At 62.9% G+C, this 110,062-nt stretch carries 121 protein-coding genes, 2 tRNA genes and 1 pseudogene (2 of these 124 cut by a window edge); 64 read left to right on the plus strand and 60 right to left on the minus strand.

What is annotated here, in order from left to right; genetic code table 11:
• Positions 1-92: the 5' portion of an RNA degradosome polyphosphate kinase gene (locus M8997_RS21140; protein ID WP_250018247.1), read on the minus strand. 2,107 nt of this gene lie to the left of the window's left edge; 92 of the gene's 2,199 nt are visible here — the first part of the coding sequence; it begins with the start codon at positions 90-92; the stop codon falls past the left edge of the window.
• Between the two features lie 175 nt (positions 93-267).
• Between M8997_RS21140 and M8997_RS21145 the strand changes: the two genes are divergently transcribed.
• Together M8997_RS21145 and M8997_RS21150 are read left to right on the plus strand one after the other, a co-directional pair.
• Positions 268-513, plus strand: a complete 246-nt coding sequence (locus M8997_RS21145; RefSeq protein WP_250018248.1) for a zinc-finger domain-containing protein — start codon at positions 268-270, stop codon at positions 511-513.
• Entirely contained in the window at positions 510-1,757 is a 1,248-nt protein-coding gene (locus M8997_RS21150) for an FAD-dependent monooxygenase (protein ID WP_250018249.1), read from the plus strand. The genes M8997_RS21145 and M8997_RS21150 overlap by 4 nt, the downstream gene beginning before the upstream one ends.
• Positions 1,758-1,763: 6 nt before the next feature.
• Here M8997_RS21150 and M8997_RS21155 read toward each other — a convergent pair whose 3' ends face one another.
• The 7 genes from M8997_RS21155 to M8997_RS21185 all read right to left on the minus strand — a co-directional run bounded on the left by M8997_RS21155 (position 1,764) and on the right by M8997_RS21185 (position 7,678).
• On the minus strand, positions 1,764-1,931 hold the full coding sequence (locus M8997_RS21155) for a hypothetical protein (RefSeq protein ID WP_250018250.1): 168 nt from the start codon (positions 1,929-1,931) through the stop codon (positions 1,764-1,766).
• Entirely contained in the window at positions 1,928-2,203 is a 276-nt protein-coding gene (locus tag M8997_RS21160; protein WP_250018251.1) for a hypothetical protein, read from the minus strand. The genes M8997_RS21155 and M8997_RS21160 overlap by 4 nt, the downstream gene beginning before the upstream one ends.
• Before the next feature lie 101 nt (positions 2,204-2,304).
• Positions 2,305-3,108, minus strand: coding sequence for an amino acid ABC transporter ATP-binding protein (locus M8997_RS21165; protein ID WP_305884382.1), 804 nt, complete (start codon positions 3,106-3,108; stop codon positions 2,305-2,307).
• Positions 3,109-3,120: 12 nt separating this feature from the next.
• The gene (locus M8997_RS21170; protein ID WP_250018252.1) at positions 3,121-4,278 is read right to left on the minus strand and encodes an amino acid ABC transporter permease; all 1,158 of its coding nucleotides are present in this window, start codon (positions 4,276-4,278) and stop codon (positions 3,121-3,123) included.
• A 2-nt stretch (positions 4,279-4,280) separates the two neighbouring features.
• Positions 4,281-5,474, minus strand: coding sequence for an amino acid ABC transporter permease (locus M8997_RS21175; protein ID WP_250018253.1), 1,194 nt, complete (start codon positions 5,472-5,474; stop codon positions 4,281-4,283).
• A gap of 113 nt (positions 5,475-5,587) precedes the next feature.
• Positions 5,588-6,616, minus strand: coding sequence for an amino acid ABC transporter substrate-binding protein (locus tag M8997_RS21180; RefSeq protein WP_250018254.1), 1,029 nt, complete (start codon positions 6,614-6,616; stop codon positions 5,588-5,590).
• 282 nt (positions 6,617-6,898) lie between these two features.
• On the minus strand, positions 6,899-7,678 hold the full coding sequence (locus M8997_RS21185; protein ID WP_250018255.1) for a phosphatase PAP2 family protein: 780 nt from the start codon (positions 7,676-7,678) through the stop codon (positions 6,899-6,901).
• An 88-nt stretch (positions 7,679-7,766) separates the two neighbouring features.
• Between M8997_RS21185 and M8997_RS21190 the strand changes: the two genes are divergently transcribed.
• Both M8997_RS21190 and M8997_RS21195 read left to right on the plus strand, forming a co-directional pair.
• Positions 7,767-8,936 (plus strand): cystathionine beta-lyase, encoded by a 1,170-nt coding sequence (locus M8997_RS21190; protein WP_250018256.1) that lies wholly within the window; start codon positions 7,767-7,769, stop codon positions 8,934-8,936.
• A 98-nt stretch (positions 8,937-9,034) separates the two neighbouring features.
• Complete coding sequence (locus M8997_RS21195) at positions 9,035-9,421, plus strand: DUF305 domain-containing protein (RefSeq protein WP_250018257.1); 387 nt, start codon at positions 9,035-9,037, stop codon at positions 9,419-9,421.
• Positions 9,422-9,596: 175 nt separating this feature from the next.
• Here M8997_RS21195 and M8997_RS21200 read toward each other — a convergent pair whose 3' ends face one another.
• The gene (locus M8997_RS21200) at positions 9,597-9,935 is read right to left on the minus strand and encodes a hypothetical protein (RefSeq protein WP_250018258.1); all 339 of its coding nucleotides are present in this window, start codon (positions 9,933-9,935) and stop codon (positions 9,597-9,599) included.
• A 322-nt stretch (positions 9,936-10,257) separates the two neighbouring features.
• On the opposite strand from M8997_RS21200, the gene M8997_RS21205 reads away from it, so the two are divergent.
• Both M8997_RS21205 and M8997_RS22185 read left to right on the plus strand, forming a co-directional pair.
• Positions 10,258-10,593 carry a hypothetical protein gene (locus M8997_RS21205; protein ID WP_250018259.1) on the plus strand — a complete coding sequence of 112 codons (336 nt, stop codon included), beginning with the start codon at positions 10,258-10,260 and terminating at the stop codon, positions 10,591-10,593.
• A gap of 532 nt (positions 10,594-11,125) precedes the next feature.
• Positions 11,126-11,257, plus strand: a complete 132-nt coding sequence (locus tag M8997_RS22185; RefSeq protein WP_256473419.1) for a hypothetical protein — start codon at positions 11,126-11,128, stop codon at positions 11,255-11,257.
• A gap of 5 nt (positions 11,258-11,262) precedes the next feature.
• Here the strand turns inward: M8997_RS22185 and M8997_RS21210 are convergent, their stop codons facing one another.
• On the minus strand, positions 11,263-12,249 hold the full coding sequence (locus tag M8997_RS21210) for an MlaD family protein (protein WP_250018260.1): 987 nt from the start codon (positions 12,247-12,249) through the stop codon (positions 11,263-11,265).
• A 139-nt stretch (positions 12,250-12,388) separates the two neighbouring features.
• Here M8997_RS21210 and chrA point away from each other — a divergent pair, with 139 nt between their 5' ends.
• The gene (gene chrA, locus M8997_RS21215) at positions 12,389-13,576 is read left to right on the plus strand and encodes a chromate efflux transporter (RefSeq protein ID WP_252597221.1); all 1,188 of its coding nucleotides are present in this window, start codon (positions 12,389-12,391) and stop codon (positions 13,574-13,576) included.
• Positions 13,577-13,583: 7 nt separating this feature from the next.
• On the opposite strand, the gene M8997_RS21220 is transcribed toward chrA, so the two are convergent.
• Entirely contained in the window at positions 13,584-13,880 is a 297-nt protein-coding gene (locus M8997_RS21220) for a hypothetical protein (protein WP_250018262.1), read from the minus strand.
• Positions 13,881-14,046: 166 nt separating this feature from the next.
• Between M8997_RS21220 and M8997_RS21225 the strand changes: the two genes are divergently transcribed.
• From M8997_RS21225 to M8997_RS21240, 4 genes are all read left to right on the plus strand, one after another.
• Positions 14,047-15,123: an ROK family protein gene (locus M8997_RS21225; protein ID WP_250018263.1), complete on the plus strand. Its 1,077-nt coding sequence runs from the start codon at positions 14,047-14,049 to the stop codon at positions 15,121-15,123.
• Between the two features lie 120 nt (positions 15,124-15,243).
• Positions 15,244-15,320: transfer RNA gene (locus M8997_RS21230), tRNA-Pro, on the plus strand.
• Positions 15,321-15,390: 70 nt separating this feature from the next.
• Positions 15,391-15,696 carry an ETC complex I subunit gene (locus M8997_RS21235; protein WP_250018264.1) on the plus strand — a complete coding sequence of 102 codons (306 nt, stop codon included), beginning with the start codon at positions 15,391-15,393 and terminating at the stop codon, positions 15,694-15,696.
• A gap of 38 nt (positions 15,697-15,734) precedes the next feature.
• A tRNA-Arg gene (locus tag M8997_RS21240) sits at positions 15,735-15,811 on the plus strand.
• 6 nt (positions 15,812-15,817) lie between these two features.
• On the opposite strand, the gene M8997_RS21245 is transcribed toward M8997_RS21240, so the two are convergent.
• On the minus strand, positions 15,818-16,375 hold the full coding sequence (locus M8997_RS21245; RefSeq protein ID WP_250018265.1) for a DUF308 domain-containing protein: 558 nt from the start codon (positions 16,373-16,375) through the stop codon (positions 15,818-15,820).
• A gap of 620 nt (positions 16,376-16,995) precedes the next feature.
• On the opposite strand from M8997_RS21245, the gene M8997_RS21250 reads away from it, so the two are divergent.
• Positions 16,996-17,607, plus strand: a complete 612-nt coding sequence (locus M8997_RS21250) for a TetR/AcrR family transcriptional regulator (protein ID WP_250018266.1) — start codon at positions 16,996-16,998, stop codon at positions 17,605-17,607.
• Positions 17,608-17,733: 126 nt separating this feature from the next.
• Entirely contained in the window at positions 17,734-18,261 is a 528-nt protein-coding gene (locus M8997_RS21255; protein WP_250018267.1) for an EF-hand domain-containing protein, read from the plus strand.
• A 122-nt stretch (positions 18,262-18,383) separates the two neighbouring features.
• Here M8997_RS21255 and M8997_RS21260 read toward each other — a convergent pair whose 3' ends face one another.
• The 4 genes from M8997_RS21260 to M8997_RS21275 form a co-directional block, all read right to left on the minus strand.
• Positions 18,384-18,614, minus strand: coding sequence for a hypothetical protein (locus M8997_RS21260; RefSeq protein WP_250018268.1), 231 nt, complete (start codon positions 18,612-18,614; stop codon positions 18,384-18,386).
• Between the two features lie 112 nt (positions 18,615-18,726).
• Positions 18,727-19,545, minus strand: a complete 819-nt coding sequence (locus M8997_RS21265) for a lipopolysaccharide kinase InaA family protein (RefSeq protein ID WP_250018269.1) — start codon at positions 19,543-19,545, stop codon at positions 18,727-18,729.
• Positions 19,546-19,682: 137 nt separating this feature from the next.
• Positions 19,683-20,372 carry a DnaA regulatory inactivator HdaA gene (gene hdaA, locus M8997_RS21270; protein ID WP_250018270.1) on the minus strand — a complete coding sequence of 230 codons (690 nt, stop codon included), beginning with the start codon at positions 20,370-20,372 and terminating at the stop codon, positions 19,683-19,685.
• 33 nt (positions 20,373-20,405) lie between these two features.
• Positions 20,406-21,602, minus strand: coding sequence for an AI-2E family transporter (locus tag M8997_RS21275; RefSeq protein WP_250018271.1), 1,197 nt, complete (start codon positions 21,600-21,602; stop codon positions 20,406-20,408).
• A 208-nt stretch (positions 21,603-21,810) separates the two neighbouring features.
• Between M8997_RS21275 and purM the strand changes: the two genes are divergently transcribed.
• Entirely contained in the window at positions 21,811-22,896 is a 1,086-nt protein-coding gene (gene purM / locus M8997_RS21280; RefSeq protein WP_250018272.1) for a phosphoribosylformylglycinamidine cyclo-ligase, read from the plus strand.
• Positions 22,893-23,501: a phosphoribosylglycinamide formyltransferase gene (gene purN / locus M8997_RS21285; RefSeq protein WP_371929624.1), complete on the plus strand. Its 609-nt coding sequence runs from the start codon at positions 22,893-22,895 to the stop codon at positions 23,499-23,501. The genes purM and purN overlap by 4 nt, the downstream gene beginning before the upstream one ends.
• Positions 23,502-23,512: 11 nt before the next feature.
• On the opposite strand, the gene M8997_RS21290 is transcribed toward purN, so the two are convergent.
• Entirely contained in the window at positions 23,513-25,642 is a 2,130-nt protein-coding gene (locus M8997_RS21290) for a molybdopterin-dependent oxidoreductase (RefSeq protein WP_250018273.1), read from the minus strand.
• A gap of 105 nt (positions 25,643-25,747) precedes the next feature.
• The gene (locus M8997_RS21295; RefSeq protein WP_250018274.1) at positions 25,748-26,590 is read right to left on the minus strand and encodes a DMT family transporter; all 843 of its coding nucleotides are present in this window, start codon (positions 26,588-26,590) and stop codon (positions 25,748-25,750) included.
• Positions 26,591-26,734: 144 nt separating this feature from the next.
• Between M8997_RS21295 and M8997_RS21300 the strand changes: the two genes are divergently transcribed.
• From M8997_RS21300 to M8997_RS21315, 4 genes are all read left to right on the plus strand, one after another.
• Positions 26,735-27,595 (plus strand): 23S rRNA (adenine(2030)-N(6))-methyltransferase RlmJ, encoded by an 861-nt coding sequence (locus M8997_RS21300; RefSeq protein ID WP_250018275.1) that lies wholly within the window; start codon positions 26,735-26,737, stop codon positions 27,593-27,595.
• A 55-nt stretch (positions 27,596-27,650) separates the two neighbouring features.
• The gene (locus M8997_RS21305; protein WP_250018276.1) at positions 27,651-28,094 is read left to right on the plus strand and encodes a hypothetical protein; all 444 of its coding nucleotides are present in this window, start codon (positions 27,651-27,653) and stop codon (positions 28,092-28,094) included.
• A gap of 13 nt (positions 28,095-28,107) precedes the next feature.
• The gene (locus M8997_RS21310) at positions 28,108-28,875 is read left to right on the plus strand and encodes a ribonuclease (RefSeq protein WP_250018277.1); all 768 of its coding nucleotides are present in this window, start codon (positions 28,108-28,110) and stop codon (positions 28,873-28,875) included.
• Between the two features lie 82 nt (positions 28,876-28,957).
• A complete protein-coding gene (locus M8997_RS21315) occupies positions 28,958-29,554 on the plus strand; it encodes a glutathione S-transferase N-terminal domain-containing protein (RefSeq protein WP_250018278.1) in 597 nt (198 codons plus the stop codon).
• Between the two features lie 56 nt (positions 29,555-29,610).
• On the opposite strand, the gene M8997_RS21320 is transcribed toward M8997_RS21315, so the two are convergent.
• Positions 29,611-30,252: an outer membrane protein gene (locus M8997_RS21320; RefSeq protein ID WP_250018279.1), complete on the minus strand. Its 642-nt coding sequence runs from the start codon at positions 30,250-30,252 to the stop codon at positions 29,611-29,613.
• Positions 30,253-30,723: 471 nt separating this feature from the next.
• Here M8997_RS21320 and M8997_RS21325 point away from each other — a divergent pair, with 471 nt between their 5' ends.
• From M8997_RS21325 to M8997_RS21345, 5 genes and pseudogenes are all read left to right on the plus strand, one after another.
• Positions 30,724-31,494, plus strand: a complete 771-nt coding sequence (locus tag M8997_RS21325; protein ID WP_250018280.1) for an SDR family oxidoreductase — start codon at positions 30,724-30,726, stop codon at positions 31,492-31,494.
• Positions 31,491-33,575 carry an excinuclease ABC subunit UvrC gene (gene uvrC, locus M8997_RS21330; RefSeq protein ID WP_371929625.1) on the plus strand — a complete coding sequence of 695 codons (2,085 nt, stop codon included), beginning with the start codon at positions 31,491-31,493 and terminating at the stop codon, positions 33,573-33,575. Before M8997_RS21325 ends, uvrC begins: the two co-directional genes overlap by 4 nt.
• Positions 33,576-33,729: 154 nt before the next feature.
• On the plus strand, positions 33,730-34,317 hold the full coding sequence (gene pgsA / locus M8997_RS21335; protein WP_250018281.1) for a CDP-diacylglycerol--glycerol-3-phosphate 3-phosphatidyltransferase: 588 nt from the start codon (positions 33,730-33,732) through the stop codon (positions 34,315-34,317).
• A 48-nt stretch (positions 34,318-34,365) separates the two neighbouring features.
• The gene (gene moaD / locus M8997_RS21340; RefSeq protein ID WP_250018282.1) at positions 34,366-34,620 is read left to right on the plus strand and encodes a molybdopterin converting factor subunit 1; all 255 of its coding nucleotides are present in this window, start codon (positions 34,366-34,368) and stop codon (positions 34,618-34,620) included.
• A pseudogene (locus M8997_RS21345) lies at positions 34,617-35,086 on the plus strand (molybdenum cofactor biosynthesis protein MoaE). The gene moaD and the pseudogene M8997_RS21345 overlap by 4 nt, the downstream one beginning before the upstream one ends.
• Before the next feature lie 152 nt (positions 35,087-35,238).
• Here M8997_RS21345 and ndk read toward each other — a convergent pair.
• The gene (gene ndk / locus M8997_RS21350) at positions 35,239-35,661 is read right to left on the minus strand and encodes a nucleoside-diphosphate kinase (protein WP_250018284.1); all 423 of its coding nucleotides are present in this window, start codon (positions 35,659-35,661) and stop codon (positions 35,239-35,241) included.
• A 165-nt stretch (positions 35,662-35,826) separates the two neighbouring features.
• On the opposite strand from ndk, the gene M8997_RS21355 reads away from it, so the two are divergent.
• Positions 35,827-37,722 carry an ABC-F family ATP-binding cassette domain-containing protein gene (locus M8997_RS21355; protein ID WP_250018285.1) on the plus strand — a complete coding sequence of 632 codons (1,896 nt, stop codon included), beginning with the start codon at positions 35,827-35,829 and terminating at the stop codon, positions 37,720-37,722.
• Here the strand turns inward: M8997_RS21355 and M8997_RS21360 are convergent.
• Complete coding sequence (locus tag M8997_RS21360; protein WP_250018286.1) at positions 37,638-39,134, minus strand: MFS transporter; 1,497 nt, start codon at positions 39,132-39,134, stop codon at positions 37,638-37,640. The genes M8997_RS21355 and M8997_RS21360 overlap by 85 nt on opposite strands.
• 93 nt (positions 39,135-39,227) lie before the next feature.
• Here M8997_RS21360 and M8997_RS21365 point away from each other — a divergent pair, with 93 nt between their 5' ends.
• A complete protein-coding gene (locus M8997_RS21365; protein ID WP_250018287.1) occupies positions 39,228-39,872 on the plus strand; it encodes a metalloregulator ArsR/SmtB family transcription factor in 645 nt (214 codons plus the stop codon).
• Between the two features lie 18 nt (positions 39,873-39,890).
• Here the strand turns inward: M8997_RS21365 and M8997_RS21370 are convergent, their stop codons facing one another.
• The 5 genes from M8997_RS21370 to M8997_RS21390 are packed head-to-tail and all read right to left on the minus strand — an operon-like array spanning position 39,891 to position 43,618.
• Positions 39,891-40,439 (minus strand): GNAT family N-acetyltransferase, encoded by a 549-nt coding sequence (locus M8997_RS21370; protein ID WP_250018288.1) that lies wholly within the window; start codon positions 40,437-40,439, stop codon positions 39,891-39,893.
• Positions 40,424-41,017: a hypothetical protein gene (locus M8997_RS21375; protein WP_250018289.1), complete on the minus strand. Its 594-nt coding sequence runs from the start codon at positions 41,015-41,017 to the stop codon at positions 40,424-40,426. The genes M8997_RS21370 and M8997_RS21375 overlap by 16 nt, the downstream gene beginning before the upstream one ends.
• Positions 41,018-41,020: 3 nt before the next feature.
• Positions 41,021-41,470, minus strand: a complete 450-nt coding sequence (locus M8997_RS21380; RefSeq protein WP_250018290.1) for a DNA polymerase III subunit chi — start codon at positions 41,468-41,470, stop codon at positions 41,021-41,023.
• Positions 41,471-41,502: 32 nt separating this feature from the next.
• Complete coding sequence (locus M8997_RS21385; protein ID WP_250018291.1) at positions 41,503-42,138, minus strand: glutathione S-transferase family protein; 636 nt, start codon at positions 42,136-42,138, stop codon at positions 41,503-41,505.
• Positions 42,128-43,618, minus strand: a complete 1,491-nt coding sequence (locus M8997_RS21390) for a leucyl aminopeptidase (RefSeq protein WP_250018292.1) — start codon at positions 43,616-43,618, stop codon at positions 42,128-42,130. Before M8997_RS21390 ends, M8997_RS21385 begins: the two co-directional genes overlap by 11 nt.
• 267 nt (positions 43,619-43,885) lie before the next feature.
• Between M8997_RS21390 and lptF the strand changes: the two genes are divergently transcribed.
• The 6 genes from lptF to rsmA all read left to right on the plus strand — a co-directional run bounded on the left by lptF (position 43,886) and on the right by rsmA (position 51,516).
• Complete coding sequence (gene lptF, locus M8997_RS21395; RefSeq protein WP_250018293.1) at positions 43,886-45,094, plus strand: LPS export ABC transporter permease LptF; 1,209 nt, start codon at positions 43,886-43,888, stop codon at positions 45,092-45,094.
• Complete coding sequence (gene lptG, locus M8997_RS21400) at positions 45,091-46,179, plus strand: LPS export ABC transporter permease LptG (protein ID WP_250018294.1); 1,089 nt, start codon at positions 45,091-45,093, stop codon at positions 46,177-46,179. The genes lptF and lptG overlap by 4 nt, the downstream gene beginning before the upstream one ends.
• Position 46,180: 1 nt before the next feature.
• On the plus strand, positions 46,181-48,553 hold the full coding sequence (locus tag M8997_RS21405) for an LPS assembly protein LptD (RefSeq protein ID WP_250018295.1): 2,373 nt from the start codon (positions 46,181-46,183) through the stop codon (positions 48,551-48,553).
• 129 nt (positions 48,554-48,682) lie between these two features.
• Positions 48,683-49,621: a peptidylprolyl isomerase gene (locus M8997_RS21410; RefSeq protein ID WP_250018296.1), complete on the plus strand. Its 939-nt coding sequence runs from the start codon at positions 48,683-48,685 to the stop codon at positions 49,619-49,621.
• A 66-nt stretch (positions 49,622-49,687) separates the two neighbouring features.
• Positions 49,688-50,701, plus strand: coding sequence for a 4-hydroxythreonine-4-phosphate dehydrogenase PdxA (gene pdxA / locus M8997_RS21415; RefSeq protein WP_250018297.1), 1,014 nt, complete (start codon positions 49,688-49,690; stop codon positions 50,699-50,701).
• Positions 50,698-51,516: a 16S rRNA (adenine(1518)-N(6)/adenine(1519)-N(6))-dimethyltransferase RsmA gene (gene rsmA / locus M8997_RS21420; protein WP_250018298.1), complete on the plus strand. Its 819-nt coding sequence runs from the start codon at positions 50,698-50,700 to the stop codon at positions 51,514-51,516. Before pdxA ends, rsmA begins: the two co-directional genes overlap by 4 nt.
• A gap of 20 nt (positions 51,517-51,536) precedes the next feature.
• Here the strand turns inward: rsmA and gmk are convergent, their stop codons facing one another.
• From gmk to fabD, 7 genes are all read right to left on the minus strand, one after another.
• Positions 51,537-52,193, minus strand: a complete 657-nt coding sequence (gene gmk / locus M8997_RS21425; RefSeq protein ID WP_371929626.1) for a guanylate kinase — start codon at positions 52,191-52,193, stop codon at positions 51,537-51,539.
• A 2-nt stretch (positions 52,194-52,195) separates the two neighbouring features.
• A complete protein-coding gene (locus tag M8997_RS21430; protein WP_250018299.1) occupies positions 52,196-53,083 on the minus strand; it encodes a YicC/YloC family endoribonuclease in 888 nt (295 codons plus the stop codon).
• Positions 53,084-53,141: 58 nt separating this feature from the next.
• On the minus strand, positions 53,142-54,320 hold the full coding sequence (gene mltG / locus M8997_RS21435; RefSeq protein ID WP_250018322.1) for an endolytic transglycosylase MltG: 1,179 nt from the start codon (positions 54,318-54,320) through the stop codon (positions 53,142-53,144).
• Between the two features lie 131 nt (positions 54,321-54,451).
• Entirely contained in the window at positions 54,452-55,714 is a 1,263-nt protein-coding gene (gene fabF, locus M8997_RS21440; RefSeq protein ID WP_250018300.1) for a beta-ketoacyl-ACP synthase II, read from the minus strand.
• A gap of 107 nt (positions 55,715-55,821) precedes the next feature.
• Positions 55,822-56,058 carry an acyl carrier protein gene (locus tag M8997_RS21445; RefSeq protein ID WP_091880344.1) on the minus strand — a complete coding sequence of 79 codons (237 nt, stop codon included), beginning with the start codon at positions 56,056-56,058 and terminating at the stop codon, positions 55,822-55,824.
• A 282-nt stretch (positions 56,059-56,340) separates the two neighbouring features.
• A complete protein-coding gene (gene fabG, locus M8997_RS21450; RefSeq protein ID WP_250018301.1) occupies positions 56,341-57,078 on the minus strand; it encodes a 3-oxoacyl-[acyl-carrier-protein] reductase in 738 nt (245 codons plus the stop codon).
• Positions 57,079-57,095: 17 nt separating this feature from the next.
• Positions 57,096-58,034 (minus strand): ACP S-malonyltransferase, encoded by a 939-nt coding sequence (fabD, locus tag M8997_RS21455; RefSeq protein WP_250018302.1) that lies wholly within the window; start codon positions 58,032-58,034, stop codon positions 57,096-57,098.
• A 380-nt stretch (positions 58,035-58,414) separates the two neighbouring features.
• Between fabD and rpsF the strand changes: the two genes are divergently transcribed.
• The 11 genes from rpsF to M8997_RS21510 all read left to right on the plus strand — a co-directional run bounded on the left by rpsF (position 58,415) and on the right by M8997_RS21510 (position 70,157).
• Positions 58,415-58,849, plus strand: a complete 435-nt coding sequence (gene rpsF / locus M8997_RS21460) for a 30S ribosomal protein S6 (RefSeq protein WP_250018303.1) — start codon at positions 58,415-58,417, stop codon at positions 58,847-58,849.
• Positions 58,849-59,097: a 30S ribosomal protein S18 gene (rpsR, locus tag M8997_RS21465; RefSeq protein ID WP_008128538.1), complete on the plus strand. Its 249-nt coding sequence runs from the start codon at positions 58,849-58,851 to the stop codon at positions 59,095-59,097. The genes rpsF and rpsR overlap by 1 nt, the downstream gene beginning before the upstream one ends.
• Before the next feature lie 134 nt (positions 59,098-59,231).
• Positions 59,232-60,203, plus strand: coding sequence for a DUF2232 domain-containing protein (locus tag M8997_RS21470; RefSeq protein WP_250018323.1), 972 nt, complete (start codon positions 59,232-59,234; stop codon positions 60,201-60,203).
• Positions 60,204-60,228: 25 nt separating this feature from the next.
• On the plus strand, positions 60,229-60,798 hold the full coding sequence (gene rplI, locus M8997_RS21475; RefSeq protein WP_250018304.1) for a 50S ribosomal protein L9: 570 nt from the start codon (positions 60,229-60,231) through the stop codon (positions 60,796-60,798).
• A 257-nt stretch (positions 60,799-61,055) separates the two neighbouring features.
• On the plus strand, positions 61,056-62,336 hold the full coding sequence (locus M8997_RS21480; RefSeq protein ID WP_250018305.1) for a cyclopropane-fatty-acyl-phospholipid synthase family protein: 1,281 nt from the start codon (positions 61,056-61,058) through the stop codon (positions 62,334-62,336).
• Between the two features lie 780 nt (positions 62,337-63,116).
• Positions 63,117-64,610: a replicative DNA helicase gene (locus tag M8997_RS21485; protein WP_250014434.1), complete on the plus strand. Its 1,494-nt coding sequence runs from the start codon at positions 63,117-63,119 to the stop codon at positions 64,608-64,610.
• A gap of 28 nt (positions 64,611-64,638) precedes the next feature.
• Positions 64,639-65,778, plus strand: coding sequence for an alanine racemase (gene alr, locus M8997_RS21490; protein WP_250015400.1), 1,140 nt, complete (start codon positions 64,639-64,641; stop codon positions 65,776-65,778).
• Positions 65,778-67,178, plus strand: a complete 1,401-nt coding sequence (gene radA, locus M8997_RS21495) for a DNA repair protein RadA (protein WP_250014436.1) — start codon at positions 65,778-65,780, stop codon at positions 67,176-67,178. Before alr ends, radA begins: the two co-directional genes overlap by 1 nt.
• A gap of 46 nt (positions 67,179-67,224) precedes the next feature.
• Positions 67,225-67,815, plus strand: a complete 591-nt coding sequence (locus M8997_RS21500; protein WP_250014438.1) for a CvpA family protein — start codon at positions 67,225-67,227, stop codon at positions 67,813-67,815.
• A 118-nt stretch (positions 67,816-67,933) separates the two neighbouring features.
• Positions 67,934-69,394, plus strand: a complete 1,461-nt coding sequence (gene purF / locus M8997_RS21505; protein ID WP_250015401.1) for an amidophosphoribosyltransferase — start codon at positions 67,934-67,936, stop codon at positions 69,392-69,394.
• A gap of 10 nt (positions 69,395-69,404) precedes the next feature.
• Entirely contained in the window at positions 69,405-70,157 is a 753-nt protein-coding gene (locus M8997_RS21510; protein WP_250014440.1) for an SDR family NAD(P)-dependent oxidoreductase, read from the plus strand.
• Between the two features lie 436 nt (positions 70,158-70,593).
• On the opposite strand, the gene pssA is transcribed toward M8997_RS21510, so the two are convergent.
• The 5 genes from pssA to M8997_RS21535 form a co-directional block, all read right to left on the minus strand.
• Positions 70,594-71,439 carry a CDP-diacylglycerol--serine O-phosphatidyltransferase gene (gene pssA, locus M8997_RS21515; protein WP_250014442.1) on the minus strand — a complete coding sequence of 282 codons (846 nt, stop codon included), beginning with the start codon at positions 71,437-71,439 and terminating at the stop codon, positions 70,594-70,596.
• Positions 71,440-71,449: 10 nt separating this feature from the next.
• On the minus strand, positions 71,450-72,148 hold the full coding sequence (locus M8997_RS21520) for a phosphatidylserine decarboxylase (protein ID WP_250014444.1): 699 nt from the start codon (positions 72,146-72,148) through the stop codon (positions 71,450-71,452).
• A gap of 100 nt (positions 72,149-72,248) precedes the next feature.
• On the minus strand, positions 72,249-74,135 hold the full coding sequence (locus M8997_RS21525) for an ABC transporter ATP-binding protein/permease (RefSeq protein WP_371929627.1): 1,887 nt from the start codon (positions 74,133-74,135) through the stop codon (positions 72,249-72,251).
• A complete protein-coding gene (locus M8997_RS21530; protein WP_250014446.1) occupies positions 74,135-74,473 on the minus strand; it encodes a helix-turn-helix transcriptional regulator in 339 nt (112 codons plus the stop codon). The genes M8997_RS21525 and M8997_RS21530 overlap by 1 nt, the downstream gene beginning before the upstream one ends.
• A 155-nt stretch (positions 74,474-74,628) precedes the next feature.
• Entirely contained in the window at positions 74,629-75,870 is a 1,242-nt protein-coding gene (locus M8997_RS21535; RefSeq protein ID WP_250014448.1) for a LysM peptidoglycan-binding domain-containing protein, read from the minus strand.
• 312 nt (positions 75,871-76,182) lie between these two features.
• On the opposite strand from M8997_RS21535, the gene M8997_RS21540 reads away from it, so the two are divergent.
• Together M8997_RS21540 and M8997_RS21545 are read left to right on the plus strand one after the other, a co-directional pair.
• Positions 76,183-76,788 (plus strand): TIGR00730 family Rossman fold protein, encoded by a 606-nt coding sequence (locus M8997_RS21540; protein WP_250014451.1) that lies wholly within the window; start codon positions 76,183-76,185, stop codon positions 76,786-76,788.
• A gap of 19 nt (positions 76,789-76,807) precedes the next feature.
• Positions 76,808-77,794, plus strand: coding sequence for a CorA family divalent cation transporter (locus tag M8997_RS21545; protein WP_250014453.1), 987 nt, complete (start codon positions 76,808-76,810; stop codon positions 77,792-77,794).
• Here the strand turns inward: M8997_RS21545 and rarD are convergent.
• The 4 genes from rarD to cysS all read right to left on the minus strand — a co-directional run bounded on the left by rarD (position 77,791) and on the right by cysS (position 82,579).
• On the minus strand, positions 77,791-78,747 hold the full coding sequence (gene rarD / locus M8997_RS21550) for an EamA family transporter RarD (RefSeq protein WP_250014456.1): 957 nt from the start codon (positions 78,745-78,747) through the stop codon (positions 77,791-77,793). The two genes, M8997_RS21545 and rarD, sit on opposite strands and share 4 nt — an antisense overlap.
• Positions 78,748-78,940: 193 nt before the next feature.
• Complete coding sequence (gene cimA, locus M8997_RS21555) at positions 78,941-80,554, minus strand: citramalate synthase (RefSeq protein WP_250014458.1); 1,614 nt, start codon at positions 80,552-80,554, stop codon at positions 78,941-78,943.
• Positions 80,551-81,045 carry a GFA family protein gene (locus M8997_RS21560; RefSeq protein WP_250014461.1) on the minus strand — a complete coding sequence of 165 codons (495 nt, stop codon included), beginning with the start codon at positions 81,043-81,045 and terminating at the stop codon, positions 80,551-80,553. Before M8997_RS21560 ends, cimA begins: the two co-directional genes overlap by 4 nt.
• An 82-nt stretch (positions 81,046-81,127) precedes the next feature.
• Positions 81,128-82,579: a cysteine--tRNA ligase gene (gene cysS / locus M8997_RS21565; RefSeq protein WP_250014463.1), complete on the minus strand. Its 1,452-nt coding sequence runs from the start codon at positions 82,577-82,579 to the stop codon at positions 81,128-81,130.
• Between the two features lie 363 nt (positions 82,580-82,942).
• Between cysS and M8997_RS21570 the strand changes: the two genes are divergently transcribed.
• Entirely contained in the window at positions 82,943-83,110 is a 168-nt protein-coding gene (locus M8997_RS21570; RefSeq protein WP_250014465.1) for a hypothetical protein, read from the plus strand.
• Here M8997_RS21570 and M8997_RS21575 read toward each other — a convergent pair.
• A complete protein-coding gene (locus M8997_RS21575) occupies positions 83,087-83,701 on the minus strand; it encodes a LysE/ArgO family amino acid transporter (protein WP_250014468.1) in 615 nt (204 codons plus the stop codon). The genes M8997_RS21570 and M8997_RS21575 overlap by 24 nt on opposite strands.
• Positions 83,702-83,737: 36 nt before the next feature.
• Complete coding sequence (locus M8997_RS21580; RefSeq protein WP_250014470.1) at positions 83,738-84,502, minus strand: SOS response-associated peptidase; 765 nt, start codon at positions 84,500-84,502, stop codon at positions 83,738-83,740.
• Positions 84,503-84,581: 79 nt separating this feature from the next.
• On the opposite strand from M8997_RS21580, the gene M8997_RS21585 reads away from it, so the two are divergent.
• From M8997_RS21585 to M8997_RS21615, 7 genes are all read left to right on the plus strand, one after another.
• A complete protein-coding gene (locus tag M8997_RS21585; protein ID WP_250014472.1) occupies positions 84,582-85,037 on the plus strand; it encodes an NUDIX hydrolase in 456 nt (151 codons plus the stop codon).
• A gap of 97 nt (positions 85,038-85,134) precedes the next feature.
• Positions 85,135-85,485: a TIGR02301 family protein gene (locus tag M8997_RS21590; protein ID WP_250015404.1), complete on the plus strand. Its 351-nt coding sequence runs from the start codon at positions 85,135-85,137 to the stop codon at positions 85,483-85,485.
• 98 nt (positions 85,486-85,583) lie between these two features.
• Positions 85,584-85,841 carry a hypothetical protein gene (locus M8997_RS21595; protein WP_250014474.1) on the plus strand — a complete coding sequence of 86 codons (258 nt, stop codon included), beginning with the start codon at positions 85,584-85,586 and terminating at the stop codon, positions 85,839-85,841.
• A 17-nt stretch (positions 85,842-85,858) separates the two neighbouring features.
• Positions 85,859-86,716: a hypothetical protein gene (locus M8997_RS21600; RefSeq protein WP_250014476.1), complete on the plus strand. Its 858-nt coding sequence runs from the start codon at positions 85,859-85,861 to the stop codon at positions 86,714-86,716.
• 78 nt (positions 86,717-86,794) lie between these two features.
• Positions 86,795-87,250, plus strand: a complete 456-nt coding sequence (locus M8997_RS21605) for a carboxymuconolactone decarboxylase family protein (RefSeq protein WP_250014477.1) — start codon at positions 86,795-86,797, stop codon at positions 87,248-87,250.
• Positions 87,219-88,133, plus strand: a complete 915-nt coding sequence (locus M8997_RS21610; RefSeq protein ID WP_250014478.1) for a sigma-70 family RNA polymerase sigma factor — start codon at positions 87,219-87,221, stop codon at positions 88,131-88,133. The genes M8997_RS21605 and M8997_RS21610 overlap by 32 nt, the downstream gene beginning before the upstream one ends.
• Before the next feature lie 30 nt (positions 88,134-88,163).
• A complete protein-coding gene (locus M8997_RS21615) occupies positions 88,164-88,949 on the plus strand; it encodes a PhzF family phenazine biosynthesis protein (RefSeq protein WP_250014479.1) in 786 nt (261 codons plus the stop codon).
• Here M8997_RS21615 and M8997_RS21620 read toward each other — a convergent pair.
• Positions 88,937-90,271, minus strand: coding sequence for a dihydroorotase (locus M8997_RS21620; protein WP_250014480.1), 1,335 nt, complete (start codon positions 90,269-90,271; stop codon positions 88,937-88,939). The two genes, M8997_RS21615 and M8997_RS21620, sit on opposite strands and share 13 nt — an antisense overlap.
• A gap of 72 nt (positions 90,272-90,343) precedes the next feature.
• Between M8997_RS21620 and M8997_RS21625 the strand changes: the two genes are divergently transcribed.
• The 5 genes from M8997_RS21625 to M8997_RS21645 are packed head-to-tail and all read left to right on the plus strand — an operon-like array spanning position 90,344 to position 93,850.
• Positions 90,344-91,195, plus strand: coding sequence for a folate-binding protein YgfZ (locus M8997_RS21625; RefSeq protein WP_250014481.1), 852 nt, complete (start codon positions 90,344-90,346; stop codon positions 91,193-91,195).
• Positions 91,196-91,204: 9 nt separating this feature from the next.
• The gene (locus M8997_RS21630) at positions 91,205-91,840 is read left to right on the plus strand and encodes an HD family hydrolase (RefSeq protein ID WP_250014482.1); all 636 of its coding nucleotides are present in this window, start codon (positions 91,205-91,207) and stop codon (positions 91,838-91,840) included.
• A gap of 3 nt (positions 91,841-91,843) precedes the next feature.
• On the plus strand, positions 91,844-92,365 hold the full coding sequence (locus M8997_RS21635) for a tyrosine phosphatase family protein (RefSeq protein ID WP_250014484.1): 522 nt from the start codon (positions 91,844-91,846) through the stop codon (positions 92,363-92,365).
• The gene (locus M8997_RS21640) at positions 92,362-93,321 is read left to right on the plus strand and encodes an NAD regulator (protein ID WP_250014485.1); all 960 of its coding nucleotides are present in this window, start codon (positions 92,362-92,364) and stop codon (positions 93,319-93,321) included. Before M8997_RS21635 ends, M8997_RS21640 begins: the two co-directional genes overlap by 4 nt.
• Before the next feature lie 10 nt (positions 93,322-93,331).
• The gene (locus M8997_RS21645; RefSeq protein ID WP_250014486.1) at positions 93,332-93,850 is read left to right on the plus strand and encodes a cupin domain-containing protein; all 519 of its coding nucleotides are present in this window, start codon (positions 93,332-93,334) and stop codon (positions 93,848-93,850) included.
• A gap of 25 nt (positions 93,851-93,875) precedes the next feature.
• On the opposite strand, the gene M8997_RS21650 is transcribed toward M8997_RS21645, so the two are convergent.
• A complete protein-coding gene (locus M8997_RS21650) occupies positions 93,876-94,757 on the minus strand; it encodes a VOC family protein (protein WP_371929628.1) in 882 nt (293 codons plus the stop codon).
• Positions 94,758-94,983: 226 nt separating this feature from the next.
• Here M8997_RS21650 and M8997_RS21655 point away from each other — a divergent pair, with 226 nt between their 5' ends.
• Positions 94,984-95,532, plus strand: a complete 549-nt coding sequence (locus M8997_RS21655) for an alpha/beta hydrolase (RefSeq protein ID WP_250014488.1) — start codon at positions 94,984-94,986, stop codon at positions 95,530-95,532.
• A 4-nt stretch (positions 95,533-95,536) separates the two neighbouring features.
• Here the strand turns inward: M8997_RS21655 and M8997_RS21660 are convergent, their stop codons facing one another.
• Positions 95,537-96,304 (minus strand): HpcH/HpaI aldolase/citrate lyase family protein, encoded by a 768-nt coding sequence (locus tag M8997_RS21660; RefSeq protein WP_250014489.1) that lies wholly within the window; start codon positions 96,302-96,304, stop codon positions 95,537-95,539.
• Positions 96,305-96,491: 187 nt separating this feature from the next.
• The gene (locus tag M8997_RS21665) at positions 96,492-96,812 is read right to left on the minus strand and encodes a DUF1476 domain-containing protein (RefSeq protein WP_250014490.1); all 321 of its coding nucleotides are present in this window, start codon (positions 96,810-96,812) and stop codon (positions 96,492-96,494) included.
• 303 nt (positions 96,813-97,115) lie between these two features.
• On the opposite strand from M8997_RS21665, the gene purC reads away from it, so the two are divergent.
• The 5 genes from purC (at position 97,116) to M8997_RS21690 (ending at position 100,094) form a co-directional block, all read left to right on the plus strand.
• A complete protein-coding gene (gene purC / locus M8997_RS21670) occupies positions 97,116-97,880 on the plus strand; it encodes a phosphoribosylaminoimidazolesuccinocarboxamide synthase (protein ID WP_250014491.1) in 765 nt (254 codons plus the stop codon).
• A gap of 32 nt (positions 97,881-97,912) precedes the next feature.
• Positions 97,913-98,152, plus strand: a complete 240-nt coding sequence (gene purS, locus M8997_RS21675; protein WP_250014493.1) for a phosphoribosylformylglycinamidine synthase subunit PurS — start codon at positions 97,913-97,915, stop codon at positions 98,150-98,152.
• Positions 98,153-98,180: 28 nt separating this feature from the next.
• Entirely contained in the window at positions 98,181-98,849 is a 669-nt protein-coding gene (gene purQ, locus M8997_RS21680) for a phosphoribosylformylglycinamidine synthase subunit PurQ (RefSeq protein WP_250014495.1), read from the plus strand.
• Positions 98,850-98,960: 111 nt separating this feature from the next.
• Positions 98,961-99,620, plus strand: a complete 660-nt coding sequence (locus M8997_RS21685) for a glutathione S-transferase family protein (protein WP_250014497.1) — start codon at positions 98,961-98,963, stop codon at positions 99,618-99,620.
• 57 nt (positions 99,621-99,677) lie between these two features.
• Positions 99,678-100,094 carry a hypothetical protein gene (locus tag M8997_RS21690; protein ID WP_250015406.1) on the plus strand — a complete coding sequence of 139 codons (417 nt, stop codon included), beginning with the start codon at positions 99,678-99,680 and terminating at the stop codon, positions 100,092-100,094.
• An 11-nt stretch (positions 100,095-100,105) separates the two neighbouring features.
• Here M8997_RS21690 and panB read toward each other — a convergent pair whose 3' ends face one another.
• From panB to era, 12 genes are all read right to left on the minus strand, one after another.
• On the minus strand, positions 100,106-100,918 hold the full coding sequence (gene panB / locus M8997_RS21695) for a 3-methyl-2-oxobutanoate hydroxymethyltransferase (RefSeq protein ID WP_250014498.1): 813 nt from the start codon (positions 100,916-100,918) through the stop codon (positions 100,106-100,108).
• Between the two features lie 17 nt (positions 100,919-100,935).
• Positions 100,936-101,781 (minus strand): pantoate--beta-alanine ligase, encoded by an 846-nt coding sequence (panC, locus tag M8997_RS21700; RefSeq protein ID WP_250014499.1) that lies wholly within the window; start codon positions 101,779-101,781, stop codon positions 100,936-100,938.
• Positions 101,778-102,662, minus strand: coding sequence for a carboxylating nicotinate-nucleotide diphosphorylase (nadC, locus tag M8997_RS21705; RefSeq protein WP_250014500.1), 885 nt, complete (start codon positions 102,660-102,662; stop codon positions 101,778-101,780). The genes panC and nadC overlap by 4 nt, the downstream gene beginning before the upstream one ends.
• On the minus strand, positions 102,662-104,221 hold the full coding sequence (locus M8997_RS21710) for an L-aspartate oxidase (RefSeq protein WP_250014501.1): 1,560 nt from the start codon (positions 104,219-104,221) through the stop codon (positions 102,662-102,664). Before M8997_RS21710 ends, nadC begins: the two co-directional genes overlap by 1 nt.
• Positions 104,222-104,237: 16 nt before the next feature.
• Entirely contained in the window at positions 104,238-105,311 is a 1,074-nt protein-coding gene (gene nadA, locus M8997_RS21715; RefSeq protein ID WP_250014502.1) for a quinolinate synthase NadA, read from the minus strand.
• Between the two features lie 230 nt (positions 105,312-105,541).
• Positions 105,542-105,754 (minus strand): hypothetical protein, encoded by a 213-nt coding sequence (locus tag M8997_RS21720; protein WP_250014503.1) that lies wholly within the window; start codon positions 105,752-105,754, stop codon positions 105,542-105,544.
• Positions 105,755-105,875: 121 nt separating this feature from the next.
• A complete protein-coding gene (locus M8997_RS21725; RefSeq protein WP_250014505.1) occupies positions 105,876-106,163 on the minus strand; it encodes a PTS sugar transporter subunit IIB in 288 nt (95 codons plus the stop codon).
• A 24-nt stretch (positions 106,164-106,187) separates the two neighbouring features.
• Positions 106,188-106,649 carry a PTS sugar transporter subunit IIA gene (locus M8997_RS21730; RefSeq protein ID WP_250014507.1) on the minus strand — a complete coding sequence of 154 codons (462 nt, stop codon included), beginning with the start codon at positions 106,647-106,649 and terminating at the stop codon, positions 106,188-106,190.
• Positions 106,650-106,664: 15 nt separating this feature from the next.
• On the minus strand, positions 106,665-108,074 hold the full coding sequence (locus tag M8997_RS21735; protein ID WP_250014510.1) for a PTS galactitol transporter subunit IIC: 1,410 nt from the start codon (positions 108,072-108,074) through the stop codon (positions 106,665-106,667).
• Between the two features lie 182 nt (positions 108,075-108,256).
• Positions 108,257-108,799, minus strand: coding sequence for a PaaI family thioesterase (locus tag M8997_RS21740; RefSeq protein WP_250014512.1), 543 nt, complete (start codon positions 108,797-108,799; stop codon positions 108,257-108,259).
• A 27-nt stretch (positions 108,800-108,826) separates the two neighbouring features.
• On the minus strand, positions 108,827-109,561 hold the full coding sequence (recO, locus tag M8997_RS21745; protein ID WP_250014515.1) for a DNA repair protein RecO: 735 nt from the start codon (positions 109,559-109,561) through the stop codon (positions 108,827-108,829).
• An 18-nt stretch (positions 109,562-109,579) separates the two neighbouring features.
• Positions 109,580-110,062 carry the 3' portion of a GTPase Era gene (gene era, locus M8997_RS21750; protein ID WP_250014516.1) on the minus strand. It continues 450 nt past the right edge of the window, so only the last 483 of its 933 coding nucleotides appear in the window; its start codon lies beyond the right edge, outside the window — the gene reads right to left on this strand; the stop codon is at positions 109,580-109,582.

Consider the following 110,062-nt stretch of genomic DNA (forward strand, 5'->3'; position numbering starts at 1 on the left):
TCGCGGTTTACGAAGCGGTCCACGCTCAGATGCAAATCCGGCAATGCGACATTCTCGACCGGCTGCGGAATTGCTGGTGACTGCTCGTTCATTATTCTCTCCAAATTATTAAATATATCCCGATGGACTGGAACCGCACCATAAAGAAGTCTTTTGACAGTTTGATAGCAATCGTCTTGAAATCGTAATCAGGATGATACAAACCGCAGCATATGAAAAGTCGGATAAGGCGAAAAGGCTGCCGACGAGACGTTTCAGGAGCAGAACATGGCTGGACACAGCATTCCTCATTTCCAGAACAGCGCAGGTCACGCCAGCATAGCAGTGGGCGTGAAGGAGTTCATGTGCGTCGGCGCCAATCCGCCTTTCGACCATCCGCACGTCTTTCTCGACCTTGGCGACGACAATGAAAAGGTCTGCCCCTATTGCTCGACGCTCTATCGCTTCGATGCGTCGCTTGCCGCAGACCAGACGGTGCCGGACGGCTGCATCTATGTGGAAAAGGCCGCTTGAACGCTGCACTGATCGACCTGAAGAAGGAACGCAACAGGCGCGATCCCAATCCTGAGCAGATCATCATAGCAGGGGCCGGCATTGCCGGCCTTACTCTCGCAATCGCCCTTGCCGCCAAGGGTTTCAGCGTCCAGATATTCGAAAAGAGCGAGGCTCTCGCCGAAATCGGGGCCGGCCTGCAATTGTCGCCCAATGCGACGCGCCTGCTCGACCGGCTGGACGTTCTGCGCGACCTCGGCCCCCGCTGCGTCGAACCCGATGCAATATCCCTGAATGACGGCCGCACCGGTTCGGTGCTGCTGCGCCTGCCGATGGCCGAACATGCGCGGGAGCGCTGGGGCGCGCCCTACCTCGCCTGCCACCGGGCAGACCTGCAGAATGCGCTTTTGCAGCGCGCGCGCCGCGACGGGCGCATCGCGATCCAGCTGCGCTCCGCGGTGATGCAATATGAGAGCGATGCCGGGAGCGTCATCGTGCGCGTGCAATATGACGACCGCATCGAGGAACACCGCGCCGCGCTGCTCGTCGGCGCCGATGGCGTCTGGTCGGCGATCCGCAACGTGCAGGATCATCACCGCGCCCGCCCGACAGGCACCGTGGCGTGGCGCGCTTCGGTGCCGGCCGGTGCCCTGCCCGCGAGCTTCAAGGCGTTGCTCGCCGAGTCCCCCGAGATCACCGCCTGGACCGGGCCGGACGCCCACCTCATCGCCTATCCGGTTCGCTCCGGCGACATGATCAATTTCGTCGCCGTCGCGCCTGACCGGCATGATGATCGCCCGCGCGCCCGGGCGGAACCCGATCTCGGCGCGGATTTTTCCGGCTGGCACGCCGCAATTCTCGGCGCCTTGCGTTCGGCCGGTCCATGGACGCCATGGCAGCTTTTCGAGATGCGCCACTGCCGCTTCAAGATCGGCAAGCGGCTCGTCCTCATCGGCGATGCCGCCCATGCCATGCCTCCCTACGCCGCACAGGGCGCTGCCATGGCCATCGAAGATGCCTGCGCCCTCGCCGCGCTGCTCGGCCAGAACCGCGATGTCGAGCGCGTGCTGGAACAGTTTTCGGCACAGCGGACCGGCCGGGTCGAGGCCGTGGCGCGGCGCGGCGCGCTCAACCGCCTCGCCTATCACGCGCGCGGACCGATGGCGCTGGCGAGAAACACCCTGTTGCGCATGCGCAAGCCGGAGAAATTCCTGGAAGGGCTGGACTGGCTCTATGGCTATGACGCGGAGGCGCGAAACAAATAGCGCTGGCTATTCCGCGGCCTGCTCGGCGCGCCGCTGCAATTCACGGTCGATCAAAGCGATCCGCGCATCGGTTTCCTGTTTGGTCTTGATGGCGCCGTAGACCATAAAGCACGCCACCAGGATAGTGCTGACGGCGCTGCAGAGAATGCTAGTCGTGAAGTCCATCACCATCATTCCAACCCCTTGTTCAAGACCAGCCTACCACAAGCATGAAAAACCGTCGATAGAAGCGCACTGCCGACCATGACGGCAATTTGAGAACGTAGTCCGACCCCGGTCGTGATCATATTGGTCACGGGTGTAAGAACACCGATGACTGCCGCCGCAGTGGAAAACCTGTCCAGCGCAGCGGCCACATATTTCTGGATCTCGTTGTTGCGCAATCTGTCCAGCGCCTTGAGTGCTTGCAGCTGCTCGCGCGTGGCTTCATTAACGTGCTCGATCATGGGAAAACTCGTCGGAATGCCTGAATGAAAATCAATAAATCAAATCTGAAAAAACAGCGGCCACGCGGGCCGCTGCAACATATGCGGCTGCCGGAGCAGGTCTAGTGCAGGATCTGGCTGAGGAAGAGCTTCGTCCGCTCATGCTGCGGATTGTCGAAGAACTCGGCCGGCGCGTTCTGCTCGACGATCTGCCCCTGATCCATGAAGATGACGCGGTTGGCGACCTGGCGCGCAAAACCCATTTCGTGGGTGACGCAGACCATGGTCATGCCTTCTTCGGCGAGCTGGACCATCGTATCCAGCACTTCCTTGATCATTTCCGGATCGAGCGCCGAGGTCGGCTCGTCGAACAGCATGATGCGCGGGTTCATGCAGAGCGAACGGGCAATCGCCACGCGCTGCTGCTGTCCGCCCGATAGCTGGCCCGGATATTTGTTGGCCTGCTCGGGGATCTTGACGCGCTCGAGATAGTGCATCGCGATCTCGTCGGCCTTCTTCTTCGGCATCTTGCGCACCCAGATCGGCGCCAGCGTGCAATTTTCGAGGATGGTCAGATGCGGGAAGAGGTTGAAGTGCTGGAACACCATGCCGACCTCGCGGCGCACCTCGTCGATCTTCTTCAGATCATTGGTCAGTTCGATGCCGTCGACGATGATCTTGCCGCTCTGGTGTTCCTCCAGCCGGTTGATGCAGCGGATCATGGTCGATTTGCCGGAACCGGAAGGGCCGGCGACGACAATGCGCTCGCCGCGCATCACGCGCAGATTGATGTCCTTCAGCACGTGAAAGTCACCATACCACTTGTTCATATTGACGATATCGACGGCAACATCGGTCTTCGACACCTGCAGCAGCGAGCGGTCGACCTGCAGCTCTTCCGGGTCAATAACGTTTTCTGTTGTCATTATGCGAAGCTCCTAACGTTTATGGCCAGTGTCGAGGCGATTTTCCATGAAAATCGAATAGCGCGACATGCCGAAGCAGAAAATCCAAAAGATGAAACCGGCAAAGATAAGTCCGGACAGCGGCGTCTGCGGCGACGCCCAGTTCGCATCCGAAAAGTGCTGGCGCACCGTGCCGAGAAGGTCGAACATGCTGATGATCGACACGAGGCTCGTATCCTTGAACAGGCCGATGAAAGTATTGACGATGCCGGGGATCACCAGCTTCAGGGCCTGGGGCAGGATGATCAGGCCCGTCTTCTGCCAATAGCCGAGGCCGAGCGATTCCGCGCCCTCATATTGCCCCTTGGGGATCGCCTGCAGGCCGCCGCGCACCACCTCCGCCATATAGGCCGAGGCGAAGAGCGCGACGCCGATGAGCGCACGCAGGAACTTGTCGAAGGTGACGCCAGGCGGCAGGAACAGCGGCAGCATGTAGCTCGCCATGAACAGCACGGTGATGAGCGGGATGCCGCGCACCATCTCGATGAAGATGACGCAGAGCAGCTTTATGACCGGCATCTTCGAACGCCGCCCGAGCGCCAGCGCTATGCCGAGCGGCAGCGAGACGGAAATGCCGACGAAGGAAATGACCAGCGTTACCAGCAGTCCGCCCCAGGACGCGGTTTCCACATAGGACAGGCCGAAGCGGCCGCCGACGAGCAGGAAGAACGCAACGATGGGGAAGACGAAGAAGAAGGCGATCGCATTCGGCACCTTGTGCGACACCCTCGGGATGAGCAGCGGCACGAGCAGCAGCACGAAGAGCACGCCGACAAGGTTCACCCGCCAGCGCTGGTCCACCGGATAGTGCCCATACATGAACTGGTTGAAATTGGCATTGACGAAGGCCCAGCAGGCGCCGGACCAGCCCTCCGGCTGGATGCCGCCCTGGGCCGTGGTGGAGCAGACGGAGCGATCCGCCCCGACCCACGCCGCCTCGACGAACAGCCAGTTGAACACCGGCGGCACGAAATAGACCAGCGCGAGCGCCGCGATGATCGTCAGCACCGCGTCGACAGGGGTGGCGAAGAGATTGGTCCGCATCCACTTGACGACGCCGCGCTCGGCCAGCGGCGGTGTCTGGCCCTGAAGCATTTCCTGGCGGACGAAACTGAGATTGGTATCGGTCATGGTCAGCGCTCCACCAGTGCCATCTTGGCATTGAACCAGTTCATGAACAGCGATGTCAGCACGCTCAGGCTGAGATAGACGATCATGAATATGGCGACGACTTCGATCGACCTGCCGGTCTGGTTGAGGATCGTTCCGCCGACGGCCACCAGATCCGGATAGCCGATGGCGACCGCAAGCGACGAATTCTTGGTCAGGTTCAGATATTGGCTGGTGAGCGGCGGAATGATGATCCGCATCGCCTGCGGCACCACGACCAGGCGGGTCGTCGGCCCGGCGCGCAGCCCGAGCGCATGCGCCGCCTCGCTCTGCCCCTTGCCGACGCCGCGAATGCCGGCACGCACGATCTCGGCGATGAAGGACGCGGTATAGAACGACAGCGCCAGGTAGAGCGACATGAATTCCGGCCCGACATGGGTGCCGCCGCGCAGGTTGAAGTTGCCGAGGATCGGATAATCGAATGTCGGGAAGCCCTTCAGGATGAAGGCCAGGAGCGGCAGGCCGATGATGAGGCCGAGGGCCGTCAGTCCCACCGGAAAGGTCTGCCCCGTCGCCAATTGGCGCCTGTGAGCCCAGCGGCGCACCAGCAGCGCGCCGACGATACCGGCGATGAGGCCGATCCCTGCCAGCGTCAGCCCCGTGCTCGGCACGATGGAGGGCAGGAAGAAGCCGCGATTGTTGAGATAGGTGCCGAAAGGCAGATCGATGCTCTGGCGCGCCTGGGGCAGCGCCGAAAGCACGCCGAGATACCAGAAGAAGATGACCAGCAATGGCGGCACATTGCGGAAAACCTCGACATAGACGGTGCACAGCTTGCGGATCAGCCAATTGTGCGAGAGCCGGCCGATGCCGACGATGAAGCCGATGATGGTGGCGGTGACGATGCCGACGACGGCGACCGTCATGGTGTTCAGCACGCCGACCCACAATGCCTGGGCAAAGGTCGAATCGCTCGAATAGGCGGTGAACGGATGGCTGCTGATGTCGAAGCCCGAACGGCCGTTCAGAAACCCGAATCCGGTGGCCAGCCTGGCCCGCTGGAGATTCTCGATAGTGTTGTGGACGATCCAGTATCCGAGGCCGACAATGGCGGCGAGCGCCAGTATCTGAAAGAAATAGCCGCGGATTCTCGGGTCGTTCAATAGCGATGTCTTATCGCCGCCGCTGCCGACGGGCGCAATCTCCTGCGATGCCATCTACCCCTCATTTCTTCGGTATATTCTTGTTTTTATTTATTATTGTTGTTTCGTCGTCCTTGGAGGAAGAGGAGGCGAGCCCCCTCTCCCGTTTCGCGATCGGCCGGCGATGATTACCGGATCGGGATAGCGTATTGCAGGCCGCCCTTGCTCCACTGGGCATTGATGCCGCGGGCGATCTTCAGCGGGCTGCCGGCGCCGATATTGCGCTCGAAGAGCTCGCCGTAATTGCCGACGGCCTTGACGACATTGACGACCCAGTCATTGGTCAGGCCGAGATCGGTGCCGAGCTTGGTATTGGCTTCCTGGCCAAGCACGCGCTTGATCTCGGGATTGTCGCCATTCTTGACCTCGTCGACATTGGCCTTGGTGATGCCGAGCTCTTCCGCCGTCAGCAGCGCGTAATGGGTCCAGCGAATGATGTCGGCCCATTGCGGGTCGCCCTGGCGCACGGCAGGTCCGAGCGGCTCCTTCGAGATGATCTCCGGCAGGACGACGTGATCGTCCGGCGCGGAAAGCGTCAGGCGGATCGAGTAAAGGCCGGACTGGTCGGTCGTATAGGCATCGCAGCGGCCCGAATCATAGGCGGCGTTGACCTCTTCCAGCTTTTCGAAGACGACCGGATTATATTCCATCTTGTTGGTGCGGAAATAATCGGCGAGGTTGAGCTCGGTCGTGGTGCCGGCCTGCACGCAGACCGAAGCGCCGGAAAGCTGCAGCGCCGAATTGATGCCCGAGAGCTTCTTCGAATTGATCATGAAGCCCTGGCCGTCATAATAGTTGACGCCCGTGAAGTCGAAGCCCTGCGTGTCGCGGCTCAGCGTCCAGGTCGTGTTGCGGATCAGGACGTCGATCTCGCCGGATTGCAGTGCAGGCAGGCGGTCCTTCGCGGACAATGGCGTGAACTTGACCTTGGTGCCGTCGCCGAAGATGGCGGCTGCTACGGCCCTGCAATAATCGACGTCGAAACCGGACCATTCACCCTTGTCGTTCGGCGCACCGAAGCCTGCGAGGCCGGTGTTGACGCCGCACTGAAGAAAGCCCTTCTTCTTCACGTCGTCCAGCGTGGCGGCCGAAGCTGCATTGGCGAGAAGGACCAGCGCGGAGGCAGCCAGCGCACCCTTCAAAACGGAATTTTTCATAATTGATTTGCCCTTTAGTTGTTTTACCGGTTCCCAGAGAGAAACTTTGATGGACTGGATTGCCCCACATTCCGGAGGCCCCAACACCTCTCCCATTCACCCATCTATCGAAGGCCATTCTGCGGGTTTGGTCAAGGCATAATCTTTGCCCAATATTCAAGCAATCTGGCGGAAAACACTGCTTACAAAGTAGATTTTCGCCGAACTTATGTTCAAATCCGTCCAGTTGGACCTAAAAACGGTTGCAAATGTTCGAATCGCACCTGATGCGCGCACCGCCGCTCAGTGCAATTGGCCCCGGCGCACCGCCGGCCAGAGCCTGGCTTTCCGCGCCCGGAAGCCTATCCGTCGATTGGCGAGGAAGCGGGCCATGGCGATGGCGACGAAGAAGCCGACGCTGTAGCCGGCGATGATATCGGTCGGATAATGCGCCCGGGCTATCAGCCGCGTGAAGGCGATGCCCATGGTCGCGAGGAGGATCGGCAATCGCCAGCGCGGAAACCACAATGCCAGGATGCAGCCGACGGCACCCATGGTGGTCGAATGGCCGGACGGAAAGCTCGCCCAGTCATCGCCGCCGGCGAAGGGCGAGAAGTAGCCGGTGCCCCAGCTGTCGATGAAGGCGGGCCGCGCCCTGCCGATGAGGTATTTCACGATGGCGGTGAGCGTGCCGGCGGCGGAAATGGCCCAGAATGCGTAGGTGGCCTGCGAATAGACGATGGCCAGCCTTGCGCTGCGCGAGGGCGGCAGCGACTTCCAGTCGATGGCGATGAGGCAGACCGCGATCGAGAAGGCCGGCACCACATACCATTTGGAGAGACCGATATCGGTGACATACCGCAGGTTGCGCATCGGGTGGTCGTCGGCGGTGAAGGTCCGCGACAGGAACTCGTCATAGGGATGCACCGCCAGGATGAGAAAGACGATGAGGGCCACGGTCATCGTCATTCCGCCTGTCCATGCCGGGTCGGCCCAGTCCGCCGGGCGCGCCGTCAATGCGTGTACATAGCGGCGCGTCACATATTTCAACCGCTCGCCGATGCCTCCTCCGCCTGCGTTCAAATCCTTCTCCTGTTGCAACGCACGGGCTGTGCGATTATCGACAATAGGCTATCAAACATACCCCGTCCGCCTATTTGGAGACCCTCCCATGCAGAAGCAAGCCCGCAAGAAACTCGGCCTCAACACCCGGCTTGCCCATAGTGGATACGATCCGCAGGACTATCATGGTTTCGTCAATCCGCCCGTCATCCATGCTTCCACCGTGCTTTTCCCGGACGCCAGGACCATGGCGAGCGAGAACCAGACCTATACCTACGGCACCCATGGCACGCCGACGACGCGGGCCCTTTGCAGCGCGATAGACGAGATGGAAGGCTCCGCCGGCACCATACTGGTCCCATCAGGGCTTGCCGCCGTGACCCTGCCCCTCCTCGCCTTCCTGTCGCCCGGCGACCATCTGCTCATGGTCGACAGCTGCTATGGCAATACCCGCCATTTCTGCAACACCATGCTCAAGCGCTTCGGCGTAGAGGTGGATTATTACGATCCGCTGGCCGGCGCCGGCATTGCGGAGCTCATCAAGCCGAATACGCGCGTCGTCTTCACCGAATCGCCGGGCTCGAACACGTTCGAAATCCAGGATATCCCGGCGATCGCCGAAAAGGCCCATGCCGCCGGGGCCATCGTCATGATGGACAATACCTGGGCGACGCCGATTCATTTCAAGGCGTTGGACTTCGGTGTTGATGTTTCGATTCATGCGCTGACCAAATATCCGGGCGGGCATTCCGACATCATCCTGGGATCGGTCTCGGCCAATGCCGAATGTTTCCCGGCCATCAAGGCCGCCAACAAGGCGCTCGGCATCTGCGCCAATGGCGACGACGCCTACCAGGTCCTGCGCGGCCTGCGCACCATGGGCGTGCGCATGGAACGCCATGCGCAAAGCGCGCTCAGGATCGCCGAATGGCTGGAGCAGCAGGAGGATGTGATCGAGGTGCTGCATCCGGGGCTGCCGAGCCATGCGGGACATGAACTTTTCAAGCGCGATTTCACCGGCGCGGGCGGGGTTTTCTCGTTCGTGCTGAAGGGCAGCGGCGAGCGGGCTCACGCTTTCCTCGATGCGCTCCAGCTGTTCGGCCTCGGCTATTCCTGGGGCGGATATGAGAGCCTTGCGCTGCAGGTCCGGCTATCCGACCGCACCTTGACCGGACAATCCTATGGCGGGCCGTTGATCCGCCTGCAGATCGGGCTGGAGGATGCGGAAGACCTGATCGAAGACATCGGCGAAGCGCTTCGCCTGTCGCGACCGGCCTGAGCACAAGGGAACCCGGGCACAAGAGAAATTGAATTCGGTTTGATGGGCGGCGCTGCTAAGCCAGTCGGCGGGTCCAGACCAACAAGAGAGAGCATATCATGACCAAGGCACTTCTCCCTTCCATCGCAGCAATCGCCATGATCGCCACGATTGCCACCGCTGCCGCGCAGGACCATAGCGGCCACAAGATGGCGCAGCCCGACGCGATGGCGAGCCAGAAGGGCGACCAGGGGGCGGCCTCGAAGGCTTTCGCGGCGGCCAATGCCAGGATGCACAAGGAAATGGATATCGAATATAGCGGCAATGCCGACAAGGATTTCGTGCGCGGCATGATCGCCCATCATCGCGGCGCCATCGACATGGCCAAGGTCGAACTGGAGCACGGCAAGGACGAGCACATCCGCAAGGTGGCGGAAACGATCATTGCCGCCCAGGAAGCCGAGATCAAGGACATGCAGGCCTGGCTCGACAAGAATGGCGGCTAGAAACCGTACTTTGCCATGGACTACCCGCCAGACATGACGACACCCGCCGGATGCCAGCGGGTGTCGTCAGTTTCGAAACTCTTGCGTCCCTTGCGAGCTCAGACGCTCATGCGACCCTACCAGGTCACTCGCTTGCAAAAGCTACTGGCCTTGCAAAGCTACTCGTCTTGCAAAACTACTGGCGCATTTCGCTGCTTGCGGCGCGTTTCTGCAGGCAGAGCTGCCAGAGACTATAGGCGGCGTCGGCATAGGTGGAGCTTCCGACCTTGAACTCCGCCGAGCGCAACGGCAGAAGATCCTCGACGACGGCAAGCGTACGCGCGGGAAGAATATCGGTGCAACTCCATAGGCGCCGAAACACGGTGCTGATGGCAACCTGCTTCTCGTTTATGTCGATTACAGGCTCGTCCCTACCGAGTTCCCAATCCTCCAGGGCATCGATCGCGTCCTGAAAGGCATTATGCAAGATGATAGGCGCGTGGCCTTCATGAAGTGGGTGCAGCAAACCAGGCATTCCTGTCTCCTCACTTTTGTGTTGCACTATTGCCGGGGGCTCCCGGAATGAGAATCATACGTGCCGCCCCCCTATCTCCGCAAGGACAAAGTGTCTAATCACCACTACTTCGCTAGACTTTATTGATTTAATCCAGCCTTGGCGGGAGCATTAACCAAAGATATTAAAGTCGAGATTCATGCGAGGAGGGCAAACAACTGATATCTATGCTTATACCATGCGCCGCGAATCGCGCCGCAGCATAAATCCTTGCCAAATCGGTTCCGGTGCATCATTCATGTCCCGCTGCCCATCGAACCCCGCTGCCTACGAGGACATCCACATGACAATGAAATACGCTCCGGTGATCCTTCTCACCACCCTCCTGGCGGGTTGCGGCAATATTCAGGGGCAGCTGGACAGCGAGAAGATTTCATCGCTGCACTACGACAATGTCGAATGCGCCAGCCTCGTGGCACAGCGCGACCAGGCTGTCAGCGAAGTCAGCCGCCTTACGAATGGCAAGGGTTATCGCGACCCGGACGTCGTTACCGGCTTCGGTCCGGTACTCCCCGATTACCGCAACAAGAACGAGAAGCGCGCCGGTGCGCTGCAGGGTCAGGCGGAGGCGATGACGCGCTCCATAGACCGGCGCAAATGCACCTCCACGCCATCGTGATGGTCGATTTCGGACGGTGAACGCTTCCGCCGCCGAATTCTATTGTGTCGCCAAACAATCAGGCGTAATTTGACGGTTTACGGGTGGATTACTCTTTCCGGTCTAGACCGGTGTATGTTCTTCTCAGGGAGTGACAAACATGGGAGAAGCGACACTTCACACGCCCCATAATGCCAACTGCGCAACGCCGCAGATATTGCAGAAAGTACGTTCCGAAATACCTCCGAAAACGACCAACCCGAACAGGTTGTCGGATATTTTAAGGCGCGCCAAGGGCGGTTTTACGCATCGGCGTTTCAAGCAACATTCGAAGTAGAAATGTCCGATCGGACAGACCTGCTTCCCGATAAAAGCATGCTCGATACCATAACCGGCAAAGCCGTGCGGCGTCTCGACCGCCACACGGCGGCGGGTCGGCTCGACTTCAATCCCCCCGCCATCGAGGGCCGCACAGCCTCCTTGCCGGAGCCACGCCCTTTGCCGGATTTACATGGTCACGGGCCGGGCAGCGGCACGTGCGGGGCAACGGTTGGTGATGGATGATCCGGAGAGACGCGAGCGGGATGAATATGCGCCATATCTGACGTCCATCTGGGGCTATCTGATCGTCTTCATGATCATTGTCCCGATCGTGCTCTATCTGGGCCGGTATTATGGCCGCTAAAAGTCTTACCGGCGCGGCGAATAGGTCGGCACGCCGTCATCCTCGCCGAGGATCAGCTTGGACGGATCGTCCTGGAAATCCCGCACCGCGCGCTCGATCCTTTCGACGGAGCGGCGGCTATCGGAAATGACGCGCTGGGCATTGCGCAGCCGCTCGCCGGTCAGGGTGCCGAGCCTTGCCGTCAGCCCCGTCATCGTCTCGTTCAGTTCCTTCGCCTGCTGGCGGTAGGATTGCAGCCTGGTGCGGATCTGCGAGACCATGCTGTCCTTGTCGTTCGAAAGCTGCCTGTCGATCTGGACCAGCTTCTCGTCGACCTGCGACGAGGCCGAATTGATCCGCTGCACCACCTCGCGCGCGTCATGCGCCAGCGTTTCGAGCTTCTGCGCGCGCTGGCCGTAATCCTCGATCATGGCGGTGCTGTCGGCCAGCCCGTCGGTGAATTGCTTGGCCTGGTTGATGCTTTCGAGCAGCGGGCCGCGCGTGTCGGCGAGATATTTCTCGGTAAGGTCGGTGACCTCTTCGGCGCGATCGATCCAGTCCTGCGCGGTCTGGACCAGGGTCTTGAGCGAGGCCGGGTCGATATCGATCCGCGCAACGAGGTCTTCCGCCGCAGCCGCCGCCAGCAGGTTCGGCTCGTCGGCCTTGCCGCCCGTCAGTTCGATCCAGGCGGTGCCGGTCAACAGCTGAAAGCTCAGGCTGGCTTTCGTCGACCGCGTGATCGGCGTTGCGGAATCGATCTCGGTCTGCACGATGATCGCATCCGGGTTGCGCTCGTCGATGAACATGCGCCGGACCTGCCCCACCTGCAGGCCGTTGAAATAGACCGGCCCCCGGTTGCTGAGGCCGGATACCGAGCCGGGCACGCGGATTTCGAGCATCGTCTTGTCCTGCGAATCGCCATAGCGGCCGATCCAGTAGAAGAAGCCGGCGGCGAGAAGCAGCACGACCACGCTGAAAACCGCGACAAGCAGGTAATTGGCCTTGGTTTCCATTAAAGGCGGGCGGCTCCGTTAAAACAGCACCTCTCATTACCGCCATCGATGACAGCAAATCAATGGCGAAACCGATTTGCGCTTGACCGCAGTCGCCGAAGGCTGATCAGTGTCAGCCAACGGTTCCGGGGCATGGGGTATGATGGAAAACGCAGGATCGCTGCGGGAAGTTTTCACCGCTTTTCTGAAACTCGGCCTCACCTCCTTCGGTGGGCCCGTCGCCCATATCGGCTATTTCAGGGACGAATTCGTCCTGCGCCGCAAATGGCTGGGCGATGCCGCCTTTGCCGAATATATCGCGCTGTGCCAGTTCCTCCCCGGCCCCGCATCGAGCCAGCTCGGCTTCGTGCTTGGCATGGTGCGCGGCGGCGGGCTGGCTGGCGGGCTGGCGGCCTGGGTCGGCTTCACGCTTCCCTCCGCCCTGCTGATGCTCGCCTTTGCCTATGGCGCGGCCAGCCTTGCGGGTCCCGTCGGGGCCGGCCTGCTGCACGGCCTCAAGCTGGTGGCGGTCTCGATCGTCGCGCAGGCGGTGTTCGGCATGGCGCGCACCCTCACCCCGGACCTGACACGGGCGGCGATCGCAATTGCCGCCTGTGCCGCCGCGCTGCTCCTCGACAATGCGGCAATGCAGATGGTGCTGATCGCCGCCGGCGGGCTGCTCGGCATGCTGCTGTGCCGGGGCGACGCGCTGAAGCAGGTTTCGGGGCCGGGCTTCGGCTTCAGCCGCAGGCATGGCCTCGTGGCGCTGGCGCTGTTCGGCCTGCTGCTGGTGGTGCCGGCGGCGCTCCGGCCTGGCCCGGATAGCCTGCTCTCCATGTTCGACGCCTTCTATCGCTCCGGCGCGCTGGTCTTCGGCGGCGGCCATGTGGTCCTGCCGCTGCTGCAGTCGGCCTTTGTCGATACGGGACTGGTGAATGGCGAAGCCTTCATTGCCGGCTATGGCGCGGCGCAGGCGGTGCCGGGGCCGCTCTTTACATTCGCGGCCTATCTCGGCGCCGTCGCCGGCCAACCTCCGGCGGGGGTCGCAGGCAGCATGGTCGGGCTGGTGGCGATCTTCCTGCCCGGGCTGCTGCTCGTCTACGGCACATTGCCGTTCTGGCGCGGCGTTCGCGGCTCGCCGCTGGCGCAGGCCGGCATGAAGGGAGCCAATGCCGCCGTGGTCGGGCTGCTGGCGGCCGCCTTCTACAATCCGGTCTGGACGACCGCCGTTCTCGGCCCGCTGGACATCGTGCTTGCGGCGGCGGGCTTCCTCGCCCTCGTCGTGCTGAAGGCCCCCTCCTGGAGCATCGTGGTGGCGCTGGCGCTCGCAGGGGTGGCGTTCTACTGATCGCGGCTCAGGATTTCGCCGCGCGCATAAGCTTGCCCTGCAGCCGCCTTGCCGGGCCATCATTCCGGGCGGTGGTCTTTTCATCCAGGCTCTGCCCGACATCGAAGGCTTCGGCCAGCGTCCTTATGTCGTCGACATCAATTTCGACGGGCCGGTTCGGCCGTATCGAATCGATCAGCGGCGCGATCGTGGCGAAGACCGCCGGCAGATGGGTTTGCGAGCCCTGTGCGACCTGCTCCGAGGCCCTGGCATAGAACTGCTTGAGCGCGGAGGTCTCCTCATCGTCGAATTCGAGCGTCGGCATCTGCTTCTCCTGTTTCGAACGGACCTTTGAGAGAGCAACGCCGCAAGCGCGATTTTGTGCCATCGCTACCGGCATTTTGAGACCGGAGACGGGAAGCGGAACCGCCGCAGGATCGAAGCGTTCTCCCCTCATTCCCAAACCTCGCCCAAATCTCGAGAGGATATTGATGGCCAAGCTCGACCAGGATCAGGCAACAGGCAGGACGACGCCGATGGAGCATGGGGCGGCGCTGCTGCCGGGCGTCAGCGTCGACAGCTACAATCTGCGCATCAGGGACAGTAACGGCTTTCTCGGCGACAGGGCGAGCAAATCCGCGCTGCAGGACAAGGTCGAGGAGTGGCGCAAGCGCTATCGCAAGGATGGCAGGGACCCGCTCGGCGACGACCCGACCGAGGACATGTCCAAGAAGGACATCAACGCCTTCATCGAGGGCGACGACATGGAGGCGGCGGCGCTGGTGCTGGCGGCGGCGGATGATTTTTCCGCCGAGCTCGCCCATGTCCTGCGCCGCTTTCTTAAAGAAAAGAGCTGGAAGAACACCGAGCGCATCGTCGTTGGCGGCGGCACCAAGCAGAGCATAATGGGCCAGTTGGCCATTGCCCGCGCCATGGGCCGCCTGCATGCGGATGGCGTGAAGCTGCAGCTGCGGCCGATCGTCCATCACCCCGACGAAGCGGGCCTCATCGGCGCGGCCCATCTCATGCCGGCCTGGATGCTGGAAGGGCATGAAGCCATGATCGGCGTCGACATAGGCGGGACGAACATCCGCGCCGGCATCGTCGAAACCAGGCTGAAGAAGGCGCCCGACCTTTCGAAGGCGCGCGTGACGAGCGCCGAACACTGGAAGCACGCCGAGGACGATCCGAGCCGCAAGACGGCGGTGGAGCGCCTCGTCGACATGATCAAGTCGCTGCTGGCGAAGGCCAAGCGGGAAAAGCTCGACGTGGCGCCGCTGATCGGCATTGCCTGCCCGGGCGAGATCGAGCCCGACGGCTCGATCAGGACCGGCGGCCAGAACCTGCCCGGCGGCAATTGGGAGAGCGAGGCATTCAACCTGCCGCGCGAGATCATGAAGGGCATTCCCCGGATCGCCGGCCATGACACCTTCATCATCATGCACAATGACGCCGTGGTTCAGGGCCTCTCGCAAAGTCCGTTCATGCGCGACGTGAAGCGCTGGGGCGTGCTGACGATCGGCACCGGCCTCGGCAATGCCCGCTTCACCAACAGGCCGGAGAACTAGGCGCGACGGGTGCACTTCTTGTCGCAGCGGCGCATTTGTTGGTCTTTACCGGCATTTTCCATGCCTGGCCTATTGCTTTCCTCCGGCGAAGACTCTAGGGAAATCACCGTCCAAGACGGACGGAGCGTAGCGCAGCCTGGTAGCGCATCTGGTTTGGGACCAGAGGGTCGCAGGTTCGAATCCTGCCGCTCCGACCATTTGAGACCGGCTGCTGGAACCGGATTGAAGCCTGTAATATATTGGGATTGCAGACAGAGGATTTCTTCAATGACAGCCCGCATATACCGCCCCGCCAAGACCGCCATGCAATCGGGCAAGGCCAAGACCGAGCACTGGGTGCTCGAGTTCGAACCGGAGCAGCCGCGCCGGGTGGAGCCTTTGATGGGGTATACGTCTTCCGGCGACATGAAAAGCCAGATCACGCTCAGCTTCGACACGAAGGAAGAAGCGGTGACCTATGCGGAGAAGAACGGCATCGCCTACAGCGTCCAGGAGCCGAAGGAAGTGCGCCGCCGCGTCGTATCCTACTCGGAAAACTTCCGTTTCGACCGCAAGCAGCCCTGGACACATTGAACTTGCCAGCCGGCAGCGCATGACGCCGCCGGCATTTCGGTCCCGTAGCTCAGCTGGATAGAGCACCGGCCTTCTAAGCCGACGGTCACTGGTTCGAATCCAGTCGGGATCGCCACTCCCCTCAAGCGGCCGCGCTCCGACGAGGCATGACGAAAAGCCAGACCGCCGACAGCAGGAAATAGAACGCGCCAAAGCCCGCATAGGGAACGATGTCGAGTATCGACGGCACATTGGGGCCGATCGACCGGCTGATCATGAACGCCCCGGCCAGCGCCGACTGGCCACCGCTGAGGATCATGGCCCATTGCGCGCCATACTGGCGCCAGCGCCCTACCCCGGTATAGAGCTGCAACAGGCCCGACAGGATCGCCCATACGCCGAACACGGCAAGGACGGCATGCATGCTGCTGTTGAGCGCGATAAGCACGGCAAGCGCCGTGACGATGCTCACCGCCACGTTCAATGCCTGCGAAGGGCTCGCCCTCATGCCGCCATTCGCCCGCGCATCGGCGAGATTGGCGACGGCATCCCAGGCCGGATAGATCAGCAGCAGCGCCGCCGCGAGGTGCGACTGGCCGCTGGTGAGAATGGCCGCGGCGATCCAGCCGCAGGAAAACAGCGCCCGTACCAGATAATAGGACCGCAGCCAGTTGGACTGCTCGAGAGTTTGGGTTTGCATCGACAGCTTCCTTGTTGATTACCTACCTACTAGTAGGTTGTTTTTGAGCCGCCGTCAATTGGCTGGGAGTGGCCGGCTTGCGATGCGTGTTGTGGTTGGGCGATTGCATCGCTGTTGTTGCGTGCAATCCCTTGTTGGAGATGCTGGATACAGAAAATCCTCACCACGCCCGCGAAAATCGCGTCTGGTCATTGAAAATGGGGGGAGACGGGCGGTCTTCAGCGCGTCAGTAGGTATCAGGGTCGAGGTCCGAAGACCGCCCGCGACGTCTTTGCCTGCTATCATTGCGTTTGTCAGACGCAACAACCCGGAAAACGAAGCGCCACCTCCGTTTCCTTCTGCAGTTTGCTTGATGGTCGGGGTTGTCACTTCCGACCATCCGGCAACGCCATCCTTTCCCAGCTTGTCGAAACAGCACCGGAAGCTGCTCCCCCACTGGAAAGGATTTGTGCAGAATAACCCGGTTTCAAAGTGGTGGGATAAGTTTCCACTTATCCCCCAAGGAGGGACGTGTGTTGCATAGAAGAAGCACGCAACAAGGCTTGTGCGATCTCTTGAATGCGGCATCACTTGCAGGCATCGGCTTGACTCACCTACCTATCAACAGGTAGGCAGGACCCATGCAATCAACGGCTTCGACCTCGGACAAGATCCTCGATGTGGCGCAGGCGCTCATCATCGCCGGCGGCTATAACGGCTTCAGCTATGCCGATATATCCGCTGCCGTCGGCATCAGGAAGGCGAGCATACACCATCATTTTCCGACCAAGGCCGAGCTCGTCGCGGCGCTGGTCGATCGCTATCGCCAGCAGGTCGATGCCGGGCTCGACGCGCTGCGGGCGCAATTCCCCGAGCCCCGCAAATGCCTGCAATCCTACCTGAATTTCTGGCAGGGCTGCATCCGCGACAATTCCATGCCCTTCTGCGTTTGCGCCATGCTGGCCTGCGAGATGCAGATGCTGCCGGAGGCGGTGGCGTCGCGGGTCCGCGGCCATTTCGACACACTGGCGCAATGGCTGGCATCGGTGCTGCAGGCGGGGCTGGACCAGGACCTGTTCCAGCTCGACAAGCGCCCGCAAGACGAAGCGCAGGTGCTGATGGCGTCGGTACATGGCGCAATGCTGTCGGCGCGAACCTTCGGCGATCCGCAAGTCTTCGCCAGCATCGTCGATGCGCAACTGGCAAAGCTCCTGAAGCGTCCCGGCGGACGGCCGCGCTTGACCGCGCTATAGACCTGCGCCGAACACCTTGTTTTCATTACGGATTTGTAATGCGGCAGTCATCTCCCGTTCATTTTGCGCCCTCTAATGTCTAGCCACGAGAGCAGATCAAGCTCGCGCAACCTTGAGGAGACAAGCATGAAACGGATTATGGCCCTTGTTCTTTCGGGAACCTTTTTGACCGTGTTTGCACTTGGCGGCGCATTTGCGCAGGACCCGGCGCCGGCAGCGGCGAACGACCAGACGAAATCCGAACCGGCACAACAGAGCCAGACCCCGCAGGGCCAGCCCCCGCATAGGCAGGCAAAGCTCGACAGCAACAAGGACGGCTCGGTCGATCTTGCCGAGTTTTCCAATGCGGACCGGCTGAAGGAAGCCGACAAGGATGGCGACGGCAAGCTGTCGCAGGAAGAAATGGAAGCGCTGGCAATGAAGCGCATCGTCGAGCGGCAGGTGCAGCGCATGACCAAGCGTCTCGACGTCGATGGCGACGGCACCGTGACAATCGCCGAAGTGGAAAAGCAGAAGGCCAAGCGCTTTGCGCTGATGGACCGCAACGACGACGGCAAGCTGGAAGGCAAGGAATTGCGCCACGGCAAGCGCTTCCACAAGGGCCATCATCGCGGCGAGCACAGGCAGCACGAGCGCGGCGCGGCGAAGCAGTAAGCGCCCCTGACACATGCCGGCGGCGGTCTCCAATCGAGCCGCCGCCAGCACTTGCATTTACGCTCACATCCGGATTCACATTTCAGCACCAAGCTCTTGAAATCGCTCGAAAGCTATTCCCACTAGTGCTCGTGGCCCTTGATCCGCCCCGATTTCCACGGGATCACTTCCGGTTCGCCTTCGCCATAGCTCACGGTCAGGCAATCGTCAGAATTGGCGACGACTTTCGCCTTCACCCAATTGTCCGATTGCGGCGAGCCCGGCCTGTCTTCCCGGCGCGCCCTGAGGACTTCGACGGTATCGCCCTCCTTCAATGCCGGCTTCCGGCCCGTGCCGGCCTCATCGTGCTGCATCGACCTTCCCTCCATCCTTTGTTGTTAAACTCATCCGGCCGCATTCGGTTGCGCCACCCGGGCCCAGGCAGGCAGGTGGGCAAGAAGGATCGGCAGGCTCGGGGAAGCAGACTCAGGGAAGCAGGCCGGGGTCGAAATCCGCCGTCACCAGCAGCAGCAGCGCATGGGTGGCGGTGGCGAAACGATAGACGTCCTTGGCGGTGGCGAAACGATGGATCGCCTGGGCGACGGGCAGGAATGGCCGCATGGTCTGCACCATCTTGCGCAATTCTTCCGCTGCCGCAGCCGGCGCCACGCTTCGCCAGACCGAATAGGCAGCCTCCACCGCCGACGCGCCCAGCGGCGCTATATGCAGGGCAAGAAGCCATATGTCGCGCGCCTGGGCGGTGGCCAGCGGCATGACGGCCGCAGGGTCCTCCTCGAAATCGAGAAAGCCGATCCGCTCCCCGGCGAAGAACATGTCGCGCGGATGCGGGCGCCCATGGCAGAGACCGGCGGCGTGCACGCGGCCGAGTTCATGCGCGCAGCGGCTGAGCAGCGCCTTGCAGGCCTCCGCATCGCCGGAGATCTGCGTCAGCCGGGCGGCAACGGATTCGCCCATGTCCGACAGCACCAGCATGTTGCCCAGCGCGCAGACGATCTGCGGCGTCGCGAAGCCGCTGTGCCGGAAGGCCTCGATCTGCGCCCTTTCCCGCCGCACCATGTCCTCAGCCGAAAGACGCGGCGACGGCCGCAGAAAGGCAAATGGCAGGATGGCCGCGAGCACGCGCTGGCAATGCGCGCCGACCAGCGTCCGTTCGGTGCCATGGCGCTTGAGCCACACCGCCCGGTCCGTCAGTTCGACCCGCTGGACGCGGCAACGCAGATCGAGCGCGGCCTGCAGCAGCGCCCGGATGTCGTCTTCCGCCAATATGCCCGAATCCACGGCCATCGATGCAAATCATCCGATCAAAACTTCGATCAGGCTATTTTATCCCATCAAATCCGTAGCTTGAAGAGTCCAGATCACGCTTTATGACAAATTTGTAACAATATTGCATTCGTGCAACATTCGCTCGCGGCACATCGTCAAAGGTCGAGCACCGATTGCCCCTCGTCGAAGGCGGTGATGACGCTCGCCGCCAGGGCGCGGGTGATGCGCGACTTCTTTTCCAGCGCGACGCGATCGAGACGTTCGACGACCCGGTTTGCGGTCGAAAGCGAGCGCTCGATATGGCTGACGAGGAAGCCGATCACCGAGGGATCGACCGCGATCTGCCGGTCGGCGAACAATTTGTAGAGGACGCCGGACAGGAGCGCGTCGTCCGGCTCGCCGATCTCGACCGTCGTCGCCGCCTTCAGCCTCGAGGCGAGGTCCGGCAGCGTGACCTTCCAGTTCGCCGGCCACAGGCGCGAGGTCATCAGCAGCGTCGAGCCATTCTGGCGAACGCTGTTGATCAGGTGAAACAGGCCGGACTGGTCGAGCGTGCCGAGGCCGATATCGTCGATGAGAAACGGCCCGCTTTCGCCGACCGCAGCGCCGATATCGCGCGGATCGACCACCCTCGCCGCCGCCTCGGCCCGCCAGACCGAGGCCAGATGCGTCTTGCCGGAGCCGGTCGGGCCGGCAATGATGACGACGGGCGATATCCAGGCCGGCCAGCGGTCCACCATGTCGACCGCCGCCATGTTGGCGCTCGATACGATGAGATCGTCGCGCGAAAAGCCGGGTTCATGGCCGAGATCGAGCGGCAACTGGCGGGAATTGCTGTTGGTCATGCGCGAACAAATACAGCCAGGATTACGCCACTGTCATCCGATTTGTTTCGGCTCGTCATTTTTGCGGAATTCGCCTGTGTAGAGCGGGGATCGCTGATAGCGGCTGATGATGAAGCGCACCAGCACGCCGATGGCGGCCGCCGTCGGCACGGCGATCAGCATGCCGGTGAAGCCCATGAGCGAGCCGAAGGCGAACAGCGCGAACATCAGCCAGACCGGGTGAAGCCCGACGGAGGAGCCGACGAGCTTCGGCTGCAATATATTGCCCTCGATGAACTGGCCGACGCCGAAGGCGACCGCGACGCCGACGATATGACCCCATTCCGGCCAGAACTGCACGAGCGCGACGCCCAGCGCCACCAGCAGCCCGACAAGGGAGCCGACATAGGGGATGAAGCTGATGAGCCCGGCGAACAGGCCGATCAACAGGCCGAAATTCAAGCCGACGATGGTGAGCCCCGCCGCATAGATCATGCCGAGCAGCAGGCACACGGTGCCCTGCCCGCGCACGAAACCGGCGATCGCCTTGTTCATGTCGCGCGCGATGCCGCGCACGGTATAGACATGCTCGCGCGGCACCAGCTGGTCGATCTTCGCCACCATCCGGTCCCAGTCGAGCAGCATGTAGAAGGCGACGACGGGCGTGACAACGAAGAGCGCAACCACGTCGATCAGCGTCTTGCCGGAGCTCCAGATGGACTGGAGCAGCGTCGTCAGGAAGCCGGCGCCCTGCTGCAGCAGCGAGTCGAGGCTGTTGCGGATGACCGAGGCGTCGACGCCGATGAAATCCTTCAGCCATTGCGAGTCCCGATTGGCGATGAGCTCCTGCAACCGCGCGACATAGCTCGGCAGCCGGGCGATGAAATCGCTCATCTGCGAGGCGAGGATCGGCACGAGCAGGATCAGCAGCAGCACGAAGGTGACGAGGAAGAGCACGAGGATGACGATCGTCGCCAGCAAGCGCGACAGGCCGAGCCGCTGCAGCCGGTCGGCCACCGGATCCAGGAAGTAGGCCAGCACCATGCCGGCGACGAAGGGCAGCAGGATCGACGAAAAGACGAACAGAAACAGCGCGAAGACGATCATTGCCAGCGTCCAGAAGATGGCCTGGCGGCGTATGTCGCTCGCAAAGGAATTCAGCTGTACTTCGACATGGATGTCGCGTTCGGCGACTTCCTCCGGAACGACCGGCTTCTTCGCCGCCACGGCCTTGCTTGGTGCTTTGGTCATCGCCTGCTCATCCCGTTCCATCCGCCCGAGAGATAGGCAGCCCCGCCCCGTCCGGTCAAGGGAAAACCGGCCGCCGCCAGCGGGAATCTGCGCGGATTCCGCCTTGCCGCCCTGTCGATAAGTGGCGTTTTATCCGCACATCGCCCATAGGGTACTTGCGGTGGTGGCGAAGTCGTGCCATTCCGCTCCACATAATCCGGAGCATCCCATGAGCGTGAAAAGCGAACCCGCCAACCGCGGCAAGAATGGTCTCACCTATGCACAGGCAGGCGTCGACATCGATGCCGGCAATCTGCTTGTCGAGAAAATCAAGCCGCTGGTGCGCTCCACCCGGCGTCCGGGCGCCGATGGCGAGATCGGCGGCTTCGGCGGCCTGTTCGACCTGAAGGCCGCCGGCTTCAAGGACCCGGTGCTGGTCGCCGCCAATGACGGCGTCGGCACCAAGCTGAAGATCGCCATCGATGCGGGCCGGCACGATACGGTCGGCATCGACCTCGTCGCCATGTGCGTCAACGATCTCGTCGTCCAGGGCGCGGAGCCGCTGTTCTTCCTCGACTATTTCGCCACCGGCAAGCTCGATCCGGACCAGGGCGCCGCCATTGTCGGCGGCATCGCCGAGGGCTGCCTGCAGGCGGGCTGCGCGCTGATCGGCGGCGAAACGGCCGAAATGCCGGGCATGTACCGCGATGGCGACTATGATCTTGCCGGCTTTGCCGTCGGCGCGGCCGAGCGCGACCGGCTTCTGCCCTCCGGCGACATCAAGGAAGGCGACGTCATCCTCGGCCTCGCCTCGTCCGGCGTTCATTCCAACGGCTTCTCGCTCGTTCGGCGCATCGTCGAATTGTCGGGCCTCGCCTGGGACGCCGAAGCGCCCTTCAAGGCAGGCGTCACGCTTGGCGAGGCGCTGCTGGCGCCGACGCGCATCTATGTGAAGCCGCTGCTTGCCACGATCCGCGATACCGGCGCCATCAAGGCGCTCGCCCACATCACCGGCGGCGGCTTCCCGGACAATATTCCGCGGGTGCTGCCGAAGGACCTCACCGCCAGCATCGACCTGTCGGCGATCGAGGTGCCGGCCGTCTTCTCATGGCTGGCCAGCACCGGCGGCGTCGAGCGCGACGAGATGCTGCGCACCTTCAATTGCGGTATCGGCATGATCGCCGTCGTCGCGCCGGAAGCGGCCGACGCGGTGATCGAAGCACTGACCGCCAATGGCGAGGCGCCAGTGCGGCTCGGCAGGATGGTCGCCCGCGCCGATGCCGGCGTCGTCTATGAAGGCCAGCTCGCACTGTGAAGAAGCGCGTCGCGATCCTGATCTCGGGGCGTGGCTCCAATATGGGCGCGCTAGTCGCGGCCGCGAAAGCGCCGGACTATCCGGCCGCGATCGTCGCGATCATCGCCAACAAGGCCGATGCCGGCGGGCTCGATACGGCGCGCAACGAGGGCATTCCGGCCTTCGCCATCCCCCACAGGGATTACGCGTCCAAGCGCGACCACGAGATCGCCATCTCGGCGGCGCTCAAGGCTGCGGGCGCCGAGATCGTCTGTCTCGCCGGCTATATGCGGATCATGTCGCCCGAATTCGTCGGCGAATGGGAAGGGCGGATGCTCAATATCCACCCCTCGCTGCTGCCGCTGTTCAAGGGGCTGCACACGCATGAGCAGGCGCTCGAAGCCGGCGTGCGCGTTCATGGCTGCACCGTGCATTTCGTCACGGCGGGCATGGACGAAGGCCCGATCATCGCGCAGACCGCCATCCGCGTCGATGTCGACGATACGGCGGAAACACTCGCGCAGCGGGTGCTATCCGTAGAGCATGCAACCTACGCGGAAGCGCTGGCGCTGGTGGCGTCCGGCAAGGCGCGGATGCAGGGCGGCCGCACTATCTTCGCAACATAGGGCTGAACCGATCAGGCGCCCGACGCCTGATCCAGACGCGCCGGCCTGATCCAGACCCTATTGTCGTGGAAAGCCGCACCGCCATAGGGTGCCGGCGAGTCCGCCCCGGTCAGGACATTGATGCCCTCGCCCCGCTCAAAGGCGGTATTGGCGAATATGCCTTCCGAAATCACGACGCCGCGCTTGGTCAGCGGCTCGACGCGGGCGTGAAGAACGACATCGCCGCGATCATTGCCGACCTCTACCCGGTCGCCGCTCGCTATGCCGAGGCGCGCCGCGTCGTCCGGATGGATCAGCAGTTCCGGCCGCTGCTCCTTCAACAGCGATGTCGGCGTTTCGGCGAAGGTCGAGTTGAGGAAATTATGTGCCGGCGAGGTCGCCAGCCGGAACGGATGCCGCTCGTCGGCTGCCTCGATCGCCTCGAAATGATCCGGCCATTGCGGCAGTTCGGCATGAGGACCCTGCGGCCCCATGGATTTCGGCGGCTTGTTGGGCGCGGGACTGCCGGTCCAGTCCGGCTTGAAGCGGAACTTGCCGTCCGGCCAGCTGAAGCCATTGAGGAAATGCGCGGTTTCGAAATCCGGCTGCACGTCGATCCAGCGCCGCGCCTTCAATTCGTCATAGCCCGGGAGATTGCCGGCCTTCAGCATATTGTCGATGAGAGTGCGCGCATCGAGGCCGAAGCCCGGAAGATGATCGACGCCGAGGCGTTTTGCGAGTTCCTCGACGACATGGATGTTGGGGCGGGTCTCGCCCGGCCCATCGATCTGCTTCGGGCCGAGGATGATGTGCTGCTGGCCGCCGCCGCGGTAGATGTCGTCATGTTCGAGGAACATCGTCGCCGGCAGCACCACATCCGCCAGCCTCGCCGTATCGGTCATGAATTGCTCATGCACGGCCATGAAGAAATCCTCGCGCAGCATGCCGCGCCGCACGAGCCTCTGCTCGGGCGCGACATTGGCGGGATTGGTGTTCTGCACGAGCATCGCCATGACGGGCGGGCCGTTCTGCAGCGCGGCGGCATCGCCATTCAAGGCAGCGCCGATCTTGCACTGGTCGATATGGCGGATCGCAGGATCGAGATAGGCCCTGCCCTCGATCTCGCGCTTGTCCATGCGATAGATCTCGCTGTTGGAATAGAACGCCCCGCCGCCCTCATGCCGCCACGCGCCCGTCACCGCGGGAATGGAAAGCGCCGCGTGCATGTTGACCGAGCCGTTGCGTTGCCGCGTGAAGCCGAAGCCCAGCCGGAAGAAGCTGCGTTTGGTGGTGCCGACGAGGCGGGCGAATGTTTCGATCTCGTCCACCGACAGGCCGGTGATCGCGGCCGCCCATTCCGGGCTGCGGCCGCGCAGATGCTGCTCGAGGCCGTGCGGATCGTCGGTATATTGCGTCAGGTAATCCCAATCGGCGAGGCCGTCGCGGAAGAGGACGTGCATGACCGCGCAGGCAAGCGCGCCGTCGGTCCCCGGCCTGAGCACGAGGCCAAGATCGGCCTGGCGCACCGTCGCGGTCTCGTAGATGTCGATGGCGACGATCTTCGCGCCGCGTTCCTTCCGGGCCCGCACCGCATGGGTCATGACGTTCACCTGCGTCGCCGCCGCATTGGTCCCCCAGATGACGACGCAATCGGATTTCGCCATCTCGCGCGGATCGGAGCCCATCAGCCGGCCGGTGCCGGCATAATATCCGGTCGAGGCAAGGTTGGTGCAGATACTGTCGAAAGTATTGGAATATTTCTTGGCGTGGCGCAGCCGATGGATGGAATCGCGCTGTACGAGGCCCATCGTGCCGGCATAGATATAGGGCCAGATGCTTTCGGAACCGTGTTCCTGCTCGGCCTTCAGGAAGCGCTCGGCGATCAGGTCCAGCGCCGCGTCCCAGCTCGCCTCCTTCCACAGGCCCTCGCCCTTGCTGCCGGCGCGGACCAGCGGCTTCAGCAGGCGCTCCGGATGATGGATGCGCTCCGCATAGCGGGCCACCTTGGCGCAGATGACGCCGGCCGTATAGGTGTTTTCCTTGGCGCCGCGCACGCGCCCGATCTGGCCGTTATCGACGATCTCCACATCCAGCGCGCAGGTCGACGGACAGTCGTGCGGGCAGGCGGAATGGACGGTGCGCAAAAGGACAGGCTTGTTCATGCGAGGAACCTAGCGCAAATTCCGCCGCCGAGAAACGAGGCTTTTTGTACCGGTGACAAGTGGCCGACCAGAGCAGGCGCCGGCGCGTGACGATCAGAGATGGTATCAGCCAAGGCGCATGACGGCCGCGCCCGCCGCGATCAGCGCGACGGCGGCGAGCCGCGTCATGCCGATCTTCTCGCGCAGGAAGAAGGCCGAGATGACCACCGCGAAGAGGATGGAAGTCTCGCGCAAGGCGGCGATGACGGCCACCGGCGCCATGGTCATCGCCCAGAGCGCCAGGCCGTAGGAGCCGAGCGTGCCGACGCCGCCGATCGTCGCCAGCCGCGTCCTTCCGCGCAGATGCGGCCATAATTGGCCCTTGCGCATGATGATGGTCCACAGGAACAGCGGCAGCGCATTCAGCACGAACACCCACATCGTATAGGCCGCCGGCGCGCCGGACTGGCGCACGCCGATACCGTCGATGAGCGTATAGGAAGCGATCACCAGCGCATTCGCCAGCGCCAGCAGCGTCGTGGCCGGGCTGGCGCCGGCGCGGCGGCGGGCTTCGAGCGCAAGGGCGAGCACGCCGCCGCAGATGAGGCCGATGCCGGCCCATTTCTGCAGCGAAAGCACCTCGCCGATGAGCGGCCCACTGGCGATGGCGACGATGAGCGGGGCGGTGCCGCGCATGATCGGATAGGCCTGGCTCATATCGCCGCTGCGATAGGCCGCCGCCACGAGGATCAGGTAGATCACCTGCGTCACCCCCGAGGCGAGCAGGAATGGCACGCTCGACCATGCCGGCGGCGGCAGGAATGGCAGGGCGATAGCGGCGATGAGACCGGCCGAACTCACGACGACGACGGTGTTGAGAAACTTGTCGCCCTCGGATTTCACCACGGCGTTCCAGCTTGCGTGCAGAAACGCGGCGAAGAGCACGACAAGGATGATCGTTCCGGACATGAGGCAGGTTCCAGCGCGCCGGACCGGGGCGCTTCGTTGCTCTAAGCCATATCGCAGGGATCGGCAAACGCCTTCGCCGAAAGCGACGCTTCAATAATATTTACCGGCTTGCCGTAAGGGCGCCGGCATGAAACAAGCGCATCCATGAATTACCGTCACGCCTATCATGCGGGCAATTTCGCCGATGTGATGAAGCACGTCATCCTGACGCGGATCCTGCTCTATCTGCAGCGCAAGGAACAGGCCTTCCGCGTCATCGATACGCATGCGGGCATCGGGCGCTACGATCTTGCCGGAACCGAGGCGGCGAAGACGGGCGAATGGCAGGCCGGCATTGCCCGCCTGCTCGATGCGCCGCTCGAGCCCGAAGCCGAAGCCTTGCTGGCGCCCTATCTCGATATCGTGCGGGCGGAGAATACCGATGGCGGCCTGCGCCATTATCCGGGTTCGCCGCTGATCACGCGCCACCTGTTGCGGCGGCAGGACCGGTTGTCGGCGCTCGAACTGCACCCGGCCGATGCCGCGAGGCTGGCCAGGCGCTTCGAGGGCGATTTCCAGGTCCGGGTCACCCGGCTCGATGGCTGGCTGGCGCTTGGCGCGCATCTGCCGCCGAAGGAGAAGCGCGGCCTCGTGCTCGTCGATCCGCCCTTCGAGGAGGAAGGCGAGTTCGAACGGCTGGTCGATGGGCTGTGGCGCGGTCACAGGCGCTTTCCCGGCGGCATATTCGCGCTCTGGTATCCGGTGAAGGACCGGCCGCAGATCGCCTCGTTCATCGCCGCGCTGCGCCAAACCGGCATCCGGAAGATCATGCGCGCCGAATTGATGATTCGGCCCTTCTCGGCCCAGCCGCGCCTCGACGGCAGCGGCATGATCGTCGTCAACCCGCCCTATACGCTCGAACAGGAGCTGCGCACGCTGCTGCCGGTGCTCGCGCGGGTCTGCGGCGAGGCGCAGAACGGCCATTTCGTGCTCGACTGGATCAGGGGTGAAGAAGTAGAGGCTTGACCCGGCGCTCGCGCTGGTTGAAATTGCACACCAACAGTACATTCGGAGAAAATCCATGGCACGCCCATCGTCAATCCTTGCCGCAAGCCTTGCCCTCGGCATCGCTCTCTCTTCCGCCGCACCCGTTCTTGCCGCGGACTACGTGGCCCCGTCGCAGGGCTATGACGACACCTGCGGCCAGGCGGGCGTCCTCAACAGGATCGCCAGCAGGTTCTCCTACCGGGTCCAGCATGTGCCGAACCTGGCGCAGGTCGCCATCAACGATTTCAGCGATGTCCGCGAGACGCGCTACGAGCCCTCGCTCGAGCCCGAGCTTGCTGCGGTCGAGCGCCATTATTGCCGCGCCACGGCGCATCTGTCGGATGGCAACCAGCAGCCGGTCTGGTATCTGGTCGAAGAAGGCCAGGGCTTCGTCGGCGTCGGCAAGAATGTCGAATTCTGCCTCGAAGGCTTCGACCCCTGGAACGTCTACAATGCAAGCTGCCGCACGCTGCGCTGATTGACGCGCCGCGATGCAGGCTGGCCGGCTAGCCCGTTTCGCCCTGCTGGCCGCGCTGTTCGTCGCCGGCATCGCCGTCTATGCGTGGGAGAACAACACGACTCCCGCGCTTGTCGAGTTCGACAATGTACCGGCCGCGCCATCGAACGCCGGCACGCCCCCCATGAGGCGGGAGGCGAATTCGGATGTGCGTCCCAACGCGAATTCGGATGCGGATTTCGACTTCTACGTGCTGGCGCTGTCCTGGTCGCCGAGCTATTGCGAATCCGAAGGCCCTGACGCCAACAGGCAGCAATGCGGGTCGTCGCGGCCATTCGGCTTCGTCGTACACGGGTTGTGGCCTCAGTTCGAGCGCGGCTATCCACAGGATTGCGACAGCGGCGAGCCGCGCAACGTGCCGATGTCCCTCGCCCGCTCCATGGGCGACATCATGCCCTCGACCGGCCTCATCAACTACCAGTGGCGCAAGCATGGCGCCTGCAGTGGCCTCAGCCAGCGCGACTATTTCGCCACGATGCGCCGCGCCATGGAGCGTGTCGCCATCCCGGGGCAGTTTCGCCAGGGAACGGCACGGGATGCGGTCAATCCGCAACTGGTGGAGCGCGCCTTCCTGACGGCCAATCCCGGCATGAAGGCGGAGGGCGTCGCAGTCACCTGCGACCGCGAATTCCTGCGCGAGGTGCGCATCTGCCTGACGAAAGACCTCGATTTGCGCACCTGCCCGGAAGTGGACCGCAGCGGCTGCCGGCGGCGCGCCGTCGAAATGCCGCCCATTCGCTGAAACGGCCGATGCAACCGCTTCAATTCAGACAAGGAACGCTCTACTTTCACCCGCAACGAATCGAACCAGCTGGAGCCTGCCCGTGCCGAAAGTCTATTATGCGCCTGCCTCACCCTATAGTACCAAGGTACGGATGGCCGCCCATTATACGGGATTTCCCGTCGAGGCGGTGCAGATCGATACCAATCTCGAGCCGGAAGAGCTCATAAACGTCAATCCGCTGGGGAAGATCCCGACGCTCATCCTCGACGATGAATCCGCCATCTTCGACAGCCGCGTGATCACGCAATATATCAACCGGGTTTCCGGCAACAAGCTGTTCCCGCGCAATGCGCAGAAGCGGCTGGAAGCGGAGCAGCTGGAATCGCTGGCCGACGGACTTTGCGACGCCCTGCTGGCGCATGTCTACGAACGCCGGTTCCGGCCGGAGGAAAAGGTGCATCAGCCCTGGCTCGACCGGCAATGGGGCAAGGCCCTGCGCGTGCTCGACACGTTGAACAATGCGCCGCCGCGGCTCGGCAAGAAGATCCATGGCGGCCATATCGCCATCGCGGCCGCCCTCGCCTATGCCGACCTGCGCTTTCAGGGCAAATGGGAAAAGGGGCGCTCCAAGCTGAAGCGCTGGCAGAAGCGCTTTGCCGAGCTGCACCCGGAACTGGCGGCGCTACTGCCGAAATAGGGCACAAAAAAAGCCGGATGGTTTCCCATCCGGCTTCTTCGTCAGGTCCAGGCTGATCAGAACTTGTAGCCTACACCGAGGCGAACCTCGTTCGTCGTCAGCTTGTTGGATACTTCATCGGCACCGCCGAGATCATAATCCTTCTTGCCGTAGTCGCTGTAGCGATATTCGACGCGGCCAACGACGTTCTGGGTGATCTTGGCTTCGGCGCCAGCACCGACGGTCCAGCCGACATGGGTGTTGGAGTCGCTGCCCGTATCGGTGGAAAGCTTGTTCTCGGTGACGGCAAGACCACCGGTGCCATAGAGCAGGACCGGATCGAGCGCGACACCGGCACGGGCACGCACCGAGCCGTTCAGGCCCTGCTTGGCGGTGTAGCCGAAATTGCTTTCCTTGGCATTGGCGTAGCCGAGATCGGCTTCGGCACCATAGACGAACTGGCCGTTCTGCATGTTGTAACCGCCATAGGCGCCACCGCCGAAGCCATCGGCATCGAGCTTGCCTTCGTCCGTCTTGTTCTTGCTCCAGTTATAGCCCCCATAGACACCGACATAGGCGCCATCCCAGCCGGACGGCTGTTCCATGGGCAGGGCCTCGGGCGCAGGGGCCTGTTCGACGACGGCATCGGCGGCAAGAACGGGGGCGGAGAGCGTCAGCACGGCCGCCGAAGCGAGGATTATTGTTTTAAGAGTGCGCATCGCAATCTCCTTTTCATAACTCTTTACGCAGCGGGCGCCGGCTGGGGGAACCATGAACGCACCCGCTTTTACGAGCCGGACATTCGCCTCCCATTGTGGCGGGACTCGTGCCGGAGTGTGAAAAGAAATCGTCGGGAAAATGGCCGAAATGCGATGTGTTTTTTGAGCAACAATCGAGTTTTCTGAAGTTATCAATGCAGTTTGCAGCAATGCAAGGAATAACTGATAAAGTCACTTCTTATACAGTCATAGAATACCCGATATGCAAGTTTGCCATCAATATATTATACTTAATCAATGCTTAATACTGACCTCATCAGGCTCGAAGTTATTTGACATATCGCAATCCGCATCCGATCCGGCGCGGAACAGCGCGATAGACTGCGTCTGTTCATTACTGACCTTTGCCACTCGCGCTTTGCCGGGCCGATGCCTATATTCGGGGCTGAATCACGATCCAGGGAGAATAATGTGAAGACCGATCGAACCGTTGCCCTCGTGACAGGCGGCGCCAAACGTATTGGCAAAGCCATCGTGGAGCACCTGGCCGATCAGGGCTTCGCGGTGGCCATTCACTGCAACCGGTCGAAAGAGGAAGGCGAAGTGCTGCTGGCGGGGATAGAGGCGCGTGGCGGCGCCGGCTGCGTGGTCGCGGCCGACCTGACGGAGCCGAAGGCGGTGCGCGAACTGATCCCGCAGGTGCAGGCGGCGCTCGGCACGGTGAAGCTCCTCGTCAACAATGCCTCGGTGTTCGAGGAAGACGGCATCGGCAAGCTGGCGGACGATCGCGTCTGGGACCGGCATTTTGCCGTTCACAGCAAGGCGCCGGTGCTTCTGGCGGATGCTTTTTCGGCGCAGTTGCGCGACAATGGCGAGGACGGGCTGATCGTGAACATCATCGACCAGCGCGTCTGGAAGCTGACGCCGCGGTTCCTGTCCTATACATTGTCCAAGGCGGCGCTGTGGACCGCGACGCAGACGCTGGCGCAGGCGCTTGCGCCGCAGATCCGCGTCAATGCGATCGGCCCCGGCCCGACAATGCAGAGCGACCGGCAGGACCGCGACGATTTCGCCCATCAGGTCAATTCGCTATTGCTGCGCCGTGGCGCCGAACTGTCGGAATTTGGCCGCACGATCTGTTATCTATGGGAAAACAGGTCGATCACGGGGCAAATGATCGCCCTCGACGGCGGACAGCATCTGGCGTGGGAGACGCCGGATTCCATGGGAATGGCAGAATGAACGAACAGGGCAAGCTCACTCCCGGCCAGCAAGAGCCGGAGCGGGAAGCAGCAGAGATGGAGCCGGCCGGCATCGACGCGGCGGCGGAACTGCCGCGCGATACGACCGCGCTCATCAGCGCCATCGAATGGGATTCGGCCGAGGCGAGCGACGGCACCAGCGGCGCGGACGTCATCGCCGGACTGGTGAAGCGCCTGCCCAACAAGCCCGGCGTCTATCGCATGTTCAACGAAGCGGGCGACGTGCTCTATGTCGGCAAGGCGCACAGCCTGAAGAAGCGCGTTTCCAATTATGCACGCGGCCAGGGACACAATAACCGCATTGCCCGCATGATCCGCGAAACGGCGAAGATGGAATTCGTCGTGACCCGCACGGAGACCGAGGCGCTTCTGCTCGAGGCCAACCTTATCAAGCGCTTGCGGCCGCGTTTTAACGTGCTGATGCGCGACGACAAGTCCTTTCCCTATATATTGCTCACCGCGCCGAAACGGGGCGAGCGGCGCATCGTGCCGGGCATCTTCAAGCATCGCGGCGCTCGGTCGAGCAAGGGCGATTATTTCGGTCCCTTCGCCTCCGCCGGCGCGGTCGGGCGGACGATCAACGCGCTGCAGCGGGCGTTCCTGCTGCGCACCTGCACCGATTCATTCTACGAGAACCGCACCCGCCCCTGCCTGCTCTACCAGATCAAGCGTTGCTCCGGTCCCTGCACCGGCGAGATCAGCGATGCGGATTATGACGAGCTCGTCGACGAGACGAAGGCCTTCCTGTCCGGCAAGAGCCAGGCGGTGAAGACGCATATGGCCAATGCCATGCGCGAAGCCTCGGCCGATCTCGATTTCGAGCGCGCCGCCATCTATCGCGACCGGCTTTCGGCCCTGTCGCAGATCCAGACCCATTCGGGCATCAATCCGCAATCGGTGGAGGAAGCCGACGTTTTCGCCATTCACCAGGAAGGCGGCGTCACCTGCATCCAGGTCTTCTTCTTCCGCACCGGCCAGAACTGGGGCAACCGCGCCTATTACCCCAAGGCGGATTCCTCCCTGTCGCCGGCGGAAGTGCTCGGCGCCTTCCTGTCGCAGTTCTACGACGACAAGCCCTCGCCCAGCATGATCCTCCTGTCGGAAACGGTCGAGGACCAGGACCTGCTGGCGGCCGCCCTCACCGCGCGCTCCAGCCGCAAGGTCGTCGTGACGGTGCCGCAGCGGGGCGAGAAGAAGGAACTCGTCGAACATGCGCTGAGCAATGCGCGCGAGGCGCTGGGCCGCCAGCTGGCGGAAACGTCGTCGCAAGCGCGGCTGCTCAAGGGCATGGCGGAGACATTCGGGCTGGACCGCGTGCCGCGCCGCATCGAGGTCTATGACAATTCCCACATCATGGGCACGAATGCGATCGGCGCGATGATCGTCGCCGGACCGGAAGGCTTCGTCAAGAACCAGTACCGCAAGTTCAATATCCGCTCGACCGAGATCACACCCGGCGACGATTTCGGCATGATGCGCGAGGTGATCGAGCGCCGCTTCAGCCGGCTGGTGCGCGAACAGGGCACGCCGGAAGACAAGGACGTTGCGGAAAAGGATGTTCCCGCCGACGATCTCGACATCGAGGACGACGACGATCCGGATGTGTTCCCGTCATGGCCCGATGTCATCCTGATCGATGGCGGCCAGGGCCAGATGAGCGCCGTGCGCGGCATCCTGAGCGAGATGGGCATCATCGACAAGGTGACCGCCATCGGCGTCGCCAAGGGTGTCGATCGCGATGCGGGCCGCGAAAGGTTCTTCATGGAGGGCAAGCCGGCCTTCACGCTGCCGCCGCGCGATCCGGTGCTGTATTTCCTGCAGCGCCTGCGCGACGAGGCGCACCGTTTCGCCATCGGCACGCACCGGGCAAGGCGCAAGAAGGAGATGGTGAAGAACCCGCTCGACGAAATCGCCGGCATAGGTCCCTCGCGCAAACGCGCATTGCTGCATCAATTCGGCACGGCCAAGGCCGTTTCGCGCGCCGCTGTCGAAGATTTGATGAAGGTCGACGGTATATCGGAAGCGATGGCCATTACAATCCGCGATCATTTCCGTACATAGGAGATGAATTTCGGCAAGTGGAACGATTCCCGATTGGAATCGGACCGCGGGATGTGATTCATCGACACATTTAAGCCGGAGTCGACGATGATGAACTTGACCTTTGGCAGGCTTGGCCGTTTCTTGAGGCCGCGAACTGATTGGTAGACACGAGATGCCCCGGAATAACAACGCCTACTCCCTGCCCAATATCCTGACCTATGCGCGCATAATCTGCGTGCCGCTCGTCGTGCTGTGCTTCTTCCTCGAAGGACGGCTGCAATCGAGCGATGCGGCGCGGTGGGGCGCACTGGCGATCTTCGTGGCCGCAAGCATCACCGATTTCTTCGACGGCTATCTCGCCCGCATCTGGAAACAGACCTCGACCATCGGCAGGATGCTCGATCCCATCGCCGACAAGCTGCTCGTCTCCGCCTGCCTGCTGCTTCTGGCCGCCGACGGCACGATCGCCGGCTGGTCGCTGTGGGCGGCGATCATCATCCTGTGCAGGGAGATCCTGGTTTCGGGCCTGCGCGAATATCTGGCGGAACTGAAAGTCAGCGTGCCGGTCAGCCGTCTCGCCAAGTGGAAGACGACGATCCAGATGGTCGCCGTCGCATTTCTGCTGATCGGCCCGGCGGGCGACAAGATCGTCCCGGTCGTCACCGTGCTCGGCATCGTGCTGCTATGGAGCGCGGCGCTGATAACACTCTATACCGGCTGGGATTATTTCCGGGCGGGACTGAAGCATGTCGTGGACTGACAGGGCGCGAAACCGCCGCTCCTGTCTGCAAGGGAAAGGCTCCAAGCCATGACCAGACTGATCTATTTCGCGTGGGTTCGCGAGCGAATCGGCAAGGGCGAGGAGGAGATCGAGCTCGATCCCTCCATCGCTACCGTCGCCGATCTCCTGTCGCACCTGAAGTCGCGCGGCGACGGCTATGCGGCCGCGCTCGAATATCAGGACGTGATCCGGGTGGCGATAAACCAGGAACATGTCGATCACGACGCTCCGGTGCGGGATGCGCGCGAGATAGCGCTGTTTCCGCCGATGACGGGGGGATGAGATGTCCCGCCTTCGCATAGAGGTGCAGCGCGACGATTTCGACATCGGCGCCGAACTGGCGCTCATCGCCGCGCAGGACAGCAATATCGGCGCCATCGTCACCTTCAGCGGCCTGTGCCGCGACGAGGCCGGAACGCTCTCGGCGCTCGAGATCGAACATTATCCCGGCATGGCGGAAGCCGAGATCCGGCGCACCGCACTGGAAGCGATGGAGCGCTGGCCCCTGACCGGGCTGACCATCATCCACCGCTACGGGCTTGTCCGGCCCGGCGACAATATCGTGCTGATCCTCGCCGCCTCGACGCACCGCCATGCGGCATTCGACGCCGCATCGTTCCTGATGGACTATCTGAAGAACACGGCGCCGTTCTGGAAGAAGGAACATTTCATCGACGGCACCGATGGCGGCTGGGTCGAGGCCAAGTCCCGGGACGAGGATGCCTTCAAGCGGTGGCACAGCCTGTGAACCGGCTCGCCATAGCATCGCTGGCCGTGGGCTTTGCCGCCGTGCTGCTGTTCTTCCTGCTCGCCGCCCTGAACTAGCCCCCCTGCTGAACTACCGGCAATAAAAAACCGGGCACGGGGCCCGGTCTTTCGAATTTCGACGATCGATTGCGATCAGCCGACGATCTCGGTTCCGGAGAACCAGTAGGCGATCTCTTCGGCAGCGGTTTCCGGTGCGTCGGAACCATGCACGGAGTTTTCGCCGATGGAGAGAGCGAAGGTCTTGCGGATCGTGCCCTCATCCGCATTTGCCGGATTGGTCGCGCCCATGACTTCGCGATTGCGGGCAATGGCGTTTTCGCCTTCGAGCACCTGGACGACCGTCGGGCCGGACGACATGAACTCGACGAGCTCGCCGAAGAAGGGACGATCCTTGTGCACGGCGTAGAAGCCTTCTGCCTCGCGGAGGCTCATCCACACGCGCTTGGACGCAACGACCCGCAGGCCGGCCTCTTCCAGCTTCTGCGTGATAGCGCCGGTGAGATTGCGGCGGGTAGCGTCAGGCTTGATCATCGAGAAAGTGCGTTCAATTGCCATGGAATGAGAACCTTGTCTTCTGGGGAACGGGAAGCGGCTCTATAGCGACAGGCGCTGCATTTGCCAAGAGCTTCGCGCCATTTGCCCAGAGCTGAAGGCGCCGGTCGGGGCGAAACCGCGACAACGCCCTTGCGAAAGCCCGTATTCCGGTGCAAAAGCGCCGGCATGCTTATTCTCGACGATATATCTGTCCGCATGGCGGGCCGGCTCCTGATCGACCATGCGAGCCTCAATCTTCCCTCCGGCACCAAGGCCGGCCTCGTGGGCCGCAATGGCGCGGGCAAATCGACGCTGTTCAAGGTGATCACCGGCGAAATGCACGCGGAAACCGGCGAAGTGCACCTGCCGCGCAACCTGAAGATCGGCCAGGTGGCCCAGGAAGCGCCGGGCACGGAGGATTCGCTGATCGAGATCGTGCTCGCGGCCGATACGGAACGCACCGCGCTTCTCGCCGAAGCGGAGACCGCGACGGACCCGCACCGCATCGCCGACATCCACATCCGCCTTGCCGATATCGATGCGCATTCCGCCGAAGCGCGCGCCGGCGCCATCCTGTCCGGCCTTGGCTTCGATGCCGAGGCGCAGAAGCGTCCCGCTTCGTCCTTTTCGGGCGGATGGCGGATGCGCGTCGCCCTCGCATCGGTGCTTTTCGCCGAGCCGGACCTGCTGCTGCTCGACGAGCCGACCAATTATCTCGATCTCGAAGGCACGCTCTGGCTCGAAGATTACGTGCGGCGCTATCCGCACACGGTCATCCTCATCAGCCATGACCGCGATCTTCTGAACTCGGCGGTGAATTCCATCGTCCATCTCGACCAGACCAAGCTGACGCTGTGGCAGGGCAATTACGACCAGTTCGAGCGGCTGCGCAGCGAGGCGCTGGAACTGCAGCAGAAGCAGCGCACGAAGCAGGAGGCCCATCGCAAGCACATGGAGGCCTTCGTCGAGCGCTTCCGCGCCAAGGCGTCCAAGGCGAAACAGGCGCAGTCGCGCCTGAAGGCGCTGCAGAAGCTGAAGCCGATCGCCGCCGTGATCGAGGATCATGTCCAGCCGTTCCATTTTCCCGAACCGGCAAAAATCGTCGCCTCGCCGATCATCGCCATCGAGAGTGGCAGCGTCGGCTATGAGCCGGGCAAGCCGATCCTCAGGCAGCTGAACCTGCGCATCGACGCCGACGACCGCATCGCCCTGCTCGGCTCGAACGGCAATGGCAAGTCGACCTTCGCCAAGCTGATCAGCGGCCGGCTTCCGCTGGATGGCGGCAAGATGACCGTCGCGCCGAACCTGAAAATATCGTTCTTCGCCCAGCACCAGCTCGACGACCTCATCCCCGAGGACAATGCGATAGAGCATGTGCGCAAGCTGATGCCCGATGCGCCGGAGGCCAAGGTACGGGCGCGCGTGGCGCAGATGGGCCTTGCCACCGTCAAGATGAACACGGCGGCGAAGGATCTTTCCGGCGGCGAGAAGGCGCGGCTGCTGATGGGTCTTGCGACCTTTGACGGGCCGAACCTGCTCATCCTCGACGAGCCGACCAACCATCTCGACATCGACAGCCGCGAGGCGCTGATGCACGCGCTCAACGATTTCGACGGCGCTGTCGTCCTCATCGCCCATGACAGGCACCTGATCGAAGCGACGATGGACCGGCTGTGGCTGGTGCGCGACGGCGGTGTCGCGCCCTATGACGGCGATCTCGATGCCTATCGCGCGCTCGTGCTTGCCGATGCCAAGGCGGAGCGATCCGGAAACAGGATCAATGCCGAGGAAGGCCAGAAGCTGAGCAAGGCGGAGCAGCGCAAGCTCGCCGCCCAGAAGCGCGAGGCGCTGAAGCCGCTGCAGAAGAAGATCCAGGAAGCCGAGGCCAGGATGCAGCGCTTCCAGAAGAAAATCGACATGCTGCAGGAGCAATTGGCCGATCCGGTGATCTATACGCGCGAACCGGCAAGGGCCACGCAGATCGGCAAGGAGATCGGCTACGCCAAATCCTCCCTCGCCGTCGCCGAGGAGGAATGGCTGGCGCTTTCGAGCGAGTTCGAGGCGGCAATGGCGGAACTCTGATCCACCAGCGCCGCCCTCTTCTTCATCGGCAGCGCATAGCCGGCAATGAGCGCACCGATGCCGATGATTGTCGAGACCATGAAGATCGCCATGGTGGCGCTGCGCAATGCTTCCGGACTGGCGGCCAGCGGATAGCCGACAGCATTGGCGGCGAGGCCGGCAATGGCCGCGCCGATGGCATAGCCCGCCGATTGCAGCGTCGGCAGCAGCGCCGAGGCCCGGTCACGCTCGCCGCTGCGCGCAGATTCCATCACCGCCTGGCTGAGGAAGCCCCAGCTGATGCCGAAGCCGGTGCCGATGCTGACCTGGCCGGCCATGACGACGGCGGGAAGGTCGAGCGCGAAGCCGGCGACGATGATGGCGAGACCGGCGACGAGCAGCGTCGGTCCGAGCCGGATCAGCCAGGCGCGCTTGCGCTGGCTGTGGATATTGGCGACGAGGATGGCGCAGAGGCTCCAGGCAATGGCGAAGGTCGCATAGAACGTCCCGGCCATGGTCGGGCCGTAGCCCCACAATTTCTGCAGGGTCATGACGAGGTAGACGGCCGTGGCCGCCTGCGCGACGGGCATGAACAGCACGATCCACAGGCCGATGCCGACGGTCGTATTCAGCGCGAAGGCATCGGACGGGAACAGCGGCGTCCGGCTCCGCCGGTCGATGATGACGACTGCGGCGAGGACGAGCGCAGCGCCGGCGACCAAGCCGATCTCCAGCGCCAGCGTTCCGGCGATGCTGGCGAGCGCCACCAGCATGATGCCGCCGCCGATCGCCGCCAGCCGCAGGAACGGCACCGATAGCGGGCTGGAAGCGCCGAAAAAGCGCGGCACGATGCGCAGCACCAGCGCGATGAAGATCAGCGACAGCGGCACATTGACGAGGAAGGCGGCGCGCCAGGAGAGATGCTCCGTCAGGAGGCCGGAGATCAGCGGCCCGCCAAAGGCCGCGATGGCCCAGACGACGGCTTCCGCGCCGAATACCTTGGCGACGAGGCGCGAGGGGAAGAGCTCGGGAATGAGCGCATAGCATATGGCCGCGATCACGCCTTCGCCGAGGCCCTGCAGCGCCCGTCCGACCAGAACCTCGGTCATCGATGAGGCGAAGGCCGCGACCAGCGTGCCGGCGAGGAAGACGAGTGCCGAGGCGACCAGCGTCGATCGCGCCCCGAGCCGGGCCTTGAGCAAGGCGCCGGCGGAGCCGCCGACGATGGAAAGCACGAGGTAGAGCGTGAAGGCCCAGGAAATGAGCGCGAGCCCGCCGATCTCCTCCACCGCCGTCGGCAGCGAGGTGGAAACGAGGAACCCGTTGAAGGCAAACAGCGCGACACCGAGGCAAAGCGTGGCCGTTGCGGCGGAATAGCGCGCCGTCAAAAGCTCCGACCAGCTCGCATCGCCCGTCCCGTTCGACTCAACCATCACCGCCCCCTAATAAAACAAGTTTTGCATTTTTATATTCCGCCGAATAAAACAAGCAATAGATTTTTTTATTTCTCCCGCTATTGTTGCACCATGCAGGATCGCACCACAAATCGCATGCTCTATTCGCTGAAGGTTACCGGGCCACAGACAGCCGCCGCCCTCGCCGCGAAACTTGCCGTCACGCCGGTCGCCGTCCGCCAGATGCTCGGCCGGCTGCACGATGCCGGGCTCGTCGCCTTCGAAGACAGCCGGGAAAGCGTTGGGCGCCCCAAGCGCTTCTGGCACCTGACCGATGCGGGAAACAAAGAGTTCCCGGACAATCACGCGGCGCTGACGGCCGATCTCCTCGGCTCGATCGCCAGCGTTTTCGGCGCCGATGGTCTCGACCGCCTGATATCGCACCGCGAACAGGCGACGCTCGCCGCCTATCGGGCCGCACTCGCGCCCTTCCCCTCCATGCCCGAAAAATTGGAGGAGCTGGCGCGCATCCGCTCGGCGGAGGGCTATATGGCAGAAGTGAGCGCCGATGAGGCCGGCACGCTGCTGCTGGTGGAGAACCATTGCCCGATCTGCGTCGCGGCGGCCTCATGCCAGCAGCTGTGCCGCTCGGAACTTGAAATATTCCGGGCCGTACTCGGCCCCGGCGTCGAGGTGGAGCGGGTGGAGCATATCCTCAAGGGCGCGCGCCGATGCGCCTATGCCATCAGGCCGCCTGAACTTGCCCGCGTTGCCTGATGCGACAGGCCGTCCCGATCATCGATCCGCGATGAAGCTGTAGAGCATCGGGCTCATGAACCGGTCGCCGACGCGCCAGTAGTCGCGCAATGGCCCGCCCTCCAGTTCGAAGCCGAGCCGCGTGACAAGGCGGATGGAAGCCGCATTGTCCGGGTGGATGGTGGCGGCGATGCGGTGCATCTGCAGGCGGTCGATCGAATAGCGCATCAGCGCCCGCACGGCTTCGCTCATCAGGCCACGCCCATGATGGTCCGGCCGGAGGATATAGCCGATCTCCAGCCGGCGATTGCCCGCCTCGCGATGGTGATAATTGACCATGCCGAGGCACTCGTCGCTGGCCTTGTCGGCCACCGCCCACGCCATGGATTCCGCCGGCGTGGCGGGCTTGGCCAGCTGGCGCACCCAGCCGCGCGTCTCCTGTATGTTGCGGCTCAAGGGGCAATCCCAATAGCGCAGCAGCCGCTCGTCGCCGAGGCAGGCATGCAGGCCCGCATCGTCGCCGAGGTCGAACTGGCGCAGCCGCAGACGCTCGGTGACGAGCGTCGGCACCCTCATGACCTGCCCCATCTCGGCGGCTCCGGCTGCCGCGCGGCGCGCCGGTTGCGGCTGCGCGACCAGAGCAGGCCTGCGATCGACAGGATGATGAGCGCTATGCCAGCCGGAAGGATGCGCTTGTCCACCGCCACCGCGCCCCTGCGCAGCACGAGATCGACGCGCGCCACCTGGAGATCGTCATGATCGCCGGGCCCGATCGTGAACAGATAATCGCCGCTCTCCACGGTTCCGATATCGCCCATCGCGTCGCGGTAGACCCGCGGCCCCTGCGGCGAGCCGCGATTGGTGACCTGCGCACCGGCATAATTCAGCGTCTCGACCAGCACGTCCCTGCCGGCCCGCCTCACGACGCCGGTCAGCGCCGTCCGTCCCGATGCGGGCACGAAATCGCGCACCGGCTGCATGTCGACGAAGACGCGCACCGGCGCATCGGCGGCATCGAGATGGACGCGCACCGGTCTGAAGCCGCTGGCGCGGTCAAAAGCCTGCCAGCTGCCGATTTCCTGGCCGGAGAAATGCGTCATGGCGAAAGGATAGCCGAGGCCGGCGACAATGCCGATGACGAGAAGCAGGAGAAACAGGACGCGCATGGTTCAGGCCTTCTTCTCCCAGCGACCCTCGGCATTCTGCTGCCAGTAGGTCAGCGAATGGCCCTCCTCCTTCAGCCGCCGCCACTGCTCCCTCGCCTGTTCGAGCTGCGACTGGTCGTGGCCGTCGAACATCAGCACCAGCCGGTCATAGGCCTCGGCATTGGCGGGCACCGCGCCATCGACCAGGAAACGCACCGTGGCTCCGTTCGGATTGCCCTCTCCCGTGGTCAATATCACCGGCTGCTCCTCCGGATTGGCTTCGAGATCGGTGGCATGGGCGAGAAACGACGCATCGGACCAGGTCCAGAGATGATTGTCGAGACTGTCGCGCCTTTCCTCGCTGCCGGTCTGCACGACCACCTTCCAGTTGCGCTCCAGCGAACGCTCAACCAGTCCCGGCAAGGCGTTTTCCAGCGTCGATTCGGTCAAATGGTAGAAAAGGATCTCGGTCATCGGGGCCAATTCGGTATCTGGTCGGTATCTGGTCAATATCTGGTGTGGCGGGATCTGGTCGCCGCCATGAAACCGGCGGAGCGCAGGCCGTTCCACCATTCACGCAAGTGCGGCTGCTCGTCAATCAGCGATGCGCCGAGCGGCACGCTGTCGGCGGCGGCAAATGTGCTGGCGATGTAGAAGGTCGCCAGCGTCGGCTCGCGGAATGCCGCCCGTGGAGAGGCGCGCTCGAACCCGGCCAGCACCTGCAGCACGCGGCGGGCGCCCGCCACGTCCTCGCCCTGCGCCGCCGCACCCTCGCGCCAGTAACCGGGCACGTAAAGGCCCCAGACGAGCGGGCGATAGCCGTAATTGTCGATGATGCGCATGAGCTGGCGCATATGGGCGCGGTCGAGCGGATCGGCCGGCGTCAGGGTGGGTCCGCCGCCGATATCGTCGAGATAGCTGACGATCGCATCGGTCTCGTAGAGATGCTGCCCGTCTATTTCCAGCGCCGGAATGCGCTTGAAGGGATGAAGCGCCGCATAGTCCGCCGGCAATTCGCCGCCCTCGAACGGGTCCGCATGGATTTCGGCGAAAGCCATGGCCTTGACCGTCAGGACGAGCCTGACGATCCGGGCATAGACGCTTTCGGGCAGCCCGTAGAGGCGGATATCGCTATCCTTCATAATGATCGCGTACCAGCCGTTCCAGCAGCCGCACGCCGAAACCCGAGGCCCAGGACTGGCTGAACTCGTTGCCGGGCGCGCCAATAGCCGTTCCGGCAATGTCGAGATGCGCCCAGGGCGTATCGCCGACGAAGCGCTTGAGGAACTGCGCGGCGATGATGGCGCCGCCGTGACGGCCGCCAATATTCTTCATGTCGGCGTTCTTCGTATCGATCAGCTTGTCATATTCGGGGCCGAGCGGCATGCGCCAGAGCTTTTCGCCCGTCACCTGGCCGGCATCGAAGAGTTGCACCGCCAGCTCGTCATCATTGGAAAACAGCCCGGCATGATGGACCCCGAGCGCCACCATGATGGCCCCCGTCAGCGTCGCAAGGTTGACCATGAATTTCGGGTTGAACCTGTCATTGCAGTAATAGAGCGCATCGGCGAGCACGAGGCGGCCCTCCGCATCCGTATTGAGCACTTCGATGGTCTGGCCCGACATGGAAGTGACGATATCGCCCGGCCGCTGCGCATCGCCGCTGATCATGTTCTCGACGAGGCCGACAATGCCGATGGCGTTCACCTTGGCCTTGCGCGCCGCCAGCGCATGTATCAGCCCGGTCACCGCCGCCGCGCCGCCCATGTCACCCTTCATTTCATCCATGCCGGCGGCAGGCTTGATGGAAACGCCGCCCGAATCGAAGGTGACGCCCTTGCCGACAAAGGCGATGGGGCGATCCTTGCCCTTGCCGCCCTTCCATTCCATCACCGCCAGCCGCGCCGGCCGCGACGAGCCCTGCGCAACGCCGAGCAGCGAACCCATGCCGAGCTTCTTCATCTCCTTTTCGGTGAGGATCTCCACCTTGACGTCGAGCTTCTTCAGTTCCTCGATGCGCTCGGCGAATTCCACCGGGCCGAGAATATTCGCCGGCTCGTTGACGAGATCGCGCGCCAGCGTCACGCCGGCGGCCACGGCCTCCGCCTCGGCGAACGCCTTCCTGGCGGCCTGCGGCTCGGCGACATGGATGGTGACGCGCGCCGGCGCCGGCTTTTCGCCGTCGTCGCTGTCCTTCACGGTCTTGTACTTGTCGAAGCGATAGGAGCGCAGCAGGATGCCGAGGGCGAAATCCGCCGCCTCCCCCGCCGAGACCTCGCGATCCGGCAAGGCGAGCACCACGGAAGCGGCCGTTGCCTTGCCAAGCTTGGCGAAGGCCGCGCCGCCGATCTTCAGCCAGTCGTCGCCCTTGAGCTTGCCGGTATCGCCGACGCCCGCCAGCACCAGCCGGTCGAGCTGCGTCCCCGCCGGAGCGATGGAAGTTGCGACTGCGGCTATTTTTCCCTTGAAGTCCGACACATCGATGATACGCGACAGGACGGCCGCGGCAGCCACAGATTCGGCCTGCGCAGCGGCCTTGCCTCCGGCATTGACGAGCAGGACAGCGGTTGCGCTGTCAATGGCGCCATGCTTCGCGAAACTGATGGAAATGCGTTTGGACATGATATCTCCGATATGAACAAAACGTGATTTTCTTCTTCATCGAAGTTGATGAATGAAGGATGGGGGCGAGGACAAGCGCGGCAACACCTTGTTAACCAGTTTTCTTCGCCTATTTTTAGCCAAGCCTGACTAGATTGAAACCAAGTCGGGTATGTTGAACATTTAACGGGTTCTTCCCAGAATGCCACGGGCTGCGTGGCGATAATAATATGCCGGCTCCCGGACCGGTCAGTCTAACAAGGTGGCGGAACCCTAGCGAACCATGACATGCGCCTGATCGAGATATATATCTTACGACGCATCGTCGTCATGTTCCTGGCCGTCCTGCTGTCCGCAGTGGGCGTGACCTGGGTCGTGCAGGTGCTCGGCCGGATCAATTTCCTCACCACCAGCGGCCAGAGTTTCTTCTATATCGTCAAATTCAGCTCCAACCTGCTGCCGTCGGCCTTTCCGCTGGTCATGCCCTTCGCGCTCGTCATCGCGGTGACGCAGACGCTGTCGACGATGAACCAGGATTCGGAGCTCGTCGTCATCAATGCCGCCGGCGCGCCCCGTTCGGCGGTCATCCGGCCGGTGCTGCTGTTTGCCGCCGTCGTTTCGGTGATATCGTTCCTGATCGCGAATTTCGTCGTGCCCTATTCGCAGCTGAGCATGCGCCAGATGATCGCCGACGCCAATGCGGATGTGATCAACCTCGTGGTGCAGCAGGGCGCCTTCCAGGAAGTTGCCGACAATCTGTATATCCAGATCGAGAATCGCGGCTCGAACGGTTCGATCAAGGGCATGTTCGTCTCCGATTCGCGCGATCCGACCACCGACCTCATCTATTATGCCAAGGAAGGCCTCGTGGTCGAAACCGGCACGCAGAGCCTCATCGTCATGAAGGATGGCGAGATCGAGCGGCGCGACGTGCAGACCGGCGATGTGTCGATCATCAAGTTCAACACCTATGCGCTCGACCTCGCGGCTTTCGTCGCCGCGGACGAAGACAACGAGCCGACGCTGTTCGCCAAGGACAGGACGCTGGGCGACCTGCTCAACCCCGATCCCAATGACAAGCAATATCAGCAGAATCCGCTGCGCTACACGTCGGAACTGTTCAAGCGCTTCACCGAATGGAGCTATTCCTTCGTCTTCGCGCTGATCGCACTGGCGGCGGCGGCGGATTCGCGCTCGCATCGCGAGGCGCGCATATCGGCCTCCTTCACCGCGATCACGCTGTGCCTCATCATGTTCTGGCTGGTCTATTCCGCCGGGCAGAATGCGCACAAGAACGCGCTGCTGCTGCCGACGCTGGTGATCATACCGCTGGTTTGCGCACTTGCCGCAACCTATGCACTCTATACGCATCGCCAGATCGGCATACCGGACAAATGGGCGGACTGGATGAAGAACAATTTCGCCGCGCGCCAGGCCGCCTTTGCCGGCGCCAGCTCCAGATTGCTCAACCGCAGGCGCCGGGGGTACAGGAAATGATCGGCTGGACGCTCGGGCGCTACTTCTTCCTCCGCTATGTGACGATCACCTGCTACTTCCTGCTCGGAAGCTTCGCGCTGGCGCTGATCCTCGATTATACCGAGCTTTCCGGAAAGCTTTCCTCGCTGCCGGACTATTCGCCGCTGGCGGCCTTCGGCATCTCGGCCATGCGCATTCCCTTCATCATGCAGCAGGTCTTTCCGTTCATCGCGCTGTTCTCGGCGATGGCGACGCTCATCTCGCTCAACCGCAAATATGAGCTCGTCGTGGCGCGGTCCGTCGGCGTCTCGGCCTGGCAGTTCCTGCTGCCGGCATGCACCGGCGCGCTGCTGTTCGGCCTCATCGCCATCCTGCTCGTCAATCCGCTCGCCGCCTATGGCTATGAGCGCAGCGAGCAGATCACCGCCGCCTGGCGCGCCGGCAAGGACAATAGCGTGGAAACCGAGCGCGTGCCGTGGCTGCGGCAGCGCACCGAGGATGGCGAGACCATCATCGGCGCCAAGTCCATCGTCAATCGCGGATTGCGGCTGGTCGACGCCACATTCGTCCGGCTCGACCGGAATCAGGACATAACGGAGCGCCTCGACGCCCGGACGGCCGACCTGAAGGACGGCTACTGGCAGCTCGACGGCGTGACGAAATTCGTGCTCGGCGAGACCCCTGCCCCGATGGATTCGGTGCAGATCCCGACGCATCTACGTCCTGAATTCGTTGAGGAAAGTCTGGCGAAGCCCGAGACCATTCCTTTTTTCGAGCTGCGTAACAAAATTGCCGCAGCCCGCTCTTTCGGCTATTCGGCCAACGCATTCGACATGCATTTCCAGTCTTTGCTGGCTCTGCCGGTGCTTTTGATGGCGATGACTTTGATCGCCGCAACCGTTTCCCTCAAATTTGTTCGCTTCGGGCAATCGGGAACGATGATTCTGGGTGGCGTACTCGCAGGCTTCGTGCTTTATGTCGTCACAGTTGTAGTCAAGGCTTTCGGCAATGCGGGTTTCGTACCGCCTTTCGTAGCCGCATGGACGCCAGTGTTGATCGCAACATTCTTTGGGGTCTCCTTTTTGTTGCATAAGGAGGATGGTTAGAGTGGGATTGAATGTAACGCGCTCGGTATTGCCGACGTGGTTCGCACGTTTGTTGTGCGGCACGGCCGTGCTATGCCTTGCGGGCGGGATTTCGCTCCCAGCCTATTCCCAGACCAATGATGTGCTTGCGGGTTCCGTCGAGACCAATCCGAATGCCCAGTTGCTGCTGGAATCGGACGAGCTCGTCTATGACATCAACAACAAGACCATTTCGGCCGTGGGCGGTGTGCAGATCGATTATGACGGCAACCGTCTCGTTGCCCGCCAGGTGACCTATGACCAGAAGACCGGCCGCCTCAAGGCGATGGGCAAGGTCGAGATCGTCGAGAAGGACGGCAACAGGATCTATGCGGAAAATCTCGACATCACCGATGATTTCCGCGAAGGCTTCGTCAATGCGCTGAGGGTTGAATCGGCCGACAATACGCGTTTTGCCGCCGAGAGCGCCGAACGGGTCGCCGGCGAGATCACCCTGTTCAACAATGGCATCTACACCGCCTGCGAGCCGTGCCGCACCGATCCGGGCAAGGCGCCGCTGTGGCAGGTGCGGGCGCAGAAGATCGTCTGGAACGGCAAGAAGAAGACCATCCGCTTCGAGCGCGGCCGCTTCGAGATGTTCGGCATGCCGCTGGCGTTCCTGCCGGCATTCGAGATCGCCGATCCGTCCGTCAAGCGCAAGACCGGCTTCCTCATGCCGAGCTATCGCTATGAGGACGAGCTCGGCTATGGCGTGACCGTCCCCTATTTCTGGGCGCTGGCCCCGAATTACGACCTGACGCTGACCGGCACCTATTATACCAAGCAGGGTTTCCTCGGCGAGGCCGAATGGCGCCACCGCCTGGAGAATGGCGAGTATACGCTGAAGATCGCCGGCATAAGCCAGCGCGATCCCAGCGAATTCAGCGACCCAACCCGGCTGACTGACGCGGAGAATATCGAAGTCCAGAACAAGAACCGTGGCATGATCGGGTCGAGGGGCGCGTTCACTATCAATCCGCGCTGGAGCTTCGGCTGGAACGCAATGGTGCAAAGCGACAAATCCTTTGCCTATCGCTATGGCATCGAGGATTATTCCAGCTACAACATCACCAACGAGGCCTACCTGACCGGGCTGCACGATCGCAATTATTTCGATCTGCGCTTCTACAATTTCCTGGTGCAGGAATCGCGCGACAACGACAATTTCTACTCGGCCGAATCGCGCCAGCCATGGGTGCTGCCGAGCATCGACTACGCCTATACGCCGACGCAATCGATCGCCGGCGGCGAGTTGAATTTCGACGTCAATGTGACGTCGATTTACCGCGATCAAGACGATTGTTTTCGCCCATCTAACGATCAGACGCAGGATTGCGGGACCGGCTATATCTCTGGCATGAAGGGCAATTATAGCCGCCTGACTGCCGAGGCGGAGTGGAAGCGGTCGCTGGTGACGCCCGGCGGGCTGGTGCTGACGCCCCTTCTCGCGCTGCGCGGCGATGGTTTCTATGTTGATTCCGACACGCCGGCGATCGCCAGCGACGATGGTTTCCGCGGCATGGCGACAGCCGGGCTCGAGGCGCGCTATCCGATCCTGTTCACTGCCGGCAGCTCCAGCCATGTGCTGGAGCCGACCGCGCAGCTCTTCGTCCGCAACAATGAGCGCTATGCCGGCGATTTGCCGAACGAGGACGCGCAGAGCTTTGTGTTCGACGCATCGAGCCTGTTCGATCGCGACAAGTTCTCCGGCTATGACCGCATCGAAGGCGGCACGCGCGCCAATATCGGCATAAGATATTCCGGCACCTTCAATAATGGCCTGACGCTGAACGGCATATTCGGCCAGTCCTACCATCTCGGCGGCCTGAATTCCTTCGCGACCGAGGACTTCGTCAATGCCGGCGCGGAATCGGGCCTTGAAGACGATGTTTCGGATTATGTCGCCATGCTCGGCGCCAATTACGGTGCCTTCAACCTGACCACGGGCGGACGCTTCGACAAGGACACGTTCGAGGTGCGGCGCGCCGAATTGGCGACGATGACATCCGGCCGCTATGGCATGGTCTTCGCCAAATATGCCTTCATCGACGAGCAGCCGACCTATGGCTTCCTCCAGGATCGCCAGGAAGTGACTGTTGGCGGCTCGGCCAATATCGCGCCGAACTGGCGCGTGCTTGGGTCCGGCACCTATGACCTCGTCTCGGACACGCTGGTCAGGCGCACGGCAGCGCTCGCCTATGACGACGAATGCTTCACCTACATGATGTCCTACAGCCAGGATCAGCCGGTGACGTACGGTGGCGGTCAAGGCGACAAGACAACCACTTTCGGCTTCAATATTTCGTTCCGGACGCTGGGCGAAATTGGCAAACGCGCCGATATCGGCGGGATTTGATCGTTTCCGCGACCGGCCGCACTTGCGGCCAGTCATGCTTTTGCCTTAGTAAACAACTAGTCAACGCACAAAGCGCCAAACAAGGCCTTGCCCCCTTGGGGCTGGCCCATTGATCGGATATAATGGGATATGATGGTGAGGAAACACATTCTTGCAGCAGTGATGGCGACAGCTCTCGGTACCGGCCTGGCAATGGCACCGGCAACCGTGCTTGCGAGCGAGGTGAAGGTCATCGTCAACGGCACGCCAATCACCGATTATGATATTTCCAAGCGCTCTGCCTTCCTCAAGCTCCAGCGCAAGAAGGGCGGCCTTGCCAACATGGCCCGCGAGGAACTGGTCGATGAGGCGCTGAAGCGCCAGGAATTGCGGCGGCTCAACCTTCTCGTCGGCGATACCGAGGTCAACGAGGCGTTCGAGCGGTTTGCCAAGAGCAACAAGATGACGCTTGCGCAGCTGACCGGCGTTCTCGACAAGGCCGGCGTCACGCCCGGCCACTTCAAGGAATATATCCGCATCCAGATGAGCTGGGGCCGCGCGCTTTCGGCACGCAACCGCTCCCAGGGCGGCCTGAAGTTCACCGAGCAGGAAGCGGTTCAGCGCATGCTCAAGGACGGCGGCAAGAAGCCGGTTTCGACCGAATATCAGCTGCAGCAGGTGATTTTCGTCGTCCCCGCCAACAAGCGCGAGACGATTGCCCGCCGCCGCAGCGAGGCGAACGCCATGCGCGCCAAGTTCAGCGGCTGCGATCGTACGCGCGACATGGCCAAGGGCACGCTGGACGTGACCGTGCGCGACCTCGGCAAGTTCATCGAGCAGGAATTGCCGCCGGAATGGGCCGACAAGATCAAGGCCACCTCCGTCGGCCATGCGACCGCCATCCAGGACACCGACAAGGGCGTCGAGTTCCTCGGCATCTGCGCCACAAGGCAATTGTCCGACGACCGCGTTGCGCGCATGGTCTATGCGCAGGAACAGCAGGGGGAAGGCAAGAACGCCACGGCGGAAGCGATCGACAAGAAATACATGGAAGAGCTGCGCGCCAAGGCGAAGATCGTCAACGGATAATCACCCAGACAAGCGGATGAATGCCATCTGGCGCGCCGCGCCCATGGCGGTGAGCGGGAACTGTTCATGACACGTGCCATTGCCGTCAGTTGCGGCGATCCATCCGGGATCGGGCCGGAAATCGCCATCGCCGCCTGGAACCTGCGCACGAAGCTCGGCCTGCCACCCTTCTTCCTCATTGCCGATACGGCGCTCCTGACCGCGCGCAGCCAGCTGACAGGCCAGTTCTGCCCGGTCGAGGCCTGCACACCGGAGGACGCCGCTGCGATATTCGAGCGGGCGCTGCCCGTTGTTCCGCTGAAGCATGCGTTCCGCGACGATCCGGGCGTTCCCCTTGCCGGCAATGCCGCCGGCATCATCGAATCCATCGAACGTGCGGTCGGCCTCACCCTGCAGGGCAAGGCACGGGCGGTCGTCACCTGCCCGATCTCGAAGAAGCCGCTCTACGAAGCCGGATTCGCCTTCCCCGGCCATACGGAATTCCTGGCGCACCTCGCGCAGGCCCATCTCGGCAGGCCGGTAACGCCGGTGATGATGCTGGCCGGTCCGCTGCTGCGCGCCGTGCCGGTGACCATCCACATTGCCCTGCGCGAGGTTCCTGCCGTGCTGACGAGCGCCATGATCGTCGAGACCGCGCGCATCACCGGCGCGGCGCTGCGCAGCGAGTTCGCCATCGCCCGCCCGAGGCTCGCCATTGCCGGGCTCAACCCGCATGCGGGCGAAGGCGGCAGCATGGGCAGCGAGGACGAGAGCATCGTGCGCCCGGCGGTGGAGGCGCTGAGCGCCGAGGGCTGGTCGGTGCAGGGTCCGCTGCCTGCCGATACGATGTTCCATCCGGCGGCGCGGGAAACCTATGATGCGGCGATCTGCATGTATCACGACCAGGCGCTGATCCCGGCCAAGACGCTGGGCTTCGACGACAGCGTGAACGTGACGCTGGGGCTGCCCTTCGTGCGCACCTCGCCCGATCACGGCACGGCCTTCGGCATCGCCGGCAAGGGCATTGCCAAGGCGGACAGCTTCATCGCGGCGCTGCGGCTGGCCGACCAGCTGGCAGGCAACAGGGAGGCCGCGGCATGAGCATCGACAGCCTGCCGCCCTTGCGTGAGATCATCGAGCGCCACGGCCTGATGGCCAGGAAGTCGCTCGGCCAGAATTTCCTCTTCGATCTCAACCTGACCGCGAAGATCGCGCGGCAGGCGGGCGAATTGCAGGACCATACCGTGATCGAGGTCGGTCCGGGGCCCGGCGGCCTGACGCGGGCGCTGCTGGCGCAGGGCGCCAAGGTGATCGCGATCGAGCGCGACCCGCGCTGCCTCGCGGCGCTGGAGGAAATCGAGCAGCATTATCCCGGCAGGCTGCAGGTGATTTCCGGCGATGCGCTGGAAACCGACTTTGCCGGCCTTGCCGATGGCCCGGTCAAGATCGTCGCCAACCTGCCCTATAATGTCGGAACGCAATTGCTGATCGGCTGGCTGCTGGCCGAGCCGTGGCCGCCCTTCTACCAGTCGCTGACCCTGATGTTCCAGCGCGAGGTGGCGGAACGGATCGTCGCCCGCCCGGGTTCGGATGCCTATGGCAGGCTCGGCGTCCTTGCCGGCTGGCGGACCGAGGCGCGCATCACGTTCGACGTGCCGCCGCAGGCGTTCACGCCGCCGCCGAAGGTCACCTCCTCCGTCGTGCACCTGACGCCGCGCCAGTCGCCGCTCCCCTGCGATGCCGCCGTGCTCGGCAAGGTGACGCAGGCCGCCTTCGGCCAGCGCCGCAAGATGTTGCGCCAGAGCCTCAAACCGCTTGGCGGCGAGGCTCTTCTCGCCCGCATCGGCATAGATCCGACGCGGCGCGCCGAGACATTGTCGATCGAGGAATTCGTGGCCATCGCCAATGCGTTATGATGCCTGGCTGAAGCGGGACTTCAATCCAGCTGTTCGTCCAGCAGCGTATTGACGAAATCGAACAGGCCGGGCGAGCGATCGCGGCGCAGGCGCTCGGCGGTGACGATCGACTGGACCTGGTGATAGGCGCGGTCGAGATCGTCATTGACGAGAACATAATCATAGGAGCGCCAGCGCTCGATCTCGTTGCGCGCATTGCGCAGCCGGGTCTCGATGACCTCTTCCGTATCCTCGGCGCGGCGATGCAGGCGTTGCTTCAGCGCGGCCATGGATGGCGGCAGGATGAAGATGCTCACCACGTCGCCCTTCATCTTCTCCTGCAATTGCAGCGCGCCCTGCCAGTCGATGTCGAACAGCATGTCCTGCCCGTCGGCCAGCGCATTCTCCGCCGCCTGGCGCGGCGTACCGTAGAAATTGCCGTGGACTTCGGCCCATTCGATCAGTTCGTCGCTGTCGCGCAGGCGCTCGAACTCGCGGATGGTGATGAAATGATAGTGCACGCCGTCGATCTCGCTGGGGCGGCGCGGGCGGGTGGTCACGCTGATCGACAGCGCCAGTTCGAGCTTTTCCTTGTCGTTCAGCAACAGCCGCGCAATGGTGGATTTCCCCGCGCCCGACGGCGACGACAGCACGAGCATCAAACCGCGCCTTTTGATCAGATTTGTTGCGTTGGGCATGATTACTCCAGATTCTGTACTTGCTCGCGCAGTTGATCGACGGCCGCCTTCAGGTCAAGTCCGATGGAGGTGATGGAAGCGGCATTCGCCTTCGAACACAGCGTATTGGCCTCGCGGTTGAATTCCTGCGTCAGGAAATCCAGCTTGCGGCCGACGCCATTGCCGTCGTCCAGCAGCGCACGCGCCGCCGCCACGTGCATTTCCAGCCGGTCGAGCTCTTCCTGGATATCGGCCTTGGTGGCGAGGAATGCCGCCTCCATGTGCAGGCGGTCGGCATCGAGGGCCGGCGCGGCGTCGAGCAGCAGCGTCACCTGCGCCGCGAGCCTTGCCTTTATCGCCTCGATGGAACGGCTCGGATCGAGCTTCGCCCGCGCCACCAGCGCTTCCACCGCATCGACCTGCCCACCGAGAATGGTACCGAGAGCCCGGCCCTCGGCGCGGCGCGTCTGCGCCAGCAGTTCCAGCGCCTCGCCGAGCACGACGAGCGCGGCGCTTTCGAGTTCGGCCTGTTCCTTGGGTTCCGGCACGTTCTGCGGCGCTTCGAGCACGCCGCGCAGCCCCATCAGCCCCTCCGGCGTCGGACGCGCGAGATTATGCTCCTCGCGCAGCCGCTCGGCGATGGCGGCGAGTTCGCGCAGCAGCGGCTCGTTGACGATGGGACGCCCGGCATCGCCGCGCCCCTCGATCGTCAGCCCCGCCTGGAAATTGCCGCGCTTGAAATGCTGGCCGAAAAGCGCCCGCGCCTTCTGCTCGATGCCCTCGAAACCGGGCGGCAGGCGAAAACGCACGTCCAGCGCCTTGCCGTTGACCGACTTGATCTCCCACGACATCTGCGCTCCGGCAACGGTCCGGAGGTGACGGGCAAAACCCGTCATGCTCTGCAATGACATCCATCCCCCTCAGAACTCGGCCCGCCGCAAACCGTCCGGCCGCAGATCCCCTCGAAAATCAGTTACCGACCGCCCCATCGACCGGCACGGCATTCTCGTCCCCGGTCGCCGCCTTCGCGGCCTCGTCCAGCCGGTTCTTCTCGACCTGGCGCCAGCGCCGCACATTCTCGTTATGATCGTTGAGCGTCTCGGCAAAGACATGGCCGCCCGTGCCATCGGCGACGAAATAGAGTTCCTTCGTCTGCGAGGGATGGGCCACCGCCTCGAGCGCGTCGCGCCCCGGATTGGCGATCGGGCCCGGAGGCAGGCCGTTGATCGTATAGGTGTTATAGGGCGTCGGCTTCTCCAGGTCGGACTTCAGGATCGGCCGGTCCGCCGGCCGGCCCTTGCCGCCGAACAGTCCATAGAGAATGGTCGGGTCCGACTGCAGCCGCATGCGCTTGTTCAGCCGGTTGATGAAGACGGCGGCGACGCGCGGCCGCTCATCGGCCTTGCCGGTTTCCTTCTCGACGATGGAGGCCAGCGTGACGAATTCCTCGATGGTCTTGATCGGAAGGTCGCGGTCGCGCCGCTCCCATATGTCCTCGACCAGCTTCTTCTGGTCGGCCTGCATCTTCTTGACGATCTCCTCGCGGGTCGTGCCGCGCGAAAACCGCATCGTATTGGCGAACAGCGAACCCTCCGGCGGCATGATGGCCGGCAGGTCGCCGGTCAGCACGTCATCCTCGCGGATGCGCTGGAATATCTGCTCGACGGTGAGGCCTTCGGGGACCGTCAGCGAATGCAGCACCGAACGGCCGCTGCGCAACAGGTCCATGATGTCGCGCATCGAGGCATGCGGCTTGATCTCGTATTCGCCCGCCTTCAGATCGCCCTGGTGGCCGTAGCTCTGGACGCCGTAGCGGAACACGCGCGCGTCGCTGATGATGCCGCGCCGCTCCAGCCCGTCGGCGATCTCCATGATGCCGGTGCCGCTGCGCACGACATAATTCGTCGCCACGTCGAGCGGGCCCGCCGCATTGAACGACACCTTGCCGAAATAGACGACGGCCGCAGCCGCGATGACGGCGAGCACGACCAGCGACAGCATGAAATTGGCGAAGACGACGATCTGGCTGCGCGCCCGGCGCGAACGGCGCTTCGGCGGCGGTGGCGTACCCGGCTCGGGCCGCAGCGCCTCGGATGCCGATTGCGGCACAATCAGCTTGCGTTCCGGCGTGCCGGCCGAACCGTTCATCTCTCCAGACTGCTGATCTGAACTCACGCAGGCACCTCGGATGTTAGAGCATGGGCGAACGATACTCCGATAGGGGAGAATCGCCCGCGATTATGGCAAAAACGCGTGTAAACGTCTCCGTCATACTCCCGTTACTGTGGATAACGCCTCATTACCAGCGAAGCGTTCGTGCCGCCAAATCCAAATGAATTCGACAGCGCGATATCGATCTTGCGCTCGCGCGGCTTGTGCGGCACGAGATCGATCTTCGTCTCCTTCGACGGCTTGTCGAGATTGAGCGTCGCCGGAGCGATATTGTCGCGGATGGCAAGCGCGCAGAAAATGGCCTCGGTCGATCCCGCCGCACCCAGAAGATGGCCGATCGACGATTTCGTCGAAGACATGGATATCTTCGAGGCGGCATCGCCGACGACGCGCTCGACAGCGGCAAGCTCGATCACGTCGGCCATGGTCGAGGTGCCGTGCGAATTGATGTAGTCGACATCTTCCGGCCGGATGCCGGCGCGCTTCAGCGCCATTTCCATGGAGCGCTGCGCGCCCTCGCCGCTCTCGGACGGCGCGGTGATGTGATAGGCATCGCCGGACAGGCCGTAGCCGATGATCTCGGCATAGATCTTCGCGCCGCGCGCCAGCGCGTGGTCGAGGTCTTCGAGGATGACGATGCCGGCGCCCTCGCCCATGACGAAGCCGTCGCGATCCTCGTCATAGGGACGCGAAGCGGCGGTCGGATCGTCATTGCGTTCGGTGGACAGCGCCTTGCAGGCGGCAAAGCCGGCCAGCGAAATGCGGCTGACGGGCGATTCCGTGCCGCCGGCCACCATGACGTCCGCATCGCCAAAGGCGATCAGGCGGGCCGCATCGCCAATGGCGTGCGCGCCGGTGGAGCAGGCGGTAACGACGGAATGGTTGGGGCCGCGCAGCTTGTGCTTGATGGAAACCTGGCCCGAGGCAAGGTTGATCAGGCGTCCCGGAATGAAGAATGGCGAAATGCGGCGCGGGCCCTTGTCGCGCAGGGTATAGCCCGCCTCGACAATGCCTTCGAGGCCGCCAATGCCCGAACCGATCAGCACGCCCGTGCGGATCTGGTCCTCGTCGCTCTCGGGCGCCCATTTCGCATCGGCCAGCGCCTGGTCGGCGGCAGCCATGGCATAGACAATGAAGGGATCGACCTTGCGCTGCTCCTTCGGCTCCATCCACTCGTCTGGATTGAACGTGCCGTCGGTGCCATCGCCCACCGGAATGCGGCAGGCGATCTTGCAGGGAAGATCCTCCACCTCGAATTCGGTGATCCGCCGCGCCCCGCTCTGTCCGGCCAGAAGCCGGGTCCAGGAAAGCTCGACACCCGATGCAAGAGGAGAAACCAGCCCAAGGCCGGTTATGACAACACGCCTCATGGCCGATCCTTAATTGTCATATGCAACATGATTGTATCCGGTCATGCACATGGAGGAGAAAGGCCTGTACCCGTTCTCCCTTCATGTCCTGCCAGGCGTCCAAGAGATCAGGCAGATGCCTTGTCGATGAACTTGACGGCATCGCCGACAGTCAAAATCGTCTCGGCAGCATCGTCCGGAATCTCAACGCCGAATTCTTCTTCAAATGCCATCACGAGCTCGACGGTATCCAGGCTGTCTGCGCCCAGATCGTCGATGAAGCTCGCACCATCGGTGACTTTCTCGGCATCAACGCCCAGATGCTCAATGACGATTTTCTTGACGCGTTCTGCAGTATCACTCATGTGGAAACCTCAACCTGTTTGTTTTTCCCTACGCCTTGGTTAGCGGCACGGATGACTCTAATCAAGCAATAAGATGGTAGTTCCGCGCTGTTTAACAGCTAAAACACCAACCCCTGCGGCTTATTCCTTGCGGAATTCGACGGGCTTTCAATCGTTTTGTATCGCCCGAACTGGTGCGCGACTTATCACGCTTTGTTCGCGGCCTCAATCGCATAAATAGCATTGCCTGCCGGAAGTCCGACGGCGATGCCGCCGCCGGCTCGTATCATCGGATCGCGGCGATCAGATCATGGCCATGCCGCCATTGACGTGGATGGTCTGGCCGGTGACGTATGAGGCCTCGTTGCTGGCAAGATAGGCGACGGAGGACGCGACCTCCTCGCCGGTGCCCATGCGGCGCATCGGAATGGCGCCCATGATCGTTTCCTTCTGCTTGTCGTTCAGCTTGTCGGTCATGGCTGATTCGATGAAGCCCGGAGCGACGCAGTTCACCGTCACGTTGCGGCTGGCGATTTCCTGCGCCAGCGACTTGGAGAAACCGATGAGGCCGGCCTTGGAGGCGACGTAGTTGGTCTGGCCCGGATTGCCGGTCACGCCGACCACCGAGGTGATGTTGACGATGCGGCCATAGCGGCGGCGCATCATCGGATGCGTCAGTTCGCGGGTCAGGCGGAACACGGCCGTGAGGTTGACCTCGAGCACATTGTCCCAATCATCGTCGCTCATGCGCACGAACAGCCCGTCCTTGGTGATGCCGGCATTGTTGACGAGGATATCGACGCCTTCGAGGTCGGCTTCCGCCTTCACGCCCAACGCCTTGACCTCGTCGCGGTCGGAAAGATTGGCCGGGAAGAGCCTGACGCGGTCGCCGAGTTCAGCGGCAAGGGATTCCAGCTTCTCCACGCGGGTGCCGTGGAGGCCGACAATGGCGCCCTGCGCATGCAATGTGCGGGCGATGGCTTCGCCTATACCGCCGGTCGCGCCGGTGATAAGTGCCTTGCGGCCAGTCAGGTCAAACATGTCATTCCCCTATGGTTTCAAGCTGTCAAAGCGGCGATGGCCGCATCCAAATCTTCGGGCGAGCCGACGGCGATACCGGAAATCTCCTTGTCGATGCGCCGGGCGAGGCCGGTGAGCACCTTGCCGGCGCCGATCTCGTAGAGCGTGGTGACGCCGTTTGCGGCGAACCATTCCACGGTTTCGCGCCAGCGCACCTGGCCGGTGACCTGCTCGACCAGCAGGCCGGCGATCTCGGCGGCATCGGTGACCGGCGCCGCGCGCACATTGGCGATCAGCGGCACCACCGGATCATGCTTTGCAACGCCGGCCAGCGCCTCGCGCATGGCCTCGGCCGCCGGCTGCATCAGCGCCGAATGGAAGGGCGCCGAAACCGGCAGCATGATGGCGCGCTTGGCGCCCCTGGCCGATGCCAGCGCCGCCGCCGCCTCGACGGCAGCCCTGGCGCCCGAGATGACGAGCTGGCCGCCGCCATTGTCATTGGCGATCTGCACCTGGCCGGATGCCTCGTCGCAGGCCGCCTGCACATCGGCATGTTCGAGGCCGATGATGGCGGCCATGGCGCCCTCGCCCGCCGGCACCGCCTTCTGCATGGCATTGCCCCTTATGCGCAGGAGACGCGCAGTATCGGCAAGCGAGAACGTGCCGGCGGCGCAAAGCGCGGAATATTCGCCGAGCGAATGGCCGGCGACATGGGAGACCTTGTCCTTCAGCGCGACGCCCTTCGCTTCGAGAACGCGGATGGCGGCGATGGATACGGCCATCAGCGCCGGCTGCGCATTGGCGGTCAGGGTCAGCGTTTCCTCCGGCCCGTCCCAGATGATGGCGGAGAGCTTTTCACCCAGCGCCTCGTCCACTTCCTCGAAGACGCGGCGCGCCTCGGGAAAACTGTCGGCCAGCGCCTTGCCCATGCCGACCGACTGGCTTCCCTGGCCCGGAAAGGTGAATGCAATGGACATGGTCGTCTCCATCCGAAATGAATTTCAATGTGCTGCGCGGTTTGCCTATGGGCAAGCATAGAGTCAAGTCTTGATACATCGGCACGACATGCGGTAAATTTGCGTCATTATAAGTAAAAGCCCCGGCGGGACACAAAAAACCGTTCGCGGCTTGCTTCTTTGGCCATTTGCCCGTATAGAGCGCCCGTTCATTGCTCGGCGTCAGCTGGGGGCTGAACGGAGGGCCGGACCAAAATCCGTCGAAGCGAAAAGCTTCAGCCTCCCGTGTCTCCGCTCTCGATCGTCTCCACAGCGTCCTTTCTTCGCCGCACCGCGGCTTGAGAGATTCGCAGAGGTTCACCGCTGGCCCGCGCAATATCAACGAAGAAAGGCAAAGACAAATGGCTCTTTATGAACATGTGTTCCTTGCCCGGCAGGACATTTCGCAGCAGCAGGTCGATGCGCTTGTAGAACAGTACAAGGGCATCATCGAGACCAATGGCGGCACAGTCGGGCGTATCGAAAGCTGGGGTCTGCGGGCCCTCACCTATCGTATCAACAAGAACCGCAAGGCGTATTACTCGCTGCTCAACATCACTGCTCCCGCAGCAGCGATTGCCGAGCTCGAGCGCCAGCAGCGCATCAATGAAGACGTTCTGCGCTTCATGACCGTGCGTGTCGACGAGCACGAGGAAGGCCAGTCGGCCATGCTCGCACGCCGCGACGACCGCCGCGATCGCGACGATACGAGGTTTGGTGGCCGCGAGGACGATCGTCCGCGCCGTCCGCGCCGCCCGCGTGAAAACGAAGCCGGTGAAGGAGCAGCAGCAGAATAATGGTTGACATCAATCAGATCCCGACCCGCCGTCCGTTCCATCGCCGCCGCAAGACGTGCCCGTTCTCGGGTGCCAATGCGCCGAAGATCGACTACAAGGACGTCAAGCTGCTTTCGCGCTACATTTCCGAGCGCGGCAAGATCGTTCCTTCGCGTATCACAGCGGTAAGCCAGAAGAAGCAGCGTGAACTTGCCCAGGCAATCAAGCGCGCCCGTTTCCTCGGCCTGCTGCCCTACGTCGTAAAGTAATCATCATGGCGGCGGAGCGATCCGCCGCCAGTTCCATCCGCGATGGGCGCGGGTCTGGACATTCAAACTGACTGAAAACCCAAGTTGAGGCATTGGCGCCTCTAACTGCCGGAATGGCAGGACAGCGAGTGAAAATGATCCCTGGTGCACGAGATATTGGCGTTGGAGTATTGGCGGGCCTCGCGGCCGCGCTGCTCACGATCGGCATCATCGCCCAGTCGCCGCTCGCGACCACCCTCATGCTGTTCTCGCCATTGCCGATCATGGTCGCCGCCCTCGGCTGGGGCACGTCCGTCGGCGTCGTCGCCGTCATCGCCATGGCCGCGATCATCTCGCTCGTCACCGCCCCCATCGTCGCGCTGGTGACGATCCTCGTGACCGCGCTTCCCGCCGCTGCCGCCGCCTATTTCACCGGCCTTGCGCGCCCCGCCCTCGAACTCGGCGGGCCGAAGGACAGCTATGTCTGGTATCCGCTGGCCGATACGCTGCTGCGCGTGGCGCTGATCCTTGCCGCCGGCTTCATCATCATCGGCGCGCTTATCGGCTTCGGCGATGCGCTGGCACCGCGGCTGCTGCAGGAATTCACCTCTTTCGCCGCCTCGAGCGATCCCTCGGTCGCGCCCGATCCGGCGGCGATCGAACAGCTCGTCCGCTACATGATGCGGGTCGCCCCGGCGATCATCCCGGCCATGTGGGTGCTGTTCACCATCGCCAATCTCTATCTCGCCTTGCGCCTGACGGCCGCCTCCGGCCGGCTGCGGCGGCCGCGCGACGACTGGCCGAGGGCGCTGCGCATGCCGCGCGCCGGGCTCATCATCTTCGCCGTCGCCTGTGCCGGCGCATTCCTGCCCGGCGGCACCGGCCATGCGGCGATGGCGATCATCGGCGCTCTCGGCGCCGGTTTCACCATGGCCGGCTTCGCCATGCTCCACGCCAGGACCAGGGGGCAGCCATGGCGGCCCGTGGCGCTGTGGCTCGCCTATCTCGCGGCCTCGCTCTTCATCCTGGCGCTCATACCCTTCTTCGTCGCCGGATTGCTGGACACCTCGCGCAGCGCGCCGGTTTCCAGGGCCTCGAAAGACACCAGACCCAACAACGACAATTGAAATCAAGACCTGAAAGGAACTCACAATGGAAGTCATTCTCCTCGAACGCATCAGCCGCCTCGGCCAGATGGGCGACACGGTAAAGGTAAAGGACGGTTTCGCCCGTAACTTCCTTCTGCCGCAGGGCAAGGCGCTGCGCGCCAACGAAGCCAACAAGAAGAAGTTCGAAGGCCAGCGCGCCCAGCTCGAAGCCCGCAACCTCGAGCGCAAGACCGAAGCCCAGGCCGTTGCCGACAAGCTCGACGGCAAGTCGTTCATCGCCATCCGTTCGGCCGGCGAGACGGGCCAGCTCTACGGTTCGGTTTCCACCCGCGACATCGCCGAGCTGATCAGCGCCGACGGTTTCTCGCTCAACCGCAACCAGGTCGAGCTGAACAACCCGATCAAGACGATCGGCCTGCACAAGATCGTTCTTTCGCTGCATCCGGAAGTCGAGGCAACCGTGACGATCAATATCGCCCGCACCACCGACGAGGCAGAGCGCCAGGTCAAGGGTGAGGACCTCACCTCCGCACAGGCCATCTACGGCATCGAAGAGACCCCGCTGTCGGACGAATATTTCGACGACGCCGAGGAAGGCGAAGAGAACGCATGATCTAGATTTCGGAGTTCAAGCACTCCGAGAGTTGTTTTTACCCAAACGGAAGTACCCGGCAGCAATGCCGGGTATTTTTTTGCTTTCCAGAATGAAAAAATGATCTAGATTTCTTTGAGGACAGACTCATTTCATCTGATGGAACTTAATCCCTTCGACCGGATTGGTGAGTCCTCCTGTCACCCATGCCCGACCAAGACTCCCTCATTTCGAGTCTCTTTATGGCCGAGCTCTATCGTCAATGATGGAGATTGTTCATGAATTCCATACTCCGAGCCGCGCTCCGGCGGATGATCCACACTGGCAACCTGACCGTTACCGATGCCTCCGGCAAGAAGAACCAGTTTGGCGACGGCAGTGGCCAGCTCGTTCATTTTCGCCTGAACAGCGCTGTCGCCGAACGCAAGATCGCCTTCGACCCTTCCCTGCAATTCGCGGAAGCCTACATGAATGGCGATCTCGACGTGCTTGAAGGCGATATTTACGACGTACTGAAGATCGTGTTCGAAAATACCGGCGCCACCGTGGCCCGCGAGCCATGGATGGTGGCGCTCGAAGGCATTCGCCGGGCAACGCGCCGCCTGCACCAGATGAACAACCTGACCCGTTCATCCAGCAATGTGCAGCGCCATTACGACCTGTCCGAAGAACTCTACCGCCTGTTCCTCGATACGGACATGCAATATTCCTGCGCCTATTTCGAGCGCCCGGATGCGACGCTGGAAGAGGCGCAGCTTGCCAAGAAGCGGCACATCGCCGCCAAGCTCCTGGTGCACAAGGACCACAAGACGCTCGACATCGGCTGCGGCTGGGGCGGGCTCGGGCTCTATCTCGCCCGGCATCTCGAGGCCAATGTGACGGGCGTGACGCTCTCGCAGGAACAGCACGCCATCGCCAACAAGCGCGCCTTCGAGGAAGGGCTATCGGCCAGCGCGCAGTTCCACCTGCGCGACTACCGTACCATCGAGGACAGTTTCGACCGGATCGTCTCCGTCGGCATGTTCGAACATGTCGGCGTCGGCCATTTCGCCGAATATTTCCAGCATACGGCGCGGCTGCTGAAGAAGGACGGCGTGTTCGTGCTGCATGCGATCGGCCGGTCCGACGGTCCGTCCTATACCAACGCCTTCATCCAGAAATACATCTTCCCGGGCGGCTATATTCCGGCGCTGTCGGAGGTCATCCCCCATATCGAGAAGGCCGGGCTCGTCGTTACCGATATCGAGATCCTGCGCCTGCATTACGCCGACACGCTGCGCATCTGGCGCGAGCGCTTCATGGCCAACCGCGACAAGGCCAAGGCCATCTATGACGAGCGCTTCTGCAGGATGTGGGAATTCTACCTCGCCGCCTCGGAATCGGCCTTCCGCTGGCAGAACCTGATGGTGTTCCAGATCCAGCTGGCGCACCGGCAGGAGGCCGTGCCCCTCACCCGAAATTATATCGAGCACGAGGAGAAACGGCTGAAGCGGCTCGAATGCGAGCGCAGCTCCGCCAACAGCCAGACCCGGCAGAAGGAATCCATCGCCGGCCGATGATGGCGATGACGGGAGTGGCGGTTACCGCTGCCACTCTCTCCGGTGGATTGCAACACCTGTTGAATACGGAAAATCCGCACCACGCCCGCGCAATCGCGTCTGGTCATTGAAAAGGGGGAGACGGGCGGTCTTCAGCGCGTCAGTAGGTATCAGGGTCGAGGTCCGAAGACCGCCCGCGACGTCTTTGCCTGCTGTTCCTGCGCTTGTCAGACGCAACAACCCGGAAAACGAAGCGCTACCTCCGTTTCCTTCTGCAGTTTGCCGGTCAATCGGGGTTGTCACTTCCGACTGTCCGGCAACGCCACCCTTTCCCAGCTTGTCGAAACAGCTCCGGAAGCTGCTCCCCCACTGGAAAGGACCTGCACAGAATAACCCGGTTTCAAAGTGGTGGGATAAGTTTCCATTTATCCCACCAGAGGGGACGTGTGTTGCATAAATGATGTGCGTGCTTCGTGCTTCGACAAGCTCAGCATGAGGGGCTCAGGATGAGGATGATTGATTTGATTGCAGAAAAGCAGGGAGCCATGATCTGAAACCTCGCAGAATTATCCCCCCGCCAAACACCCAATTCTTTCATCCTGAGCCTGTAGAAGGGCGCAGCAACATTCCTGCAGTCTCTTTTTTGGAACGCTGCATCGAATAATGCGCGGTCCGGCGTCTTTATCAAAATTGCAAGCCCGATTTTCGCCGCCTGTTGATAGCGAGAATCATGCTACGGTTTTGTTTTACACCTCCGCCATATCTGCATACTCCAGAAGCTGGACAGGATCGGGATTCGAAATGGCTGAAGCGACGATACGCAAGATCAATGAAGGGCGCGACACGCTGTACCGCGAGGCGCCGAACAATATCGAGGCCGAGCAGGCGCTGCTTGGGGCTATCCTCGTCAATAATGATGCGTTCTATCGCGTTTCGGACTTCCTGAAGCCCGCTCATTTCAACGAGCCGCTGCACCGCAAGATCTTCGAGGTCTCGTCGGACATGATCCGCATGGGCAAGATGGCCAATCCGGTCACGCTCAAGACCTTCCTGCCGGCGGACGCCAGGATCGGCGACATGACGGTGATGCAATATCTGGCGCGCCTGGCGGCAGAGGCGGTCACCATCATCAATGCCGAGGATTATGGCCGCGCCATCTATGATCTTGCGACGCGGCGCGCCCTCATCACCATCGGCGAGGACATGGTCAATGTCGCCTATGACGCGCCAGTCGACGTCGCGCCGCAGGGGCAGATCGAGGATGCAGAGCGGCGCCTGTTCGAGCTGGCCGAGACCGGGCGCTATGATGGCGGGTTCCAGACATTCACCGATGCGGTGAAGACCGCCGTCGACATGGCCAATGCCGCCTTCATGCGCGACGGGCACCTGTCGGGCATTTCCACCGGCATCCGCGCCCTCGATGCGCGCATGGGCGGCCTGCAGCCTTCCGATCTCATCGTGCTGGCGGGACGCCCCGGCATGGGCAAGACCTCGCTTGCCACCAACATCGCCTTCAACATCGCCGCCGCCTATGAGCCGGAGCAGCAGGCGGACGGCACGTTCAAGGCCAGGAACGGCGGCGTCGTCGGCTTCTTCTCGCTCGAAATGTCGTCGGAACAGCTCGCCACGCGTATCATTTCGGAACAGGCGGAAATCAGCTCCTCGAAGATCCGCCGCGGCGAGATCAGCGAGGCCGATTTCGAAAAGCTGGTGGCCTGTTCGCAGCACATGCAGAAAGTGCCGCTCTATATCGACGAGACCGGCGGCATATCCATCGCCCAGCTCGCCGCCCGCGCCCGCCGCCTCAAGCGCCAGCGCGGCCTCGACGTGCTGGTCATCGACTATATCCAGCTGATGCAGGGCTCGTCCAAGCGGGCCTCGGAAAACCGCGTCCAGGAAATCACCGAGATCACCACCGGCCTCAAGGCCCTCGGCAAGGAGCTGAACACGCCGATCATCGCGCTTTCCCAGCTGTCGCGACAGGTGGAAAACCGCGAGGACAAGCATCCGCAGCTGTCGGACCTGCGTGAATCGGGTTCGATCGAGCAGGATGCCGACGTGGTGCTCTTCGTCTATCGCGACGAGTACTACATCAAGAACAAGGAGCCGAAGGCCGGCACCGAGGAGCATTTCAAATGGCAGGCCGAGCTCAGCGACGCGGCGGGCAAGGCGGAAGTCATCATCGCCAAGCAGCGCCACGGCCCGACGGGAACGGTCAGGCTCGCCTTCCAGGCCGAGTTCACGCGCTTCACCGACCTTGCCGAGGACGCGCACCTGCCTGAACGGTTCGAGTGACCAATTGCCCCTTCATCAATCGCAGATAATGGACATCGGCGCCGATCCCCGGCTTGCAGGCGGACGGCTGACCATCGACCTCGGCGCTCTGGTCGCCAATTGGCGGCAGCTGGCCGAAAGGTCGAAGCCGGCCCTCGCCGCCGCCGTGGTCAAGGCCGATGCCTATGGGCTCGGCATCGTCCATGTGGTGCCGGCGCTCTGGCGTGCCGGGTGCCGCAGCTTCTTCGTGGCGCTCGCCGAAGAGGGTCTTCGCGTCAAGGCGGTGGCGCCGGATGCGCGGGTCTTCGTTCTCAACGGCTTCTTCGCCGAGGCTTTCCCGGTCTATGAGCAATCCGACCTCATTCCGGTGATCGGCTCGCTGGAGGAACTCGCCGGCTGGCGCCGTGCCAATGCCGATCGCCGCGAAAAGCTGGCTTACGCCTTGCATGTGGATACGGGCATGAACCGGCTCGGCCTGACGGTCGAGGAGGCGGAAAGCATCGCCCGTGATGGCGGGCAGCAGCCAATCCTGCTTCTCAGCCATCTCGCGGCGGCGGACGAACAGGGCCATGGCCTCACCCGCCGGCAATTCGAATCATTTCAAAAGCTTCGCGGGCTTTTCGAAGGCATCGAATCAAGCATCGCCAATTCGCCCGGCATCTTCCATGCAGGCTCCCCGGCGCAGGAACTGACGCGGCCGGGCATCGCGCTTTATGGCGGCGAGGCGCTTTCCGGCACGGCCAATCCCATGCGCCCGGTGGTGACGCTGGAGGCGCGCATCGTCCAGGTCCGGTCGGCGCGCAAGGGCGAAACCGCCGGATATGGCGCGACGGCCCTGCTCGAACGCGACACGCGCATCGCCATCTGCTCGGTGGGCTATGCCGATGGCTATCTGCGCTCCGCTTCCGGCAGCGGCGTGCCCCTGCGCCAGGTCGTCGGCGGTGGCGCGCAGGGCCATATCGCCGGGCAGCGCGTGCCGGTGCTTGGCCGCGTGACCATGGACCTCACCTCCTTCGACGTCACGGACATTGCGCCGGAGCATGTCGCCGCCGGGGATTTCATCGAATTGTTCGGCCGGAACATTCCGCTGGACGAGGCGGCCCGGGCCGCCGGCACGATCGGCTATGAACTGCTGACGAGCCTCGGCAACCGCTACCACCGCCGCTATATCGGCGCGAAAGAGGCTTGATGGCGAAGACGCGAATCCAGTTCATCTGCCAGAACTGCGGCGCGGTGCATGCGCGCTGGGCCGGCAAATGCGACGAATGCGGCGAGTGGAACACGCTTGTCGAGGAAGGCACGTCCGGCGGCATCGGCAGCGGGCCCGGCCGGGTCTCGGCGCGCAAGGGCCGCGCGGTGGCGCTGACGTCGCTCTCCGGCGAGATCGAGGATGCGCCGCGCATCCAGTCCGGCATCGGCGAACTCGACCGGGTGACCGGCGGCGGCTTCGTGCGCGGCTCGGCGCTGCTCGTCGGCGGCGATCCGGGCATCGGCAAATCCACCCTGCTGACCCAGGCAGCGGCCGCATTGGCCCGCAAGGGGCACCGGGTCGTCTATGTCTCCGGCGAAGAGGCGGTGGCGCAGATCCGCCTGCGGGCGCAACGCCTGCATGCGGCCGACACGGATGTGCAGCTGGCGGCCGAAACCAATGTCGAGGACATATTGGCGACCATTGCCGACGCCAGGCGGCCCGACCTCATCATCATCGATTCCATCCAGACGCTGTGGACCGACGGGGCGGATTCCGCGCCGGGCACAGTGACGCAGGTGCGCGCCGGCGCCCAGGCGATGATCCGCTATGCCAAGCAGACCGGCGCGGCGGTGGTGCTCGTCGGCCATGTCACCAAGGAAGGCCAGATCGCCGGGCCGCGCGTCGTCGAGCACATGGTCGATGCCGTGCTCTATTTCGAGGGCGAAGGCGGCCATCATTACCGCATCCTGCGCACGGTGAAGAACAGGTTCGGGCCGACGGACGAAATCGGCGTCTTCGAAATGTCGGACAAGGGCCTGCGCGAAGTCGCCAATCCATCGGAGCTTTTCCTCGGCGAGCGCAACGACAAATCGCCGGGCGCCGCCGTTTTCGCCGGCATGGAGGGAACGCGGCCCATCCTCGTCGAGATCCAGGCGCTGGTCGCTCCCTCGACGCTCGGCACGCCGCGCCGCGCCGTCGTCGGCTGGGACGGCAACCGGCTTTCGATGATCCTGGCGGTGCTCGAAGCCCATTGCGGCGTGCGCTTCGGCCAGCACGACGTCTACCTGAACGTGGCCGGCGGCTACCGCATCAGCGAGCCCGCGGCCGATCTTGCCGTTGCATCGGCGCTTGTTTCGTCGATTGCCGGTATTGCCCTTCCCGCCGATTGCGTCTATTTCGGCGAAGTGAGTCTGTCCGGTGCGGTTCGCCCCGTTGCGCATGCTGTCCAGCGACTCAAGGAGGCGGAAAAGCTCGGCTTCAAGCAGGCGGTTCTGCCCAAGGGAAGCAATGATGTTGCGAAGAACGGCAATGCGCAGCTGACCGAGACCGCTTCTCTTCCGGACCTTGTCGCGCGGATCGCCGCCTCGGGACCGGGAAAAAGACAACGCGACGACTGACTGGCCCCGGTGCCGGTCCGATTTGAACTTTGGGGGATTGAAACAAATGCCGATAACGTTGCTGGACGGAATTCTGCTGGGCATCACCCTCGTTTCCGCGGTGCTCGCAATGGTGCGGGGCTTCTCGCGCGAGGTCCTGTCGGTGGTCTCGTGGGCCGCCGCGGCCATCGCCGCCTATGTGTTCTTCAGGCCGGTGGTGCCGTTCCTGACGCGCTATATCAGCAATGAGACCATCGCCCAGATCGCGGCGGCGGCGCTCGTCTTCATCGTGACGCTCATCATCGTTTCCATCATCACCATGAAGATCGCGGATTTCATCATCGACAGCCGCATCGGCGCGCTGGACCGCACGCTCGGCTTTCTCTTCGGGGCGGCGCGCGGCATCCTGCTCGTCGTCGTGGCCATGCTGTTCTTCAACTGGCTGGTCACGGACAACCAGCCGGCATGGGTGGCGGAGGCAAAATCCAAGCCGATGATCGATTCGCTCGGCGCCAAGCTCGTGGCGCTGCTGCCGGAGGATCCGGAAGCGACGATCCAGCGGCTGAAGCCCGGCGCGGCGACGGATGCGGCGCCCGACAGCACCACCGAGCCGGAGCCGAAGGAAGACATCCCGCCGGAAGGTGCGACAAACCAGTAACTTGGTCTTTTCGTGGAAAGACCTCATATAGTGTGGCATAATAGCAAACAGACACAATTGACTCTGCGGCGAAAGGCTGGCGGCGATGACCGACATTTCACGTGACGACAATCAATTGATGTCCCTGGATGACGACACACTGCACGAAGAGTGCGGTGTGTTTGGCATTTTGGGGCATCCCGATGCGGCAACGCTGACGGCGCTCGGCCTTCACGCGCTGCAGCATCGCGGACAGGAGGCGGCCGGCATCGTCTCCTATGATGGCCGTCAGTTCTGCTCGGAACGCCGCATGGGCCTCGTCGGCGACCATTACACCAATCCGGCGACGCTGGCGCAGTTGCCGGGCAACATGGCGATCGGCCATGTGCGCTATTCGACCACCGGCGACACGGTGCTGCGCAATGTGCAGCCGCTGCTGGCGGAGCTCGAAGTCGGCGGCATCGCCATCGCCCATAACGGCAATTTCACCAATGGATTGACGCTGCGCCGGCAATTGATCGCCGATGGCGCCATCTGCCAGTCCAATTCCGATACGGAAGTGGTGCTGCATCTCATCGCCCGCTCGCGCCAGGCCTCTTCCAGCGATCGTTTCATCGATGCGATCCGGCAGATGGAGGGCGGCTATGCCATGCTCGCCCTCACCCGCACCAAGCTGATCGCCGCGCGCGATCCGATCGGCATTCGCCCGCTGGTCATGGGCGACCTCGACGGCAAGCCGATCTTCGCCTCCGAGACCTGCGCGCTCGATATAATCGGCGCCAAGTTCGTCCGCGATATCGAGAATGGCGAAGTCGTCGTCTGCGAAATCCAGCCGGATGGCTCGATCAGCATCGACACCTACAAGCCGCAAAATCCGCGGCGCGAGCGGCTGTGCCTGTTCGAATATGTCTATTTCGCCCGTCCCGACTCCGTCGTCGGCGGCCGCAACGTCTATGCGGCGCGCAAGAACATGGGCAAGATCCTCGCCAACGAGGCGCCGCTGGAAGCGGATGTGGTCGTGCCTGTTCCCGATGGCGGAACGCCGGCGGCCATCGGCTTTGCCCAGGCGAGCGGCATTCCCTTCGAGCTCGGCATCATCCGCAACCATTATGTCGGGCGCACCTTCATCGAGCCGACGCAATCGATCCGCGCCTTCGGCGTCAAGCTGAAACATTCGGCCAATCGTGCGGTGATCGAGGGCAAGCGCGTGGTGCTGGTCGACGATTCCATCGTGCGCGGCACGACTTCGGTCAAGATCGTGCAGATGATCCGCGATGCGGGCGCGCGCGAAGTGCATATCCGCGTCGCAAGCCCGATGATCTACCATCCGGATTTCTACGGCATCGATACGCCGGACGCCGACAAGCTGCTGGCCAATCAATATGCCGACCTCCAGTCGATGTGCGACTATATCGGCGCCGATTCCCTCGCCTTCCTTTCGATCGACGGTCTCTACAGGGCGGTCAGCGGCGAGCCGCGCGATGCGGCAAACCCGCTCTTCACCGACCATTATTTCACCGGCGATTACCCCACCCGCCTCCTGGACAAGGACGGCGCCAGCAATGTGCGCCAGTTCTCGCTTCTCGCAAACAAGGGTTGAGTACGGCATAATGATCTCTGACGGCAGTTTCCGCCTGGATGGCAAGCTTGCGCTTGTCACCGGGGCATCCCGTGGCATCGGCTATTTCCTGGCGAAGGACCTTGCGGCGCGCGGCGCCCACGTCATCGCCGTCGCCCGCACGGTCGGCGGCCTCGAAGAGCTCGACGACGAGATCCAGTCCGCCGGCGGTTCGGCGACGCTGGTGCCGCTCGACGTCACCGACCTGCCCGCCATCGACAGGCTGGGCGGCTCGATCCATGAGCGCTGGGGCAAGCTCGACATCATGATCGCCAATGCCGGCGTCCTCGGCACCATCTCGCCGATCGGCCATATCGAGGCGAAAGTCTTCGAGAAGGTCATGTCGGTCAATGTGAACAGCGTCTGGCGCCTCATCCGCACCACCGATCCCCTGCTCCGCCAGTCGGAAGCCGGCCGCGCCATGGTGCTGTCGTCGAGCGTCGCCCATTCGGCGCGCGCCTTCTGGGCCGCCTACGCCGCCTCCAAGGCCGCCATCGAGGTTCTGGCGCGCAGCTGGGCCGAAGAGAGCAAACAGACGCGCCTGCGGGTGAACTCCGTCGATCCCGGCGGCACGCGCACCGCCATGCGCGCCCAGGCATTTCCGGGCGAAGACCCCGACACGCTGCCGACCGCAGCCGAGGTGGCGGCGAAGATCGCCCTGCTTTGCGACCCGCGCATCGACGATACGGGCAAGCTCTACAATGTGCGCCAGGGCAAGCTGCTGGACTATAACGAGCCGGGCTGAGTTCGCCTTCCTCATGGTGGGTTTGTCTCTCAAGCTGAGCCTACACCCCTCATGCTGCCTCCTCATGCAGAGCTCCACCACCCTCATGCCGAGCCTTTCGAAGCACGCACTGTATTGATGCAGCTCCCTAAAAAGGGATTGCACGAACGTTGCTGCGTCCTTCGACAAGCTCAGGATGAGGGAAATTGGATTGATTGCAGGAAGGTTGGGAGCTGAAGTTTGAAACCTCTCCGAACTACCGCCCTGCCACCTCGCTCATGCTGAGCTCCGTCTCTCTCATGCAGAGCTCCATCACCCTCATGCTGAGCCTGTCGAAGCACGCACTATCTTGATGCGATCAAAAAAAGGCTTGCACGAACGTTGCTGGGCCCTTCGACAAGCTCAGGATGAGGGAAATTGGATTGATTGCAGGAAGGTTGGGAGCTGAACGCCGTCGTCAGGAAACCGCGTCGGTGCCGGGGGCGTCCTTTGCCGCGAGCGCGGCGGCGTCCGCCGCCTCGTAGCGCCGCCAGGCCCTGTAGCTCAGCGGCAGCAGCAGGAAGAAGGCGATCGTCGTCAGGGTCAGCGTTTCCCAGGTATAGCTCATCAGGAAGGCGACATAGCCGACGATGAAGAGAAATGTCGGCATCACCCATTCCGAGCGCAGCCGCAGGCTGGCGGACTTGCCGCTATAGACCGGCAGGCGGCTGATCATCAGCACGGCCACCAGCACCGTATAGGCGGCAGCGGCAAAGGCGATGCTGCGCGTCGGCGCCATGCCGAGAAAGCCGAGATAGACCGGCAGCATCACCAGCAGCGCGCCGGCCGGCGCCGGAACGCCGGTGAAGAAATTGCCCTGCCAGACGGGCTTGTCGGTGACGTCGAGCATGACGTTGAACCTTGCCAGGCGCAGGCAGCAGGCGATGCAGTAGAGCAGCGCCGCGATCCAGCCGAAGGACCGCGCCTGGTCGAGCATATAGGCGTAGAGGACCAGCGCGGGAGCGACGCCGAAATTGACGATGTCGGCGAGCGAATCCATCTGCGCGCCGAATTTCGACGAGCCCTTCATCATTCTGGCGATGCGCCCGTCGACGCCATCGAGAAATGCCGCAAGCAGCACCATGGAGACGGCGAGCTCGAATCGGTTCTCGAAGGCCAGCCTGATGCCCGTCAGCCCGGCGCAGATCGCCAATACGGTGATGACGTTCGGCAGCAGATAGCGCATAGGGATGCGCGTGCGGGCCCTTCGCCGCTTTTCGCCGAAGAGCGGATCGCTTTCCGTGTCGTTGCCGGGCTTTACCATAACCACCGCCTCAGCTTACCCGCACGAGCGGCGCATTCGGCGTGCCGCCGAATTCGGCGATCACGGATTCGCCGCCGACAGCCGTCTGGCCAACGGCAACGCGCGGCGAAAAGCCCTCCGGCAGGTAGACGTCGAGGCGCGAGCCGAACCGGATGAGGCCGAAGCGCTCGCCGACCGACAGCGCGATATCCTCATCGACCCAGCAGACGATGCGCCGTGCGACGAGCCCGGCGATCTGCACCACGGCGATCGTGCCATGGGGACTGTCGATGACGAGGCCGTTGCGCTCGTTCTCGGAGCTCGCCTTGTCGAGATCGGCATTGAGGAACTTGCCCGGCCTGTGCACAATGGTCGTCACGCGCCCGCGCACCGGGGCGCGGTTGATATGGCAGGAAAACACGTTCATGAACACGGAAATACGCGTCATCTCGCCCTCGCCGAGCCCAAGCTCGCGCGGCGGGATGGCCGGACCGACAGCGGAGACGACGCCATCGGCCGGGCTGATGACGAATTTGTCGTCGGTCGGCGTGACGCGCTGCGGATCGCGGTAGAAATAGGTGCACCAGGCGGTGAGGATCAGCCCGATCCAGAACAGCGGCCCCCAGAAATAACCGAGGACCAGCGTCGCGGCGGCAAAGCCGGCAATGAACGGATAGCCTTCGCGGTGGATCGGCACAAAAGTGTTACGGATAGTGTCGATAAGGGTCATGCAGTTCTTCCCGGTTGCGAAGCATCCATGTCGTGGAACGGCCAGCGTTTTTCAACAGGTCGCGCGTTCTTATCGGAGAATGCCGCCTCTAGCAAACCATTCACGCCGGCATTGCCGGCTTTCCACGGACAACGACACCGAGATCGTCTTGTTCCTGCACGCGGCGCAGACGCTCCTCCGCCTCCGTCGCCTCGCGCTGGCGGTTCCACATGGAAGCATAGAGCCCCTTGCTCCTCAGGAGCTTCGCATGGGTGCCGCGCTCGGCGATCACGCCGTCCTTGAGGACGATGATCTCGTCGGCGCCGATGATGGTCGACAGCCGGTGCGCGATGACGAGCGTGGTGCGGTCGCGGCTGACGAGATCGAGAGCCGCCTGGATCTCGTGCTCGGTGGCGCTGTCCAGCGCCGACGTCGCCTCGTCGAGGATGAGGATGGGCGGCGCCTTGAGGATGGTCCGGGCGATGGCGACGCGCTGCTTCTCGCCGCCTGAAAGCTTCAGGCCGCGTTCGCCGACCATGGACTGATAGCCCTCCGGCAGCGTCTCGATGAAACCCGATATCTGCGCGAGTTCGGCGGCATTGCGGATTTCGTCCTCGGTGGCGCTGACGCGGCCATAGCGGATGTTGTAGGCGATGCTGTCGTTGAACAGCACCGTATCCTGCGGCACCATGCCGATGGCGGCGCGGAGGCTCTCCTGCGTGACGTCGCGGATGTCCTGGCCGTCGACGCTGATCGACCCGCCCTGGATGTCGTAGAAGCGGAACAGCAGGCGCGACAGCGTCGATTTGCCGGCGCCGGACGGGCCGACGATGGCGACGGTCTTGCCGGCGGGCACGTCGAAGGTCACGCCCTTGAGGATCGGGCGCTTCTCGTCATAGGCGAAGCGCACATCGTCGAAGCGCACGGCGCCGCGGGCGATCGCCAGCGGCTTCGCATCCGGCTTGTCCTCGACCTCCTGCCTCACATCGAGCAGGTCGAACATCTGTTCGATGTCGGTCAGCCCCTGGCGCACCTCGCGATAGATGAAGCCGATGAAATTGAGCGGAATGGAAAGCTGCATCAACATGGCGTTGATGAAGACGAAATCGCCGATGGTCTGCGTTCCGGCGAGGACCTCCCTGCCCGACATGATCATCATGACCGCCATGCCCGCGCCGAAGATCACCGCCTGGCCGAAGTTCAGCCAGCCGAGCGATGTCCATATGCGCGTCGCGGAAATCTCGTAGCGCGCCATGGCGCTGTCGAAGCGCCTGGCTTCCATCGCCTCATTGCCGAAATATTTCACCGTCTCGAAGTTCAGCAGCGAGTCGATTGCCTTGGAATTGGCGTCGGTATCGGATTCGTTCATGTCGCGGCGGATGCCGATGCGCCAGTCGCTGGCGCGGACGGTGAACCATGTATAGAGCCAGACCGTCACCACCACGACCGCCACATAGGTCCAGCCATAGGTGACGGCGAAGATGATGGCGGTGAGGAGGAATTCGATCACCGTCGGCGCCGTGTTGAGGATGGTGAAGCGCACGATCGTCTCGATGCCCTTGGTGCCGCGCTCGATGATGCGCGACAGGCCGCCGGTGCGCCGCTCCACATGGAAGCGCAGCGACAGCTGGTGCATGTGGACGAAGGTCCTGTAGGCGAGCTTGCGCACCGCATATTGCCCGACGCGGGCAAACAGCGCATCGCGCAGCTGGTTCAGGCCGGCCTGGACGATACGCGCGACATTGTAGGCGGCGATCAGCATGAGCGGGCCGACGAACAATACCGGCACCATCTCGGAAGCCTCGAACCTGCCGTTCAGCGCGTCGGTGGCCCATTTGAAGAAATAGGGAACGAGGATGAGGACTATCTTGGAGACGACGAGATAGACCGAGGCCCAGACCACCCGCATCTGCAGGTCGGGACGCTCCTGCGGCCACATATAGGGCCATAGGTTGCGGATCGTCTGGAGTGTCTTTCCAGACTCGGCGGATACGGTTTTCTCAGGCACTATCGATCCTCAAGGACTTGTATGCGTTCGATGGCGGGCCGCGCCGCATGGGCTACTGGCGACGATGAACGGCTGCAGCAGAGTTCGGCCATGCCGGCCACGGCGGCTGCCGCATCGGCAAAGGTTTCCGGGCGCAGGCTGTACCAGGAACATTGGCCGGACTGCTGGAGCTGGACCAGCCCGGCCTCCATCAGCACCTTCAGATGCTGCGATACGGTGGATTGCGCCAGGTCGAGCCCGGCAACGATATCCTTGCAGCAGGAGGAATCCTGGCAGGAAAGCTGGCGGATGATGTTGAGGCGGGCAGGATGCGCCAGCGCAGCCAGGAGCCGCGCCATATTGCGATCCGCTTCATGTTGGTCGTGCCGGGGACATTGCATCGTCCATCGGCGATAAACGATTAATCCGCCGAACACAAGCCGGACGGGAAAAATATGCTGCCCGCGACCGCGATTGCGACCGATCGTTCCGCTTTTCCCTGCCCCAGCGCCAATTATTGCGTCTGCGTGGCCTTTTCCGGCAGGTTGAACACCTGGCCGGGATAGATCATGTCCGGATTGCGGATCTGTTCCTTGTTGGCAAGGTAGATCGTCGTATAGCGCATGCCTTCGCCATAGGTGCGGCGCGAGATCCGCCAGAGATTGTCGCCGCGGCGGATGATGACCGAGCCATCGACGGGGCGCAGCGGCGCGCCGGCATCGGCGGCGGCCTGCGCATCGCCCGCGGCGGCTGCCGGTTGTTCGCCGGTGGCCGGCGTCGGCGCAACGGCCGATACCCGGTCGCCCGCATCGCGGCGGAAGGGCACGGCGGCCCGCGCGACGACGGTGACGCCATCCTTGGCCAGCATGTCGGCGCGAATGATGTAATCGCCGACCTCCAGCTCCCGTACCGTCTGCACCAGGAAGCGGCCTTCCTGGGTTGCGGCGGTGGAGCCAAGCACATCGCTATTGGCATAGACCTTGACGGTCGCGCCCGGCTCGGCATTGCCGGCGACGAAGATCTTGTTGCCCTCGATCTCGACGGCTTCGACCGATATGCGCGCCTTGACCGCTGCCGGAGGCGCAGGCTGCTCGCCCTTGGCGGTGCTTGCCACCACGGTTTCGGCGGCGGGCTTCTCCTTTGCCTGCGGCTTGGTGATCATGCGGCTCGGCTGGCCCGACTGCTCGACGAGCGCCAGCACCTGGCCGGATTCACTTTCAGGAACGGAGACGATGGCGGTTTCCACCGAGGTCATGGCCGTGCCGTCGGCACCGGTCGAACGCAGCACGAGCTGGTAGTCGCCCGGCTCCAGCGGCTCGTCCAGCGCGATGACGAAATCGCCATTGGCGGAAGATTTGGTGGTGCCGATGACTTCGCCCTTCAGCAGGAGATCGACGGTCGCATCTTTGCCCGCCCTGCCGGCGATGACGATGGAGCCATTGGGTTCGACGCGCAATATGTCGAAGGTCGGCGCCCCCGGCGTTGCCGCCTGATTGGTTGCGGCTGGCTCGCCGGATGCCGGAGCCTGGGCCGCAGCTGGTGTCTGGGTCGATGTCTGGGCGCCCTCTGCTGCCGGTGCGGCAGGCGGCGTCTTCGCAACTGCCGACGCGGAGGGCTTCTCCGGCGCCGGCTGCGATGCGACCGAGGCCGGCTGCGGCTGCGTGTTCGTTCCGGGCAGGTAGCCCGAATAGACGGCGACGAGACCCGCAGCAACAACTGCGCCAAATCCCCATAACAAATATCGACTGCTGGCCATGTTATTTCCGTTCATTGTTGTTCTTGCTCTTGAGCGGTTGTCCCCATCCGGTCGCGGGGGTCCGCCAAATCCCCATTTCGCGACTATGCCGCCTAAGCAGCAATTCCCCACTTCCTTATGAATTGCTCTAGCGCCTTTTGCGCCGAGCTACAAGAAAACGGTTCAAAATTGCCTCGAATTCGAGGCATTTGCGGCCAATAAATTCGATTTAATCACTGTTTAGTCACTGGCCCGTCATCGACAGAGAAGCTCTCTCCACGCTTGCCCCTTATCGCTCTTGACCTTTGGCCGCGCAGGAGGCACGAGTGGGCCATGAGCAAGATTCGATCCATTTGCGTATATTGCGGCTCTTCCCCGGGCCGCGATCCGATCTATAAACTCGCGGGCCGGACGCTCGGCAAATCGATTGCCGATCATGGGCTGGAACTCGTCTATGGCGGCGGCACCAAAGGCATCATGGGCGCGGTCGCCGAGGGCGTCATGTCGGCCGGCGGCAAGGTCACCGGCATCATCCCGGAATTCCTGATGAACAAGGAAGCGACCGAGCAGGCGCTGGGGCAGCTTTCGGAACTCATCGTCACCGAGGACATGCACCAGCGCAAGCACAAGATGTTCGAGCGGTCGGACGCCTTCGTCACCCTGCCGGGCGGCATCGGCACCGTCGAGGAAATCGTCGAGATCATGACCTGGGCGCAGCTCGGGCGGCACCGCAAGCCGATGGTCTTCGCCAATATCAACGGCTTCTGGAATCCCATGCTGGCGCTGATCGACCACATGAAGTCGGAAGGCTTCGTGCATACGTCACATTTGGTCAATCCGCTCGTGGTAGACGAGGCGGAAAATATCGTCCCTGCCATTCTCAAGGCTGCCAAGGGTGGCGACCGCGAGGGCAAGGAAGAGATTATCGAACGCATGTAAACCCGAAGGGATCAGGATGATGATGCCGCTCGATCCTGACCCCGCCTCGCCTCTCGGTGATTTCGCCGTCGTGCACGATTTCGATGCGCAGGGGCAACTGGCCGGCAAGAGCGGCGATGCCGTGCTCTGGTCCTGGCGCAATTATACGCTCGTCGATGCGCGCGCCCGCCGCAACCTCCAGTCGGATGAGAGCCTGCCTGCAACCATCAGGGACGCGCTGCTCTCGCCCGGCGACCAATTTCAGATCAGTTATGACGAAGGCTGGATGTTCGGCGAATTGCCCGATCTCCAGCATGAGCATTATGGCGATCCGCGCGAACTCGGCTATTTCCGCTTCGCCTTCAACGGCACGCAGTTCCTCAGCGGCAGGAAACATCCGCTCCAGGCCGTCGACGACACCAAGCGCGCGATCCAGACCGGCAAGCTGAAACCGGCGCGCCCGCTGGAACTCTTCAATGCCATATTCCGCCGCTTTCTCGACCTGCTCAGGATCGAGATCACCAGCCTGTCGGCAACGCTCGATTCCATCGAGGATCGCATCGTCGGCGAGAACTGGCAGGGCGAGCGCGAGCGGCTGGTGCCGGTGCGGCGGCAGATCGTGGTGTTCCACCGCTATCTGTCCGCGGCGACCGCGCTTTTCCGCGATATCGACCATGCCGACAGGCGCTCGTTTCCGGAGGATATCGACGATCTGATCGAGGACCTGTCGCGCCGGGCAGTGACGCTGCATGGCGAGGGCGAGCAATTGCAGCGGCGGGCACGCCTGCTGCAGGACGAGCTTCTGGCCAAGATGACGGACCGGTCGAACAGGCTGCTCTATATCCTGTCGGTGATGACGGCGGTCCTGTTGCCGACCACCGTCATCAGCGGCCTGTTCGGCATGAATACCGGCGGCCTGCCCTTCGCGGAAAGCAGCCAGGGCTTTGCCATCGTCTCCTTCGTGGCGCTGGCGGTCTCGCTTTTCGTGTTTCTCGCGGTTCGCAAGATCGGCGGGTCGGGCCGCTAGGCGACGCTGCGGGCGCGGCGCGATTCCCGCAGCATCGACCAGGTATAGATCGCAAGCGCCGTCCAGATGAGCGCGAAGGCGATGAACTGCATCTGCGAGAACGGCTCGCCGAAGATGAAGATCGCCGTGAGGAAGACGATCGTCGGCGCGATATACTGCATAAGCCCGATCGTCGTATAGCGCAGCAGCTTGGCGCCGAAGGCATAGAGGATCAGCGGCACGGCCGTCGCCGGCCCGGCAAAGAGCAGCAGCCCGATATCATCGGCGCCGCCATTGACGAAATGGCTGCTGCCCTCGGAGATGGTCCAGGCGACATAGGCCAGCGAGGGAATCGACAGGATGAGCACTTCGAGCATGAAGCCCTGCGCCGGCCCGATCGGCAGCGTCTTGCGGAAGAAGCCGTAGAAGCCGAAGCTGAACGCCAGCACCAGCGATATCCATGGCAGGCCGCCCGACGAAACCGTCAGCAGCAGCACGGCGCATGCGGCGAGCGCAACGGCCACCATCTGCGGGCGCGACAGCTTTTCCGACAGGAACACCGCGCCCAGCACGACATTGACCAGCGGGTTGATGTAATAGCCGAGCGCCGTGTCGATGGCATGGCCGCTGGCGATGGCCCAGACATAGGTGCCCCAGTTCAGGGTGATCAGCATCGCCGTCAGGGTCGCCATCAGCAGCATGCGCGGCGTCGTCAGGGCGACCTTCAGATCGCCGAACAGGCCGAGGCACCAGAGCAGGATCGCGGCGATCGGCACCGACCAGATGATGCGATGCGCCACCACTTCGAGCGCCGGCATATAGGCGACGAGCTTGAGATAGAGCGGCAATATCCCCCACAGGAGATAGGCCGAAAGGGCGAAGAAGAAGCCTTTCCTGGCGTCCGACATGCCTAGTGGCACGGCGGGCGGCACGGCGGGCGGCATGGTGGGATTCATATTGGCTTGCTCAGTCATGGCGCATTCCTGAAACTCATGTCCCTCCGACGAAGCCGCCAGCGTTCGGTGTGGCGCGCCAATACTGAAAGCATGGCCCGGGACATCCTCTCCGGCTGGTCCTGACCTAGACCCACGCCCGTGCAACGTCCATTGAATTCGCCTGATTCATCCATCAAGCGCTTTGATGTTTAGGAATAAAGGCGAAAACTGCTCATTCTGCGGCGATCTTGCCGGCAAGTTCGCGGTTTTTCATCAATTTGTAGACGATGGAGTCCATCAGCGCCTGGAATGACGCATCGATGATGTTGTCGGAAACGCCCACCGTCCACCAGCGTATGCCGGTGGAATCCGTCGACTCGATGAGCACGCGCGTGATGGCTTCCGTGCCGCCATTGAGGATGCGGACCTTGAAATCGGCCAGCACGAGATCCTGTATCTCGCTCTGGTAGCGGCCCATATCCTTGCGCAGGGCGAGATCGAGCGCATTGACCGGGCCATGGCCCTCGGCGACCGACATGCGCATCTCGCCATCGACTTCCATGCGCACCACGGCTTCGGAAACCGTCTTGATATTGCCATTGGCATCGAAGCGGCGCTCGACCATGCAGCGGAACGAATCGATCTTGAAGAATTCCGGCACGCTGCCGAGCGTGCGCCGGGCAAGGAGCTCGAAACTCGCATCGGCGCCCTCATAGGCATAGCCTTCCGCCTCGTGCTCCTTGACGAGCGCGATCAGCGTATCGAGCCGCGGATCGGCCTTGGAAACGGCAATGCCGCGACGCTCCAGCTCGTTGATGAAATTCGACTTGCCGCCCTGGTCGGAGACCATGACCTTGCGCCGGTTCCCGACAGTTTCCGGCGGAACATGCTCATAGGTCGCCGGCTCCTTGATCAGCGCCGAGGCGTGGATTCCCGCCTTGGTGGCGAAGGCCGAGCTGCCGACATAGGCGCCCTGCATGTCGGGCGCGCGGTTGAGCAGCTCGTCGAAACTGCGCGACAGGCGCGACAGGCCCTGCAGCTTCTCCCGGCTGATGCCGAGCTCGAAACGGTCCGACCATAGCGGCTTCAGCATGAGGGTCGGTATCAGCGTGATGAGATTGGCATTGCCGCAGCGCTCGCCGATGCCGTTCAACGTCCCCTGGATGTGGCGCACGCCCGCATCCACCGCGGCCAGCGAATTGGCGACCGCCTGTTCCGTATCATTATGGGCATGGATGCCGAGATGATCGCCGGGGATGACGGCCGTCACCGCGCGGACGATGGCGCCGATCTCCGCCGGCTGGGTGCCGCCATTGGTGTCGCAGAGCACCACCCAGCGCGCCCCGGCATCATGGGCCGCCCTGGCGCAGGCCAGCGCATAATCCGGATTGGCTTTGTAGCCATCGAAGAAATGCTCGCAATCGACGATCGCTTCCTTGCCGGCCTCGACGGCCGCGCGCACCGATGCGGCGATGGATTCGAGATTCTCCTCATTGGTGCAGCCGAGCGCGACACGCACGTGATAATCCCAGCTCTTGCCGACGAAGCAGACCGTATCGGCGGACGAGGCCAGCAGCGCCGCCAGGCCCGGATCGTTGGAGGCCGAGATGCCGGCGCGCTTGGTCATGCCGAATGCGGCGAATTTCGCGCGCTGCGTCCGCTTCTCCGCGAAAAACGCCGTATCGGTCGGATTGGCGCCGGGATAGCCGCCCTCGACATAGTCCAGGCCGAATTCGTCCAGCATCGCGGCGATGACCTTCTTGTCCTCGACCGAGAAGTCGATGCCCGGCGTCTGCTGACCGTCACGCAAGGTCGTGTCGAAAAGATAGATGCGTTCCCTTGTCACTTCGTCGCTCCGCCGATTGGCCATTGGTCGGTATCATGGTCCGGGTGCTGGTAGGAGACCATCGTCTTTACAAAAGCCTCCGCTGCCGGATCGCCCTCCGTCGAGAATGCCGGCAAGCCGGCGAGATCGTCCATATAGGGCAGTTTGCCTTCGATGCCCCATTGCACCGTGGGCGCGAGTTCTTCTGGATGGTCGAAGGCGCCGATGGTGATCGCCAGGCCGTCGGGCGCCTCATAGGTCAGGGGCGTGCCGCAATCGGCGCAGAAGCCGCGTTGCACGTGATTGGACGAGCGAAAACGCTTCGGCTCGCCGCGCGTCCAGCGGAAATCGGCGCCGCGCACCGAGGCGTAGGGCGCGATGAAATTGCCGAGCGCCTTCTGGCACATGCGGCAATGGCAGATCGACGCGTCGGCGAGGCGGCCTTCGACGCGAAACCTGATGGCGCCGCATTGGCATCCGCCCGTATAGATAGGCTTGTTGTCGAGGCTCATGGCAGCCACCCTCCCGGTTTCCTGTCCTGCTCCCCTGCGATGTTACAGCAGTTGGAGCCGTTCGGCACGCTTTGCGACCCGCTCACCGCTTCACCTCCCAACTGGTGACGCGCGCGCCCGTCGCCGGGTCCTTGCCGTCCTTCAGCTGAATCCCCTTCGCCGCCAGCTCGTCGCGCAGCGCGTCGGCAGCGGCAAAGTCCCTGGCGCCGAGCAATTGCAGACGCTGCTGCACCTTTGCCTCGACCTCCGCATGCAGATCGTCGGAAATCGCGGCGGTTTCGCCAAGATCGATGCCGATCAGCGCGAAAGCGGCCCGGTAGGCGCCCGGATCGAGCTCGCGCGACTTCCGCGCCACGGCAAGCCAGTTGATCAGCCCCGGCGTCGCCAGATCGTCCCTGAGATAGTCGATCGCCGCTTCCGGCACCGCTCCCGGCGTCGCCGACCCGGCATATTCGCGCGCCTTGGCCAGGATGTTCTCGGCTTCCTCGAGCCGCTTGAGGCTGAAATCGATGGGCTCGCGATAATTCGTCATCAGCATGGCGAGGCGCAGCACCTCGCCCGGCCAGCGCCGGCCGCCAAAGGTCTCGGTCGCAAGGAGCTCATGGATGGTGACGAAATTGCCGAGGCTCTTCGACATCTTCTGGCCCTCGACCTGAAGAAATCCATTGTGCATCCACACATTCGCCATGCGCTGCGTGCCGAGGGCGCAGCATGTCTGCGCAATCTCGTTCTCGTGGTGCGGAAAGACCAGATCGATGCCGCCGCCATGGATGTCGAAAACATTCTTCTGCGGATCGTCGCATTGCAGCCCGCCGCCGAAGGGCACGAGCAGCTTTGCCAGCGCCATGGCGGAGCATTCTATATGCCAGCCCGGGCGCCCTCGCCCTTCGATGCCGGCCGGCGACGGCCAGCCCGGTTCCTCGTCGCTGGACGGCTTCCACAGGACGAAATCCATCTCGTCGCGCTTGTAGGAGGCCACATCGACGCGGGCCCCGGCGAGAAGGTCCTCCGAGGAACGGCGCGAAAGCAGGCCGTAGCGCGGGCCCCTCGCCGCATTCATGGCGGAGGGCGAGAACAGGACGTGCCCATCCGCCACATAGGCGATGCCGCGCTCGACCAGCCTGTCGATGAGCGCCGTCATCTCGGCGATGTGCTCGGTCGCCCGCGGCTGCTGCGTCGGCGGCAGATTGCCGAGCGCCGCGACATCCGCCTGGAACTGCGCGTCGGTGATCTCCGTCACGCGGCGGATCGCCTCGTTCAGCGGCAGGTCGGGATATTCGCTCGCCGCCCGCGCATTGATCTTGTCGTCGACGTCGGTGATGTTGCGCACATAGGTGACATTGCTTTCGCCATAGAGGTGGCGCAGCAGCCGGAACAGCACGTCGAACACGATGACGGGCCGCGCATTGCCGATATGCGCATAGTCATAGACCGTCGGGCCGCAGACATACATGCGCACATTCCTCGCATCGACGGGTTCGAAAACCTCCGTCGAACGGGTCAACGTATTGTAGAGGCTGAGAGGCTGGGACATGGCGCGTTCAAATTCCGTGAGTGACGAAAGGATTGCAGGTCTCTGACCGGCTTATTCGCATCTGGGCTGAAATTTGAGATGAAAACGGCCGGGCCAGCGAAAGCTAGCGAATAATGGTCCGACAGGTAACAATCGTGACAGGCGACGTTTTCATGCGAACCTTATGAAGGAGGCGATGATCGGCGTCAAGTGGAGCGAAACCCGCAAGTGTTGCATTTTTGCCAGGGGTCGCATGGTTAATCCAAATTAACCGGAAAGCCCAAAATCCTCCAGGAAAGTGCCTTGTTTCCGGCCAAATTGAACGGGAATCTTCCAGCCGTGACGAAAAGGGGGAATAGGCCCCGGTTTAGAAGGACCAGACCCATGAAACCTGTACTGCAAAGCACGACGGCGCGGGAAACGGCGCGAGCCGATTATCTCGCCTCTCATTACGGAGCCATCGGACCGGCAGCGGTCCGCGCCGCCATCGCCGCGATGGTCCGCAAGCGCCCGACCCTGAAGCTGGCGTCAATTGTTCAGGAAACGGACTAGCAGGCTCAAGGCGATGCCGGCCATAACGAGGCCGATCAGCACATCGAGGACGCGCCAGGCCGATGGCTTGGCGAAGACGGGTTGCAGCAGGCGGGCGCCGTAGCCGAGCCCGAAGAACCATACGAATGACGACACTGCCGCGCCAAGGCCATAGGCCGCGCGGTTGGCGCCTTCGAAGCGCGCGGACAATCCGCCCAGAAGCACCACCGTATCCAGATAGACATGCGGATTGAGGAAGGTCAGCGCCAGGACGGTGGCGACTGCCGCCTTCAGCGTGCCGCCGCCATTCCTGGCCGCCTGCATGGCTTCCGGGTGCAAGGCGCGGCGGAAGGCGACGGACGCATACCAGAACAGGAAGATGGCGCCGCCGAGCGTCACCACCGAGATGAGCGTCGGCGATTGCGCGATCAGCGTGCCGAGACCGGCAACGCCGGCGGCGATGAGCAAGGCATCGGACAGGGCGCAGATGAGGCAGAGCACGAAGACGTGCTCGCGCAGCAGGCCCTGCCTGAGAATGAAGGCATTCTGCGCGCCAATGGCGATGATCAGCGAAGCGCCGAGCAGAAATCCGGAAAGTGCGGCTGAAAACATTCTATGGATTGTCCTGGTTCGTGGCCGGGCGGCCAGTCAGAAGAGCTTCAATTGATCGTCGTTGGCAGGCGCCTCGCCGCGCGCTGGCTTGCGCGGCTCAGGCAGTATCGCTTCGGCCCGTTCCTGTATGTCGGGGCCGGTATTGGCGACCTTGTTCACCTTGTCCGAAACCGGGATGGCTTCGAAGAAATCCGCCTGTGCCGGCTTCAGAAGGTCGGCGACATGGCGGGGCTCCTGCGTCTTGCAGTCGAGCCAGCGGGCAAAATCCTTCTGTTCGATCACCACGGGCATGCGATTGTGGATCGGCGCCAGCGTCTCGTTGGCGGCCGTGGTCAGGATCGCCGCCGTATCCAACTCGGACCCTTCGGCATTGGCCCAGGGCTCGTAAAGCCCGGCAAAGGCGATCATGCCGCCATGCTTCGGCCGGATCCAGTAGGCCTGCGACTTGCGCTCGCCGACGCGGCGCCATTCATAGAAGCCGGAAGCGGGGATGAGCGCGCGCCGATGCCGCATCGCCGTCTTGAACGAGGCCTTCTCGATGGCGCCTTCCGACCTTGCATTGATCATCAGCGGATAGTCGGCGGTGTTCTTCACCCAGCCCGGAATGAGACCCCAGCGCACCAGCAGCGCCTTGCGATCCGGCCTGTTGCTGCCCGGCGGCGGCGTTTCGCCCGAGACTACCAGCAATATGGGCTGCGTCGGCGCGATATTGTAGCGCGGCGGGAAATCCTCGAGGTCCATCAGACCGAGAAAGGCGGCGAGTTCTTCCGGTGCCGCGAGGAGAGCAAAACGTCCGCACATGAATATTGGGCCTTTGGTTGGAATGCGCGATCTTCCGCATTTGCCGCCAATGGTCAAGTGATACAAGCTTGCAAATGGCATGACCAGCCGTTACGCCTTTCGCATGGCCCAAATTCCTCTTTCCGCCACCGTGGACGGCGTTTCCGTGGTCTGCATTCGCGGCAAGGCCTTTCTTCTGGTGGAGCGCAGCCGCGAGCCGTCGAAGGGCTGGCTGGCCTTCCCCGGCGGCAGCCGCGAAGACGGGGAGACGCCGCAGGAGGCGGCGCTGCGCGAATTGCGGGAGGAAACCGGTCTCGTCGCCACCGCCGTGACCTATCTCGACACGGTGACATTCGACCTGTCCACGCCCGAATATCCCGCGCCCCGGCCCTACCGGCTCGCCGTGTTCCGCGCCCATGACCCGATCGGCGAAGCCATCGCCGCCGACGATGCCGCCGCCATCCACTGGCTGACCTTCGAGGAAATGGCCGAGCACCGGGTGACCGAAAGCGTGCTCGACTTCGCCCGCCATCTGGCGGCATCGTTCAAAATTTGAAGTTATTTCGCGGGCTTTGCCTTGAACGTGCCTTGCTTTCGAGCAACATCATGGCTGTGATCGAATACAGGGCCCTTTTGTGCGGAAACCAGCTTCAATTCTACTGTGCCTCGCCCTTGTCGCGGCGGCCAGCCCTTCATCGGCAGTGGAGCCGCTTTACGAAGCGAAGCTTTTGAGGCTGGCGGAAGTATTGGGATCGATCCATTCGCTGCGCAATCTGTGCGGCGAAAGAAGCAGCGAGTGGCGCGACCGGATGGATTCGATCCTCGCCGCGGAAAATCCCGATCCTGCCCGCAAGGCCCGGCTGATCGCCAGTTTCAACCGGGGTTATCGCACCTTCAGCGAGAGCTATACGAGCTGCACGAGCCAGGCCATTGCGGCGATTGACCGCTACGAGAGCGAGGGAAGCAGGCTTTCCTCCGAGATCGTATCGAGCTATGGAAATTAACCGGGCTTTAACTGTTGAAGCCGATGGGCCGCATTTTAGTCACAACCTATGATAAAGTTGGTGGGCATTTACATTGGCTTCGGCCAAGGATGGATATTATGAGCATGACCTCGACGGATCTCGACAGGCTGGTAGCCGAAGAGAAGAAACTCGCCGCGATCGAATATCAGAATGAGGTCTGGGCCGACGGGACGCTTGAAGGCATCGAGACCGAGATCATGGCGGAAGCGGCTTTCGTGACCGCGCTTTCCGAACTCATTCGCGATAACGGGGAAGTGTCTGCGCTGACCTTGCTTGATGCGTTGCGCGACCGTATTGCTGCAGGTGAATTTTCGTCGAATCGCATCCTGCAATAGGCTGGTGGTAATCTCTCATGCTTGAAAAGCGCTCTTCCGCCCACACATTCGCCAAGGCGGCACTTCTGGCGATGGGCGTATGCGCCTTCAGCAGTCCGGGCCTGGCAGCGGCGCTCGATCGGCCCGTTCAGCTTGCCCTCAGCGAACTGAAACAGGAAGAACTGCCGGCAAAGCCGGAGAACGGGCAGACCACGCCTGCCCAGCAGGATGGCGCGCCCGCAGAGGCTCCGCAACAGCCGGAAGCACAGCCGACCGAGCCGCAAAAGCCGGCGGAGCCCGCTCCTTCCGAAGCTCCGGCCGAAGCTCCCACAGAAACTCCGGCCCAGGAAACGGCTCCCGCCGCCGAACCGGATGCCGCCGGCAAGCCGACCAATCCGGCCATGCCGAACGCGGCCGAGGGCGCGGAAGTGCCCAAGGTCGAATATGATCTCGGCAAGCTGCCCTTCCCCGTGCGCAAGATGCACGAGCTCATTCTCACCGCCGCCAAATCGGGTTCGATCGAAGCCTTGCGGCCGCTGATCGGCTCGGGCGACGACGTGACCATGCTGTCGCTGGCCGACATAGAAGGCGATCCCCTCGCCTACCTGAAGAGCCAGGCCGGCGATCCCGACGGCCAGGAGATACTGGCGATCCTCGTCGACGTGCTGGAGTCTGGCTATGTGCATATCGATGCCGGCACGGCGGACGAGCTCTATGTCTGGCCCTATTTCTTCGCCTATCCGCTGGACAAGCTGGATGCGAAGCAGAAAGTCGAACTTTTCCAGATCGTTACCGCCGGCGATTATGACGAGATGAAGCAGTTCGGCACCTATGTCTTCTACAGGCTCGGCATCACGCCCAAGGGGCGCTGGCGTTTCTTCGTTACCGGCGACTGAGGATTTATTTCGCCATCGGTGTCACATTCGCATGATCTGCCTCGTCTTGTTCGCGTAACCGAACGAATGGAGGCAGAAATGAAGCCGAGACTGGTTCCCTACAAGTATCACGCAATAGAGCCGATGCTCAGGCTCGAGGAGAGCGTTGCCGCCAATGGCATCGAGACGAGCCTCGCCGAGCTTGTGAAAATCCGTGCCTCGCAGATAAATAGCTGCGCCTATTGCCTCGACATGCACAATCGCGAGGCGCGGGAAAAGGGCGAGAGCGAGCAGCGGCTCTATCTCCTCGCCGGCTGGCGCGAATCGCCGCTCTATACGGATCGCGAGCGCGCGGCGCTGGCCTGGACGGAGACGCTGACGCTCGTGGCGCAGACCCATGCTCCGGACGAGGAATATGAGGCGTTGAAGAGGCATTTCAGCGAGGAGGAGATCGTCAAGCTGACCATGCTCATCGTGACCATCAATGGCTGGAACCGCATCTGCGTCGGCTTCCGCGCCATCCATGCCGTGGAAGGCGACCGTGCCGCAGCCTGACGGCAGTGCGAACTCCTTTGCGCGCCTGCGGCCGCGGCTGACCCGCATTGCCTACCGCATGACCGGGTCGGTCGCCGAGGCCGAGGATATCGTGCAGGAAGGTTTCATTCGCTGGTACCAGGCCGACCGGTCGAAGGTGCGCAACGAAGAAGCCTTCCTCGTGCGCATCATCACCCGGCTGAGCCTCGACCACCTGAAATCGGCGCGGGCAAGGCGCGAATCCTATGTCGGCAACTGGCTGCCGGAGCCGATCATCGCGCCAGGGGCGGAAAGCGCCGAGATGGACGACGACATCACCCTGACGCTGATGCTGGCGCTGGAACGGCTCTCGCCGCTCGAGCGGGCGGCCTTTCTCCTGCACGACGTCTTCGGCCAGGATTTCGGCCAGGTCGCCGAGGCGATCGACCGCGACCCGGCCGCGTGCCGCCAGCTTGCCAGCCGCGCCCGCCAGCATGTGCAGAAGGCAAAGCCGCGCTTTCCGGTATCGAGCGAGCAAGGCGCCAACATAGCCAGGGCCTTCTTCGCGGCGTCGCGCACCGGCGATACCGCCGGCCTTCGGTCCCTGCTGGCGGACGATGTCGTGCTCTATTCGGATGGCGGCGGCAACCGTGTCGCGACGATCAATCCCGTGGTTACCGTGGCCAATGTCTGCCGCTTCTTCGAAAGAACGGCGCGGCGCGAGAATTTCACCGCGCCGCCGCTGCTCTACGAAGGGCCGATCGACGGGCTGCCCGGTCTGGTGACGATGGAGACCGACGGCATCGCGCAGTCGATGGCCTTCGAGATCGAGCACGGCAGGATCAAATCGATCTATGTCGTGCGCAATCCCCAGAAACTTGCGCATCTGCGATTTGCGCAGGCGCCGTCCGGCGGTACAGCTTGATCCTTCGCGATATGCAGGGTGGACCCGCTGATGACCAGGCTTGACATGTACCAGGTCGATGCCTTTACGACCGAGCTCTTCAGCGGCAATCCGGCGGCGGTGCTGGTGCTCGACGATTGGCTCGGCGAGGCCACCATGCAGTCCATCGCGGCAGAGAACAATCTGGCCGAGACCGCCTTCGTCAGGCGCGGCCGGGATGGCTGGGACCTGCGCTGGTTCACGCCGGTGCACGAGGTCGATTTCTGCGGCCACGCCACCCTCGCCTCGGCGCATGTGCTTGCCCGCGAACTCGGCATCAAGGGCCCGTATTCGTTCGAAACCCGCGTCGGGACCTTGCGGGTAAGCGAAGGCGACGGCGCCTATCAGCTCGATTTCCCGTCTTTCCCGCCCGAGCCGCTGGGGGATGTGGAACTGCCGGAGGGCCTTTCGGCCACGCCGATCGTCGCGGCGTTCCGCAATTTCGAGAATGTGTTCATCGAGATCGAAAGCGAGGCGGCGCTGGCCGAATTCGTTCCCGACCATCAGAAGATACTGCGCTTGCAGCCGCTGAGCCTGGTCGTGACCGCCAGGGGCGACGAACATGATTTCGTTTCGCGCTATTTCGCGCCCCATGCCGGCATACCGGAGGACCCGGTTACCGGCTCGATCCACGCCACCCTGACGCCCTATTGGGCCGGAAAACTGGGCAAGAACAGGCTGTCGGCGTTCCAGCGTTCGCGGCGCGGCGGCCGGCTCGGCTGCGAACTCGCCGGCGACCGCGTTCTCATCACCGGCGCGGCGATAACCTTCATGAAGGCCGAGATCTATCTTCCCTGAAGCGCTTCGGCGAACAGCACCGGTTCGCCCTGCCCCGGCGTCACGATCTCGCCTTCCCACATGATCTTTCGACCGCGGACGATGGTGCCGACCGGCCAGCCGGTGACGATCCTGCCGTCATAGGGCGTCCATCCGGCCTTCGAGCCGACCTGCGCATTGGTGATGGTCTCGCGCCGCTTCATGTCCACGATGGTCAGGTCGGCATCATAGCCCACCGCAATGCGGCCCTTGCGCGCCATGCCGAAGAGCCGGTTGGGGCCATGCGAGGTGAGGTCGACGAAGCGCTCGATCGAAAGCCGGCCCTCGTTGACATGGTCGAGCATGATCGGCACCAGCGTCTGCACGCCGGTCATGCCCGAGGGAGATGACGGGTACGGCTTCGACTTCTCCTCCAGCGTATGCGGGGCATGGTCCGACCCCAGCACATCGACGATGCCCTGCGAGACGCCTTTCCACACCCCGTCGCGATGGCGCACGTCGCGCACCGGCGGGTTCATCTGGATGAGGTTGCCGAGCGTTGCATATTGGCTGGCTTCGAGCGTCAGATGGTGCGGCGTCGCCTCGCAGCTCGCCACATCCTTGTGCCCGGCAAGGAAATCGATCTCCTCGGCCGTCGAAATGTGGAGGACGTGGATGCGCGCCCGGGTCTCCTGCGCGATGCGGACCAGCCGCTGCGTGCATTGCAGCGCCGCGATTTCGTCGCGCCAGACCGGATGCGAGGCAGGATCGCCCGCAACCCGCAGGCCTTCCCGCTCGCGCAGGCGGAACTCGTCCTCCGAATGGAACGCCGCGCGCCGGCGCGTATTCCTCAGGATGGACCGGACGCCCTCGTCGTCCTCGACCAGGAGATTGCCGGTGGACGAGCCCATGAACACCTTGATGCCGGCCGCGCCCGGCAGGCGCTCGAGTTCGGCCACGTCCTGCGCATTTTCCCGCGTGCCGCCCACCCAGAAGGCAAAATCGCAGTGCATGCGATGGCGCGCGCGCTTCACCTTGTCTTCCAGCGTTTCCGCCGAAGTGGTCAGGGGCTTGGTGTTCGGCATTTCGAACACGGCGGTAACGCCGCCAAGTACCGCCGAACGCGAGCCGCTTTCGAGGTCTTCCTTGTGCTCGAGGCCGGGCTCGCGGAAATGAACTTGGCTATCGACCACGCCGGGCAGGATATGGAGACCCGTCGCATCGACGATTTCGGCGGCGGAAGCCGTGCCGAGATTGCCGATGGCGGCGATCCGCCCGTCTCTGATGCCGATATCACGCAGCGCAACGCCATCATGATTGACGACCATCCCGCTTCTGAAAATCGTGTCGAAGGTTTGAGCCATTTGCATCCGGTTCCTTGCGAAGCTGTCCACAGCGGATTACGTAACAGAAGCAGGAAAGGCAAGGGTGATGCTATGCCGACGGTGGATTTGAGCGAAAGAGCTGTGATTGATGTCGATGGCGAGGATGCGGAAAGCTTTCTGCAGAATCTCATCACGACCAACCTCGACGATCTCGCGCCGGACGATCTGAAGCCGGGCGCGCTTCTCAGCCCGCAAGGCAAGATCCTGTTTCAGTTCCTGGTGTCGCGCAAGGCCGGCGGCGGCTTCCGCCTCGACCTGCCGCAGGCGCCGGCGGACGATCTCGTCAAGCGCCTGACGCTTTACAGGCTGCGGGCGAAAGCCGCGATTTCCAAGCAATCCGAAGCACTTGTGCGCATAAGTTTCGGTGATGATTCCGCTGCGTCGCAAACAGAATCAACCTATCGCGACCGGCGCTTTGCGGCCGAACCCGTCTACCGTGCCTATGGCGCGGCCCCGGCTGCGAATTCGGATGAGCGCGAATGGACATTGCTGCGCATCCGCCATGGCGTCGCAGAGGCACCCGTCGATTTCGCGCTCGGCGACGCGTTTCCCCATGACATCAATTTCGACCAGATCGAAGGCGTTTCGTTCAGGAAGGGCTGTTTTGTCGGGCAGGAAGTGGTCTCGCGCATGCAGCACCGGGGAACGGCGCGCCGGCGGGTGCTCATCGCCTCGGCCGAACAGTCGTTGCCCGAGGCGGGAACGCCAGTGACCGTCAATGGCCGCGAGATCGGGACGCTCGGCAGCACGGTGGACAATACCGGACTGGCGCTGGTGCGCATCGACCGCGTGAAAGACGCGATGGATGGCGGCGCGGCGATCCTGGCAGGAGATATCGCCATCCGTCTTGCCATTCCGCCCGAACACCGGTTTACTTTTCCGGCTGAAACACAAGAGGCATAGCAGGAACCCATGCTGCGATCGGTGAAGCCGCCAGCAATCTCTGAAAAGCCGGAACTGCGGGCCTGGCAGCGCATGCTGTCGGGGCGGCGGCTGGATCTGCTCGACCCCTCGCCGCTCGATATCGAGATCGAGGACATCGCCCATGGACTCTCGCGCGTCGCGCGCTGGAACGGCCAGACCATCGGCGAGCACGCCTATTCGGTCGCGCAGCATTCGCTGCTGGTCGAACAGATATTCGGCTTGATCTTTCCGCGCGCCACGCCGGAGCAACGCCTGTCGACGCTGCTGCACGATGCGGCGGAATATGTCATCGGCGACATGATCTCGCCCTTCAAGGCGGTCGTCGGCGGCGATTACAAGAGCGTCGAGACGCGGCTGCAGCGGGCGATCCATCTGCGCTTCTCGCTTGCGGATGGTGCCGGCGACGATCTGCGGCGTTCGATCAAGCGCGCCGACGCCGTTGCCGCCTATTACGAGGCGACGCGGCTTGCGGGGTTCTCCGAGCCGGAAGCCGCCGAGTTCTTCGGCCGGCCGCGCGGCATCGATCCGGACAGGCTCGAACTCATGCCCTTGCCGACGCGCAGCGCCCAGACCCGTTTTCTCGAACGATTCGCCGCGCTCGACCAATTGCGATCGGAGGGATAGACCATGCCGCACATCGTCGTATCCCCTCTTTCCAGGCTCGCGGAGGCGGCGGCGCAGTTCGGCGCCCGCGACATGCTGAGCCTGATCAATGCCGGGACGCCCGTCACCCGTCCGGCTGAAATCGAGGCGGCCCGTCACCTCTTCATCGGCTTCAACGACATAGTCGAGCCGATGGAGGGCATGACCCACCCGACGGTCCAGCACATCAACCAGTTCCTGGAATTCGGCAGGCGGTGGGACCGGCGCGCGCCGCTGCTCATCCATTGCTATGCCGGTATTTCGCGCTCCACCGCCGGCGCCTATATCACCGCCCTCGCGCTCAATCCCGAGCTGGACGAGGTGGAACTGGCACAGACCTTGCGGCGGAATGCGCCTTCCGCCACCCCGAATGGGCGGCTGGTGGCGCTGGCGGACGACATGCTGGGCCGCAAGGGCCGCATGGTCGATGCGATCAAGGCCATCGGCCGCGGCGAGGAAGCCTTCGAGGGCACGCCCTTCATTCTGCCGCTGACGATCCCCCGATGACGACTGCCATCAATGCCGTTGAAATCAATCTCAGCGCCGCCATCGCTGCGGTCGCCAACAATGTGCCGCTGATCCTCACCACCCGCTCCGAAACGACGCCTTCGCTGGAAGAACTGCCGTTCGGGCCGTTCAATCCGCTGCAGCACCGGACATTCGAGACCGGACTGCGTGCTTGGGTTGCAGAGCAGACACCTTTGCAACTTGGATATGTGGAGCAGCTCTATACGTTCGGCGATCGCGGCCGGCACAAGACGGCGGAAGACAGGGATCTCCACGTCGTTTCCGTCGGTTATCTGGCGCTGACCCGGCTGACGGAGAATGATGGCGAGGCGCTGCGCAAGGCCGGGGCGCAATGGCGCAGCTGGTATTCGTTCCTGCCCTGGGAGGACTGGCGCGGCGGAAAGCCGGCGATCATCGACAGCGCCATCCGCCCGGCCCTGCTGGAGTGGGCGCAGCAGAGCGGCGTCCAATCCCGGCTCAGCCGCTTCCGGCTGGCCTTTGGCGACGAGAACATCGGCTGGGACGAAGAGCGCGTCCTCGAACGCTATGAATTGCTCTACGAGGCCGGGCTGGTGGCGGAGGCCGTGCGCGATGGCCGGGCGGAACGCGACGCATCGCACTGCGTGGCCGGCATTGCCATGAGCTTCGACCATCGCCGCATCCTGGCGACCGCCATTTCGCGCCTGCGCGCCAAGCTCAAATATCGGCCCGTCGTGTTCGAGCTGATGCCGCCGACATTCACGCTTACCGCCCTGCAGGAGACGGTGGAGGCCATTTCCGGCCGCCATCTGCACAAGCAGAACTTCCGCCGACTGGTCGAAACCACCGAACTCGTGGAGCCGACCGGCGCCGAGCAGACCCAGGCGCGCGGGCGACCGGCAGCGCTTTATCGCTTCCGCCACAATGTCCTCGAGGAGCGCAGCGTGGCGGGCCTGAGGGTCGGCAACAGGTCATGAGGAGGACGTCTTGAGCGAAGGACCGACATCGAAGAACGCCGACGGGATATTCGAGCCGTTCGCTTCCGCCGACGTGCCGCTGGAGCAATGGTCCGAGGGTACGCGCTATGGCAGCAGCTACCGCTATCTGTCCGGCTATGGCGGCGCGACCCATGTCGGCGTCGCACTCGAGGAACTCGCGCCCGGCAAGGAATCGACCCTCAACCATTTCCACATGCTGGAGGAAGAGCAGGCCTTCATTCTGGAAGGCGAGATGACCTTGCGCCTCGGCGACAGGACCTACCGCATGAAGGCGGGCGACCATGTCTGCTTTCCCGCCGGGCAGCAGGCGGGCCATTCCTTCTACAATCACGGCGATGCGCCGTGCCGCTTTCTCATCATCGGCGAGAAGAACCCGAACGAGGTCGTAGTCTATCCCGAAACCGGCCGTGTCGCCGTCCGCCTGCTCGGCGAGGGCTATGCCCGCGCCGCGAAGATGGATTACTGGCAGGGAGCGGATGTTGCGGGCAAGCCGGACATTGCCGACTGAGCGGGCGCGCGCCTGTCCCTCGCCCCTATGACGGCACGATGCGGATGACGTTGCCCCACGGATCGACGAGCTCGCGCTCGCCCGTCGCGCCTGCGGAACTGAATTCCGCCCAGGCAAGGCCCGATCGGTCGGCATCGCGCTTGCCGGCGCCGCGGCTCTGCCAGATATTGGCCGCGACGTGATGGTGATATCCGCCTGACGACATGAAAACGGCCGAAGGTCCGTATTCGGCAACCGTCTGCAGGCCGACTTCCCGGTGCCACCAGTCCTCGGCCTCGCGCGCATTGCCGACCCGCAGGTGAAGATGTCCCACCATGGTGCCGTCCGGCGCGCCGGTCCATTCCTCGCCGGCGCCTTGTTCGGTCATCAGATTGGCGACATCCAGCCGTTCGGTGGCCATGGCAATGCGCGGCCCCTCCCAGCGCCAGGCCTCGGGAGCGCGATCGGCATAGATTTCGACGCCATTGCCCTCGGGGTCCGTCAGGTAGATCGCCTCGCTGACGTGATGGTCCGAAGCGCCGGTGATCGGCGTGCGCCTGTCGATGGCGCGCCGCGCCCAGCGCGCAAGATCGCTGCGCCCCGGCAGGAGGAATGCCGTATGATAGAGACCGGCGCTATGCGGATCGTCCGCGCGCACGGCCGAGGCCTGTTCGATCTCCAGCAAGGCCCTGTCGCCGGCGCCGAGAACGATGGAAGCGCCCTTTCTCGCGATCTCGCGCAGGCCAAGCACGTCCATGTAATAGCCCGCCAGCGCTTCGGCGTCCTTCGCCTTGATGCCGATCTTCGAGACATGGATCGGTGTCTGTCCCGCAAATGGTGTTTCAGTCATTCTGGCCTCCGCACGCCCTGCGACCGTTGCTGCAAGGCCGGCGATCGCCGCCACCAAGCTTCGCCGTGTCAATTGCATGGCCGCATCCTGTTTCCGTTGCCATGGAAGCTCGGTCTTTGTGGGCCCGAATACAAGAGCGCCGACGGCGACAGCATGTTCACCATTCGTGAACCGGCGCCATGGTTTCGTCCATTGGCCGCCTATGCTCGGCCCTCGCCGCGACAGTTGCGGATCAAGGAAAATCTTCTATGTAGGGTGTATCGGCGGGGTGCAAATGTTAGAATCAGACCACTAGATACGGCGCATGAAAGTCAAAGATACCGATATTCTCATCATTCCGGGCTATACCAATTCCGGGCCGGACCATTGGCAGACCCGCTGGCAGACGCGGCTATCGACAGCACGCCGGGTCGAGCAGGCCGAATGGAGCAAGCCGGTGCGCGAGGATTGGGTGGCCGAAGTCGTCAAGGCCATTGGCGAGGCGACGCGCCCCGTCGTGGTGGTCGCCCATTCGCTCGGCGTGCCCACCTTCATCCATGCCATTCCGGAGATCGGCGACAAGGTGAAGGGTGCGTTCCTCGTCACCCCGCCGGATGTCTCCAATCCGAAGATCAGGCCGAAGCACCTGATGACCTTCGGGCCCTATCCGCGCGATCCGTTCACTTTCCCCTCGATCGTCGTCGCCAGCCGCAACGATCATTATTGCAGCTATGAGGTCGCGGACGACCTTGCCGCCGCCTGGGGCTCGCTGATCGTCGATGCGGGCGAGTCCGGCCACATCAATGCCGAATCGGGGCATGGACCATGGCCGGAGGGCTCCATGGTCTTCGCGCAGTTCCTGTCACGGCTCTGACGGCTCAGGGCTTGTCCAGCCCATCGAGAATACCCTGGACCCCGGCGATCAGATAGGCGGTATCGACCCCAAGCGCGATGTAGCGATAGCCGAGACCGGCGAAACGGTTGGCGATCTGCGCGTTGGCGGCGTAGATGCCGCAAAGCTTGCCGGCATCCCTCGCCTTCTCGGCGATCCGCGTCAAGGGCTCGATGATCGCCTCCGATCCGGCGTCGACCTCGGCGCCATTGCTCCAGGCGATGGAAAAATCCGACGGCCCGACGAAGACGCCGTCTATGCCGTCCGTCGCAAGGATGTCTTCGGTCCGCTCATAGGCTTCCCGCGTCTCGATCATGGCGAATGCCAGCGTTTCATCGTTGACCTGGCGCAGATAGGCGCCGGAACCGCCTTCGCCATAATTGCCGGGACGGCCGCGCAGCTGTCCCCATGAGCGTTCGCCGACCGGCGGATATTTCATCGCCCGCGCGAAGAGCCGGGCATCGGCGACGTTGTTGATCATTGGCGCGACGACGGCCTCGACGCCGAAATCGAGCGCGCGGCTGGCAAGGTCGAAACGCCCGACCGGAACCCTCACCGCCGCATGCTTGCCGGCCGCGCGCATGATCCCGGTCAGGGCGACGATGCTGGCCGTATCATGCGCACCGTGCTGCATGTCCAACAGCGTCGTCTGCAGCGGCGTGCGGCACAGGGCCTCCATCGCCAGAGGATCGGTCAGGCTCGACCAGCCCGAATAAAGGGTTTCACCGCCCCTGAGGCGCTTGGCTAATGACATGATTTTTCGACTCTCCCTATGCAGAACGGCATATTGCGAAAGGCGGCAAGCGGCGGTCAAGGGCCTGAAGGTCGCGGTCGGCCATAAAAAAAAGCCGCCTTGCGGCGGCCGAGGCTGCTGGACAGCCCGTGTCGACAATGTGGACCCGGCGAACCGGCTTCTCGCCGGCCGGCCGGGTCCTCGAATTCTACGATGCGCTTTCGACCTGGCGGATGGCCTCGATCATCAGTTCTTCCATGGTGCGGCGAATGCGATGATCCGACTGGTCTATGCCGGCAGCATCGAAATCCGCCCGGATCTTGCGGAAAACATCCTCATCACCGGCCTCATGGAAATCGGCAACAATGACTTCCTTTGCGTAGGCTTCGGCCTCTTCCCCGGTCTTGCCGAGCTTTTCAGCCGCCCACAATCCGAGTAGCTTGTTGCGCCGCGCCTCAGCCCGGAACCGGACTTCCGCGTCATGCGCGTACTTGTTCTCGGCAGCGTTCTTGCGATCTTCCATGGTCATATGTATTGCTCCCGCAATTGATTGGGTCATCCTCTGTATATCCGGTCTTACGGCATTTTTCAGGCCTGACCAGATACAAAATCCATTCCGACACCCCATATAAACAAAACGTGCAAAACCGAAAGCCTCAATCGGGAAGCTGCAATCTGCATTTCGCCGGGCGCTGGAGGCATGTGGCAGTTCGACAAAACAGGGGAGCCATGCAATGCATCATTGTGAAATGCCCCATTTTGCTATAGTTAGCGCCCCAAACATGACTGCCCCCATACGGGCGGGCCGATAACTCCAATACAGAGATTTTAAATGAATCGTCGCCGCCGTGTCTACGAAGGCAAAGCAAAAATCCTTTATGAAGGTCCTGAGCCCGGCACCCTCGTCCAGCATTTCAAAGATGAAACGACTGTGCTGCACCCCAAGAAGAGCGAGGTGATCGACGGCAAGGGTGTCCTGAACAACCGGATTTCCGAGTATATATTCGCCCAGCTCAACCGCATGGGCATCCCGACGCATTTCATCCGCCGCCTCAACATGCGCGAGCAGCTGATCAAGGAAGTGGAAATCATCCCGCTTCAGGTCGTGGTGCGCAATGTGGCCGCGGGCTCGCTGGCAAAGCGCCTCGGCATCGAGGAAGGGACCGTTCTCCCGCGCTCGATCATCGAGTTCTACTACAAGAATGACGAGCTCGACGACCCGATGGTCTCCGAGGAGCACATCACGGCGTTCGGCTGGGCCGCGCCGCAGGAGATCGACGATATCATGGCGCTCGCCATCCGTATCAACGACTTCCTCAGCGGTCTGTTTCTCGGCGTCGGCATCCAGCTCATCGATTTCAAGATCGAATGTGGCAGGCTCTATGAGGGCGACCTCATGCGCATCGTGCTCGCGGACGAGTTCACGCCCGATTCCGCCCGGCTCTGGGACAGCCAGACGGCGGAGAAGCTGGACAAGGACCGGTTCCGCCGCGACATGGGCGGGTTGATCGAGGCCTATCAGGAAGTTGCGCGGCGCCTCGGAATCATGAACGAGAATGAGCAGAACCGCCCGGCGGGGCCCGTTCTGGTAAAATGACAGCGGATCTTTCCCAGGAGAAGAATAGAGCGATGAAGGCACGTGTTACGGTTACCTTGAAAAATGGTGTTCTTGACCCGCAGGGCAAGGCCATTGTCGGCGCATTGGGCAGCCTCGGCTTCGAGGGCGTCAACTCGGTGCGCCAGGGCAAGGTTTTCGATATCGAGATCGACGGGAGCGACCGCGCCAGCGCGGAGGAAAACCTCAAGATCATGTGCGAGAAGCTGCTCGCCAATACCGTGATCGAGAATTACAGTATCGCCATCGATTGACCAGCACAGCAAGGATGGAATTGCTTCCATGAAATCAGCAGTCGTTCTTCTCCCCGGCCTCAATCGCGACCGCGACATGATTGCGGCCCTGACAAAGATTTCCGGCGTGGCACCGCAGACGGTGTGGCAGACCGACACGGAGATTCCCGATGTCGATCTCATCGTCATTCCCGGCGGCTTCTCCTACGGCGATTATCTGCGTTGCGGTGCAATCGCAGCGCGCATGCCGGTCATGCAGGCCATCCGCGACAAGGCGGACAAGGGCGTGATGGTCATGGGCGTATGCAACGGGTTCCAGATCCTGGTGGAAGCCGGCCTGCTGCCTGGCGCGCTGATGCGCAATTCCTCGCTGAAATTCGTCTGCAGGAAAGTGAAGCTCGAGGTGACCAACGCCAATACGCCGTTCACCCGCGGCTATTCCCACGGCCAGATCATCGATTGCCCGGTGGCGCATCACGACGGCAATTACTTCGCCGATGAAGAGACGCTGGCGCGTCTCGAGGGCGAAGGCCAGATCACCTTCCGCTATGCGCAGGGCACCAATCCGAACGGCTCGATCAACGACATTGCCGGTATCATCAACAGCAAGGGCAATGTCCTCGGCATGATGCCGCATCCGGAAAACCTGATCGAGAGCGCCCATGGCGGCGATGATGGCCGGGCGCTGTTTGCCGGCGTGCTGGGCGTCGCAGCCTGATTCGACAAGGCGCGCCGGTCTGGCGCGACCTTTCTTGATCTCTTGCAGCATTCCTATAGGCTCGATGCAGCGGCTCCACGCAAAGAGAGCCGCTTCTCAAGGAGGAATGCAATGAAACTCTACTCCCGCCCCCTCTCGCCCTATTCCTCAGTCATTCGTTGTATCGCCTATTACAAGAATGCGCCGGTGAAGGTGGTGGCGCCGCCCGCCGGCAATCCCATACCGGAAGAGTTTCGCGCCGTTTCTCCGTTCAAGCGCATTCCAGTCCTCGTCACGGGCTCCGGCCTGACCATCATCGAAGCGCCGGTGATCGCGGAATATCTGGAAGAGCACTTTCCCGAACCGGCAATCCTGCCCGCCGACTCGCGCGACCGCGCCGTCGTTCGCATGGTGGCGCGCATCGCCGAACAGGAAGTGCTGGTTCCGGTCATGCAGCTGTTCGAGCTGCTCTATTTCAAGTCCAGCGACGCCAAGCAGATTTCGGCGCTTTACGAGAGAATGGAGCGCGGCCTGGCCGAGCTCGAGGAGCGTATCGGCCATGGCGCCTTCGCCCATGGCGATCAGTTGACGCTCGCCGATGCCTGGCTGACGCCGATCCGCTTCGTATTCAACAATTTCCGCCAGCTTTCCGGCCGTTCCGACCTTCTGGAGCCCTATCCGAATTTCGATGCCTATGAGCAACGAATTCTTCAGGACCCGGTGCTATCGGTGGTCTGGTACGAGATGACGGATGGATTGAAGGTCTTCATGAAGACCCTCGAGTCCGCCTGATCTTCCAGACCATCCATTTGACCGCACGGCGGCGCCACCGGAGAGCATGCAATGAGAATGTCGCATATGGTGGCGATCGCCACCGTTCTGATCACCACCGGCGCGCTCTCCGCCTGCCAGTCCGCCAGTAAACCCGGTCCCGGCAGCCTCGCCTTCTCCTCCAGCAAGGCGGCGCTGCCGACGATGGAACGCGTGGCGCTCGCCGCCAATGGCTGCTGGTTCAAGGCGAATGATTCGAGCTTCCGCGCCTATCGTCTCGCGCCCGAGCTCAATTCCTATTCAGGTCGTCCGCGCATCCTCGTCGTGCCCGGCAACAATCCCGGCGGTCGCCCGCTGCTCGTCGTTCACGCGGAAGGCAATCCGGCGAAGGTCGAAGCCTTCGGTCCGCTGATGCATGCCTCGGTCGGCAGCCGTATCGGCGCGGATGTCAAGCGCTGGGCCGATGGCGATTCTTCCTGCTCCGCCAAGGGCTAAGCCACGTTTTCTCACAGACCGTAGACATTGGCGTCGGTCGGAAAGACGCGCGAGCGCACATCATCCGCATAGGCCTTGATCGCGTCATCGGTGGCAGCACCGACGGCGCCATAGACCTTGACGAATTTCGGCGGCCTCGGATTGTAGCCGAGCATATCCTCCATGACGAGAATCTGGCCGTCGCACTGGCGCGAACCGCCGATGCCGATGGTCGGAATGGCGATCTCGCGCGAAATCTCGGCCGCCAATGGTTCGACGATGCCTTCGAGGACGACCGCGAAGGCCCCGGCCTGGCTGACCGCCTCCGCGTCCGCCTTGATCCGTGGCCAGAGCGCCTGGTCGCGGCCTTGCGTCTTGAAACCGCCCAGTGTGTTGATGGATTGCGGCGTCAGCCCCACATGCGCCATGACGGGTATGCCGCGCCCGGTCAGAAAGGCGATGGTGGGCGCCATCAAGGCCCCGCCCTCGAGCTTCACCGCCCCGCATCCCGTCTCCTGCATGATGCGGGCAGCGTTTTCGAACGCGGTCTCCGGGCTCGATTCGTAGGAGCCGAATGGCATGTCCACCACGATCAGCGCCTGCGACGTGCTGCGCACCACCGCTTTGCCATGTATGATCATCATGTCGAGCGTGACGCCGAGCGTCGAATCCATCGCGTAGAGCACCATGCCGAGACTGTCGCCAACGAGCAGCAGATCCGCATGGGGATCGGCGATCCGCGCCGTGGTGGCATGATAGGCGGTGAGCGCCACGATCGGCTCTGCGCCTTTGCGGCCGCGGATATCAGGCGCGGTGACGCGCCTGGTCACGATTTGCTTGCTCATGTTTTCCTCCCCGTCCCCTAACCGATGACGCGCTGGTCGATCAGGCGGACCTTGCCAAATCTCACGGTCAGAAGAACGACCACCGATTGCCTTATCCGTCCCGATACGGGATCGAGCGTCCCGGCATCGCGAATATCGACGGCTTCGATCTGCGCGCGCGGTTCGCCCTGCAATATCTCCCGCACCTTGTTGCGCAGCGCCGACACGGAGCGCTGGCCCTCCGCATAGAGCCGCGCGGCTTCGTCGAGCGCCCGGGCCAGCACAGGCGCTGCCGCGCGGTCTTCCGCCGTCAGCAGCGCATTGCGCGACGAACAGGCGAGCCCGTCCGCCTCGCGCATGGTGGCAACGCCGTTGATCCTGATCGGCATGTCGAGATCTTCGACCATCCGGCGGATGATGACCAATTGCTGGTAGTCCTTCTCGCCGAAGAAGGCTTCATCCGGCTGGACGATGTTGAAGAGCTTGGTGACCACGGTCGTGACGCCGCGGAAATGACCGGGCCTGATCTTGCCCATGAGAATACGCGAGAGTACCGGGTTTTCGACGATCGTATGGGCGCCGGGGCGGTAGATCTCCGCCACTTCCGGCGTAAAGACGTAATCCGCGCCCTCGGCCTCGAGCTTGGCGAGGTCTCCCTGCATGTCGCGCGGATAGGTCGAAAGGTCCTCGTTCGGCGCAAATTGGGTCGGATTGACGAATATGGAAACAATCGTCACGTCGCAGGCAGCCCTTGCCCGGCGCACCAGTTCCATATGGCCGACATGCAGGTAGCCCATGGTCGGCACCAGGCCGATCGTCCGGCCTTTTCGGCGCTCGGCCGCCAGCGCCGCCCGCAATTCCGCAATCGTAGCAATCACTTTCATCGCAGTTCGATATCCAGTCCGATATCCAGTGTCGGCGCCGCCATGGTGATCTTCGACGTGGAAATATAATCGACGCCGGTTTCGGCGACAGCCTTGATCGTCTCGAAGTCGATCCGGCCCGACGCTTCCAGCTTCGCCCGGCCTGCATTGATTTCTACCGCCTTTTCAAGCAGTTCCGGCCCCATATTATCAAGTAGAATCACATCGGCGCCGACATCCAGCGCCTGCTGCATCTGCTCCAATCCATCGACCTCCACTTCGATCTTGACCAAATGGCCCGCATAGGCCCGCGCCGCCAATATTGCCTTGGCAACACCTCCGGCAACGGCGATGTGATTATCCTTGATCAAAATGGCATCGTCGAGGCCGAAGCGATGGTTGGAGCCGCCACCGCATTTGACCGCATATTTGGCGAAGGCGCGCATGCCGGGAATGGTCTTGCGCGTATCGCATACCCTCGCCTTCGTATGGGCGATGAGGGCGGCAAAACGCGCCGTATGGGTGGCGATCCCGCTCAGGTGCATCAGGAAATTCAATCCGACGCGCTCGGCGGAAAGGATGGCGCGGGCATTGCCCTCGACGGTCGCGACGTGCTGGCCGGGGCTGACACGCTCTCCGTCGCCGACAAGTGCCTGGAAGGAGATGGCCGGATCGATGGCGGCGAAGGCAGCCCGGGCGAAGTCGACGCCGCAGATCACGCCGTCCTCGCGGCTAGAAAGCACTGCCCTCGCGCGCGCCTCTTCCGGCAGCGTCGCATTCGTCGTCAGATCGCCGGCACGGCCTAGATCTTCGAGCAGCGCGGCCCGCACCGCATCGACGATCAATATCTGCGGCAGGCTCGGCCGATGGGCGGCGACCTGCTTCTGCGCATTGGCGCTCATCATGCAAACTCCATCAACTCGGCAATGGTTGCCTCGGCATCGGAAAGGGTGAGAAAGGTCCGGTGCTGCCATTCCGGCCGGGTCTCGGCGAAATCGGTGCGGAAATGCCCGCCCCTGCTCTCCAGCCGGCGCAGGGCGCTGGTGGCGACGAGCTTTGCCGTGGCCAGGGCATTGCGGAAGGCCGCATCCCTGTTCGCCTTTTCGAGGTCGAGGATCACCCTCAAACCCTCCAGCATGTCGTCGCGATTGCGCAGCACGCCGAAGCTGGCGCTCATCGTCTGCCGCAGCCGCGTCATCGCGGCGCTGTCCGTTTCGGCGACCAGGTCGTCGCATTCGACCGACCCCTTCGACCAGTCACCGGCATTGCCGCTCTCGCCCTTGCCGAGGCTGGCGGCGATCCGTGCGGAGAACACCACGGCTTCGAGGAGCGAATTGGATGCCAGGCGGTTCGCCCCATGCGCGCCGGTGGAGGTGCATTCGCCGCAGGCCCAGAGGCCATCGATCGAGGTGCGGCCATTGCTGTCGGTCAGGATGCCGCCCATGAAATAATGCGCGGCCGGGACCACCGGGATGGGCTGCGTCACCGGATCGATGCCGGCGTCGCGGCAATATTTGTAGACGGTCGGGAATTCCTCCGGAAACGCAGCGCCGACCGCGCTGGTGCAATCCAGCCAGGCGCCGCGGCCGCTGCGCACTTCCGCATAGATGCCGCGAGCCACCACGTCGCGCGGCGCAAGCTCGCCCGCCGGGTCGATCTTGAGCATGAACCTTTCGCCCGTGCGGTTGACCAATGTCGCGCCATGCCCGCGCAGGGCTTCCGTGGCCAGGGGAGCGGGGTCCTTGTCGACATCGAGCGCGGTCGGATGAAACTGCACGAACTCCATGTCGGCCATCATGGCGCCGGCCCTTGCGGCCATGCCGATGCCTTCACCCCTCGCCTCGGAGGGATTGGTCGTAACCGCATAGAGGTGACCGATGCCGCCGGTCGCAAGGACGATCGTCGAGGCGGCGAGGCGCGTCTTCGCACCGCGTCCCGCGTCCGGCCGGGCAATGACACCGGTGACAGCGCCCCGCGCCGTGGTGATATCCTCGGCGACATAGCCCTCAAGCAGCCTGATCGAGGGCGTCGCCTCGACCGCGCGCACCAGCGCCTGCATGATGGCGCGGCCCGCCAAGTCGCCCCTCACCCGCACGATGCGGCTTTCGGAATGCGCGGCCTCGCGGGAAACCTGCAGCCGGCCCTCCAGGTCGCGGTCGAAGGGTACGCCATATTCGAGCAGGTCGTGGACCCGCGCCGCCGCCTCGCCCGCCATCAGCCGGGCAATGGCCTCGTCGACGATGCCGTCGCCAGCGGCCACAGTGTCGGCCACGTGCTTTTCCATCGTGTCGCCCTGCGATACGGCGGCGGCAATGCCGGCCTGCGCCCAGGCCGACGAGGCGCCACGGCCTATCGGCGCGGCGGCAAGGATCGTCACGGGGCGCGGCGCCAGCTTGAGCGCGCAGAACAGGCCGGCGAGGCCCCCGCCGATGATGATGACGGGATCAGGGCGAACAGACATCGTCGTTCCTTCCGCCTCAGTTGTTGAGATTGACCATGCGCTCCACGGCGAGACGCGCTTTCTCGGCGACCAGCGGGTCCACATGGACCTCGTCCCGCATATAGACTAGGCTTTCCAATATGTTGGGGAGCGTGATCCGCTTCATATGCGGGCAGAGATTGCACGGCTTGATGAACTCGACGCCCGGCACTTCGGATTCGATGTTGGAGGCCATCGAGCATTCCGTGACGAGCAGGACCTTGGCCGGTCGGTTGTCCTTGACGTAGTTGATCATGCCGCTCGTCGATCCGGTATAATCGGCCACGGCGACCACCTCTGGCGGGCATTCCGGATGCGCGATGATCTGGATCGACGGATCGGCGGCGCGATAGGCAAGCAATTCCTCGGCGGTGAACCTTTCATGCACCTCGCAGTGACCCTTCCAGGTCAGGATCTTCACCTTGGTCTGCGCGGCGACATTGAGCGCCAGGAACTCGTCGGGAATGCAAAGCACACGGTCGACACCGAAACTTTCGACGACCTGCACCGCATTGGCGGAGGTGCAGCAGATATCGCTTTCCGCCTTCACTTCGGCGGAGGTGTTCACATAGGTGACGATCGGCACGCCCGGATAGGTCTCGCGCAACAGGCGGACATCGGCGCCGGTGATCGATTCGGCCAGCGAGCAGCCGGCGCGCATGTCGGGGATGAGCACGGTCTTGTGCGGATTGAGCAGTTTCGAGGTCTCGGCCATGAAGTGCACGCCGCACTGGACGATGATATCGGCATCGACCTTGGTGGCTTCCTTGGCGAGCTGCAGCGAGTCGCCGACAATATCGGCGACGCAGTGGAAAATCTCCGGCGTCTGGTAATTATGCGCGAGAATGACGGCGTTGCGCTGCTTCTTCAGGCGGTTGATCGCCGCCACGTAGGGCGCATAGACCGGCCACTCGATCCTTGGAATGTGATGGGCCACCCGCTCGTAGAGATGGGCAGTCTCGGCTTCCACCGCCGGCGTATAGGCGAGGTCCGGCATGGGCAGGATGCCAAAACGATCGGCGGCGGCCATGCCGGGCGCGCGGTGATCATTGCTACGGGCTGTGCTGGTCATATCCACATTCCTCCTGGACATCCTTGGATCGGCGCCCTTCCGCACCGCGATCATTTATACTCACTTTGAGCATATTTACGATCAAAAGAAAAACGGCAGCGCCGTTCTTCCTTTAATTAGGCGATAAATTCGCCGGCTTCAAGGCCGTAATTTCTCCTCGCCCGCAAAAAGCGCCTTCGCAGCCGCCGCAGAACCCCGCGATTCGGTTGCGGAAACGAGCTTTAAAATCATCAGTTGCGCCAGTAATCGCCACGGTAACGGCGTTCGGAACGCTCGCGCTTGCGCGGGCTGTCGCCACCGATGCGCGGGGTGCAATCGGTAAAGACCTTCGCATTGAAATCGGTCGGCCGGTCGCACCAGACCAGCGGGCTCACCCTGCCCGAATTGGCGCAGCCTGCCAGTGTTACAAGTCCAAGGGCCAGAACCGGCAGTGTCATGCGCATGGGTAATCCTTTCGAAAGCTCAAGTCTTCGAGCTTATTTAGACCGTGCCGGGGTTTATTCAACCGTGGCACTCCGGAATAAGCGCGCGGCCCTGCCCTCTGGCGCCTGCCTGTCGCGAGGATCAATCGCGCAGCGCTGCCTCGATCTGATCGAGCACATCCGTCTTGCCGATACCGGTCAGGAAGGCCAGCGTGGTGATGCTGGGCTTGCCGAGGTCTTTCGGCAATTGCGCCGTCGAGACGACCAGATCGACATCGTCGATATTGCTCGCAACTTCCGTTGCCTTGCACTGGCGCGTATTGATGCGAATGCCGCGTTCCTTCAATGCGTCCTCGACAGCATGGGCCACCACCGTCGAAGTGGCTATGCCGGTCCCGCATGCGAAAAGCACAGTCTTCTGCTTGTTCATTTGCTCCCCCTTTTGATTGTCAGCCTAACGCAGAAGCTGCAGTACGTCCTGCGTTGATTTTGCCTGGCCGAGCGCCGCGATCAGTTCGGGCGATTGTATCGTCCCGGCGATCTCCTGCAGCAGCTCGATCTGCTTGTCCTTATCGTTGAGCGCCATGAGAAAAACCAGCCTTACCTTCAGCTTCTCCTCAGGGTTTTCCATATTGGCGAACTCCACCGGCTCGGCAAGACTGGCGAAGGCAATGCCTGCCTTCAGGACATGTTCCGGGTCCGTATGCGGCACGGCGACATTGCCATCCGCGCCGAGCGGCAGGCCCGTCGGAAGGCTCGCCTCGCGGGCAAGGACCGCTTCGCCATAGCTCTCCCTGACATAGCCGAGGGCGAAGAGCCGTTCGGCCAGCAGTTCTATGACCTCGCGGTCGGAAGCCGCCCTGACCCCGAGGAGGATTGCCCCGGGGTCGAGATGTTCGATCAAGGCTTGCGCCATAATTGCTGCTCCAGTCTATGATGCCGTTTCGCCGGCAGTATCGCTGTCCGCGCCGGCCGCGCGTTCCCATGCCGCCGTGTTCCTGCGATAGGCCCAGAATGCGGCGGCAATGATGGCGGCAAGGACGACGAGGCCGATGGCTCCCAGATTGTTGATCAGGGAGATCACCACATAGGGGATCCACAGGAAGCCATCCACGACGCTGGTGATCTGCACGGCATTGGCCGGCATTTCGAACCCGGAGGACTGGGCGGCCGCGGTGAAGAGCGGTGCCAGCGCATTGGCGACGTAGAAGCCGACCGCCAATGTGAACGTGCCGACGATGACCATGCGGAAGACATTGCCCTTCAGGAGCGGTGCCGTCATCGCCACGATGAACGGGATCACCGCGAGATCGGCAAAGAGGATGACGCGGTTGCCCGGCAGGATGACCGACAGGATGATCGCGATCGGCACCAGGATCAATGACGAGGAAATCGCCGCCGGATGGCCGATCAGGATCGCCGAATCGAGGCCGACCAGCAATTCGCGGTCGCCGGTGCGCTTGCGGACGAATTCCTGCGCGGCTTCCGATACCGGAAGCAGGCCTTCCATCAGGATCTTGACCATGCGCGGCAGGAGCAGCATCACCGCGGCGAGCGTCATGCCGGTTTGCAGGACCTTGGTCAGCACGATTCCGAAATCGCCCGCATTGTAATAGGCGATGACGCCAAGGACGAGGCCGATCACGAGGCCGAGGATGACCGGCTCGCCAAAGACGCCGAAGCGGCGCTCGAACGTCTCGGTGTTGAGTTCGATCCTGTTGAGGCCGGGAATGCGGTCCATGATCCAGTTGAGGATGATGGCAATCGGCAGGATCTGCGCCGAAGCCAGATGCGGCACCGAAATGCCGGGAATGCCATAGAATTTCTGCACTGCCCGTGCCGACCAGTCGGCGAACAGCAGGGTGAGCGCCACCATCAGCGCCGCGACGATCAGGCCATAGGCAAGGCTGTTGGTCGCGGCGACCGCCAATGAGCCGATGAAGGCGAAATGCCAGAAGTTCCATACGTCGACGTTCAGCGTGCGCGTGAGCCGCGTCAGCAGAAGCACGATATTGACGGCGATGGCTATCGGGATGACCCAGAGGCCCACCGAAGAGCCAAAGGCGATGGCAGCCGCCGATGGCCAGCCGACATCGACGATATCGCGCTGAATGCCGGTATTCGTGACGATCGCCTTGGCGACGTCGCCGATGGACGTCAGCATCAGCCCAAGCACGAGATTGATGCCGATGAAGGCGACGCCGATGGTGACCGCGGCGCGGAACGCCCTGCCGATCTTCGCCCCGAGTACCAGCGCTATGATGAAAATCACGATCGGCAACAGGACAGTCGGTCCCATTGCGTCGACAGCGGCCTTAAGGCCGGTCAAGAAACTATCCATTATTCCTCCCCGCGGCTCCCCACCGCCCCTGATTCGCCACAGAACTTTTGCATTTTGTGACGAATGAAAGTTCATCACATACAATTGATCGAGTCAACGCGCCGGCCGGCCGGTGACGGGTTCGATCGTTCGTTGCGTCGATGCAGTTGCAGAGTTTCAACAGATTCCGCGCGGTTTTCGACTCATTTGCCGCGCATGAAGCTCTCCAGCGGGAAGATTGCACAGGTTTCGGTGCCGTGAGCGAGCAACTTGCCGCTCGCATCGCGCAGGAAAGCCTCCGACGTCGCCAGCGTCCTGCCGCGATGGATGAGACGCCCCTCGCAATAGACCATGCCCATGCCGGCAGTGAGCGGCCTGACGAGATTGATCTTGAATTCCGCCGTCGTATAGGCCTCGCCGGGCTTCAAGGTGGTCATGATGCAGCAGGCCAGCGCAGAATCCATCAGGCTGGCGATCCAGCCGCCATGGATGCCGCCCATCGGATTGCGGTGCTCGGGCGAAGGCAGTCCCTTGAAGACGACACGGTCCTGTTCGACCTCATGCAGAGTGAACGACAGCGTCTGCGCCATGGGCGGCGCGGGATATTCGCCGCGCAGCATGGCCTGCAATATTTCCAGCCCGCCCCGCGTCGCAAGGTCGCCCAATGGCAGGAGGCCGACGCCGCTCGGGAAGGTGATCGCCTCGCTCACGTCACGGTTAGTGTCATCGTTGATGTCTGGGCTCATGGCAGATCCGGTGTGCCGGCGCGGAATCTAGGCTGCCTGCAACGAACGCGCCAGGGCATTGAGGAAGCCGTCCCGCGCTTCCGGTGGCTTCTGGGCGCGGGGCTCCCATACATGCCGGGAGAAAAAGAAGGCGGTCAACCGGAAAGCGTCGACGAGCTCCGGCAAGGAGGCGGCGCGGACATTGGTACTGACCATGAAGGCCGGCATCGCCAGCAGTTTCCCGGCCCATGGCGCGCCCGCCTCGCGCGACACGGCCCGGCCGGATTTCGGCGAGACATAAGCCAGGTCTTCGGCGCTGCCGGTTGCGGCGCAGCGCCTGAGATCGAGGCCGAAGCCCAGTTCCTCCAGCATGGCGATTTCAAACCGCAGCAGCAGTTCGCCCGCCACCAGCGAATCCTCGCTGTGTTCGAGGATGACCGCCAGCGTCTCGAACAGGTTGCGGTGCGGATCGCGCTCGGGAAGAAGCCTCAGATGCGAGGCGGCGAGCTGAAGCCCGAACAGCGCCACGGGCTGCTCGATCAGCCGTGCAGCGGCAAAATTGACTGGCTCGACCTGCATCATGCCGAGATGCTCGTCCATGCGGGCGCGCCAGACCACATCGACGCGATTGCCGGGCTGGATCATCGGCTGCATGCGGCGCGACCTGCCACCGCGGACGAGGCCGAGATGGCGGCCATGGTCGCGGGTCATCACCTCGAGGATGATGCTCGTTTCTCCATGCCGCCTTGCTCCGAGGATTATGCCTTCGTCGCGCCATTCCATCGGACGAGATTCACGCCATCATCGCGGAAATTCAAGGCCCATTTCCCGATAGCGCTCGGGATCATTGCCCCAATTGTCACGAACCTTGACGAAGAGGAACAGGTGCACCTTCTGCTCCAGGATTTCCATCAGCTCCTTGCGCGAGGCCTGGCCGATGGATTTGATCGCCTGTCCCTCATGGCCGAGGACGATCTTCTTCTGGCTGTCGCGTTCCACATAGATCACCTGCTGGATACGGACGGAGCCGTCCGGCTTTTCCTCCCAGCTCTCGGTCTCGACGGTGGAGGAATAGGGCAGCTCATTATGCAGGCGCAGATAGAGCTTCTCGCGCGTGATCTCGGCCGCCAGCATGCGCATCGGCATGTCGGATATCTGGTCTTCCGGATAGTACCACGGCCCTTCCGGCAGATTGTCGGCCAGGTATTTCAGCAGGTCCTTGCAGCCATAGCCCTTGAGGGCGGAAATCATGAATGTCCGGTCGAAAGGCACCATTTCATTGGC

Source organism: Phyllobacterium sp. 21LDTY02-6, from assembly GCF_023554255.2.
GTDB lineage: Bacteria > Pseudomonadota > Alphaproteobacteria > Rhizobiales > Rhizobiaceae > Phyllobacterium.

Excerpts from the sequence above, each read along its gene's own strand:
- M8997_RS21385 (WP_250018291.1), bottom strand. The coding sequence starts at position 42,138 with ATGAAGGATAGCGATATCCGCCTCTACGGGCTGCCCGAAAGCGTCTAT.
- M8997_RS21145 (WP_250018248.1), top strand. The coding sequence starts at position 268 with ATGGCTGGACACAGCATTCCTCATTTCCAGAACAGCGCAGGTCACGCC.
- M8997_RS21725 (WP_250014505.1), bottom strand. The coding sequence starts at position 106,163 with ATGAACAAGCAGAAGACTGTGCTTTTCGCATGCGGGACCGGCATAGCC.
- cysS (WP_250014463.1), bottom strand. The coding sequence starts at position 82,579 with ATGTCCCAGCCTCTCAGCCTCTACAATACGTTGACCCGTTCGACGGAG.
- M8997_RS21485 (WP_250014434.1), top strand. The coding sequence starts at position 63,117 with ATGGCTGAAGCGACGATACGCAAGATCAATGAAGGGCGCGACACGCTG.
- pssA (WP_250014442.1), bottom strand. The coding sequence starts at position 71,439 with ATGGTAAAGCCCGGCAACGACACGGAAAGCGATCCGCTCTTCGGCGAA.
- M8997_RS21580 (WP_250014470.1), bottom strand. The coding sequence starts at position 84,502 with ATGTGCGGACGTTTTGCTCTCCTCGCGGCACCGGAAGAACTCGCCGCC.
- lptG (WP_250018294.1), top strand. The coding sequence starts at position 45,091 with ATGATCGGCTGGACGCTCGGGCGCTACTTCTTCCTCCGCTATGTGACG.
- M8997_RS21205 (WP_250018259.1), top strand. The coding sequence starts at position 10,258 with ATGACAATGAAATACGCTCCGGTGATCCTTCTCACCACCCTCCTGGCG.
- M8997_RS21740 (WP_250014512.1), bottom strand. The coding sequence starts at position 108,799 with ATGAGCCCAGACATCAACGATGACACTAACCGTGACGTGAGCGAGGCG.
- rsmA (WP_250018298.1), top strand. The coding sequence starts at position 50,698 with ATGAGCATCGACAGCCTGCCGCCCTTGCGTGAGATCATCGAGCGCCAC.
- fabG (WP_250018301.1), bottom strand. The coding sequence starts at position 57,078 with ATGTTTGACCTGACTGGCCGCAAGGCACTTATCACCGGCGCGACCGGC.
- M8997_RS21190 (WP_250018256.1), top strand. The coding sequence starts at position 7,767 with ATGCAGAAGCAAGCCCGCAAGAAACTCGGCCTCAACACCCGGCTTGCC.
- M8997_RS21160 (WP_250018251.1), bottom strand. The coding sequence starts at position 2,203 with ATGATCGAGCACGTTAATGAAGCCACGCGCGAGCAGCTGCAAGCACTC.
- rpsF (WP_250018303.1), top strand. The coding sequence starts at position 58,415 with ATGGCTCTTTATGAACATGTGTTCCTTGCCCGGCAGGACATTTCGCAG.
- M8997_RS21530 (WP_250014446.1), bottom strand. The coding sequence starts at position 74,473 with ATGGCGCGGCTCCTGGCTGCGCTGGCGCATCCTGCCCGCCTCAACATC.
- M8997_RS21690 (WP_250015406.1), top strand. The coding sequence starts at position 99,678 with ATGTCGCATATGGTGGCGATCGCCACCGTTCTGATCACCACCGGCGCG.
- nadC (WP_250014500.1), bottom strand. The coding sequence starts at position 102,662 with ATGAGCGCCAATGCGCAGAAGCAGGTCGCCGCCCATCGGCCGAGCCTG.
- M8997_RS21685 (WP_250014497.1), top strand. The coding sequence starts at position 98,961 with ATGAAACTCTACTCCCGCCCCCTCTCGCCCTATTCCTCAGTCATTCGT.
- M8997_RS21640 (WP_250014485.1), top strand. The coding sequence starts at position 92,362 with ATGACGACTGCCATCAATGCCGTTGAAATCAATCTCAGCGCCGCCATC.
- rplI (WP_250018304.1), top strand. The coding sequence starts at position 60,229 with ATGGAAGTCATTCTCCTCGAACGCATCAGCCGCCTCGGCCAGATGGGC.
- chrA (WP_252597221.1), top strand. The coding sequence starts at position 12,389 with ATGATGGAAAACGCAGGATCGCTGCGGGAAGTTTTCACCGCTTTTCTG.
- M8997_RS21175 (WP_250018253.1), bottom strand. The coding sequence starts at position 5,474 with ATGGCATCGCAGGAGATTGCGCCCGTCGGCAGCGGCGGCGATAAGACA.
- M8997_RS21575 (WP_250014468.1), bottom strand. The coding sequence starts at position 83,701 with ATGTTTTCAGCCGCACTTTCCGGATTTCTGCTCGGCGCTTCGCTGATC.
- M8997_RS21650 (WP_371929628.1), bottom strand. The coding sequence starts at position 94,757 with ATGCAATTGACACGGCGAAGCTTGGTGGCGGCGATCGCCGGCCTTGCA.
- panC (WP_250014499.1), bottom strand. The coding sequence starts at position 101,781 with ATGAAAGTGATTGCTACGATTGCGGAATTGCGGGCGGCGCTGGCGGCC.
- recO (WP_250014515.1), bottom strand. The coding sequence starts at position 109,561 with ATGGAATGGCGCGACGAAGGCATAATCCTCGGAGCAAGGCGGCATGGA.
- M8997_RS21665 (WP_250014490.1), bottom strand. The coding sequence starts at position 96,812 with ATGACCATGGAAGATCGCAAGAACGCTGCCGAGAACAAGTACGCGCAT.
- M8997_RS21355 (WP_250018285.1), top strand. The coding sequence starts at position 35,827 with ATGCTTATTCTCGACGATATATCTGTCCGCATGGCGGGCCGGCTCCTG.
- M8997_RS21730 (WP_250014507.1), bottom strand. The coding sequence starts at position 106,649 with ATGGCGCAAGCCTTGATCGAACATCTCGACCCCGGGGCAATCCTCCTC.
- M8997_RS21595 (WP_250014474.1), top strand. The coding sequence starts at position 85,584 with ATGAGCATGACCTCGACGGATCTCGACAGGCTGGTAGCCGAAGAGAAG.
- M8997_RS21520 (WP_250014444.1), bottom strand. The coding sequence starts at position 72,148 with ATGACCCTTATCGACACTATCCGTAACACTTTTGTGCCGATCCACCGC.
- ndk (WP_250018284.1), bottom strand. The coding sequence starts at position 35,661 with ATGGCAATTGAACGCACTTTCTCGATGATCAAGCCTGACGCTACCCGC.
- M8997_RS21610 (WP_250014478.1), top strand. The coding sequence starts at position 87,219 with ATGCCGTGGAAGGCGACCGTGCCGCAGCCTGACGGCAGTGCGAACTCC.
- purF (WP_250015401.1), top strand. The coding sequence starts at position 67,934 with ATGTCCCTGGATGACGACACACTGCACGAAGAGTGCGGTGTGTTTGGC.
- rpsR (WP_008128538.1), top strand. The coding sequence starts at position 58,849 with ATGGTTGACATCAATCAGATCCCGACCCGCCGTCCGTTCCATCGCCGC.
- purM (WP_250018272.1), top strand. The coding sequence starts at position 21,811 with ATGAGCGTGAAAAGCGAACCCGCCAACCGCGGCAAGAATGGTCTCACC.
- M8997_RS21615 (WP_250014479.1), top strand. The coding sequence starts at position 88,164 with ATGACCAGGCTTGACATGTACCAGGTCGATGCCTTTACGACCGAGCTC.
- M8997_RS21600 (WP_250014476.1), top strand. The coding sequence starts at position 85,859 with ATGCTTGAAAAGCGCTCTTCCGCCCACACATTCGCCAAGGCGGCACTT.
- M8997_RS21585 (WP_250014472.1), top strand. The coding sequence starts at position 84,582 with ATGACCAGCCGTTACGCCTTTCGCATGGCCCAAATTCCTCTTTCCGCC.
- M8997_RS21220 (WP_250018262.1), bottom strand. The coding sequence starts at position 13,880 with ATGCCGACGCTCGAATTCGACGATGAGGAGACCTCCGCGCTCAAGCAG.
- fabF (WP_250018300.1), bottom strand. The coding sequence starts at position 55,714 with ATGAGGCGTGTTGTCATAACCGGCCTTGGGCTGGTTTCTCCTCTTGCA.
- rarD (WP_250014456.1), bottom strand. The coding sequence starts at position 78,747 with ATGACTGAGCAAGCCAATATGAATCCCACCATGCCGCCCGCCGTGCCG.
- gmk (WP_371929626.1), bottom strand. The coding sequence starts at position 52,193 with ATGCCCAACGCAACAAATCTGATCAAAAGGCGCGGTTTGATGCTCGTG.
- M8997_RS21380 (WP_250018290.1), bottom strand. The coding sequence starts at position 41,470 with ATGACCGAGATCCTTTTCTACCATTTGACCGAATCGACGCTGGAAAAC.
- lptF (WP_250018293.1), top strand. The coding sequence starts at position 43,886 with ATGCGCCTGATCGAGATATATATCTTACGACGCATCGTCGTCATGTTC.
- M8997_RS21720 (WP_250014503.1), bottom strand. The coding sequence starts at position 105,754 with ATGCGCATGACACTGCCGGTTCTGGCCCTTGGACTTGTAACACTGGCA.
- M8997_RS21265 (WP_250018269.1), bottom strand. The coding sequence starts at position 19,545 with ATGGCCGTGGATTCGGGCATATTGGCGGAAGACGACATCCGGGCGCTG.
- M8997_RS21540 (WP_250014451.1), top strand. The coding sequence starts at position 76,183 with ATGAGCAAGATTCGATCCATTTGCGTATATTGCGGCTCTTCCCCGGGC.
- M8997_RS21310 (WP_250018277.1), top strand. The coding sequence starts at position 28,108 with ATGCAGGCTGGCCGGCTAGCCCGTTTCGCCCTGCTGGCCGCGCTGTTC.
- M8997_RS21305 (WP_250018276.1), top strand. The coding sequence starts at position 27,651 with ATGGCACGCCCATCGTCAATCCTTGCCGCAAGCCTTGCCCTCGGCATC.
- M8997_RS21370 (WP_250018288.1), bottom strand. The coding sequence starts at position 40,439 with ATGGGGCAGGTCATGAGGGTGCCGACGCTCGTCACCGAGCGTCTGCGG.
- M8997_RS21510 (WP_250014440.1), top strand. The coding sequence starts at position 69,405 with ATGATCTCTGACGGCAGTTTCCGCCTGGATGGCAAGCTTGCGCTTGTC.
- M8997_RS21295 (WP_250018274.1), bottom strand. The coding sequence starts at position 26,590 with ATGTCCGGAACGATCATCCTTGTCGTGCTCTTCGCCGCGTTTCTGCAC.
- M8997_RS21165 (WP_305884382.1), bottom strand. The coding sequence starts at position 3,108 with ATGACAACAGAAAACGTTATTGACCCGGAAGAGCTGCAGGTCGACCGC.
- M8997_RS21260 (WP_250018268.1), bottom strand. The coding sequence starts at position 18,614 with ATGCAGCACGATGAGGCCGGCACGGGCCGGAAGCCGGCATTGAAGGAG.
- panB (WP_250014498.1), bottom strand. The coding sequence starts at position 100,918 with ATGAGCAAGCAAATCGTGACCAGGCGCGTCACCGCGCCTGATATCCGC.
- M8997_RS21365 (WP_250018287.1), top strand. The coding sequence starts at position 39,228 with ATGCAGGATCGCACCACAAATCGCATGCTCTATTCGCTGAAGGTTACC.
- M8997_RS21360 (WP_250018286.1), bottom strand. The coding sequence starts at position 39,134 with ATGGTTGAGTCGAACGGGACGGGCGATGCGAGCTGGTCGGAGCTTTTG.
- alr (WP_250015400.1), top strand. The coding sequence starts at position 64,639 with ATGGACATCGGCGCCGATCCCCGGCTTGCAGGCGGACGGCTGACCATC.
- M8997_RS21255 (WP_250018267.1), top strand. The coding sequence starts at position 17,734 with ATGAAACGGATTATGGCCCTTGTTCTTTCGGGAACCTTTTTGACCGTG.
- M8997_RS21500 (WP_250014438.1), top strand. The coding sequence starts at position 67,225 with ATGCCGATAACGTTGCTGGACGGAATTCTGCTGGGCATCACCCTCGTT.
- M8997_RS21445 (WP_091880344.1), bottom strand. The coding sequence starts at position 56,058 with ATGAGTGATACTGCAGAACGCGTCAAGAAAATCGTCATTGAGCATCTG.
- fabD (WP_250018302.1), bottom strand. The coding sequence starts at position 58,034 with ATGTCCATTGCATTCACCTTTCCGGGCCAGGGAAGCCAGTCGGTCGGC.
- hdaA (WP_250018270.1), bottom strand. The coding sequence starts at position 20,372 with ATGACCAACAGCAATTCCCGCCAGTTGCCGCTCGATCTCGGCCATGAA.
- M8997_RS21390 (WP_250018292.1), bottom strand. The coding sequence starts at position 43,618 with ATGTCCAAACGCATTTCCATCAGTTTCGCGAAGCATGGCGCCATTGAC.
- M8997_RS21235 (WP_250018264.1), top strand. The coding sequence starts at position 15,391 with ATGACAGCCCGCATATACCGCCCCGCCAAGACCGCCATGCAATCGGGC.
- M8997_RS21660 (WP_250014489.1), bottom strand. The coding sequence starts at position 96,304 with ATGTCATTAGCCAAGCGCCTCAGGGGCGGTGAAACCCTTTATTCGGGC.
- M8997_RS21635 (WP_250014484.1), top strand. The coding sequence starts at position 91,844 with ATGCCGCACATCGTCGTATCCCCTCTTTCCAGGCTCGCGGAGGCGGCG.
- M8997_RS21630 (WP_250014482.1), top strand. The coding sequence starts at position 91,205 with ATGCTGCGATCGGTGAAGCCGCCAGCAATCTCTGAAAAGCCGGAACTG.
- M8997_RS21535 (WP_250014448.1), bottom strand. The coding sequence starts at position 75,870 with ATGGCCAGCAGTCGATATTTGTTATGGGGATTTGGCGCAGTTGTTGCT.
- M8997_RS21470 (WP_250018323.1), top strand. The coding sequence starts at position 59,232 with ATGATCCCTGGTGCACGAGATATTGGCGTTGGAGTATTGGCGGGCCTC.
- M8997_RS21225 (WP_250018263.1), top strand. The coding sequence starts at position 14,047 with ATGGCCAAGCTCGACCAGGATCAGGCAACAGGCAGGACGACGCCGATG.
- mltG (WP_250018322.1), bottom strand. The coding sequence starts at position 54,320 with ATGAACGGTTCGGCCGGCACGCCGGAACGCAAGCTGATTGTGCCGCAA.
- M8997_RS21290 (WP_250018273.1), bottom strand. The coding sequence starts at position 25,642 with ATGAACAAGCCTGTCCTTTTGCGCACCGTCCATTCCGCCTGCCCGCAC.
- M8997_RS21195 (WP_250018257.1), top strand. The coding sequence starts at position 9,035 with ATGACCAAGGCACTTCTCCCTTCCATCGCAGCAATCGCCATGATCGCC.
- M8997_RS21710 (WP_250014501.1), bottom strand. The coding sequence starts at position 104,221 with ATGTCTGTTCGCCCTGATCCCGTCATCATCATCGGCGGGGGCCTCGCC.
- pgsA (WP_250018281.1), top strand. The coding sequence starts at position 33,730 with ATGCCCCGGAATAACAACGCCTACTCCCTGCCCAATATCCTGACCTAT.
- M8997_RS21545 (WP_250014453.1), top strand. The coding sequence starts at position 76,808 with ATGATGCCGCTCGATCCTGACCCCGCCTCGCCTCTCGGTGATTTCGCC.
- M8997_RS21250 (WP_250018266.1), top strand. The coding sequence starts at position 16,996 with ATGCAATCAACGGCTTCGACCTCGGACAAGATCCTCGATGTGGCGCAG.
- M8997_RS21735 (WP_250014510.1), bottom strand. The coding sequence starts at position 108,074 with ATGGATAGTTTCTTGACCGGCCTTAAGGCCGCTGTCGACGCAATGGGA.
- radA (WP_250014436.1), top strand. The coding sequence starts at position 65,778 with ATGGCGAAGACGCGAATCCAGTTCATCTGCCAGAACTGCGGCGCGGTG.
- nadA (WP_250014502.1), bottom strand. The coding sequence starts at position 105,311 with ATGACCAGCACAGCCCGTAGCAATGATCACCGCGCGCCCGGCATGGCC.
- M8997_RS21210 (WP_250018260.1), bottom strand. The coding sequence starts at position 12,249 with ATGGAAACCAAGGCCAATTACCTGCTTGTCGCGGTTTTCAGCGTGGTC.
- M8997_RS21480 (WP_250018305.1), top strand. The coding sequence starts at position 61,056 with ATGAATTCCATACTCCGAGCCGCGCTCCGGCGGATGATCCACACTGGC.
- M8997_RS21300 (WP_250018275.1), top strand. The coding sequence starts at position 26,735 with ATGAATTACCGTCACGCCTATCATGCGGGCAATTTCGCCGATGTGATG.
- purQ (WP_250014495.1), top strand. The coding sequence starts at position 98,181 with ATGAAATCAGCAGTCGTTCTTCTCCCCGGCCTCAATCGCGACCGCGAC.
- pdxA (WP_250018297.1), top strand. The coding sequence starts at position 49,688 with ATGACACGTGCCATTGCCGTCAGTTGCGGCGATCCATCCGGGATCGGG.
- M8997_RS21625 (WP_250014481.1), top strand. The coding sequence starts at position 90,344 with ATGCCGACGGTGGATTTGAGCGAAAGAGCTGTGATTGATGTCGATGGC.
- purC (WP_250014491.1), top strand. The coding sequence starts at position 97,116 with ATGAATCGTCGCCGCCGTGTCTACGAAGGCAAAGCAAAAATCCTTTAT.
- M8997_RS21410 (WP_250018296.1), top strand. The coding sequence starts at position 48,683 with ATGATGGTGAGGAAACACATTCTTGCAGCAGTGATGGCGACAGCTCTC.
- M8997_RS21560 (WP_250014461.1), bottom strand. The coding sequence starts at position 81,045 with ATGAGCCTCGACAACAAGCCTATCTATACGGGCGGATGCCAATGCGGC.
- M8997_RS21570 (WP_250014465.1), top strand. The coding sequence starts at position 82,943 with ATGAAACCTGTACTGCAAAGCACGACGGCGCGGGAAACGGCGCGAGCC.
- moaD (WP_250018282.1), top strand. The coding sequence starts at position 34,366 with ATGACCAGACTGATCTATTTCGCGTGGGTTCGCGAGCGAATCGGCAAG.
- M8997_RS21245 (WP_250018265.1), bottom strand. The coding sequence starts at position 16,375 with ATGCAAACCCAAACTCTCGAGCAGTCCAACTGGCTGCGGTCCTATTAT.
- M8997_RS21170 (WP_250018252.1), bottom strand. The coding sequence starts at position 4,278 with ATGACCGATACCAATCTCAGTTTCGTCCGCCAGGAAATGCTTCAGGGC.
- purS (WP_250014493.1), top strand. The coding sequence starts at position 97,913 with ATGAAGGCACGTGTTACGGTTACCTTGAAAAATGGTGTTCTTGACCCG.
- M8997_RS21655 (WP_250014488.1), top strand. The coding sequence starts at position 94,984 with ATGAAAGTCAAAGATACCGATATTCTCATCATTCCGGGCTATACCAAT.
- M8997_RS21320 (WP_250018279.1), bottom strand. The coding sequence starts at position 30,252 with ATGCGCACTCTTAAAACAATAATCCTCGCTTCGGCGGCCGTGCTGACG.
- M8997_RS21180 (WP_250018254.1), bottom strand. The coding sequence starts at position 6,616 with ATGAAAAATTCCGTTTTGAAGGGTGCGCTGGCTGCCTCCGCGCTGGTC.
- M8997_RS21375 (WP_250018289.1), bottom strand. The coding sequence starts at position 41,017 with ATGCGCGTCCTGTTTCTCCTGCTTCTCGTCATCGGCATTGTCGCCGGC.
- M8997_RS21200 (WP_250018258.1), bottom strand. The coding sequence starts at position 9,935 with ATGCCTGGTTTGCTGCACCCACTTCATGAAGGCCACGCGCCTATCATC.
- M8997_RS21430 (WP_250018299.1), bottom strand. The coding sequence starts at position 53,083 with ATGTCATTGCAGAGCATGACGGGTTTTGCCCGTCACCTCCGGACCGTT.
- uvrC (WP_371929625.1), top strand. The coding sequence starts at position 31,491 with ATGAACGAACAGGGCAAGCTCACTCCCGGCCAGCAAGAGCCGGAGCGG.
- M8997_RS21275 (WP_250018271.1), bottom strand. The coding sequence starts at position 21,602 with ATGACCAAAGCACCAAGCAAGGCCGTGGCGGCGAAGAAGCCGGTCGTT.
- M8997_RS21155 (WP_250018250.1), bottom strand. The coding sequence starts at position 1,931 with ATGATGGTGATGGACTTCACGACTAGCATTCTCTGCAGCGCCGTCAGC.
- M8997_RS21605 (WP_250014477.1), top strand. The coding sequence starts at position 86,795 with ATGAAGCCGAGACTGGTTCCCTACAAGTATCACGCAATAGAGCCGATG.
- M8997_RS21620 (WP_250014480.1), bottom strand. The coding sequence starts at position 90,271 with ATGGCTCAAACCTTCGACACGATTTTCAGAAGCGGGATGGTCGTCAAT.